This is a genomic window from Sorangium sp. So ce1335 (genome assembly GCF_051521615.1).
Taxonomy (GTDB): Bacteria; Myxococcota_A; Polyangia; order Polyangiales; family Polyangiaceae; genus Sorangium.
Genome location: NZ_CP150363.1, coordinates 12,592,690 through 12,707,539, shown reverse-complemented (window position 1 = coordinate 12,707,539; position 114,850 = coordinate 12,592,690). Strand labels below are relative to the sequence as shown.

The window sequence follows — 114,850 nt, the reverse complement described above, 5'->3', positions numbered from 1 at the left end:
GACCGCGACGTCGTTGCCGAGCACCTGCGCGCACAGCATGGTCATCGCCTCGGCCTGCGTCGGGTTCACCTTGCCCGGCATGATCGAGCTGCCCGGCTCGTTCTCGGGGATCGCGATCTCGCCGATGCCGCAGCGCGGCCCGCTCGCGAGCCAGCGGACGTCGTTCGCGATCTTGAACAGGCTGCAGGCGAGCGTCTTCAGCGCGCCGTGGGCCGCGACGAGCGCGTCGTGCGACGCGAGCGCCTGGAACTTGTTCGGCGCCGTGACGAACGGCGCCCCGGTGAGCTCGGCGATCTTCGCCGCGACCCGCGCCGGGAACTCCGGGTGCGCGTTGAGCCCCGTCCCGACCGCCGTGCCCCCGAGCGCGAGCTCGCGGAGCGGCGGGAGCGCCCGCTCGATCGCGGCGACGCCGGCGTCGAGCTGCGCCACGTAGCCCGAGAACTCCTGCCCCAGCGTGAGCGGCGTCGCGTCCTGCAGGTGCGTGCGGCCGATCTTGACGATGTCCGCGAACGCCGCGCTCTTCTGCGCCAGCGTGTCGCGGAGCCGCCGGACCTCCGGGAGCAGGCGGCGCTCGATCTGGAGCGCGGCGACGACGTGCATGGCGGTCGGGAACACGTCGTTCGAGCTCTGCGACCGGTTCACGTCGTCGTTCGGGTGGATCGGCGACTTCGAGCCCATCGCGCCGCCGCTCATCTCGATCGCGCGGTTGCCGATGACCTCGTTCACGTTCATGTTGGTCTGGGTGCCGCTGCCCGTCTGCCAGACGACGAGCGGGAAGTGGTCGTCGAGCTTGCCCTCGATCACCTCGTCGGCCGCCGCCACGATGAGCGCGCACTTGTCCGCCGGCAGCAGCCCGAGGTCGCGGTTGACGAGCGCGGCCGCCTTCTTGACGGTGGCGAGCGCGGCGATCATCTCCCGCGGGAAGCGCTCGCCGCCGATCCGGAAGTTCTCGAGCGAGCGCTGCGTCTGCGCGCCCCAGTAGCGATCATCCGGGACCTCGATCGGCCCGAAGCTGTCCTTTTCGATGCGCGTCCCCATCGCCGCGTCTTAGCGGCGGCGACCCCGGTCCTCAAGCCGCGCCAGAGCGGGCTCTGCGGCCCCTGCACACCACTGCGTAGGCGCGTTCGCGCCGGGGTCGAGCAGCGGGCGCGCTCTTGTTTCCTCGCCTGTTTTTTGCGAAGTTCCCGGCCTCACACAGGCGAGAAGCACGGAGTTCAGCATGGCCGGAATGGACACTGTACCGAGGGAGCTGCTGCAGGCTGCCTACAAGCGCAATCCCGTTCACCTGCTCAAGATACCGCTTCATTTCGGCATCTGGGCCGGGGCGACGTGGGTGCTGTACGCGACGCAGCACCACCCGCTCGCCATCCCGATCGGGATCGCCTGCGCGTACCTGATCGCCAACCTCATCCGTGGCCTGGGCGCCGTCGCGCACGACGCCGTGCACGGGAGCTGCTCGCGCTCGAAGCTCGTCTCGTACCTGATCGCCCTGATCTGCTGGGCGCCGACGGGCATGAGCGTGACGCTGTACACGAACTACCACCTTCATCATCACAAGATCGCGAACACGTATCCTGACGTCGACAACTTCGTCGTCACGGACTACACGCGGAACCCCGTCCTGGCGAAGCTCCTCTTGCTCGCCGTCTACACGTTCGCCTATCCGCTGTACTTCCTCGGCTGCATGGCGCGGTACGTGAAGCGCCTCTCGCCGATCCAGCGCGTCAAGATGAACCTGGAGCTCCTCGGCTTCTACGGGCTCATGGCGTTCTTCTTCTGGGTCATGCCGCTCCAGGTGTTCTTCTTCTTCTATGTGCTGCCGTTCGTCTTCGGCGCCATCCTGGCCAGCGTGACCTCGATGATCGAGCATTACGAGATGCTCCCGGGGGAGGACGCCTACAGCTCTCGGACCTACGGGACGAAGGCGCCCTTCACGAACTTCCTCTGGAACAACGTCACGTACCACAACGAGCACCACAAGTTCCCGGGCATCCCGTTCTACAACCTGCGCAGCTTCCACGAGGCGGCGTATCCCTATTACGACGAGCGGGTGAGGTCGGCCTGCCACCCGTCGATCGTGGGCATCGCCCTCGAGCTCTATGGCCGCATCCTGAAGCTCGACATCGACGAGCTCGACGAGCGCTACCGCGGGCTGAACAAGGAAGCCGAGCGGCAGAAGATGATGGCGCTGAACGGCATCCAGCCCGGCGTGACGGCCTGAGCGCCGTCCCCCTTCACGAACCAGCGACATCCCCGGATCGGCCCCACGCCTGAGGCCGATCCTCACGCCCGCGCCGGCGGCCTGCCAGGTGCAGTCGCGAGCCGGTGAACGGGCTCTACCGCGAGGGCAACATGATGACGTCGAGAGGGGCGCTGCCCCTCGCCACGGGGGCATTGCTCTTTCTATCGGGATGCAGCAGCGAGCCCGGCGGCGGGAGCCAGCCCACGGGCGCGGGCAGCACAGGCAGCATGGGGAGCATGGGTGGACAGGGCGATGCGGGCGCGGGAGGCGCCGGCGGTGCGGGAGGCGCCGGCGGTGCGGGAGGCGCCGGCGGTGCGGGAGGCGCCGGCGGCGCCACCGCGGCTCTGCCGATGGACCTCGACCTGATGAGCTTCAACCTCCGCTACGCGAACCGCGGCGATGGCGTCAACGCGTGGCCGAATCGACGCGAGATGGTGTACGAGGTCATCAGGGACGCAGACCCCGATGTGCTCGGGCTCCAGGAAGCGCTCAGGTCCCAGCTCGACGATCTCCGCGGGGCGCTCCCGTACGCGGAGATCGGGGTAGGTCGCGACGACGGCGTCGAGGCGGGGGAATACTCGGCGATCCTCTACGATGCAGAGCGGTTCGATGCGGACGAGAGCGGCACGTTCTGGCTGTCCGACACGCCGGAGGTGCCCGGGTCGAGGAGCTTCGGGAACGTGGTCGTGCGCATCTGCACCTGGGCGAGGCTCGTCGAGAAGAGCTCCGGCCGCGGCTTCTATCTCTTCAATACACACCTGGACCACGAATCGCAGCCGTCGCGCGCGCGGAGCGTCGAGCTCATCGCCGGCAGGATCGCGGAGCGGACCCACCCTGATCCCGTGATCCTCACGGGGGACTTCAACGCGGGCGAGCGCAATCCGGCGGTCCTCTACGTCAAGGGAGAGGCGGCGCGCGCGAGCGACGGGACAGCGCCGGTGCCAGCCCCGCCGGGGCTCGTGGACACGTTCCGCGTCCTCTACCCGGACGAGGCGCCGGTCGGCACCTTCAACGAGTTCATCGGGGCCGCGGACGGCGAGAAGATCGACTTCATCTTCGCCCAGCCGGCGCCGGTGACGGAGGTACTGGCAGCCAGGATCATCCGCGACAACCGGGACGGCCTGTACCCCTCGGATCACTTCCCCGTCACGGCCAGGCTGCGCCTTCGGCACTGAACGCGGGGCGTGCCCTGTGTCGGCGTAGGTGTTCCAGCACTGCGAGAAGTCGCGCCGTCGCTCCGCGATGCGGCGAAGCGCCTCGACGCGCGCAGGCGCCACGCGCATGTCGATCCGGCTGTAGCGGAGCCTGTTCTCGATGTCCTTGGCGGCGAGCGGATGGCTGATGAGGAGCACGCGCGTGGCCTCGTTGGCCAGCGCCTTCGCCTGCTCGATCTTGAACGCCGCGCGGCTCCTGCTCAAGCGTTGGACGCCATAAGACGCCAAGATTCTTGTGTTTTCTTGGTGTCTTATGGCGCCTTGGCGGTTCAAAAGACCCCACCATCGGCCGAAGTACCCCACGCCCCTCAGCTGCCCCGGCGAGACCGGAGCTGATCCTCAGCCCAGGCTCAGCTGCCCCGCTGACACCGGCTCCGGTGGCCAGGCCAAGCTCAGTTACCCCGCGACACCGGATCCGGTCCTCAGCCCAAGCTCAGCTGCCCCGCTGACACCGGATCCGGTCCTCAGCCCAAGCTCAGCTGCCCCGCTGACACCGGATCCGGTCCTCAAGGCCAAGCTCAGCTGCCCCGCTGACACCGGATCCGGTCCTCAGCCCAAGCTCAGCTGCCCCGCTGACACCGGATCCGGTCCTCAGCCCAAGCTCAGCTGCCCCGGCGACACCGGATCCGGTCCTCAGCCCAAGCTCAGCTGCCCCGGCGACACCGGATCCGGTCCTCAGCCCAAGCTCAGCTGCCCCGCTGACACCGGATCCGGTCCTCAGCCCAAGCTCAGCTGCCCCGCTGACACCGGATCCGGTCCCCACCAGGCCGCCAGCTAACCCCGCCGGCGAGCGTCGCTCACCGTGGCGGCGCGCGGCGAGGCGCGGCCATTCCATAAAAAGAAAGGCGGCGCCGCGGGGCCTCGAAAGCGGCCCCGCGCAGACCCCGGCGCTCGCTACTGCCCGCCGGGCAGGCAGACGGAGCCCATGCAGGAGAAGCCCGCCTTGCAGTCGTTGTTCCCCGCGCAGGGGAAGGCACACTTGCCCGCGGACGTGTTGCAGCGGTGCGTGCCGCACGGGGTGTCGTCCGTGCACGGGAGCGCGAGCGGGCCCGGCGTCGCCGTGGCCACCGTCGGCGTCTGGGCCGGGGCCGGCTGCTGGTAACCCGGCTGCTGGTACTGCCCGGGCTGCTGGTACCCAGGCTGCTGGTACTGACCAGGCTGCTGGTACCCGGGCTGCTGGTACCCGGGCGGCGGGTACTGCCCAGGCTGCTGGTAGCCGGGCTGCTGGTTGTAGGCGTTGTACTGCTGGCTCGACGGGTCCTCGGCCTCGCTGCCACGGCACGCGGAGGACAGGAGCCCGAGCCCGCCGAGGGCAAGGACGACCGCGGCGGCGGCGCGCGCGCTGGTAAACCACATGGATCGCTTCATCAACGTCTCCCGCAGGTGCGGGGATTTTCCCCGCGTGAGGAGCGGGCCGGTGCCGGCCCGCCGCTGAGATCTGAGCCCTCGCCCCCGGAGGAGCAAACCGCAGGCCCTTCGCCGGCGAGCGCCGCGTCGCGGCGCCCGCTGCACGCGAGGGTACTCCCGGTCGGCGGCCGCGCGCGCCTCAAAAGAGGTCGCGCGTGGCCGCCGATCAGCCGAGGCCGAGCCGCACGACCGTCGGCGCGAGGCGCTCCTCGCAGGTCCGACGGCAGAGCAGGGCGAGCCGGGCCTCGCCGAGCAGGCCGAGCGCCGCCAGATCGGGCTCGGGCCAGCGGTCGAGGCGCCGGTCCTCCGGCGCGAGGCGCTGCAGGACGCGCTCGGCGCGGTCGACGTGGCCGCGCACGAGCCGGCCGGTGAACGCCCGCCACGCGTCCCGCCTCGCCGGGGGCATGTCGCGCAGCTTGCGCGCGACGAGCTCGGGACCGAACGCCTCGTGCTCCGCCTCGTCGCCCGCGATCGCGCTGAGCACGGCGCGCGTGACCGGGTGATCCGCGCGGGCCACGAGGTCCTGGACGTACCCGACAGAGAACGTGGTCGGTGTCACGGGCATGTCCCCTCAGGGCTGCGTCACGCTGCGCATCGGCGAGGGTCGAGCACCGCTGGAGCGGCCGTGCTCTCCCGGTGGACCGGGGGCGCGGCAGCAATGCGACAGCCAGCGGAGGGCCAGCGCGCGAGCGGCGTCCGGGTGGCACATATCGTGCCCTTGGCAGCGGAAATGCGCCATCGAACCAGCTTGCCTCTCGTCGCGCCGCTGCTGGCGCTCTTCGTTTCGCTCTCTGGCTGCGAGAACCATGGGACAGGCGTCGCCGGCACCGGCGGCGACGCCGGTGGCACAGGCGGCACAAACTGCGATTCCCCGGGGGCAGGCAGTAACGCCGATGGCACATGCGCTGGCACCGGCGGCGCGGGCGGCGGCACCGGCGGCGCGGGCGGCGGCACCGGCGGCGCGGGCGGCGGCACCGGCGGCGCTGGCGGCGGCACCGGGGGCGCTGGCGGCGGCACTGGGGGCACGGGCAGCGGCACCGGGGGCATGGGCGGCGACCCCGGGGGCATGGGCGGAGGCGGCGGCACCGGCACCGGCGACACCGGCGCCGGCGGCACGGGCGAGGGCGGCGCCGGGCCTGCCTGCGGGCCGCGCGCGCAGAGGGTCTTCGCGTGCATCCATGGGCCCGCGGTGCCCGGCGCCGACGACCCCGCGTCCGAAGACCCGGGCACGGACGTGGTCATCGTGGGCCGCGTGACGGTGACCGCCGTGCGTCCGCCCGGCGCGGAGGAGCCTTGCGTGAACGACACGGAGCACGCGCACACGCTGGGGCAGGCCGAGCCCGACGTCATGCTCGACCTCGTCGACGATGCCGGACGCGCGCTCACCGTGGGCCTCGCTGTCCCGGGCTTCGTGCAGTCCGCCGTCGCCGTGGGCGACACGCTCGATCTCGACTTCTCGTCGGATGAGGTCACCGGATGGCTGACCAGGGCCGTCCGCCTCCGCCTCGAGCGGGACGGGGAGCTCGTTGTCGACGTGGGCCACAACGCTCCGGTCGGGCTCACCTTCCGGAGCGGCGAGCGCGCGTGCTCCGGGGAGGTCGTCTTTTGCACGTACGACGAGCGCTCCATCGTCGTGGAAGCGGACGGTTCGCCCGCCGTCTCCATCCCGAGCGGCGAGAGCGCCGAGGTCGGCGCCCTGACCGTCACCAACGACCACTTCATCGATTACGACGACCTCAGCGGGGACTGCAACTTCGAGCAACCGTACGATTACCTCGTCGGTGTCGCGCCCACGGGTCTCTGACGTCGCTGCGCGCCGCGCGCGGGATTGTTCATGGAGGACAGCGCGGGCGCGCTTCGGCGCTGCAGCGCCGCAGCGCGGGCGCGCTTCGGCGCTGCAGCGCCGCGCGCTCACCGCGGCGCCGCGCGCTCACCGCGGCGCCGCGTCCTTGCAGCAGCGGAAGCCCTGCTCGTAGCCGTAGTCCTCTTCCTTGTGGAACCCGACCGTCGGGCGGCAGCGGCCACGCATCGGGCCCCACCAGCCGCCCTTCAGCCCGCTCCGCTCCGGCGACTTGCGGCCCGGCCGGACGACCCACTCGTTGATGTTGCCGTTGAGGTCGTGGACGCCGAACGGCGACACGCACCCCGGCATCGACCCCGCGGGCACGCGCTGATCGAGCCGCTCGAGCTCCGCCTTGCACTTCGGGTCCCTCATGCACCGCTCGTAGCGGTAGAGCGACAGCTCGCGCTGGCGGAAGGGCCTGTCGATGTTGCACTTGCCCGGGTCGCGGTCGTAGCCGTACGTGTACGGGAGCATCTCCTCGCCCTCGCAGGCGAAGTTGAACTCCTCCTCCGTGCAGAGGCGCTTGCCGGCGCCCTCGCACAGCTTGACGGCCTCGCGCCACGAGACGAGCAGCGCGGGGAGCTCGCCCTTCCTGTTGGGCCACTCGTACCGGTCGACGCAGTACCGCATCGGCGTGCGCTTCTTCGAGAGGCACACGCTCGGCCGCTTGTACTCGAGGCAGCGCTCGCTGACGCTCGTCGAGCCCTCCACCTCGCCGTAGGGGTTCGCGCGCCGCGCCTGGTCCTTCAGGTACTCCTTGTGGTGCTTCAGGCAGATCTGCTCGACAAGGGGGCAGTAGTCGCCCTCGACGACGACCATGTCGTCAGGGCACCCCTCGGAGCTGCCGGCGAGGCCGCCGTCGGCCGCGTCGCCGTCGAACGAGCCGCCGTCGGCCGCGCCGCCGTCGGCCGCGCCGCCGTCGGGCGACGACCCCGGCGTCGAGGCGTCCGGCGCGGCGGCGCCGGGCGGTGTCGAGGCGCCCGGCGTCACGGCGTCGGGCGGCGCTGCGGCCGCATCGTCGGCCGGCGCCGCGGCCGCGTCTTCGGACGGCGCCGCGGCCGCGCCGTCGGCCAGCGCCGGCGCCGCGTCCGCCGTCGCGCCGGCGCCCGTGGGCCCGGCGGGGGCCGCGGCGTCGGTCGCGGCGGGATCGCGGCGGTCGCAGGCGAGGGGCGCGGCCGCGAGCCCACCGCACAGGACGACGAGGCCGGCCGCGCAGCGCCCCCGCAGCGCCCTGCGGCGCCGCGCCGGCGAGGCCGGCGGCGCGGCGCGACGGGGGCGCAGCCTCATCGGCCGGGGGCGGGGATGACCTTGAGCGGCACCCGGGTCCCGCCGCGATCGACCTCGATCACGACCTCGCGGCCCGGCTCGAGATCGCCGAGCGCGAACATGAAGTCGTGGATGTTGGTGATGGCGTGGGCGCCGATGCGCACGATCACGTCCCCCGCCTGCATCCCGGCGCGCGAGGCGGGCGCGTCGGGCCGCACGCCCGTCAGCTTCACCCCGGGCCCCTGGTACGCGTAGTCCGGCATCGTGCCGAGCGACGCCCGGAAGCCGCCGCGCATGCTGCGGTGCGGGTCGGCCGGGGCGTCGGCGAAGGCCAGCCGCGCGTCGCGCTGCGCAAGCTCGAGCGCCATGCGCGCGGCGAGCACCGAGCAGCGCGAGATGCCGGCCACGTTGATCTTGTCCGCCGTGTCGCTCGGCCGGTGGTAGTCCTCGTGGACGCCCGTGAACAGGAAGGCGACCGGGACGCGCGACGCCGTGAACGAGGTGTGGTCGCTCGCGCCGAAGCCCTCGACGCCGTACTGGAGCGCGAGGCCGAGCCCGCGGGCGGCGCCGTCCACGATCGGCCTCCAGCCGGGCGACGTGCCGAGGCCGTCGACGAGCAGCTTGTCCTCGCGCATCCGGCCGACCATGTCCGCGTTGATCATGGCCACGATCGAGTTCATCCCCGCGAGCGGCGCCGGCGGGTGATCGACGAAGTGGCGCGAGCCGATGGTGCCGAGCTCCTCGGCGCCGAACGCGACGAACAGCAGGTTGCGGTCCGGCCGCGTGGGGAGCGCGGCGAACCGGCGCGCCACCTCGAGGAGCATCGCGGTCCCCGAGGCGTTGTCGTCGGCGCCCGGGTGGATCGCGCGCACGCCGGGCGCGCGCGAGTACGCGTCGTGCCCGTGGCCGAGGTGATCGTAGTGAGCGCCGATGACGACGTACTCGCCGGCGTGCGGCGAGCCGGCCCGCGCCGGGAGCAGGCCGATCACGTTCGACGCCGGCGCCATCCGCGGGGTGACCTTCGTCGTGATCTCGACGGTGACGCCGTCGAGCGGCTTCGGCGCGGGCGCCTTCGGGGCCGGCTTCGCGGCCGCGGGCCTGGCCGCGGCCGGCTTCGCGGCGTCGGGCTTCGCGGGCGGCGCGAGGCCGGCGGTCGGGAAGAGCGCGCGGGCCGCGGAGCGCGTGATCACGACGGCCGGGATGCCCATGCTCGCCGCGTCGTCCGAGACCCGCGGGAGCTCATCGCCCGCCGCGACGAGGATGACGCCGGCGGCCTTGTGCTCGCGGGCGGTGCGGAGCTTGTAGCGGACGCTCCCGAAGTCGCGGAGCGGGTTCGCCGTCCGCGGAGCCGGCGCGTGGTGCGGATCGGCGTGCGCTGCGCCGGCGTGCGGATCAGCGTGCGCCGCGCCGGGCGGACCAGCGTGCGCCGCGCCGGGCGGACCAGCGTGCGCCGCGCCGGGCGGACCACCGTGCGCCGCGCCCGGCGGGCCAGCGTGCGCCGCTCCGCCGTGCGCCGCTCCAGCGCCGCCGTGCGCCGCGCCCGCAGCACCGCCATGCGCCGCGCCCGGCGGGCCAGCATGCGCCGCGCCGCCGTGCGCCGCTCCGGCGCCGCCCTCCAGCGCGGGCACGCCGTCGAGCACGACGGCGATCTTCCCCTCGATGTCGCGGCCGCCGTAGTCGTCCCAGGAGAGCGCCGCCGCGGTCACGCCGTGGCCCACGAGCACCGCGGGCCCCGAGATCGTGCCGCTCGCGCTCCCGTCGGCCGTCACGAGCTTGCCGGCCTCGACGCCCTGCTTCCGGCCCGCGCGCTGCACCACCAGCGCCGCCGGCGCCACGTCGGCGCCGACGCGCGCGTCGAACGCCTGCAGGTAGGCCCTGGCGCCCCCGCCGCTGCCGCCGCCGAGCGGCTGCAGCCCGAGCTCGGAGAACTGGCGCGCGATGAACTCGGCCGCGCGCTCGGCCCCGGGCTCGCCGGTGCCGCGCCCCGCGAGCTCGGGCGACGCGAGGTACGCGACGTCCCCCTTGATCCGCGCCTCCGCGGCGGGGTCGAGGTCGATCGAGACCGGCGCGGCGGGCGCCGCGGAAGGCGCCGGCTTCGCGGCGGGCGCGGACGCCTCGCGGGGCGGCGCGACCGGCGCGCACGCCGCGAGCGCGGCGAGCACGCCCGCGACGAGCCCGCGGCGGAGGCCCGCCGCGCGCGGCGGAGGGGCCGCGGCGGGGCCCGCGCTCGCGCCCACGCTCACCACGGCGCGGCCTTCTGCGCGGCGCGGACGAGCTCGAGCGCGCGGCGGCCGATGTACTCCTCCACGTCGGCGGGCGCGATGTGGCGGTCCTTCGCGAAGTCGAACTCGCGCGGCTTGCCGTCGCCGAAGGTGACCCGGACGATCGCCGAGTCGCGCAGCAGCTCCAGCGTCAGGCTGAACTCGCCCAGCGCGAGCCGGTGCTTGTCCGCCTCCTGCGAGAGCACGATAGGCTGCCCCTTCTCCTGCAGCCTCTCGTGCGCGAACTTCAGCGACTCAGCCCCGAGCGCGACGGCCGACTCCGCGGCCGCGAGCGCCTCGGCGACCCGCTTCCTGTGCCGCGCGAGCTCCTCCGCCTCGCGCTCCGCCTTCGATTTCACGGCCTCGATCAGCTCATCACGCCAGGTAGCCACCGTGCACCTCGGCGCGAACACTCTTCCGAAACGTGCGTTTTGTCCAGCCCGACACGCGCCCGATGCGCGGCCGCCCCCGGCAGGCCCGAGCGCTCCGGACACGGGATGGACCGCATCGCCGGACAAAAACAGAGAGCCCGGGATCCCCGGGGAGGACGGCCTCCCTCGAGCCCCGGGCCCCTGCCGCCAGCGCGGCGGGCGAGCCCCGCGCCGCCGCGGCGCCGCGGCGCCGCGCGGCGCTACATGTCCGAGTTCCCGGCCTTGGCCGGGGCGAGCGCGCTCAGGTCCTCGGCCACGGTGGCCTTCGGGTTCATGAGCTCGTGGAACGCGCGCTTCGCGAGCGCGCCGGTGTCGCCCGGCTCGTGGCGCAGGGCCATGAGCGCGCCCTTCTCCTTCATGAACTTGAGCGTCTCGATCGCGCCCTTCTTCTGCTCGCCGTCGCCGCTCTTGGCCGCCTGGTAGAGCCGGTAGCGCAGCACGACGCGGGTCTCGGAGTGCGGGCCGTTGTCGTACTTCAGGTTGTCGAACTGGGCCTGGAGCCGCTGCCGCGCCCACTCCTGCGGCGCGTCCGCGACCTTCACGCGCGTGATCGCCTCGGCGTTCGCCACGTACCGGTACAGGTTGCCGCGCTTGAAGTCCTCGTCCGACCAGTAGCCGAACGCGCGGTAGTAGTGGTCCTTCAGGTCGTCGAGCGCGCCCTTGTCGAAGTCGGCGTACATCGCGACGGTCCGCGCCGCCGTGTCGCTCGTGCCGCCGAGGATGAGCGCGAGCCCCGCGGCGTTGCGGACCTCGACGTCCTTCAGCTTCTCGAAGAGCTGCCCCTGCACCGCCTCGTCGAAGCCCCCGATGCCGATGGCGCGCGCGATCGCCATGCGCACCCCGGGATCGACGTCGGCGGTGAGCAGCGGGACGAGCTCGCCGGCCGCGCTCGGCACCGGCCGGAGCGCGAGCGACGACGCGTAACACGCGCCGATGAGCTGCTTGCGCGGCTCCTTCTGGCTCGCGAAATCCTTCGCCTTCTTCGCCACCTCGAGCATCGCCTTGTCGTCGGCGCACCACGCGAGGGCCTCGCACGCGGCCTGGCGGGCCTCCTCGTGCCAGGTCTCGTCCTCGATGAGCTTCGTCAGCGGCTCCACCGCGCGCGGGTCGCCCCACTCGGCGAGCCCCTGCGACGCGCCGTACGCGACGGCGCGCAGCGCCATCCCGAGCATCGCGAGGCCGGCGCCCTGGAGCCCGTCCTGCGTGATGTCCATCTTCGGGTCCTTCTTCCGCTTGAACTGCTCGAGCAGCCGCGGGTAGGAGGGCTCGTCCTTCATCCGCCCGATGTAGCGGAGCGCGCTCTGCGCGGTCTCGAAGGCGGCCGGGAACGGCGGCTGCTGCCCCTCCTTCGGGAGCGGATCGGTCGGGAAGGCCCAGTCGCGCATGTCCTTCAGGACCTTCTCGGAGCGGATCGTGGCGAGGAAGCGCAGGCCGTTCGCGTGCGGCTGCGGCCGATCCTTGAGCCACAGGATGACCGGGGACTCGGCCGCGGCCTTGAGCTCGGCGCTCTTGTCGGCGTGGATCGTGGCGAGGTCGGCGAGCATGCGGGCGCCGACGACGCGCGGCAGATCGGTGCGCGACAGGTGCCCGCCCTCGTCCGCCTCCCAGAACTTCTCGAGCTTGTAGAGCTTGAGCGGGTCGGCCAGCATCCGCTCGCCGATGTACTTGGCGCCGCGGATGTCGCCGACCTCGGCGAGCCGCGTGCCCGCCTCGCCCTGCCAGTGCAGCGCCGGCTTCTTCGCCTCGATCCACTTCACGAGCGGGTCGGCCGCGCGCGGATCGGCGAGCTCGCGCAGCATCTCCATGATCTGCTTCGTCTGGAACCAGGTCGTCTCCTCCGGGTCCTGCTTCACGCTGTCGAGGGCGAGGACGAGCCCCTCGCCGCCGATGCCGTCGCGCAGCGCCTCGAGGAAGCGCTGGCGGCTGTCCTTGTCGGCGTTCGACAGGGCCTCGAGGAGCGGGGCGCGCGCCGTCTCGTCGCCGATGCGCCCGAGGCCGTTCGCGGCCTCGCGCGCGACCTCGACGTCCTTGTCCTTCACGAGCGAGATCAGCGCGCTCGTCCACTTCGGCTCGGCGTTGCGCGACAGCACCGTCGCGACGAGCTGCCGCACCGACGGGCTCTCGTCGCTCGCGAGCTTCGCGAGCTCGTCGAGCGACACGAGGCCGGCGAGCTTCTCGGGGTCGAAGGCGATGCCGCCGCCGAGCCGCTCGACCTTCGAGAGGAACCCCTTGCGGTACTGGTCCATCGCGTCCTTGAACGCGGCCGGCTCCTTGAGCTCGATGAGGGCCCAGACGATCTGGGGGCGGTCGCTCTCGTCCGCGACCTTGAGCGCCTCGAGCAGCGCGGGCTTGGCGCCGTCGGCCTTCGGCGAGCCGTAGTAGGCGAGCACCTGCGCGGCGACGCCCTTCACCCGGTGATCGGGGAGCTTGAGGGCGCTCGTCGCGTGCGTGACGCCCTCGGGATCGCCGGCCCACGCGAGCTGCATGAGCGCCTCTTGCTGGAGCGCCGGCTCGGCGTTCGAGGCGGCCCACTTGCGCCAGAGGGGGAGCTGGTCCTTCTTGGGCAGGACGAAGATGTTCTTCTTCTCCTTGGAGATGGCGTCGACCGTCATCTTCTGCCCCTCCTGCTTCACGCCGATCCAGATGGCGCCGGCGGCGCCGAGGGCGAGGAGGACGCCGACGATGATCGACACGGGGCTGAAGCGGCCGCGCTTGAAGTTGCCGTCGTCCGCGAAGCCGCCGCCCCCGGGCGCCGGCGGGGCGCCGGGCAGATCGCTGTCATCGGGGGGCCACTTGGCCGCCCACTTGGCGGGAAGGGGCCCGGGCGGTGGGCGCCGTCCGCGCGGCCCCGTGGGATTTTCTCGTGAAAGATTCGGACGATCGAGCATGGTTCCTCCAGCGCGCGGGCGACGACGTTACCCGAACGGCGGCGGCACCGCGCGGCGAGCCGCGCTGCGCCCCCGATCCCCACCGGCGGCGGCGGCGTCGCGCGGCGAGCCGCGCTGCGCCCCCGACCCCGGACCAGGCGCGACGCGCCCGGCCGGTCGAGGCGCCGGACCGTACCAGAGCCGCTCGGACGTAGGCCCAAAGATTTGCTATGAAAGCCGGGCCGCCGTATGGCCGAACCCGAGTTCAATTCAGGTAAGATTCTCTACCCCGCGCTCGCGGCGCTCATCGCGCTGAGCGCGCTCATCGGCCTCGCGGTCCTGCCTCGCCTGTCGCCCGGGGTGGGGGGCATGGTCGGCGCGGAGGCCCCCGACGTGACGCTGCCCGTCGCGGCGAACGGCGAGCCCGGCGCGCGCATGCAGCTCGCCGAGCTGAAGGGCCAGCCGGTGATCCTGGATTTCTGGGCCACCTGGTGCGGCCCCTGCGCGGTCCAGGCGCCGATCCTCGACCGGATCGCGCGCCGGTACGAGAAGAAGGGGCTCGTCGTGCTCGGCGTCAACGTGGACGATCCGCCGCACGTGGCGAGTCAGTACGCCCTGAAGAAGGGCCTCTCGTATCCGATCCTCATCGACGACGCCAAGGACGCGTCGATGCGTTACGGGGTGGACAAGCTGCCGAGCCTCGTGGTGATCGACCGGCAGGGGAAGATCGCGGCGTACCTGACCGGCGTCGTCGACGAGGCGAGCCTCTCCGAGATCATCGCGGCCACCCTCTGACCTCGCGCCGCCCCCTTCTGCCTTCGCTCCCCGTGCCAACGCCCTCCCGTCCCCTGCGCCTCGCGCTCGCGGCGCTCGCCGCCGCGCCGCTGGCCTGCTCGCGCGGCGACGCCGATCGCGGCCGCGACGCCGGCGCCGCGCCCCCGGCGGCGAGCCCTCCCGCGGCGTCGGCGGGTCCCGCGGCGTCGCCCCGGAACGCCGCTGCCTCGGTGAACGGCCCTGCCGGCGCGGCGTCCGGTCCTGCCGGCGCGGCCGGGGATGCCGGCGCGGCCGGGGATGCCGGCGCGCCCGGCGGCTCGGCGGGCGCGCCCTCGGCGCCCGAGGATCCCATGGCGACGCACCACGAGGCGCGCGAGGAGCTCGTGCGGCTCTTCTCGCTGAAGGACTTCACGGAGCGGGAGCGCAAGTTCAGGAACCCCGAGCTGTTCCTGGAGAAGAACTTCGGCGGCGGCACGCCGGCCCGCATCAACCAGGGCAACAGGGAGCTCGCGCGGCACACGCGCTCGAGGGCGCAGTGCCTCGAGGGCCTGAGGGGCGTCGTGCTCCAGACGGAGGAGCAGCGCGCCCGCTGCGGCGGCCACGAGAACATGGTGCCCGTCTTCAAGACCGCCCGCGGGAAGGCGAAGCCGGCCGAGTTCTGCATCGACATCTTCGAGTTCCCCAACAAGCCGTGCGAGCTGCCGATGGTCTGGGCGAGCCCGACGCAGGCGGCGACCGTGTGCAGCCTGCAGGGCAAGCGCCTGTGCACCGAGGACGAGTGGAGCCTCGCGTGCCGCGGCGACCCGGAGGGCGGCGCGCCGAGGACGTACGCCTATGGCGACGCGCTGGATCTCACCGTCTGCCACACGCAGACGCGACACCGCGAGATCGACGGCAAGCCCTGCGACGGCGACACCGCGCGCTCTGCCTACGAGACGTGCGCGACCGACACCGAGCCTGCCGGCTCCTACCCCGCGTGCCGCTCGCGCTTCGGCGTCTTCGATCAGCACGGCAACGTGGCCGAGATCATGACCCGCCGCGACCGCGACGACGGCAAGCTGTACAGCCAGCTCAAGGGGAGCGCCTGGTTCTACGTCGAGGTCGCCCGCGAGCACGACGCCCCCCGGCCGAAGAGCGGCCGGGAGACCTACCCCGATCACTGCGCCTTCAGCCCGAGGTGGCACGTGGAGCCGATGGAGAACGCGTGGCACGCGAACTACCACCTCGGCTTCAGGTGCTGCGCGACGATCCGCTGAGCCGCGCCCGCTCGCCGAGTCCGGTCGTCCGACCGCGTGGGCGCCAGGGCGCGGACTACGCACCTCCGCGGCGACCGAAAGGGCAGTGATTCTCGTGGCTTCCGAAAACGGCTCAACAAAAATGAGCCCTTGAGCGCGAAAAGCATCGAGCTCTTTTCGTGCATCTCGGCCTCTTTTCAGTCGCGCGGGAGATAACGAGTTTGCTATCTCCATCCGCATGACGAAGAAAGCCAGTCTCCTCGGGCTCCTCGGTGTAGTCTCCATCACTGCGATGTTCGTCGGGTGCAAGGACGAGCCGATCGGCGGCAGCGCGCAGGCGCTCGTGGCCGAGTGTGTCGATCCGGGCGCCGCGATCCCGGAGGGTGAGTGGGTGTGCGGCGAGGAGCGAACCGTCGAGTGTTCGACGCATCGAGGCGCGTACGTCGAGGCCATCTATGCGCAGCTCTCGGCGGGCACGTGCGCCGAGACGACGGTGGAGGTCTCCGCGGAGGGGCCGTTCGCGCTCGGGACCCACGAGATCGTCGTGACCGCGGAGGTGGAGGGCGAGGCAGCGGCGCTCGCGTCGCTCTGCACCTCGGAGCTCGTCGTCGTCGACACGGCGGCGCCGGTGCTGGTCGACAGGCGCCCGGAGCTCTGGCCGCCGAACCACAAGTTCCACACCATCACGGTCGATGACTGCGTGGCCGTGGAGGACGCCTGTGACGACGACGTGGAGGTGAGCTTCACGTACGCGGCGAGCGACGAGCCGCGGAACGACACGGGCGACGGCAACACCGAGGTCGACATCGCGAACCTCGGCTGCGGCTCGGTGGACCTCCTCGCGGAGCGGAAGGGCAACGGCGACGCGCGCGTCTACACGCTCGGCGTCCGGGCGGTCGACGCGGCAGGAAACGTGACCGAGGGGGAATGCCACGTGATCGTCCCCCACGATCAGGGCGGCAAGGTGCCGGTCGACAGCGGAATCGCCTACGAGGAAGAGGCGCCTGCCTGCAACTGACGCGCGCTGACGGCGGCTTGAGCCGGCGCGCGTCGAGGGGTATCTTTGCCCGCTGTGCACGGGCTCGCCTCCAGCGCACGAATAACCCGCGGCAGCTCCGGTGAGAGCCGGTGGGAGCTCGCGACGCGCCCCCCGGCGCCGCGGCTCCGCCCGTACATCCGTGACCTCATCGGCTACACCGAACAGGCGCCCGGGCCGCTGCGACGGCGCGAGCTCCCCGTGCCGAACGTCGTCGTGATCATCGAGCTGGGGCCGCCGATTCGCGTGTTCGACGCCGGGAGCGATCGCCGCCATGCCCGGTACCCGGGCGGCTTCGTCGCGGGCCTCGACGACACCTTCACGATCACCGAGCACGACGGGTTCCAGCGCGGGATCCAGGTGAACCTCACCCCCATCGGCGCGCGGATCTTCTTCGGCGTGCCGATGGCCGAGCTCACCGGGCGCGCTGTGCCCGTTCGCGATATCTTCCCCCGGGGGCACGCCCGCCTGGCGGAGCGCCTCGAGGAGCTCCCCACCTGGGATGCGCGCTTCGACCTGATCGAGCGCGCGCTCGGCGAGCGCGTCGACGAGGCGCGGATCGACACGGGCGTTGTCTCGTGGGCGTTCCGGCGGATCGAGGAGCGCGGGGGCGCCGTCGACATGCGGGCCCTCGCGCGCGAGCTCGGCTACAGCCAGAAGCACGTCATCGATCTGTTCCGCGAGCACGTCGGCGTCCCGCCCAAGCTCCTCGCGCGCCTCGTGCGCTTCGACCGGCTCGTGAAGCACCTCAAGGCGGGCGCCACGGGGACGTGGGCCGAGCTCGCGCAGCGGTTCGGCTACTACGACCAGGCGCACCTCGCGCGCGACGTGAAGCAGTTCACGGGGACGACCCCGACCAGGGCCCGCGCCGAGCTGATCGATCTCGCCGGCATGAGCCCGTAGCGGGGCGAGCGCCCTTCGGCGCCCTGCGACGTTGCGCGCCCCGGGGTGGGACTCTCCAGCGCGCGACGCGGGCGACGCTCGCGCGGGAAAGCTGCGCGCGCACGTCGCGCAGGAAAGGAATTCTCTCCACGAACGTAGAGCTGAGTGTCCAGCGCGGCTCTCCGGGAGGATCTCACGCCCAGCGCTTCCAGGCGCGGTTGCGTCACCCCGAGGGCCGCGCGGGCATGCTCGGCTGAACGTCCTCGTTCAAGGAGATTTCGACATGACACGGATGAAGCTTTTCGGTGTTCTGATGGCTGGTCTTTCGCTCGCGGCCTGCGGTGATGGCGAGGGGAACAACGAGAGCGAGCTCGATGGCAAGCAGCTCGGTTCCCTGACGGCCGAGGAGGCCGACGAGGTGTGCGACGAGCTTCGTGGGGAGGCCGAGGCCATCTCGAAGGAGGACACGTGCGAGCTCACGGGGGTGGCCTCTTCCGCCTTCGGAATGGAATGCGAGACCGCGAAGCAGGAGTGCATCAGCGCTCCGGAGGCGCCCGAGGAGCCCGAGGAGCCCGCCGCGTGCGGAGCGTCGAGCTTCGAGGGGTGCACCGCCACGGTCGCGGAAGCCAGGGCCTGCATCGCTGCGATGAGCAACGCCATCAAGGCGATCACGTGTGAGTCGACCTTCGCCGACATCGTGGCCATACAGCCCGCGGAGTGCGTCGCGCTCCAGGAGAAGTGCCCGGAGGCCTTCGAGGACGAGGAGGAGGAGGCCGAGGGCCCCTGAGCGCGGCGCTCGCCCCGCCGCGCCGCTCGATCTCGCCGGCAGGAGCCCGCGGCGAGGTAAAATCTTTACAAGACCGCCGGCGTCGCGCTCGCCAGGGTGTGCCTCGAAGGAGCGAGCACCATGTCGAGCGGGTCTCCCACACATCCCACGTCGTCCACGCATCCAACGCATCTTCCCCCTGCGTTCCGTTTGAACCAGATGATCATGAGCCTCTGGGTGCCGCAGGTCATCCACGCGGCCGCGGAGCTCGGCGTCGCCGACGTCCTCGCCGAGGCGCCGCTCTCGAGCGGCGAGGTGGCGGCGCGGCTCGGCACGCACCCCGATGCGACGGAGCGCCTGCTCCGGGCGCTCGTCACGATCGAGCTGCTCGTCGCGCGCGGGGAGCGGTTCGAGCTCACCGAGATGGGGCGAATGCTGGAGACGAGCTCTCCTGTCTCGAGGCGCGCCTGGTCGCGTCTCATGGGCGGCCCGGGCGTCTGGCAGGCCTGGGGCCGCCTGACCGACTGCGTCCGCACCGGCCGGATGGCGTGGGGCTCCGGAGACGCCGCCGCGCCGTCCGGGACCGAGCACTTCGACGCGCTGGGGCGCGATCCGGCAGCCGCCGCGATCTTCCATCAGGCCATGGTCGAGCTCACCCGCGGGGTCGCGCCCGGCATCGTCGGCGCGATCGACCTCCGCGACGCCCGACGGGTGGTCGACGTGGGCGGCGGCCACGGCGCCCTGCTCTGCGCGATCCTCGAAGCCCACCCCGCCGTGGAGGGGGCCGTCTTCGATCTCGAGCACGCGCGCGAGGGCGCGCTCGCGCTGTTCGCGTCGCGCGGCGTCGCCGCCCGCGCGTCGTTCGTCGCGGGGAGCTGCTTCGACGCGCCGCCGCCGCCCGCCGACCTCTACGTGCTGAAGAGCGTGATCCACGACTGGGACGACGCGCGGAGCCTGCAGATCCTGGGCAAGTGCCGCAACGCGATGGGCGACGGGGCGCGCCTGCTCGTCGTGGAGCCGCCCGCGCCCGCCGCGCGCGGCAACGCGGCCCTCGACTGGATCCTCACGTTCAGCGACATCAACATGCTCGTGAACACGGGGGGACGCGAGCGCACCGAGGCCGAGTACGGCGCGCTGCTCGAGGCAGCGGGGCTCCGCGTGACGTGCGTGCGCGAGACGCCGAGCTTCTTCCGGGTGTTCGAGGCGGTCCGGGCCTGAGCGACCGAGCCCGGGCGCAGGCTTCGCGAAAATGATGCGCGAGCCCATCTCGTAAAAAAGGAAATTTTCAGCCGAGCGTAGTACGGTCAGTCCCGCGCGGCCGCTCGCGGATCGCACGCACCTCACGCCGTCCCAGGCGAGGGCGTCTCCTCGAGGGCCGCGCGGCATGTTCACGTGAACAATCTCGATCGATCATCAAGGAGCGCTTGAATGACACGGATGAAGCTTGTCGGGGTTCTGATGGCGGGTCTCGCCCTCGCGGCGTGCGGCGGCGACGACGGGGATACCGGCGGAGGTGACCTCGACAGCAAGCAGATCGGCAGCTTGACGGCCGCGGACGCGCAGGCGGTGTGCGACGATCTCGCCGCGTCGAGCAACGTCACGAAGGAAGACCTGTGCGAGGTCGCCGGCGCGTTCGCCAGCCTTGGAGGGGCCGACTGCGAGACCGTCAAGGCAGACTGCATGAGCCAGCCGGACGAGCCCTCGGAGGGCAGCGACGCATGCTCCACCGCGGGCTTCGAGGGCTGCACCGCGACGGTGGCGGAGTACAAGGCCTGCATGGCGGCCCAGGTCGAGGCCGTCAAGGCGTTCTCGTGCGCAGCGCCGCCCGACACCTCCGGGGAGCCGCCCGCGGCGTGCGCGGCCCTCAACGAGAAGTGTCCGGAGGTCCTCGGCAACGAGGGCCCCTGAGCCCGCCCTCCGCCCCGCTACCGGTCGATCTCGGGCGCGACGACGTCGAGGCTCGCGATGAGCGCCACGAGGTCGGCCAGGAATAGCCCGGGGCTCTTGGCCTCGATCATCCCCATCGCGGTGAAGCTCCCCGTCCGGAACCGCGCCCTGTACGGCTCCTCCGCGCCCCGCCCGATCACGTAACACCCCATGTCGCCGCGGGCGCTCTCGATCCGCGCGTACGCCTCGCCGTCGGGCCTCATCTTCTTGGGCAGCTTGCCGAGGATGTCGTCCTCCGGGTGCTCGTCGATCCTGTCGAGCGCCTGGCGGAGGATCTTCGCCGACTCGCGGCACTCCTCGACCCGGACGTAGAACCTGTCCCAGCAGTCGCCCAGGGTGCCATAGCGCCCGCGGCCCACGGGGACGTCGAACTCGATCTCCGGATAGACCGAGTAGCCGTCCTCCTTCCGGAGATCCCACCTCACGCCGGACGCGCGGAGGTTCGGGCCGACGAGCCCCCAGTCCTTCGCCTCCTCGGCCGTGATCACGGCGACGTTCGCCAGCCGCTTGATGAAGATGTCGTTCAGGCTGATGAGCCGGTCGAACTCGACCATGATCGGCTCGAAGCGGTCGAGCCACCGCTTCACCTTGTCGGCCCACCCCTTCGGCATGTCGAACGAGACGCCGCCGATGCGGTGGTAGTTGAACGTGAGCCGCGCGCCGCACAGCTCCTCGATGAAGTCGTTGATGTGCTCGCGCTCGCGCAGCGCCCACGGGAAGGGCGTGACGGCGCCGACGTCCATCGCCATCGCGCCGAGCGCGATCATGTGGCTGCCTATCCGGTTGAGCTCGCAGGAGATGACGCGCAGGTACTGCGCCCGCTTCGGCACCTCGATGCCCATCAGCTTCTCGCAGGCGCTCGCCCAGGCCTCGTTGGCGAACATCGCCGCGACGTAGTCGACGCGATCGGTGTACGGCATGAAGCCGCTGTAGGTGCAGCGCTCGCCGATCTTCTCGATGCTCCGGTGGAGGTAGCCGACGTCGGGCACCGCCTTGCGGATGATCTCGCCGTCCGTGGAGATGACGAAGCGGAGCACTCCATGGGTCGACGGGTGATGAGGCCCCATGTTGAGGGTCATCTCGTCGTCCATCTCCTGCCCGGCGCCCCCGCGGTCGACGCTGAAGATGACCTGGCTCATGACGCGTCCGCTTCCTTCTTCGGGAGCTTGATCTTGAAGAGCTCGATCGGGTTCGGCCGCTGCGTCGGGATGCCGCGGTACTCCGCCTTCTCCTGCCAGTCCTTGCGGAGCGGGTGCCCCTCCCAGTCGTCGGGCAGGAGCAGGCGCCGGAGATCCGGGTGCCCCTCGAAGCGCACCCCGAGCAGGTCGTAGCACTCGCGCTCCTGCCAGTTCGCGGCCGACCACACGTTGACGAGGGTCGGCACCGACGGGCTCTCGCGGTCGAGGAACGCCTTGAGGACGACGCGGTGCTTCTTCGCGTACGAGGAGAGGTGATAGACGACGACGATCTTCTTCAGATCGGGGTAGTCGACCCCGGTGATGCACTCCAGGGAATCGAAGGCGAGCTCCGGCGCCTCGCGCAGGTGCTGGCACACCGCCTCGATCTTGTCGGGCGCGACCTGGAGCCAGGCGTCGCGGTCCTTCGCGGACACGGGGTGGAAGTCGAACACCGCCTCTTCGCCGAGGCTCGCCTGGAGCGCCTGAAAGGTCTCTTCGGGTGTCATGAGGTGCCGGGTGGCCAGGGTGGATGAATCAGCCGCCCGTCGCGCCGCGGCGCGCGAGGGCGCGCTCGCTCTTGATCTTCTCCTGGATCTTCAGGAGCCCTTCGAGGAGCGCCTCGGGGCGCGGGGGGCAGCCAGGGACGTAGACGTCGACCGGGATGATCTGATCCACGCCCTTGCAGACCGAGTACGCGTACTGGAAGAGGCCGCCGCAGTTCGAGCAGCTCCCCATCGAGATGACGTAGCGGGGCTCCGACATCTGGTCGTAGAGGCGCTTGACCCGGGTCGCCATCTTGTACGTCAGCGTCCCGGCGATGATGAACAGGTCGCTCGACCGGGGGCTCGGCCGCGGGGCCGCGCCGAAGCGCTCGAGATCGCCGCGGGGGCCGCCGGTCTGCATCAGCTCGATGGCGCAGCAGGCCAGGCCGAAGAGCATGTACCAGACGCTGTTCGATCGCCCCCAGTTGAGCAGCCAGTTGACGGTCTGATCGACGCTCGTCGTGATGACGCCGCCGCCGTCGCTCTCGTACTTCGCTTCCCACCCGCGGGGCGGGGCCATCAGGTTCAGGCTCGATGTCATGACTCCGCACCTCCCTCGGCGACGACCGCGTGCCCCGCCGCCAGGCCCGGCGGCGCGGCGCCGCCCGCGCTCGCGACGGACGACGCGCGCGGCTGGGTTCGGCTGCTCACGTTCTGCGCCCCGCGCGGATCCCCCTTGATCGCGCGGATCCACTCGAGATCCCCCTTCACGAGGACGTAGACGAAGCCGAGCATCAGGATGGCCACGAAGAGGAATATCTCGATCAGCGCGAACAGCCCGCTGCCCTGGTCCACCCACCGCTTGAACACCGCGGCGACCGGGTAGATGAAGGCGATCTCGACGTCGAAGATGATGTAGATGAGCGCGACGATGTAAAACCGCGGGTTGAAGTTGAACCACGCGGGCCCGACGGGCGCCTCGCCGCACTCGTACGTCTCGACCTTCTCGGCGTACGGGTTGCTCGGGCGCAGCAGCTTGCCGAACAGCAGAGAGCCGAGGACGAAGCCGATCGCCACAAGGAAAAACGCGGCAACGCTGGCGTATGCCATCAACATCGAACGGAACCTCGCTCGGCTCGCCCTCCCCCGCCGCGGGCGGGAGAGCGCCAGATCCAGCGGGTTATGTAGGTGAAATGATGAACCGCGGCAAGCCGGCAAACCCTGAAGGGGAAGCGCCCTCAGCCGTCGCGCGCGCCGGCACCCGCGCCCGCGCCCGCACGTGGCTTCGCGGGCTGCGCCGCGGCGCGCCACGGTGAAGCGGCCCTCGAGGCCGCTGGTCGGGATCGACAGGACGCGCCGGGCTGGAGTATCCGTCGGTCGTGGGTCTCGTGGACGTCGCGGTGCTCGCGGCCATCGAGGGGGCGGCGCAGGCGCTGCCCATCTCGGCGACCGGCCACGGCGCGGCGGCGCGCCTCTGGCTCCGCGCGGCCGACGGCGACGCCTGGCTCTCAGCCGCGCAGGCGATCGCGGCCGCCGCGGCGCTCGCTGTCGCCGTGCGGCGGCGGCTCCGGGGCGCGCTCGGCGAGGGCGCCCGGGCGCTCGCGCGGCCGTCGCTCTTCAGGACGTCGCCGCCGGCGCGCGACGCGGCGCTGCTCGCGCTCGGCGCCGCGGCGAGCCTCCTCGCGGCGGCGGCGCTCCGACCGTACGTCGCGCTCTCCGGGCGCGCGCCCCTCGCGGTGGGGCTCGGCCTGCTCGCCACCGGCGCGGCGCTCGCGACCACCGCGGTCGCGCCGCGGCGCGCGGAACGTACGCCGACCGACGCGCCGTCCTTCGCCGGGATGCTCGCGGTCGGCGCGGCGCACGGGATCGCGGCGCTGCCGGGCGGATCGCGCGTCGGCGCGGCGCTCGTGCTCCTGCTCTGGCTCGGCGTCAGGCCGGCGCGCGCGGTCGAGCTCGCGCTCGCGCTGAGCATCCCCGTGCTCCTCGCCTCGGGGCTCGGTGAGGCGCGCGCGCTCGGCGCCCCGGCGTCGGGCGCCCTCTTGCTGGGCCTCCTCGCCGCCTTCGTCGGCGCCGCCGCGGGGGCCGCCGCGCTCCGCGCGCTCGCCGAGCGGCGGCGCACCGCCGCGCTCGCGCTGTGGGTCATCCCGCTCGGCCTCGCGATGGTCGCCTATGCGCAGGCGCTGCCCGGCGGCCCGTCCTGACGAGGCCCCCTGCCATCGCACCGCAACCGTGCCGCAATCCTCGACCGTGTAACCCTGAGCGATCGCCCATGAGCTCGACCGAGACCCCCGTCCACGTCCTCATCCTCGCCGGCGGCGCGGGCACGCGCTTCTGGCCGGCGTCGCGCGCCGCGCGCCCGAAGCAGCTCCTGCCGCTGCTCGGCGGCGAGCCGCTCATCACCGCCACGGCGCGGCGGGTGCTGCCGCTGTGCGCCCGCGGGGGGAGCGCCGGCTGGGAGCGCCTCTGGATCGCGACCGGCCAGCACCTCGTGGCGCCCACGCGCGCCGCGCTGCCGGACGTCGCCGAGCGGCGCCTGCTCGTCGAGCCGGCGCCGCGCAACACGGCGCCGTGCATCGGCTGGGCCGCGGCGACCATCGCGCGCGAGGATCCCGGGGCGATCGTGATCGTGCTCCCGAGCGACCACCACATCGCCGACGTGCCGCGGTTCCTCGAGGTGCTGGAGGCCGCCGTCGCCTCGGCCCGGGGAGGCGCGATCACGACGATCGGCATCCGCCCGACGCACCCGGAGACGGGCTTCGGCTACATCGAGGCGGAGGACGCGGGCGCGGGGAGCGCGGCGCCCCGCGCGGTGCTGCGCTTCGTCGAGAAGCCGAGCCGGGAGCGCGCCGCGGAGTTCGTCGCGAGCGGCCGGTTCCTCTGGAACGCGGGGATGTTCATCTTCCGCGCGGGCGACATGCGGGCGGCGATCCGCGCCCACCTGCCCGCGCTCGCCGAGGGGCTCGACGAGCTCGATCGCGCGGCCGCGCTGGGCGCCGCCGCCGAGGCGGCGGCGATCGAGCGGGTGTTCCCGCGCCTGCCCGCGGTCAGCATCGACCACGGCGTGATGGAGCACGTCGGCGGGCTCGCGGTGGTGCCCGGCGATTTCGGCTGGAGCGATCTCGGGAGCTGGCAGAGCGCCTGGGAGCTCTCCGAGAAGGACGAGCGCGGGAACAGCGCGCCAGCGGGCTCGGTCCTCGTCGACGCGCGCGGCAACCACCTCGTCGATCTGCGCGCGCGCGAAGGCGGCGCGGACGACGGCCGGGTGATCGCGCTCGTCGGCGTGGAGGGCCTCGTGGTGGTAGAGACCGACGACGCGCTGCTCATCGTGCCGCGCGACCGCGCGCAGGACGTGAAGCACGTGGTCGACGCCCTGAAGGCGCGGGGGCAGGGCCGGCACACCTGACCGCGGGCGCCTACGCGCGCGTCGCGCCCCGCCGCGCCACCGCCCGCGCGTAGAGCTCCCGCCGGGGCAGCCCGAGCTCGACCGACAGCTCCTCCGCGATGTGCTTCGCCCGGCGCCCCTGGGCGAGCTCGCGATCGATCCGCGCGTCGATCTCCTCGTCGTCCGGCCGCGCGCCCGCGGCGGCGGGATCGGCGGGCGCGAGCACGAGCGTGATCTCGCCGAGCCACTCCCGCTCGAGCGCCGCGAGCTCCTCGACGGTGCCGCCCAGGATCTCCTCGTGCACCTTCGTCAGCTCGCGCGCGACGACCGCGCGGCGGCCGCGCATGCGCTCGGCCAGGTCCGCGAGCGTCTCGCGGAAGCGCCGCGGCGACTCGAACAGCACGACCGCCTCGGGCGTCGACGTGACGAGCGCGAGCGCCTCGCGCCGCTCGCGCCCGCCGCGCGGCAAGAACCCCACGAAGCGGAAGCCGCCCGTCACGAGCCCCGACGCGCTCACCGCCGCCATCACGGCGCTCGGCCCGGGGATCGCCACGACGCGCGCCCCGGCCTGCGTCGCCGCGCGCACGAGCGCCGTCCCCGGATCGCTCACGACCGGCGTGCCGGCGTCGGTCATGAAGGCGATCGACTCGCCCGCCGCGAGCCGCGCGGCGGCGCGCGCCGCGTCCGCCTCCGAGGCGTGCGCGTCGAACCGGTCGACCGGCTTGCCCGCGACGCCGAGGTGGCCGAGGAGCGCGCGGGCGCGCCGCGTGTCCTCCGCGAGGATCCGGTCCGCCGCCCGCAGCGTCTCGACCGCGCGCAGCGTGATGTCGCCGAGGTTGCCGATCGGCGTCGCGACCACGTAGAGGCACCCGCGATCGCCCGCCCCGCCCTGCTCGCCGCCGCTCGACAAGGCCTAGTCCGCCTCGACGGCGTCCCCGAGCTCCTCCTGCAGGTACGTCCGCAGCTTGGACTGGAGCCGCGCCTCGAGCTGGCGCACGCGCTCGCGCGAGATGCCGAACTCGTTGCCGAGCTCCTGGAGCGTGAGCGGGTCCTCCGCCGCCATGCGCTTGTCGAAGATGATGACGTCCTTGCCCTTCAGCGTCTCGCGGAACTTCGAGAGCCGATCGTGGACGAGCATGCCCATCTCGCTCGCCTCGAACGCGCTGTCCGGGCTCGCCCCCGATGAGACGAGCATCTCGACGCGCGGGATCGAGCGGCCCTCGAGGTCGCCGACCGGGGCGTCGAGCGACGCCTCGCCGCTCGAGAGGCGGCGGTCCATGTCGACGACCTCCTTCTCCTCGACCGACAGGCGCTTCGCGATCTCCGCCGCCGTGGGCTCGATGCCCATCGCCGAGAGCTTCGCCTTCTCCTTGTTGAGGTTGAAGAAGAGCTTCCGCTGCGCCTGCGTCGTGCCGAGCTTCACGAGGCGCCAGTTGTTGAGGATGAAGCGGAGGATGTACGCGCGGATCCACCAGGCCGCGTAGGAGGAGAGCTTCACGCCGCGGTACGGGTCGTAGCGCTTCACGGCCTGCATCAGGCCGATGTTCCCCTCCTGGATGAGGTCCATGATGTTCTTGTAGGCGCGGCGGTACTCGTACGCGAGCTTGACGACGAGCCGCAGGTTCGCCGTCACGAGCCGCGCGGCGGTCGCGACGTCCTGCGTCTTCGCGTACTTGATCGTCAGCTCCTTCTCCTCCTCCGGCGTGAGCAGCCGGTGGCGCTGCACCTCGCGCAGGTAGGCCTGGAGCGGGTCCGTGCGGGAGAGCGCCGCGTCGCCGCTGCCGCGGCCCTCGCTGGCGCCGAGCCGCGACGAGCGCGGGATCTCGATGTCGTTCAGGTCGAGGTTCGCGTCGTCGATGACCTCGCCGACGACCTCCACCACGTCGCCCTCGTCGACGTCGGCCGCCTTTTCGGCGCCGCTCTCGGGCGCGGCGTCCGCGTCGTCCTCGTCGTCGCGCGGCCCGTCGTCGTCGCCGGCCGCGGGCTGCGGCTCGGCGCGCGCGCGCCCCGCGGCCTTGCCCGCGGCCTTCGCGGCGGGGCGCTCGCGGCGCTTCAAGGCAGGCCGGGGGGGCGCGCCGTCCGCCTCACCCGCGTCGGGCCGGAGCTCCGCCGCGGCGTCCTCCGACCCGGATCGAGGGCCCGCCGTCGCCGTTCCCTCGGGCTCGGGCGCACCGGCCCCCTTCGTTCGCTTCGCTCGCGGCTCGCTCTTGCTCTTCGCCACCCGGACCTCGTCTCGGAGTTCTAGTACAGGCCCGCCGCGTCGCGCCACTGGCGCCGGCGCGCAGGCGACGCCGCCGACGCCGGCGACCCAGACGCCACGCGCCGCGCACGCCGCGGGAAGGCGGCGGGAGGCCGCGGGGTCGGCCGGTCAGGAAGGGAGCGCGCGAGATCGGAGAACGTGCTACACGGCAGCCGTCACGTGGACTCGCACCGACCTCCGCGCCCGCGCTCGCTGCGCCCCTGGTACCTGGTGGCCACCATGCTGCTCACCTGGATCATCGGCGTGCGCGGGTTCATGGCCGGGTGCGGGACGGCCTCGTACCTGCGCGGCGGCATGGCCCCCGACGTCATGGTGGTGGCCGAGCAGGCGCGCGACCAGGGGGATCCGTTCCAGTTCACGTTCCTCGTGCTCGAGGCCGCCCAGGCGCGCGCCATGAGCCTGCACCAGGACGTCTCCTTCCCGCTCAGCGTGGGGAAGGTGATCCTCGGCGGGCTGCTCGTCATCGCGAGCGGGCTGGCGCTCGGCGGCCGGCCGGGCACCCGCGGCTTCGTGATCCAGGTCCTGGCCGCCAACCTCGGCTTCGCGGCCGTCGAGTACGCGCTCACCCGGGACATCCGCGGCGCCTGGATCGACCTGGTGGCGCAGGCGGGGGCGCTCCTGCCGCCGGAGGTCCCCGAGCGCGAGAGCCTGACGAACCCGAGCCTCTGGTGGACCGCCGAGCGGGTGCGCTTCGTCCTCTTCGAGGTGGCCATCCTCGGCTCCGCCGCGCTGGCGCTGACGCGGGAGCGCACGAAGCTCTACTTCCAGGCGGTCGCCCGGACGACGGTCGACCCCGGCGACGAGCCATGAGCGCCGCGGAGGAGGCCGCCGGCGCGGATCCTCGATCGAAGCCTGCCCAGCCCGACGCGCGGAGGGTCGCCGTCCTCCCGGACGACCTCGCCAACCAGATCGCGGCGGGCGAGGTCGTCGAGCGGCCGGCGAGCGTGGTGAAGGAGCTCGTCGAGAACGCGCTCGACGCGGGCGCGCGCCGCATCCGGGTCGACATCGAGGGGGGCGGCGTCGGCCTCGTGCGCATCGCGGACGACGGGCGCGGGATGAGCCGCGAGGACGCGTCGCTCGCGGTGCTGCGCCACGCGACGAGCAAGATCGCCCGGCTCGACGACCTCCGGTGCATCCAGAGCTTCGGGTTCCGCGGCGAGGCGCTCCCCAGCATCGCCTCGGTCAGCCGCTTCTCGCTGCGGACGCGGCGCGACGGCGAGCCCGAGGGGACGGAGATCCGCATCGAGGGCGGCGGCCCGGCGCAGGCGATGCCCTGCGGGTGCGCCGCGGGCACCGTGGTCGAGGTGCGCGACCTCTTCTACAACGTCCCCGCGCGGCGAAAGTTCCTGCGCGCGGTCGGGACCGAGTCGGCGCACGTGACCGAGGTCGCGCAGGCGATCGCGCTCGGCGAGCCGGGCGTGACGCTCGTCCTGTCGCGCGACGGCCGCGTGGCGCGGGAGTGGCTGCGCGCCTCGAGCCGCGCGGAGCGGGCGCGCTCGATGCTCGCGGGCGAGGAGCTCGCGACGTGCGCGGGGCAGCGGGGGCCGCTCACGGTCGAGGCGTTCGTGTCGCGGCCGGAGCGCGCCCGCTCGGGCGCCGGCTGGCTGTGGATGTTCGTGAACGGCAGGCACGTGCGCGACCGCTCGCTGGCGCGCTCGATCGCGCTCGCTTACGGCAGCGTCCTCGAGCCGGGCCGGTACCCGATCGGCGCGGTGTTCATCGACCTGCCCGCCGAGCTCGTGGACGTGAACGTCCACCCCCAGAAGGCCGAGGTCCGCTTCGCGGACGGCCGCGCGGTCGCGGACGCGATCTACAAGATCGTCGCCGCGCAGGTGGCCGCGGCGTTCGGCCTCCCCGCGCCCGCCCCCGGCGGCTTCCAGGGCCGCAAGGGCAAGCTGTTCGAGGAAGCGGCGCCGCCGCCCGGCGACGCCTGGGTCTGGTCGAGCGGCTCCGCCGCCGGGCCGATCGCGGCGGGCGCGTCGAGCGGCCCCGCCGCCGGGTCGACCGCTGCGGGCGCATCGGGCGAGCGGCAGGAGCCGCCGGCCGATCCGTGGGGCCTCGGCGGCGATCTCGGCGGGTTCCCGCGGCCTCCGGCAGCACGGCCTCCGGCCGCGACGGCGCCCGGTCCGGGGGCGCCGCTGTTCGCGGACGCGTGGGCCGACGTCGAGCCGCCGGGAGCGCCCGGCGCGCCGGGCGAGCCGGGAGCGCCCGGCGCGCCGGGCGAGCCGGGCGCGCCGGCGGTCGTGCCGGGGGCGCCGCCCCTCCCCTACCCCGCGGGCGCCCCGACCGGCGGCGGGCCCGTGCTCGCCGCGGCCGAGCGGACGCTCGCGTGGCGGTCGCTGCGCTTCCTCGCCCAGGTGCGCAACACCTTCTTCGTGTGCGAGGGGCCGGACGGGATCTACTTCCTCGACCAGCACGCGGCGGCGGAGCGCGTGACGTTCCACCGGCTGCGCGCGTCGTACGACGGCCGCGACGTCGCCACGCAGAAGCTGCTCTTCCCGGTGATCGTCCCGGCGGCGCCCGCGGAGGTGTCGCTCGTCGAGGAGGCGCAGGAGGCGATCGCGCGGCTCGGGCTCGACGTCCGCCCGGCGGGCGCGGCGCAGCTCGCGGTGCACGCCGTGCCGACGCTGCTCCGCCGCGCGGCGCCCGAGCGCCTCGTGCGCGATCTCGTCGACGAGCTGAGCCACGCGGGCGAGCGCGCCTTCTCGGGCGCGGTGGACCTCGCGCTGGCGACCATGGCCTGCCACGGCTCGCTGCGCGCGGGCGACCCGGTGGCGCCGGAGGAGGCGCGCGCGCTGCTCACGGCGCTCGACGAGGTCGACTTCGCCGGCCACTGCCCGCACGGCCGGCCCATCGTGATGCGCGTCGGCTGGCCGGAGCTCGAGCACCGCGTGGGGAGGCGGTGACCGCGGCAGCCCGCGAGGCCGCTCCGGAGGCGAGCGAGGCCGCCGCGCCGCCTTCGTGGGAGACGATCGCCCCGCCGTCGCCCGGCGAGCTGCTCGTCGTCGTCGGCCCGACGGCGAGCGGCAAGACCGAGCTCGCCATCCGGCTCGCCGAGCGCCTCGGCGGCGAGGTGGTGAGCGCCGACAGCGTGCAGATCTACCGCGAGTTCGACCTCGGCTCGGGGAAGCCGACGCCCGCCGAGCGGGCGCGCGCGCCGCACCACCTCGTCGACGCGGCCGACCCGCTGCAGGCCATCGACGCCCGGCGCTACGCGGAGCTGGCGGAGGCGGCCATCGCCGACATCCGCGGCCGCGGCCGCGTGCCCATCGTCTGCGGCGGCACGTTCCTCTGGGTGAAGGCGCTGCTCTTCGGCCTTTCGCCCGCGCCGCCCGCGGACGCGGAGGTGCGCGCGCGCCACCGCGCGATCGCGGACGCCGAGGGGCGCGCCGCGCTCCACGCGCGCCTCGCCGAGGTGGATCCGGAGAGCGCGGCCCGGCTCGCGCCGAACGATCTCGTGCGCGTGAGCCGGGCGCTGGAGATCTACGAGCGCTCGGGCCGGACGCAGACCGCGTGGCACGCCGAGCATGGCTTCCGGGACCGCCGGCACGCCGCGCGCCTGCTCGCGGTGCACCGAGACCGCGACGAGCTCGACCGCCGCATCGAGACCCGGGTCGCCCAGTGGCTGGAGCAGGGCTGGGTGGACGAGGTCCGCGCGCTGCTGGACCGCGGCTACGGCGACGCGCGGGCGATGGGCTCCGTCGGCTACAAGCAGGTGCGCGAGCACCTGGAGGGGCGCCTGCCGGCCGAGGAGCTCGCCCCGGCCATCGTGCGCGCCACGCGCACCTTCGTGCGGCGGCAGCGGACCTGGCTGAGGGATCAGCCGGTCGCGCCCGTCGCGCTCACCTAGCTAGTAGGCGAACGCCTGGTACACCTCGGTCTCCTCCGGCCCGTCGAGCGAATCGACGATGGGGTTGAAGCGGAGCATCCGCTTCGCGCGCTCCGAGAGCTGGGGGAGGCACTCGCGGGGCACCCGGATCGAGACCTCCGGGCGGAAGAGCCAGCGCCGGCTGTACCCGATCACCACCATGGGCCGGGGCTCGCGCGTGCGGTTCGGGGTGCCGCGGTGCAGGCCGCGAACGTCGCGGACCATGACGTCGCCGAGCTCCATGGGGATCGGCTCCAGCGCGACCTCGCCCATCTCGAGGCGCCGCATGCCTTCCGCCTTGGAGAGCATGTGCGTGCCGCGGGCGACCTCGATGGGGCCGTTCTCGACGGTGACGTCGACGAGGGGGAAGTTGACCGCGAGCTGGAACGCGGGCGTCTCTCTCCCGGTCTCGGGGAAGAGCGGCGGCGTGTCGCGGTGGACGTCCTGATAATCCGACCCGAGGAGCGGCGTGTCGGTGGCGAGCTGGACCATGGTCATGTCGGCCCCGACGAGGCGCTCGACCACGCCGAGGATCGTCTCATCCTCGTAGATGCGCGGCTCCGCGAAGGGGGCCTTGAACGGGAGCGTCACATAATAACGACCTGGCCCCCGGTTCTTCAGGTGCCCCTCGCGCGCGATGTGCGCCTCGAGGAGGGGGGTAAAGGCCTCACGCCAGGACAGCAGCAGGCTCTTCGGGATGAGGTTCTTTATCAGACAGAACCCATCGCGCTGCGCTGCGTGGGCAAGCTCATCCATCTGGGCGCTCGAGTGGCGGGCGTGGCTCATAGGTCGGCGCCAAGCTTGATGGCCGTCCGCTGGAGTCGTCAAGCTCAGCGCTCGCCCGCTCTCGATTCACCATGACGACTCCACGATTGGAATCGTTGCCTTCGGAAGAGAAAGCGCCGATCCAGCTGCTTGGCCCACGCGTCGCCGGAGATGAACAAGCGGGCTCAGGCGATCACCGGCGTCGCTGGGCTCCGCGACCTCAGCGCGCTCTCCACCTGACCTCGCCGTCGCAGCGCGGGCAGCCCGCGCTGCGCGGCCGCACCTCCTGCGTGAACGCGACGCGCCCGCAGCCGGCGCACACGGTCATGTGGCTCCGGTAGAGATCCGCGTCCGAGAGGATCTCCGCGGCGAAGAGGCTGAGCACGATATCGCTCAGGAGATCGCCCTCGCGCGGCGCCGGCAGCCACCCCGAGCGGCCGTCCACGACGGTCCACCGGACGCGCGCGCTGTACAGGGCAGCGCGGAGAAAGCCGCCGTCCGGGTTCGGCGCCACGAAATCCAGCAGCGCCAGCGCCACGCGCTCTCGCGCCCGGGCGGTCAGCGCGGCGACCTCGCGGTGCCGCTCGTCGAGCCCGCAGAGCTCCAGGGTCTCCGCGCCCGGCTCCCGCAGCGCCCGCGGGGCCCTCATCCAGCCGGGGGCGACGACGTGCTCGAGGAGCCACGCCGCGAGCTCGTGGGGCTCCCACGGGCGGGTCGTGACCTGCATGAACTGGAGCGCGCCGGCCAGGCAGGGGCTCGCGAGCATGCGCGCGCGCAGCGCGAGGAACGAGCTGGCCCGTCCGGCATCGGCTCGAGAGCTCTGGACGGAGCGGTTCGCAGGCGCGAGGCTGGCCATCGCGATCTTCAAGGAATTGATCATGAGTTCCATGAGGGGGTTTTCCGTCCCGCCGTGGCCGCGACGAGCGGCCGGTCGCCGGCGATGTGCGGAGCGGTAAGCGCCCGGCGTGCCAGCCAGGAAATCAGGCAGAATCCCGCCACATCGTGCGAACGCGCGCCGGATCCGCGCGGGCGGCGCGACACCGCGGAACTTGCTGAGGTCTGGAGGCCGCTGCCCGGCGTGCGCGGCTGCTGCGTCAAGACCTCGGACCGCCGGAGCGCCCTCGGCGCCGGCGCTCGCCGGGCGCCTCATGCTCACGGCGGGTCCGCGAGGGGGTCGTTCTTGCGCACTCGCGCGCCGCGGGCGGACGCGCGTCTGCCCGCGACGAACGCGATCTCCGGTGTGCGCCGAGCACGACGCGGACCGGCGCGGCGGCGGCGCACGAGGCCCGCCGGGATCCGCGCCGCCGGCGAGGCGGCTGGGCGGCCGGCGCGGAGCTCGCGAAGCTGTGGAGGGGACGCAGGAGAGGGCGAGCTCGATCAGCTCGCCGCGAGGCCCGGGAGCGGCGACTTGGACGGCAGCTTCGGATCGCCGAAGCCGGTGAAGTCGGTGACGCCCATCGCGTCGCAGAGGCTGAGCAGCACGCGCTCGTGGCGCTCGGGGCTGCGCACGTAACGCCCGCCGGGGCTCGTCTTCAGATAACCGCCCTCGCCGCTCGCCAGGACAAACTTCATCTCGTTCATGTTGTGGTTCGGCGCGTCGCCCATGTCGCGGCACCACGCGATGAGCGTGTTGTCGAAGAGCGTCCCCGAGCCGTCGGCCTCGGGGATCGCCTTCAGCTTCGCGATGAGATCGACGAACCGCTGCGCCAGCCACTTCTCCAGCTTGATCAGGTCGAGGTGCGCCGGAGCGCCGGTGTGGATCATCGATCCGTGCTCCTCGCCCCGCAGCCCGATCTCCGGGAGATCGACGTTCATGGCCTGCTCCGAGCCCCACTGGATCGCGGCGACCCGCGTGATGTCGCACGCGAACGCGCCGACGATGAGATCCATGTGCACGAGGTTGGCCTGGAGCGGGTTCGTCGGCTCGGCGCCGGCCGCCGTCGGCGGCTTGCAGCCGCCGCCTTCGCCGGACGACGCGTTGGACAGCCGCGTCTCGACCTGCCGGATCGACTCGAGGTGCAGATCCAGCTTGTACTTCTGCTCGGCGCCGAGGTCCCCCTGGAGCGTCTTGATCTCGTTCTTCAGGTGGTCGAGGACGCTCTTGCGGCGCCGCAGCAGGTCGTCCGAGGAGGTGTTCGTCGGGACCGCCGAGCCGAACAGGGTGGAGTACGCGGACGCCGGAGAAGCGATGGTCGGCAGGTTGTCCGTGCGGTAGTACGGCGACCTCCCGCCGCTCGCCGTGCTCTCCGCGCCGAGCAGGAGCGAGGGGATCTGCGTCTTCACGCCCGCCGCGCTCAGCTTGTCCGCGATGAACTGATCGACGGAGATCAGCCCGGCCGACCCGCCGCCGAAGCCGAGCCCGGTCAGGCCGTCGGGCGCGCCGTGGTTGTTGCCGGGGTTCCCGCTGGGAAGGCCGTCCACGAGCACGACGTGCTGCTTCACGTCCGCGAGCGGCGACGTGGACTCGCTGAACGTGGGGGTCTCGCCGGAGACGCTCGTCGGCTTCCAGATCTGGGTGGCCGTCCCCATCGTGCAGAACAGGAGCAGCCGCTTGGGCTTCCGCCCCGGCGCCGCCTCGGCGATCGAATCGGCGAAGGGCGCGAACAGGAAGCCTGCGCCCACGCTGGCCGTGAGGCCCTTCAGAAACTCTCTGCGACGATGGCTGCGCATGGGCGACCCTTTCACTCGCGTGCGCCCGCGGAGATCGCCCGCGACAGGCGCACGGGGCCGCGCCTGCCGCGGCGGGGAGCTGAAATCGCCGCGGCAGGCGCGTGGGGGCGCGCCTGCCGCGGCGGGTGATGCGCGCGATGCGCGCGGCTCAGGTCGCGGCCAGGCCGGGGAGCGGCGACTTGGCGCCGAGGCCCGGATCGCCGAAGCCGGCGTAGTCCGTGACGCCCATCGCGTCGCACAGGCTGAGCAGCACGCGCTCGTGCCGCTCCTTGCTCGTGATGAACCGGCCGCCCGGGGCCGTCTTCAGGTAACCGCCCGTGCCGCTCGCCAGGACGAACTTCATCTCGTTCTGGGTATGGGCCGGCGCGTCGCCCATGTCGCGGCACCAGGCGACGAGCGTGTTGTCGAGGAGCGAGCCGGAGCCGTCGGCCTCGGGGAGCTCCTTCAGCTTCTTGATGACGCCGACGAACTGCTCGTGGAGCCACTTCTCGAGCTTGATCAGCTTCGCGTTCCCCGGGTCGTAGCCGTGGATCAGGCCGTTGTGCTCCTCGTCGGCCAGGCCGATCTCCGGCAGGTTCACGTTCATCGCCTGATCCGAGCCCCACTGGATCGCGGCGACCCGCGTGATGTCGCACGCGAACGCGCCGACGATGATGTCCAGGTGGAGCTGGTTGGCCTTCATGGCGTTCGACAGGTCGCCGGAGGGCGACGCCGGCGCCTTGCAGGCGCCGCCGGTGCCTCCTCCGCCGTTCATCGAGCCCGACAGCCGCGACTCGATCTGCCGGATCGACTCGAGGTGCAGATCCAGCTTGTACTTCTGCTCCGAGCCCAGGTTCCCCTTGAGCGCCGTGATCTCGCGCGTGAGGTTGTCGAGGATGCTCTTGCGGCGGCGGAGCTGGTCCTCGGCGGACGAGTCCGGGTTGGTGCCCGGGTTGCTCGGCGCCACGCCCGTGAACACCGTCGAGAAGGCCGACATGGGGGAGCCGATGGGCACCAGGTTGGTCCCCTTGTAGAACCCGGTCTTGCCGCCCCCGGTGTCCGCGCCGAGCAGGAGCGACGGGATGGGCGTCGACAGCGTCCCGGCCGCCTTCAGCTTCTCCACGATGAACTGATCGACGGAGATCAGCCCGTAGGGGCCCTGGCTCGAGTAGCCCATCCCGGTGAGGCCGTCGGCCGATCCGTGGTTGTTGCCGGGGCTCGCGCTGGGGAGGCCGTCCAGCATCACGATGTGCTCCTTCACCTCCGCGAGCGGCGAGGTCGCCTCGCTGAACGTGGGGGTCTCACCGGAGACGCTCGTGGGCTTCCAGATCGCGGGCGCCGTGCCCATGGTGAAGAACACCAGGAGCCGCTTCGGCTTCCGCCCGGGGGCGGCGTTGGCGATCGAATCATAGAAGGGGGAGAACAAAAGGCTCGCCCCGAGGCTGGCACCGACACCCTTGAGAAAGTTCCTACGACTGTGGCTGCGCATGACCGATCCTTTCACTCGCTACCGATCTTCCAATGGGTTGCAGCCGTGGTGTCACGGGCCCTGGACTCTACGGGTGAAGTGCGGCGCGCGCGTCAGCGCGAGCCACACGCTCTTGATGCTGAAGTTCTCGGCGGCCGCTTCCTGCTCGACCTTCTCGTACGTGCAGCCGTCCTGCTCCCAGGTGTCGCCGAAGGCGTAGTAGGACCAGTAACGGACCATGCACTCCTTGACGTCCTCGCTCGCCGCGAGGTAGTCGGACAGCTCGGTCACGCCGTTGAAGCTGAAGTCCGCTCCCCCGTTGGGCGGCGAGAAGACCGTGCCGCTCGCGTCGATGGGGAGCCCGACCTCCTCGTTCCGCCACCGGCCGAACGCGTCGTAGTTCTCGAAGCCGGTGCCGATCGGGTCCGTGAACCTGTGGCAGCCGCCGCAGGCCGGCTCCTTCGTGTGCATCTCGACCAGCATGCGCGTCGTCGCCGGGGTCTCCAGGGGCTTGATGTTCGGATCGACGCCGGGCGGCGGGGGCAGGAGCGGCTGGCAGAGCAGACGGGTGCGGACCATCTTGCCGCGCTGGGTGGGCGAGGAGAGCTTCGCGCCGCCGTGCCCGGTCAGGAAGCTGCCGTGGGAGAGGATCCCGCGATCGCGCTGCCCGGGGGAGATCGTCACCCTCGTCAGATCGGGGCCGCCGGCGCCGCCGAGGCCGTAGTGCGTGGCCAGGCTGCTGTTGATGAACGTGTAGTCCGCCTGCAGGAGGTTGGAGAACGTGCCGTTCTGGTTGAACGCGGTGTCCACGATGAGCGCCTGCGTCTCGGCCATCATGTCCCTGCGCAGCTCATCGGTGAGGTTGAAGACCGTGTTGTCCTTCACCGTGGTGACCAGGCGGTTCAGCTGGAGCCAGCCGCGCATGAACCGCATCATCTCCGTCTCGGCGAGCGGGCGGGTCCCCGGGTCCTCCAGGAGGCGCAGCGCGTGCTGGGCGATCTGGTCGCTGGTCAGCGTGGTGCCCGCGGCGACGGCCGCGTCGGCGGCCTGCAGCAGCGCATCGTCCGGCATGGTCCCGGTCAGCAGGTACGAGATGTTGCTCGCGATCTCGTGCGGGCTGAGCTCGTAGAGGCCGCCGCCGATGTCGTTGCCGATCTCGTGGCGGTACAGGAAGTACGGCGACTGCAGCATGGCGCTCACGACGACCTTGGCGCCGTCCTCGAACGTCTCCTCCGCCGCGAACAGGGCGTCATAGGACGCGAAGCGCTCGTCCGAGAGCGGCTCGCGGAACGCGCGGCGGCCGAAGTCGCGGATGAACTGGCCGCGGCACGCCTCGTCGATCGCCCGGCAGGTGGCCGAGGAGAGGGAGTCGAGCTTGTTCGTCACCGCCCACTCCGCGGTCGCCTCGGCCCAGTCCATGATCTGCTGGGCGGTCAGGTCGCGGATCACCAGCGCGTTCGCGTCGGCCGTGAACCCGAGCACCTGCGGATCGTTGAAGATGCTCGGGAGCGCGACGCTCGGATCCCGGAAGAGGTCGCGGACGGTCGCCTCGAACTGGTCCACCGTCAGGCGCCGCACCGTGCGCGGGCCGGGGGTGCTCAGATCCGCGGCCTCGCACTCCGACACCTCGGGGATGTCGTGGGGCTGCGGCGGCGGCTCGTCGATGGGCGGCGTGCCATCAGGGTTCTCGGGATCGCCGCCGCTGCTGCTGCCGCTGCTGTCGGAGGGCGTGCCATCCGTATTGCCCAGATTGCCCAAGCAACCGAGCGGGCCGGCGAGGAGGAGTGCCACGGCGGAATACCGGCGACACGCCTTCGCCGAAACTAAGCTCTTAAGCGTGCTCATCATTGCTTGAGAAAAGCTGATGTCTCTCATGTTGTCAAGCCCCGATCAAGCGGTGTCGCCTCTGGATACCGAATCAACCTGCTCTGCTACTCTGCCGTTTTCTGCCGTTGAATCCATCCACGTACCCGGCTTCAACTCATCATCTTGTCGTCCGCGCCGCTCAGCGCCTGTCGGCTCCTCTCGGCGCCGCTGCCCGCCTCCGGGCACCCGATCGCACCGCCATGGGCCGTTATCGGCCGAGCTCAGACGCAACGCGTCGGGTTGACGCGCGATGTCGTCCGCCATGCGGGCGGGCTCGGCATCGCCGCCATGCCGTGACAGGGGCGGCCCCGCGGCTCGCACAGCGCGCTTCGACCTCGAGACCCGAGACGAGCAGCCGGGCGAGCGCCTCCGTCTCCGTGAGCGTCGAAATGCGGGTCAGGCCCATGCCAGCGATGAAGCAAGCCGTATGCCGCTCAATTTCATGGGCATTCCCCGGATGCCCCGTGCCGGTTTCCTGATTTTTTCGGCAATCGACGATGGGTGGACGTGGCTCGGTCCAGGAAGCGCGATCCACCTGATCCGCGATCCATCGAGGCCCTGGAGGGGCGCCCCGGACACCGCCGCCGTCAACCCTTGGACCAGGCGCTGATCGACCGGTAGCTCGCGACGGACTCCTCGATGACCTCCAGCGCGCGGTGCCGGTCGTACATCGTGTCCACCTCGGCGAGCTTGTTCTCGAGCGTCTTGTAGTCGAGGAAGAACCGCATGAGCTCCCTGGTCACGTGCGGGGGCAGCTCCTCGTGGGTCAGGTAGTGGGCCACCGAGGGGTCGTCGACGGCGACGGCGATGATCTTGTCGTCAACGCCCTTGTCGTCGCGCATGAAGAAGCCGCCGATCGCGCGCGCCCTCACGATCGTGAGAGGCACCACCGGCTCCTGCATCAGGACCAGCACGTCGAGCGGGTCGCCGTCGCCCGCGTGCGTCTGGGGGATGAAACCGTAGTTGGCCGGGTAATGCACGGACGAGTAGAGGACGCGGTCGAGCATCAGGAGCCCGGTCTTCTTGTCGAGCTCGTATTTGCACTTCGATCCTTTCGGGATCTCGATGACGACGGGGAAGAAGTCGTGTCGGCTGTCGGGGAGCAGGATGTCGTGGAGCGGGTGGGTCATGGCGGGGTCCTGGGCTGTCGCCCCGCCCGGGGTCCGGGCGAGGGCACGCAGGATAGCAGAATTCCAGGCAGACTGGCGCGCGGCGTATCGCCCGCCACGGCGGCGCGGCCGGGCAGGCGCGGCCACATGGTGGGCGATACGCCGCCGCGGCTCACTCGCGCCAGCAGAAGCCGAAGCCCGCGGACGCGCCGCGCTCGAGCTCTGCGTTCCAGTCCACGCCGGTGAACGTCACGCCCGCATTGCCCACCTCGTGCTTCGCGTTCCACACGTCGGACGGCGTGCCGTCGACCTGGAGGGTGACCGCCCACGCCGCCCTGGCCTCGCCCATGTTGGTGACGGTGACGGACTTGCAGCCGCCGCCGCCCCACACCGAGTCCACCTTCTCCACGACATCGAAGTCCCCGTTCGTGGGCGGCGGGTCGTTGTCGGTGCCCGACGGCTGCTCGTCGCCCGGATCCGTGTCGGGGCCCGACTCCGTCACCGCCTCGGCGAGGCGCCTCGTGAAACGCGGCGACTGCGCGATCGCCTTGATGACGCCCGCGACGGTGAGGTTCTCGGGCCCGAGCTGGCCGGTGATCTGCTCCGCCATGCAGGAGAGCTCGGCCTGGTCCATCGCGCCGAAGCCGAAGCGGAGCCACTGGAGGGTGAAGCACGCCTGCGCGTCCGGGCTCTGCGCGAGCTTCTGGGCGAGCTCTCCGGTGCCGTCGAACGTGCCGTTCGTGCCCTCCGCCCCCACGATGTTGCCGCTCGCGTCGACCGGGTGCCCGTCGTCGCTGTCGCGGTAGCGGCCGACACCGTCGAAGTGCTCGAAGCCGAAGCCGATGCCGTCGATGAGCGAGTGGCAGCTCCCGCACGCGTCGTTGTTGGAGTGCTCGAAGAACCGCTCGCGCGTCGACTTCGTGGGATCGGGCTGGGGCGGCTTGACGTCGAGGCCCGCGGGCGGCGGCGGCAGCGGCTGGCAGAGGAGCTGCTCGCGAACGAACTTGCCGCGGTGCACGGGCGACGACTCTGCGGCGTGCGCGTGGGTGCTGAGGACGCTGCCGAGCGTGAGGATGCCCATGCGGTTCGATCCGGTGAGGTCGACCCGCGCCATGCCGTCCTGGTCCGGGGCGCCGTCCGGCGCCGGCAGGCCGTAGAACGACGCGAGCTCCTGGTTCACGTAGGAGTAGTTCGCCGTGTACATCTCGCTCAGCGAGCCCGAGCCCTCGCGGATGAGGTGGCGCACGAAGGCCGCCGTCTCCTTCTCGATCGCCTGCCGGACCGCCTCCGTGTACTCCGGGTACGCGCCCATGTCCTTCGACGGCTTGGCGCTCAGCTGGAGCCAGGTCTTGAAGAACCGGAGGATGCCGGCGTCGGCCCGCGGGTCCTGCAGCATCCTGTCGACCTCGGCGGAGATGGCCGCGGGCGTCGCGAGCTCGCCCGACTCCGCCTTGCTGAGCAGCTCGTCGTCGGGCATCGAGCTCCAGATCATGTAGGAGAGCTGGGAGGCGATCTCGTGCGGCAAAAGCTGGTACGTGCCGTCCGCCGCGACGGCGCCGATCTCCGGGCGGTAGAGGAAATAGGGAGACTGGAGCGCGGCGGCGATCATCGCCTGGACGGCCCCGGCGAAGCCCTCGTCGGCCTTCACGCTGCGGTAGAGCTCCATGTACCGCGCGCGGTCCTCCTGCGTGAGCGCCCTGCGGAAGGCGCGGCGCCCGAAGCGCTCGAAGAACTCGGTCGCGCACGCGTCGTCTCCGGTCGCGATCTCGCAGGGGACGAGCGACCCCGGCGCCTCGATCACCCGGGCAGCGATGTCCTCGGCGGCGTCGCGCATGAGCTGGACGTCGGTGCCGGCGTAGAGGAGCGCGTCGGCGTTGTTGTCGAAGCCCTCGACGTTCGCGTCGGTCGGGAGGATGTAGCCCGTCGTGTCGACGCCGAGGAGATCGGCCACGGTCCTGTCGAACTCGACGCGCGACATCCGGCGCAGGACGCGGCGCCCGGACACCATGTCGGGCTCGCAGGCCGTCGGCTGCTGGTCGCACCCGACGCCCAGGTTGACGCGGTTCACGAACTTCTCGAACACGACGTAATCGTCGCCCTGGAACGGGATGAGCGCGCCGCCGGCGTGGCCGTCGGGGTGCCGGCCGGAGGGGCGCAGGAGGAGCGTCGACTCGCCGTTCACCTCGATCGCGGCGATGTTGCGCACCGCCTCGAAATTCGCCTGCAGCGCCTCGTCGGTGCCCGAGGTGTCGAGCACGAGGCGGGTCCCCTTCGCGAGCCCGGTCTCGGTGTGGCAGACGGTGCACTTCGAGGACATGATCGGGTCCCAGAGGTTCGCCTTGAAGAACTCGAGGTTGTCGGAGCAACCCGAGTCCAGAGAGCCCGTGTCGTCTCCGCCGTCCGTCTCGCTGTCGTCATCGCCGCCCCAGCCGAGCAGGTTCGTGCAGCCGGCGCCCGCGGCGCCGAGCACGACGCACGAGAGCAGGAGCGCGTGGCCGAGCCGCTGCGTCAGCGTGCGCCGCGGGGCGTCGCCCGTCGGCAGGGGCCGGGAGACGGACGCATCCGCCTTGTCGAGGGGTCCCGTCGTCAAAGTATCCATAAGCTTGTTCCTCGTAATCCCAAGTGCTGTCGGTTACCGGACACGCGGGTGGCCGCGCGTCACGCGAGCCCGTCCAGCGGGCCAGTGCCCTTCGAGGCGTCGCCGAAGGTGCTGTTGGTGAGGCCCATGGCCTGACAGATCGAGACCAGGAGCTGCTGGTGAGGAGCGCCGCCGAAGTCGACGTAACGGCCGGGCGTGAAGGCGCCCCCGCCGGCGAGGACGAACGGGACCGACTCGCACCGATGCATCGGCGCGTCGCCGAGCTCCTTGGCCCACACGACGAGCGTCTCGTCGAGCAGGGAGCCGCCGCCGGCGCCGGCGGTCGACTTCAGCTTCTTGAGGAGATAGGCGAACTGCTCGGCGAACCACCGCTCCGCGATGCGGAACTTGTCGACGTCCGCGCCCGCGCTGGCGTGCGAGAGCGAGTGATGGTCCACGTCGGACAGGCCGAGCCAGCGCAGGTGCAGCGGCGAGACCGTGTGAGAGAACTGGACGGTCGCGACCCGGGTCCGCCCGCACGCGAGCGCCGCGGCGACGAGGTCCATCTGCGCGATGGCGATGTCCGGGACCGCGTCTTCGTCGGTCGGGTTGAACGCGGGCGGGGGCGGCGGCGCCGTGTTGCAGCTCGCGGCGACGGGGCCCGCGCCGGTGTTGGCGCCGGGCGCGATCTGCTTGAGGCCGTCGATGTGCGCGTCGAGCTTCGCCTGCTCGCGCGCGGGCACGCCGGCGCGCAGCGCCTCCATCTCGCCGTTCGTGACGCGCAGGATGCTCTGCCGGCGCTTCATCTTCGGATCGACCTCGACAGATCCCGTCCCGGTCGAATCGTTGTTGCCCGTGAAGCCGTCGAAGATCTGGTTGTAGGCGGTCCGCGGCTCGTCGATCACGGGGGCGAACTGCCCCGCCGCGCTGTACGACATGCGGGTCTGCGCGCCCGTCCCCCACGGGCTCGTGTAGATGCCGAGGTTGACCGGCCGGACGCCGAGCTCCTGGGCGACGTACCAGTCGACGCTCTGGCCGCGGCTCGCGCTGCCCGCGTTGCCGCCGCCCGTGAGCATGTTGATCATGCCGGGCTCGTGGTTGTCGACCCCCTTGAAGTCGATGCCATCGCAGATGACGAGATCGGATTTATGCGCCGCGAGCGGCTCGAGGATCGAGCCTGCGGGGAAAGAGAAGCTGGATCCGGAGCCCTGCGGGCGCCAGAGATGATGGTGAGTTCCGTTGGGAGAGAAGAAGATGACCAGATTTCGGGCAGTCCCACCGTCGGCGCGAAGGTGGCTGATCCTGCCAAGGAAAGGAGCGGCAAGGAGGCCGGCGCCCAGGCCGGCGGCGAAGCGGCGTCTGGATATGCGATTCATGACCCAGGGCTTCTGCAGAGGTCATGCCCGCGAGACAATCAGCGCCAAGGACTCGAATTCAAGGAACAGGAGATATACTACATGTCGCCTGAACCCAGACCGGTTCTGGGCGCTGGATCCAGGGGATTTGGAGGGCGATCCTGGACTTGAATGCGTTCGGCGCGCATTCACGACAACGCGTGAGCGGGCTCGGCAGAGCGAGGCCTTCATTATTCCAGCGAGAGCCCTCGAATCAGCGGCAAAGCATCCAAGGAGCGTGCCAGAGGCATCCGGAGATCCCTCAGGGATCCATCGCGGGATCGGCCGTACCTGGAACAGTGCTCCGACCAGGCGACGATCGAGATGCCATGAGGTGAGGACGAATCCGGATTTTTCTATTCATGGCGCCTCTGGCGTGCTGACGGCTCAGCGCATGATCGCCTGAGTGCCTCAACCCGTTCTCGTAGGATCATCTCTTTGCATGATTCGCGGCTGAGAACAGCACTTCGCAGGCTCCCCGTCCGAGAACCGCACTTCGCAGGTTCATCGTCCGAGAGCCTCAATTCACAGGTGCCTCGTCCGAGAATCGTATTTCGCATCTGATGAGAGACGCAGACGGCTCCCGGGCGCCCCCGCGGCGCAAGGCCAGCCCCGACGCCGCGGCCGCAGCGAGCCGCCAGCGCGAAGCGCATCGCGAGGATGGGCAGGAGCCGCGGCTCGTGCGATGAGCTAGGGCCCCGCCGTCGGGGCGAACCTCGCCCGTGGTCCTCCAGATGGCCGTAGCGCTCCCCACGAGACGGTGCCCCGCGCACGCCCGCCCCAGGAAGTCGGGGCGCGCGCCCGACCCCCGGGTCACGCCCCCCCCGCGGCACAGGGCGCCCAGCGCCCTCGCGTTGCTCGCGCTGGTCGCGGCCGTCGGCGGCGCGCACGCGGCGGCAGCCTGCGCGCCGGACGCGCCGCCGCCCGGTGCGCCGCCTCCGGCGGCGAGCGCGCAGGCCGACGCGCCGTCCTCGACGGCGAGCGCGCAGGCCGGCGCGCCGCCCCACGACGCCGGCGCGCCGGACGCCGACCCGCCGGACGCCGACCCGCCGGCCGACGGCCGCCCCGTGGGCTCGCCGGTGCAGCGGCCCGACGATCGCGATGTGCCGCAGCGCGCGTGCTCCTTCACGCTGCCCCTCTGCGTGCACGCGCCCGCCGACGTGTCCGGACAATCCGTCCTGGACGCCTTATCTCACCTGGAGGCCGCGATGCGCGCCTACGACGCGCTCGGCCTGCCGCGGCCGCTCCCCGACGGACAGCGGGGCGGAGGCCCGTCGTACGACCTCTACTTGGAGCGTGGCCCGCGCCGCGGCCCCCTGCGCGTCGGGCACGACATGCGCGCGCTCGGGGAGCGGTTCGACGCCGCGAGCGCGTTCGCCGTCGCCGCGGCGCCGGCGCCCGGGCGCGGCGGGTGCGCGAGCGCGTCCGACGCGGCCTACGCGCTCGGGCACGCCGTCGCCGCGCGCCTCGACGCCGGGGCCGAGGAGGGCGCGGTCGCGATGGCGGCGAGCTACCTCGCCGCCATCGCGGCGCCCTGCCCGGCCGAGGAGCTCGCCGCCGTCGACGCCTTCCAGCGCGCGCCCGAGCGGGCGCTCACCGGCGCGGCGCTCGGCGGGCTCGACGGCGCCCTGCTCTTTCCGTGGTACCTCGACGACGCCCACGGGACCGGGACGCCGGCGCAGGTCGCGATGTCGCTGCTCGCGATCGCGGCGCAGCCCACCCCCGCGGGCGCGGCGCGCTTCCGCGGAGAGCCCGACGTCTTCGACGCGCTCCGGGCGTCGCTCCGGGCCCGCGGCAAGGATGTCGACGACCTGCTCCTCGATTTCGCTGTCGCGCGCGCGTTCCTCGGCAGCCGCAGCGACGGCGCCCACCTCTCGGACGCGGCGCGCTTCGGCGACTTCGGCCGGGTGCGCTTCGAGTGGTCGCTCCCCTACGCGACGCTCCCGCGGCGGGTCGCGCCCCTGCGCCCGATCGAGCCGACCGGCGCCACCTACCTCTGGCTCGATCTGTCGGCGGAAAACGCGAACGGGGGGGCCGACCTCGCGGCGGCCGAGATCACCTTCGTGGCCGACTGGGAGCTGCCCGCGCTGTTCCGCTGGGCGATCGTGAAGGTCGACCGGCAGGGCGCCGAGGCCGGCCGCGTCGAGGTGGCCGGCATCTTCGGGAGCAGCCGCGCGCAGCGGACCGTCGTGGGGCTCGACGGCCTCGCGGGGCTGCTCATCGTCGGCGTCAACGCGGGGAGCATGATCCGGAGCCGCCCGTTCGACCCCGACGACGCGCCGTTCATGCCGCACGCGTACGCGGTCTGGCTCTCCAGGTAGCGCGGCGCGCCGGCCGCGCCGGCCGCGCCGGCCGCGCACGGCGCGCGGGCCGGCGCGTCACGCCCGCGCCTCGCTCCCCCTCGGCGACAGGTGGTGCGCGAACCACTCCCCGGCGAGGCGGGCGACCGCCGCGAGCGCGCCCGGCTCCTCGAACAGGTGCGTCGCGGAGGGGACGATGGCGAGGCGGCGCGGGCAGGCGAGGCGCTCGAGGGCCTCCTGGTTCAGCCCGAGCACCGCCGTGTCCGCGCTGCCCACGATGAACAGCGTCGGCGCCCGCACCCGCGCGAGCGCCGCGCCCGCGAGGTCGGGCCTGCCGCCGCGCGACACGACGGCGCCGACGAGGCGCGGCCGCGCCGCCGCGGCCAGGAGCGCGGCCGCCGCGCCGGTGCTGGCGCCGAAGTAGCCGACGCCGAGGTGACGGAGCTCGGGGCGCGCGAGCGCCCAGTCCGTCGCGCCGACGAGCCGCCGGGCGAGCAGATCGACGTCGAAGCGGAGGCGGGCGCTCCGGCGATCTTCCGCCTCCTCGGCCTCGGTGAGCAGGTCGAAGAGCAGCGTCGCCAGCCCCCACCGCCAGAGCGCCTCCGCGACGGAGCGGTTGCGAGGGCTCCTGCGGCTGCTGCCGCTGCCGTGGGCGAAGATCACGAGGCCGATGGCCCGCTCCGGGATCGCGAGATCGCCGGGCAAGGCCGCCGTCCCCGCCTGCACGCAGAGGGGGAGCTCCGCGCCTTCAGGCGGCCGCGGCAGCTCGCGCCGCGCCTCGGCGAGCAGGAGGGCGACCTCGTCGTCGGACGTCTGCGAGAAGTCGTCGTAGTAGGCGCCGATCGCCTGGAGGCTCGCGTCCTCCTCGATGCAGGCGACGCCGTCGACCTCGCGGGAGAGCGACGACAAGCTCGACGGCGCGGCGACGGGCGTCGCGAGGATGATCCGCCTCGGCGAGCGCTTGCGCAGATCGCGCAGCGCGGCGCGCACCGTGCCGCCGGTCGCGATGCCGTCGTCCACGACGATCACGGTCCGCCCCTCGACGGGCGGCGTCGGCCTCTCGCCCCGGAACCGGCGCACCCTGCGCTCGACCTCGGCGGCCTCCTCCGCCGCGATCTCGGCGAGCTCCGCCTCGGAGATCCCGAGCAGCGCGACGAGGTGCCGGTCGATGTACACCTCGCCGCCCTCGGCGATCGCGCCCACGCCGAGCTCCGGCTGCCCGGGCGCGCCGAGCTTGCGCACGATCCACACATCGAGCGGCGCACCGAGCGCACGCGCCACCTCGTAGGCCACCTCGACCCCGCCGCGCGGCAGGCCGAGCACGAGCGGCGCCTCCCTCCGATAGCCGGAAAGGAGCTGCGCGAGCCTGCGCCCGGCGTCCCTGCGATCCTGGAACAGTTTGGCTCGACCCATCGCCGCCTCCCCTCTCATCCGCCCTCTCCGGCCCTTCAAGAGCGGTGCCGCGCTGCGGGCGCGGCGCGGACGGCGATGCGCGGCGGCGGCGAGGGCTCGGCGGCGCAGGCTCAGCCGCGCCGCGCGGCGCGGCGGGCCGTCAGCCGAACAGGCTCCACTCGTCCTCGATGAGCGAGAGCGCGTGGATCAGCTCGACCGCGAGCTCGCGCTCCAGCCACTCGTCGACGCGCTGGCCGGCCGCGATCGCGCTGTAGCTCGCGCGCGGGATGCGCTTCGCCAGGTGCATCAGGCACCCGCCGGTGCGCTCGAGGCGCGCGACCCAGTCGGTGTCGCGGTAGGCGTACCGGGCCTGGTGGAACAGGGAGTCGCTGAGCGCGGAGATCCTGTCGCGGATGACGTCGGCGGGCTCGGCGCGGGATCCGATCGCCTCGCGCACCTCGCCGATGGCGCGCAGCACGAGGCCGACCGGCGCGCCGGGGTGGAACGACGCGCGCTTCGGCGAGAACGTCAGGTCGTCGAGCGCGAGGAAGTACCAGGCCAGCGGCGAGGAGACGCGGTAGAGGAACGCAGCGCCGCAGGCGTCGGCCGCCGCCATCGCGATCTGCCAGGCGCCCTCCTCGTCGACGCTGTCCTGCTCCGCGGGCATCCCGTCGATGCGCTCGATCCCCGCGCTGCTCGCGAGCGGATCGGCCCACGCCATGACGAGGACCGAGGTGGCGCGCGACCAGCTGCACAGGAGGCGCGCCCTCGCCTCGGCGGACACGCGGCCGCTCGGCGCGATCCAGACGAAGCGCCCCTCCTTGATGTCGGCGCGGTACTCGTGCTGCGAGGCGCCGTGGTCGGCGAGCTGCTGGAAGAGCTCCTCGCCCCGCGCCGCCCAGCGCTGGGCGCGGGCCTCCTCGACGCTGTCCGACGGCGTGTCGTCCCAGTCGAGCTCCGGCGGCCGGGGCGGCGCGAGCTCCGCGTCGTCCGCCTCGCGCTCCGCGTCGCTGGCGCCCCGCGCGCCCCGCGCTCGCCGCTTCGGCGGCGCGGCGCGGGCCTGCTCGTCGGCGCGGGCCCTCGCCGCGCGGATCCTCGGCGCTGCCGGGCGGTCCGGCGCGGCGCGCTTGTTCGGCGCGGCCGCGGCGCGCTTGTTCGGCGCCGCCGGCCGATCCGCCGCGGCGCGCTTTGCCGCGGCGGCCGGCCCGTCCTTCGCAGCACGCTTGTTCGGCGCCGCCGGCCGGTCCGTCACAGCACGCTTGTTCGGCGCGGCAGGCCGGTCCGTCACAGCACGTTTGTTCGGCGCCGCCGGCCGCTCCGTCGCAGCACGCTTGTTCGGCGCGGCAGGCCGCGCAGCCGCGGCGCGCTTTGTCGGCGCGCCCGCGGCCGCGCCTCCGCGCTCGCCCGCCTTGACATGGGGCTGCGCGCGCGCGCGCCCGCTCGATGCCTTGACGACGGTGCGCCTCGGTTCAGCCGATGTCCCCCGACCGCGCGGTTTGGGCATTGGGACAGGGTATCACGAGGCCGGCCGACAACACCGGTGGAGGCGCGCCGGGAAATGCGCCTCCGCTCAGGGAGCCAGGGCGCCGGTGGCGCCAGGTCCGAGCGCCTTGGGCGCCGGAGACCTCCGCGGCCCTCCACGGTTCGCGCGGCTCATTTCGCCTCGCCGAGGGCGCGGCGCACGACCTTCTTGAATTTGGCGAGCGGCTGGGCTCCGCTGACGAGGTAGCCATTGATCACGAACGCCGGAGTCCCGTTGATACCGGCGCTCTTCGCGACCTGCATGTCGGCCTCGACGGCGGCGCGGTGCGTGCGCTCGTCGAGGGCTCGGGCGAAGCGCGCCGCGTTGAGCCCGAGGCTCGCGGCGTGCTGCTCCAGGGCCGCGCGGTCGAGGTTCGAGGCGGCGTTGTCCTTGAAGAGCCGGTCGTGCATCTTCCAGAAGCCGGCCGGCCCCTGCTGCGCCATCGCCTCCATGGCCGCCTCCGCCGCGAGCTGCGCCTCGGGGTGGAAGGGCAGCGGCAGGTGGCGGAAGACCAGACGGACCTTGCCCGGGAAGGCCTTGAGGAGCTCTTCCATCGTGACCGCGCCGCGCGCGCAGAAAGGGCACTGGAAGTCGGAGAACACCTGGATGACCACCTTGCCCGCGGCCGCGCCCTTGCCGGGGTTTTCCCTGGACGGCGGGGGCACGGACACCTTCGGCGGAGGCGCCGGCGGGACCGCCTGCTTCTGGATGGCCTCGTAGACGCCCGCGCGCGGCGTCCCCGCCACGACCATGGCCTCCGCCTTCGCGATCTCCTCGTCGATGATCGCCTGGAACTTCTCGATCGGCTGCGCGCCGATGAGCCTGCGCCCGTTGATGAAGAAGTGCGGCGTGCCTCTCGCGTCGAGATCGTCCGCGAGCTCCACGTCGGCCTCGATCTTGGCCGCGTGCTTGCGCGACGCGACGGCGCGCCTCGCCGCCGCCACGTTCATCTGGAGGTCCGCGGCGACGGCCTCGAGCGCGGCGTCGTCGAGGGCCGCCTCGCCGGCGAGCAGGCGGTCGTTCGCCTGCCAGAAGGCGGCGTCCCCCTTCTGGGCCCGCGCCTCGCGCGCGAGCTCCGCGGCGGGCTCGGCCCGCGGGTGGAACGGCAGCGGGTTGTCCTTCCAGACGACGCGCAGCTTGTCGCCGTACTGCGCCGCGAGCTTCTCGATCGTCGGCGTGACCCGCCTGCAGAACGGACACTGGTAGTCGCTGAACATCACCATCGTGACGAGCGCCGTGTCCTTGCCGCGCACGGGCGAGTCGCCGACCGGCACGAGGTGGACGACCGAGCTGACGTCCTCCTCCTCGGCGTCCTCGGGCTCCTCGGCGGGCGCGGAGAAGTTCTTCGTCGCGAGCGCCGCATACACCTGCTCCGGCGGCGTCCCGGCGGCGCGGAGCTCCCGCGCGGCGGCGAGCTGCGCGTCGATGACCTCGGCGAACCGCTCCGCCGGCTGCGCGCCGTCGACGAGCACGCCGTTGATGAACGACGCCGGCGTGCCGTTCACGCCGAGCCGCGCGGCGAGCGCCATGTCCGCGTCGACCTTCCGCGCCGCGCCGCTCTGCTGCACGAGCCGCGGGATCTGCGCGGGGGTCACCCCGGCCCGCCGGAGCGCCGCGGCCTCGATCTGCGGCGAGAGCCGCTCGTCCGCCTCGAAGATGGCGTCGTGAAACGCCCAGAAGCCGCTCGGCCCCGCGTGGGCGAACACCGCCATGGCGGCCTCCGCGGTCGGCCGAGCGCGCCTGTGGAACGCGAGCGGGAAGTTCTTCCACACGACCCGGAGCTGCTCCGGCCCGTACCGCTGCTCGAGCTGCCTCAGCGTGCCGCTGAGGTGCTTGCAGAAGGGGCACTCGAAATCGGAGAACACGACGATCGTCACGGGCGCAAGCCGGCTGCCGCGCGCGGGATCGACGCGGGTCACCGGCACCGGGCCGGGGTCGCCCTCCGCGGCCATGAGCTCGTCGGGGCCCGGTGCCGGCCTCGGCGGCGCGCCGCTCGCGTTCGCCGGCTGCGATGTGTGCGGAGGGGACGGCGGCACGGCGGAGCTGCACGAGAGCGCGAAGAGCAGCGAGAGCCAGGCGACGGCGGCGATGGCGCGGCGGAGCATCGCGCGAGTGTACTCTCGTTCCGCGCTGGCGCCGCAGCCGCGCCTGCCTCGCAGCGCCGTGCGCCGCGCGCGCCTTCACGTCCCGAGCAGCGGAGGAGAAGCGCGCGCCGCGCGCGATTGACGCCCTCGTCGCCTTCAGCCATGACGGGCCCCGGCGCGCCCGCTCGGCCGCGCCAGGAGAGCGCACCGGGAAACCATGGAGAAGGTCTACAGCGCCGCCCGCGTCCAGCCGGAGGAGCACAGGGACACCCTCGCGCAGCTCTGGAGAGAGAACCTCGCCCACGGCGAGGTATCGCAGGAGTTCGTGGAGCGTCGGATGCGCTGGTTCCAGGAGCAGAACCCGGCCGGCCCCGCGCGGACCTGGATGGGCTTCCACGGCCCGGAGCGGGAGATCATCGGCAGCGGTTCGTTCTACCCGCGCGACGTCTATGTGAGCGGGCGAAAGCTGAAGGCCGGCATCCTCGGCGACTTCGGCGTGACCCGGGCGCACCGCATCGCCGGGGCCGCCATGGCCATCCAGCGCGAGCTCGCGAAGGGCTGCCGCGACGCCGGGGTCGACTTCCTGTACGGCTTCCCCAACAAGGCCTCATTCCCGATCTTCCAGCGCGCCGGTTACAAGAAGATCGCCGACTCCGTCATCTGGGTCCGGCCCCTCATGGCCGCGTACAAGCTGAACGAGCTCGCCGCCTCGTCGGCCGGCGAGCAGCAGAGCACGGTGGGCGCGGTGGTCCAGCGGGTCGCCGAGCGGGCCGCCTCGGTCGTCCCTCACCCTCGCTGGCGCGCGCTCTGGGAGTCGTCCGAGCCGGCCGCCGCGCCCGCCCCGCTCACGCACGCGCTGTCGACGGCCGCCGAGCGGCTCGTCCAGCGGGCGACGGTGAAGCCGGACAACGCCCTGGTCCGGGCCGCGGGGCGCGCGCTCGACGCCTCGATGGCGCTCCGGGACACCGCGGTGCTGCTCGCGAAGGGGAGCCGCGTGCGCACCGAGCTCGTGGACGCCGCCGACCATCGCTTCGACGATCTGTGGTCGCGCGCGAAGCCCTCGTCGGTCGTCGGCGAGCGGAGCGCCCAGTTCCTGAACTGGCGTTACGCGCAGCTCGGCGCCGCCCGCCAACGCTTCTTCTGCATGCTCGACAGGCACGACGGGCGGCTGCTCGGCTACGCCGTCTACGCGGTGCGGAACAACAAGGTCGAGCTGACCGACATGTTCTGCGAGAACGACGGCCCGCTGCTCGACGCCCTGCTGCTCGAGTTCTGCCAGGCGATGCGGCGCGAAGGGCACGTCTCCGTCGGCATGCTCCTCGTGACCCCTCCCGCCTTTCACGCGCGCCTGCGGGCGCTCGGCTTCTTCTCCCGCCCCCACCCCCCGAGCGTCGGTTCGCGGTGGCTCGTCGTACACCTCGACCCGAGCTTCCCGGAAGAGCTGCGGCGCGTGCTGCTCGACCCGAACAGCTGGTTCATGACCGACGGCGAGCTCGACGTCTGAGCCGCCGGGGCGCCTGCCCCGCCGGCGGATCTCTCCGATCTGCTGGACCCCCTCCTGCCGCCGATTACCCTTGCCTCCATGGATAACGAGGCGCCCGCCCTGTCCATCGCGCGGCTGCGCTCCATCTGGGATGCGGAGGTGGGCCCCTCCGCGCGGCGCGCGCTCACCGCGGCCGCCATCGCGGGGCTCTTCGTCGCCGCGCACGTGGCGCGCGTGGGCTCGCCGCTCGCCCGCGCGCTCGCCGGCGCCGGCCTCGCCCTGCTGCTCGCGGCGATCGTCGCGCGGGCGATCGTCGCGCGGCGGCGCCGCGGGGACGCCCGGCGCACGGTGCGCGAGATCATCGGCCGCACGGACGACGCGCTCGGCGCCGCCACCCTGAGGGCGCTCGCGCTCGTGGATCGCGCCGCGTCCGACGACCGGGTCGGGTCGCCGGAGCTCGCGGGCCTGCACCTCCGGCGGCTGCTCGGCCGCGCCTCGCACCCGCGCATCGCCGCCCGCGCGCGGCAGGCGGCGGCGCGGTGGGCGACCGCGGGCCTCGCCCTCGGCGCGGCCGCGCTCGCGGCCGCCGCGATCGAGCCGGCGCGCGTCGTCGAGGGGCTCGACGTCCTGGCCGCCCGCGGCGGCGAGGCGCCGCTCGACCTGCCGTGGCTCGAGGACATCGAGATGACGGCCACGCCGCCCGAGTACCTGCACGCGGACACGGAGGTGCTCCTGCCGTTCGCGACGACGATGCAGCCCCGCGGGACCGTGATCACGATGCGCGGGCGCCCGATCCGCGGGGGCCGCGCGCTCGTCTTGACCGACGGCGCCGCCGACGTCCCGTTCGTGGACGACGGCAAGGGCGGGGTGATCGCGCGCTGGACGCTCGGCGACTCGACGACCCTGCAAGCGGCCGCGCGCTTCGGCCAGGTGCGCGTCCGGCAAGCCGACGCGCAGCGCGTCGTGTCGATCCCGGACGACGCGCCGCGCGTCACGCTCGAGGGGGCCCCGCGCACGGTGAAGCTCCTCGACGAGCCCAGCATCCCGCTGCGCTACGAGGTCACCGACGATCACGGCCTGCGCGAGGTCGATCTCGTCCTGCGCGCCGGCCCCAGGGAGGAGCGGCGGGTGCTCTCGAGGCCGGCGGGCGACGCGAAGGTCGACCGCGGGGGCTACGAGCTCCGGGCGCGCGACCCCTTCTTCCGCAGGACGTACGTGCCCGTCGAGGTGCGCATCGAGGCGCGGGACAACGACCCGATCGAGGGCCCGAAGTGGGGAAGGAGCGAGGCGATCCTCGTCGTCCCGCCGCAGGTGGGCGAGCCCGAGGCGCGGCGCTACGCCGCGCTCGTGAAGGCGCGCGACGCCCTGACCGACCTGCTCGCCGACCGCATCGGCCAGAAGGCGCCGGACGGGACCGGCGCCGCGGCGCACGCGGCGCACGAGGCCGAGGCGCAGGCGGCCGCGAAGGCGGTGGTCGAGCGGGCGCTCGACGCCGATTACGGCGGCGTCCGGGTGCGGGGGCGCATCGCGTCGCTGGCCCGCGGCCAGCTCGCCCGGCTCGACGAGGCGCTCGCCGCCGAGAAGAGGTCGACGACGCGCGCGGCGCACCAGAAGCTGCTCGACGAGACCGAGGGCGTGCTGCTCGCGTTCGACGCGGGCCTGCGCGGCCTCGCGTACCGCGACGCCCAGGCCGTCGCGCGGCGGCTCGCCGACGTCGCGGACGAGGCCGCGGCGGCGGCGGAGCTCCTCGGCAACGGCGATCGCAGCGGCGGCGAGGTGCGCCTCGAGGCGGCCGTCACGGTGCTGGGCGGCGGCGGGGCCGAGCTGCGCAAGCTCGGCGACCTCGGCCTCGACCTCGGCGAGATCGTCGCGAACGACCTGCGCAGGATCGCGCGCGCCCGCGGCGCGGCCGACTGGGTGCACACCGAGCTCGCGGCGCGCGACCTCGCGGCGCGGCTCAGGCGGCCGGAGCCGTCGTTCGGCGGCGGCGGCCGCGGCGGCGTCGAGTCCGGAGCGCCGCGCGGCGGGCCGGATCCCGAGGACGCCTCGAGCGCCGACGAGAGCGTCGCGCAGAGCGCGCGCGATCTCGAGGAGCTCGCGCGCGACCACGCCGCCGAGATGAACGCGGTCGCCGAGGAGCTCGAGCGCGCGTCGCGGCCCGAGGACATCGCCGCGCTCCGCGAGGAGGCGAAGCGGCACGCCGAGGCGATCCGCGAGGCGGTGCGGGATCTGCCGCAGCCCGGCGCGGCGCCCGGATCGGCCGAGTCGGCCGCGGCGGCCGGCAGGGAGCAGGCCGAGGCGATGGCGGGCGCGCTGGAGCAGGGCCGCCCCGAGGACGCGGTAGAGAGCGGCCAGGGCGCGATGCGCTCGCTCGGCGAGGCGAGGCGGCTCGGGTCGCAGAGCGGGTTCTTCCCCGAGGAGCGGGCCGGCCGCGAGGCCGCCGAGGCGCAGCGCGCGCTCGCCGAGGAGCTGGCGTGGGCCGAGGAGGCGCTGCGCAAGCTGCGGCAGGCCGCGTCGGAGCGGGCGCGCGAGGGCCTCGGGCGGTCGAGCCAGCGCGAGGGCTCGCTCGCCGATCGCGCGCGCGACCTCCGCAAGCGGGGCGAGCGCGGCGACGGCCGCATGCCGGAGGAGGTGCTCGAGCGCCTCGACGAGGCCGAGCAGGCGATGCGCGAGGCCCAGCGCGCCCTGGCCGAGGGGGACGGCGAGGAGGGCAGCGATCGGCAGCGTGACGCCCAGCGGCTGCTCGAGATGTCGCGCAGCGACGATCAGGGCCAGGAGGGCGACGGCGACGTGGACGGGGACAGATCCATGGCGAGGAAGGCCGACATCCCGGACAAGGACAAGCACAAGGGCCCCGAGGAGTTCCGCCGGCGCGTGCTCGAGGGGCTCGGGGGCGCGTCGGAGCCGCGGCTGCGGGAGGCGATCAAGCGTTACGCGGAGGGGCTGTTGAAATGAGGCGCATCGGTCGTGCAGTCAGCCCGGTCAGGGCGCCGCGGAGGCCGGCGGCGGTCGCGCGCCGCGGCCTCTGGGCGGTGGTCCTCGCGGCGCTCGCGACGGCGGCGGCGCCGGCGTCCGGCCGCATCTCCGTCGGCGATCTCGATCGCGCGACGCGGGCGCGGGCGGCGATCCTGGAGATCGACGTCCCGGCGGCGCGGGACCTCCTGAAGGACGCGGATCCGGCGGATCCCGCGCTCGCGCTCGAGCGCGGCCGGCTCGCCATCTACGAGGGCGACTGCGACGCCGCCGCGGCGATCCTCGCGCGCCCCGACCTCGCGGCGACGGCGGAGGGCGCGTCGCTCGGCGACATCGCGCGCGGCTGCGCCCGCGCCACCGCCGCCACGGTCGTCGTGAACGACGAGGAGCGCGGCGTCTGGGTGCGGCTCCAGGACGACGACGATCGCGCGCTCGTGCCGCTGCTCGTCGAGGTCGCGGCGAAGACGCGCGACGCGCTCGCCAAGGACCTCGGGGTCGAGCTCCTGAGGCCGCTGCGGATCGACCTTGTCCGCGACCAGTTCACGCTTTCGGCGATGACGGGCCTGCCCGAGGACGCCGCGCGGACCACGGGCACCGTCGCCATCGCCAAGTGGGGTCGGGTGACGATGCTCTCGCCGCGCGCGACGCCGAACGGCTATCCGTGGCTGGACACGCTCGCGCACGAGATCGCGCACCTCGCGCTCTCGCGCGGCACGCGCGACAACGCCCCGCTCTGGCTGCAGGAGGGCGTGGCCAAGCGCGAGGAGGTCCGCTGGCGCGAGCCCGACCCGCTGGACGACGTGCCGTCCGCGGACGCCGTCGCCTGGCTGGGCATCCAGAGGGGCCTCGGGCGCCCGCTCGACAAGATCGGCCCCTCGATCGCGATGCTCCCGAGCGCCGAGGAGGCGGCCGTCGTGTTCGCCGAGGTCGCGAGCTTCATCCGCTACTGGACGAGGGAGGCCGGCGACGCGGCGCTCCCCGAGCTCCTCGTCCGCCTCAAGGCGGCGAGCAGCGACGCCGACCTCGACCGGGCCATCGCCGAGATCTCCGGGGCCGATCTGGCCGCCTGGGACAAGCGCTGGCGCGCCTACCTCGCGACGGTGCCGGCGGACGTGCCGCCCGAGCTCGCGCCCGGCGGGGACATGCCGCACCGGCAGGAGGTCAGCAAGCGGGTGCGGCTCGGGCAGCTCCTCCACGATCGCGGCCACCACGCCGCCGCGGCGGTCCAGCACGCCCGCGCGCAGGCGCTCGCGCCGCACGAGCCGGCGGTGCGCTGCTTCCTCGCCGCGTCGCTCCTGGCCTCGGGCGAGCGCGCCAGCGCCGCGCCCCTCGTCGAGCGGGTCGAGGACGTGACGAGCCGCCACGGCCGGTGGTGGTCGCTGCACGGGCTGCTCCACGGAGGCCCCGACGCGGACCGCGCCTTCTCGGCGGGCACCGCGCTCGACCCGCTGAACCCCGACGTGGCCTGCGAGGAGAAGCTCCCCCCCGAGCTCCCCGCCGATCCCGTTCGCTCGGCGCTCTGCGAGGCCGCGCGCCGCAGGAAGCCCTAGGCACAGAAAAAGGCGGCGCCCCGAGGAAACGGCGCCCCCATCGGCGCAATGCCACGCTCGCGCAGGTTTCCGCGCGAGCGCCCCCGCTCCGGCTTCCGCGGCGCTGGAGCACGCCTCTACGGTAGGCGCGATGCCGAGCGCTGCCCGCATCGCCTTGCTCGTCACGCTGGCCCTCGCCTTCCCCGCGCGGGCGTCCGCCGCCTCCCCGCCGGACGATCCGGAGTCGGACGCGCGCTGCGAGTTCAGCGCGTCCTCCCTGCTCGCGTTCGGCCTGATGCCCATGGCGGGCTTCGGCGTCTCGTCGGCGATCGCGATCCGCTGGTCCGGCGGCTCCCTGGCGCTCGAGCCGCGCACGATCGAGGCGTGGAGCCGCAACGACCAGCAAGCCGGGCAGAGGCCCCGCGCCTGGCTGGGGGCCGCCTCGCTCTGCCGGAACCAGGACAAGGCCTTCCTGTGCACCATCCTTCAGCTCGGAATGCTCGACATGCCCGTCCCGGAGGACGTGGAGCTGGCCGGAGATCGCTCCCCCACGCTCGCCACCGTCGGCGGGCGTGGCGGCACCGACGTGTGCATCTCTCGCTACCTCTGCCTTCGCGGCTTCCTCGAGCTGCACCTCACCCCCGGCAGCCCCGTCCTGCAGCTCGGCTCCCTCACGCTCGGGCAGACGGCATCTTTCGCGACGATCGCCGGGCTCGGCCTGGTGCTGCCCGTGGACCTGGAGTGACCCCGGAGGCGCGGGCGTCCGCCCCGGAGGCTCGCCGCGTCAGCTCTTCGCGCGCAGCGCGCGCGCGAGGGTGTTCCTGCCGACGCCGAGCCGCTTCGCTGCTTCCGTCTTGTTCCCCTCGCAGGCCCGGACCATCGCCTCGACATAGCGCCGCGTCACCTCGTCGAGGGTGAGGCCGAGCGGCAGCGCCACGCGCTCGTCCCCCTCGCGCGTCGCCGCTGCGGGCGGCGGGGCGCCCTCGCGCCGCCGCGACGGCAGGTGCCCCGCGGTGATGCGGCCGTCCGGCGCGAGGGCGATGGCGCTCTCCACCCAGTGCTCGAGCTCGCGCACGTTGCCCGGCCATGTGTGCGCGCGGATGTGGCGGAGCGCCTCCGGATCGAAGCGCGGCGCGGGCCTGCCGTACCTCGTCGCGTAGACGTCGGCGAAGTGCCGGGCCAGCGTCTCGACGTCCTCGGGGCCGCGCTCGCGCAGCGCGGGCAGGTCGATCTCGACGACGCGCGCGCGGTAGTAGAGGTCCTCCCGGAAGCGGCCCTCGGCGACCGCGCGCTCGAGATCGCAGTGCGTGGCGCACACGACGCGCACGTCGGCGCGCAACGTCTGGCGGCCGCCGACGCGCTCGAACGAGCGATCCTGCAGGAAGCGGAGCAGCTTGCCCTGGATGTCGAGCGGCAGGTCCCCGAGCTCGTCCAGGAAGAGCGTGCCCCCTTCCGCGAGCTCGACCTTGCCCGGCACGCGGCGATCGGCGCCGGTGAACGCCCCCCGCTCGTGGCCGAAGAGCTCGCTCTCGACGAGCTGCGCCGGCAGCGTCGTGCAGTCGACCGTGACGAAGGGCCTCGTCTGCCGCCGCGAGTTCACGTGGATCGCCCGCGCGAACAGGCTCTTGCCGGTGCCGGTCTCCCCGCGGAGCAGCACGGTCGCGTCGGTCTGCGCCGCGAGCTGGACCTTCTCGTACACGGCGCCGAGCCGCTCGCTGCGCCCGACGATCCGGTTGAAGGGCCCCTGGAGCACGACCCCCGGCCCGCCGCCCTCGGCGGCGCGGAGCGTCGTCAGCGCGAGCGCGCGGGCGAGCTGCGTCGCGAGCGCGACGAGGTAGCGCTCGTCCTCCTCGTCGAAGGGCGCCCCCGCGCGGTTCAGGAGCTGGACAACGCCGCGGATGGGCGCGGCGCCGTCCTCGCGGATGGGCGCCACGAGCATCGAGCGCGTCGTGTAGCCCGTCGCCCGGTCGGCGGACGGATCGAAGCGCGGATCGCGCGCGGCGTCGTCGACGCGCACGACCTCCCCGGTCCTGGCGACGTGCCCCGCGATGCCGCGCTCGATCGGCTGCCTCAGCGTCGGCAGCTCGGGCAGGAGGGCGACGCGCGTCACGAGATCGCCGCGCTCGGCGTCGACGAGCCAGATGGTCGCGCGGTCGGCGCGGAGCGCCTTCGCGAGCCGCTCGCACGCCGTGCCGAGGAGAGCGTCGAAGTCGACCTCCCGGGCGAGGAGGGAGGCGAGATCGACGAGCAGCGAGAGGCGCGACATGGATAACGGAGCAGTATCCAGCATAGAGGGCGCCGCCCCTGTCGTCACCCGCGTCATCACGCGGCCCGCGCGAGCGCCTCGACGTCGATGCAGAGCCCCTCGCGCGCGGCGACCGACGCGGGGAAGAGCTCGCGCGCGAGCCGCTCGATCTCGGCGACCCCCGCGTCCGTCCGCTGCGGGTCGTGGTGGAAGAGGACGAGCTTGTGCGCGCCGCACGCCCTGGCGATCTCGGCCCCCGCGACGTACGTCGAGTGCCCCCACCCGACCCGCGATCGACCGCCGTCGCCGCGGTACTCCTCGGGCGTGTACTGCGCGTCATAGATGAGCACGTCGGCGCCGTCCGCGAGCGCGCGGAGCGCCGGATCGACGCAGGCGTAGTGCTCGGTGTCGGTCGCATAGACGACGCTGCGCCCCCCGTGCTCGACGCGGTAGGCGAGCACGCCGCCCGGGTGGTTCAGCTTGGCGGTGCGCACGTGGACCTCGCCCACGTCGAACGCCTCGCCGGGCCGCGCCTCGCGCAGGGCGATCTGCGCGCCCAGCTCGTCCAGCCGGACCGGGAAGCTCGGCGCCGCCATCTGCGTCGAGAGCGCGTCGCGGAGCGTCCCGACCCCGTGCGCGCTGCCCACGATCGACAGCCTCGAGCTCGGCAGGTACGCCGGCACGAAGAACGGCAGCCCCTGGATGTGATCCCAGTGCAGGTGCGAGAGCAGCACCGTCGCCTCGACGGGCCCCTCCCGCAGCAGCGCGTCGCCGAGCTTGCGCGCGCCCGTCCCCGCGTCGAGGATGATCCGCGACGATCCGCAGCGGACCTCCACGCAGCTCGTGTTTCCGCCCACCGAAGCCGTCTCCGGCCCGGGCGATGCGATGCTCCCTCGGACTCCCCAGAACCTGATCTCCATCGCTGTGTCGCGCCTCCTCGCGGCCCCCCTCCCACGGGTTTAGCGAGCGGCGTGCCACCACTTATTCTATTGAAATCATTCATTTTTTCTGCTGCGTTCGCCACGTCCGATCGAAGTTGCAGCGCGGCGTCCGGATCGGCGCTTCAGAATGGAGCGCGCGGCCGGGTCGGCCTGCTCGCGCATACGCCCCGCATTTGCGCGGAGCGGCGCTTCGCGGTTGACGCGCTCGCACCGACGTGGAGAAACGTCGGCCGCGGGGGACGGGCCTGGCGATGCGCGACATGGATCGCGCTGTGCGTCGCGCGTCGCGTCAAGGCTGAGCCCCCCCGCTGGCCGCCGCCGGATGAGGGATCGCGCCGCGCGGAGGTTCGTTCGACCCGAGCGTTGACCCGGGTCCTTCCCGAGGCCTAGCATTCCTGGACCGCTCTCTTTCCCGCATCGATAACGCCGCTCCGCACAATGACCGTTGCCACCTACGCCGCCGCACAGCTGTTGCGGGTGCTTCCGCGAGAGCGCATTACCCGGGCCGTTGGCCGCCTCTGCGACGCCAGAGCACCCGCCGCCGTCTTGAACGCGGTGGTCAAGCTCTACGCGCGCGCGTACCGCGTCGACATGGACGCGGCCGAGGCCCTGACGAGCCCTTACGAGAGCTTCGACGCGTTCTTCACGCGCAAGCTCCGAGAGGGGGTGCGCCCTGTCTGCTCCGACCCCGGAGCCATCACCAGCCCGGCCGACGGCCGGATCGCCGCGATCGGCCCCGTGACCGAGGGCGGGCGCCTGCTCATCAAGGGGCAGCCCTACCGGGTGGAGGACCTCGTCGGCGACCCCGCCGAGGCCACCCGGTACGACGGCGGGCAGTTCGCTGTCGTCTACCTGTCGCCGCGCGACTACCACCGGGTCCACTCGCCCGTCGCCGGCCAGATCGGCGTCATCCGCTCGATGCCGGGGGAGCTCTTCCCGGTGAACTCGATCGGCGAGCGCCACGTGCCGGGCCTCTTCGCGCGCAACCGGCGCGTCGCGATCGCGATCGACACCGAGCGCCAGGGGCGCGTGACGGTCGTGATGGTGGGCGCCATGATCGTCGGACGGATCACGGTGAGCGCCATCGACGCGCGCGACGTGCCGCTCGGCGTGCACCCGCTCACGCCGCCCGTCCCGGTCCGGTGCGGCGAGGAGATCGGCAAGTTCCACCTCGGCTCCACGACGGTCATGTTCGTCGAGCGCGGGGCGGCGCCCCCCTGGAGCAGAGCTCCTGGGCCGATCCTCTACGGCGAGCCGCTCCACGGGGGGAGCACGCAATGACGAGCGAGCGGCCGCGCAACCCCCTGGCCGCGTCCGCCCAGGAGGGCGGCGTCTCCGGAGAGCCCGGCGGCGCGCCTCTGCCGGGCGAGGCCGGGAGCGCGGCCGCACAAGCGCCGCAGGGCGAGCCGGGCGCGTTCCCCGCGCGCCCGTCATCCCCCCCGCGCCCCGAGCGCATGCCCAGCACGCGCCCGCAGAGCGCGACGGCGACGCCGCTGCCACGCCTCGACGTCGTGGCGGGCATGGCCGACGGGAGCTCGGCCGGGTCCCCCGCGGAGATCCCGGATCTCGATCTCGATCCGCGCATCGCCGGGCCGCCCACGGAGCGCTCGCGCCCCGGCGCTCCCCTGCCGCCGGGCCCCGGCGCAAGGCGGTCCTGGCAATCGCTCGCCGCGGAGGCGGAGCGGACCTCGGAGGTGGAGCGCGGCGACAGCGCCAAGGTCGCGCGGCGCCGCTCGCGGCGGCTCGTGAACCTGCCCGGGGACGCGCCGCAGCACGGGGACGCCCAGCTCGCCGCGCACGGGGACAGCGCCACGGCGCGCGCGCGCTCGCTCCAGGACGTACAGGACGACGACGGGTGGCTGGACGTCGGGGCGAGGCCCTCGAGCGCACCGGTGCTCGAGGAGCCCCGGCCTGCCGCCAGGCCGTCGTCAACGCCGCCGCCGAACCTGGCGGCGGAGCTCGTCGCGCCCAGGGCGGTCCCGCGCCCGTCGCCAAAGTCGTCGTCGAGCGTGCCGCCGATGCCGACGCCCAGCGGGTTCATCATCGATCCGGACTCGGTCGCGGTGATCCGCCCGCTCCAGATCCTCAGCATCGAGTCGAACCTGCCGCCGGTCAGCTCGCAGCCCGAGCCCGCCAGGCCTCCGGTGGACGAGCCCGCCAGGCCCGCGCCCGCCAGGTCCGTGGTGGACGAGCCCGCCAGGCCCGCGATGGACGAGCCCGCCAAACCTCCGCTCGATGAGCCCGCCAGGCTGCCGGCGGACGAGGCCGCCAGGCCGCCGCTGCTGACCGAGCCGACCGAGCACGAGTGGCCGCCGCTCCAGTTCAGGATCCGGTCCGAGCTTCCGACCGTGCTCGGGCTGGAGGCGTATCAGGACGGTGTGTCGGAAGGCCCGCCGACGGCGCGCGACGCGGCCTACGACACCGCCCAGTCCGAGGCGCCGAGGCCGAGGAAGGAGAGGGCCGTCTCGGCGCCGGAGATCGAAGCGCGCGCCCTGGACTGGCCGCTCGGGTCGGGCGGGGAGGAGCTCGCGGAGGTCGAGCCGGAGCCCGAGCTCGTCGACGAGGCGAGGGCCGAGCAGCCGAGCGCCTCGCCCGCGGGAGACGAGGTCGAGCGAGCAGGGGCCGACCTGACGCGGAGCACCCTGCCGCCGAAGAGCGGCGAGGTCGAGCTGGTGGAGGTCGAGCCCGAGCGCGACGCCGAGGCGGCCGACGAGGCCCGGGCCGACGCGCAGGCGCCGCAACCCAAGAAGCCGCCGCCGCCCCTGCCGCCGCGGCGCCCGCGCGCGATGGCCTCGCCCGACCTCGCGACGTTCACGAGCTCGGTGCCGCCCCCGCCCGTGTCCGCGCCGCCCCCGGCGCCGCACGTCGAGCCGCCGGTCGCCGCGCGGCCGTCCGCCCCCGCCGCGGCGCCTGCGGCGAAGCCGATCGAGGTCGAGCCGAGCTCTGGCCCGTCGACCGAGCCGGCGGCGCGCCGCAAGCGCCCGTGGTGGGAAGACCTGTTCGGCGACGACTTCGTGCGCACGCTCGACAAGATCGACCCGAAGGTGGTGCGCCGCGAGGTCGACTTCATCGAGGAGCGGCTCGGCGTCGAGAAGGGCGCGGTGATCCTCGACCTCGCGTGCGGCACGGGCAGCCACGCGATCGAGATCGCGAGCCGCGGCTACAGCGTGGTCGGCTACGACCTGTCGCTGGCCATGCTCGCCCGCGCCGCCGACGACGCGCAGGACCGCGGCCAGAAGCTGAACTTCCTCCAGGGCGACATGCGCGAGATGACGTTCGAGGAGACCTTCGACGGCATCTACTGCTGGTCGACGAGCTTCGGCTACTTCGACGACGAGAAGAACGCCGACGTGCTCGCCCGCATCCGCCGCGCCCTGCGCTCGGGCGGCATGCTCCTGCTCGACATCGTGAACCGCGACTACGTCGCGTCCCGCCAGCCGAGCCTCGTGTGGTTCGAGGGCGACGGCTGCGTCTGCATGGATGAGATGCAGGTGGATTTCTTCACGAGCCGCCTCAAGGTGAAGCGCACCGTGATGTTCGAGGACGGCCGCTCGCGCGAGATCGACTACTCGATCCGCCTCTACGGGCTGCACGAGCTCGGCAAGATGCTGCACGAGGCGGGATTCAAGGTCACCGAGGTGACCGGCCACCCGGCGCACCCGGGCGTCTTCTTCGGCTCCGAGTCGCCGCGGCTCATCATCCTTGCCGAGCGGAGCTGAGGCGCTAGGGGCTCCTGACGCATGAGCTTCGAGGCCGCGATCGCGCGCGCGCTGCCGGGCATCCCGCGCAGCACCTCCCCCGTCGATCAGATCGCGTACGCCCGCGATCTCTGGCCGCGGCACCACCTCGCCGTGACCGAGGGCCGCATCGCCGAGCACCGGCCCGGCATGATCGTGTGGCCTGGGTCCACGGAGGAGGTCGCCCAGGTCGTGCGCTTCTGCGCGGACGAGGGGCTCCCGCTCGTGCCCTACGGCGCGGGCTCAGGCGTGTGCGGCGGCGTCTTGCCCGACGATCGCACGGTCGTGCTCGACCTCAAGCGGCTCTCCCGCCGCCGCGCGATCGACCGGCAGGCCCCCTCGGTCGAGGTCGAGGCGGGCGCGCTCGGCATCCGCTTCGAGGAGGAGCTCAACGCCGAGGGCTTCACGCTCGGCCACTTCCCGTCGTCGATCCTCTGCTCGACCGTGGGCGGCTGGGTCGCGGCGCGCAGCGCCGGCCAGTGCTCGGGGCGCTACGGCAAGATCGAGGACATGGTCGCGTCGCTCGAGTGCGTGGTCGGCCGCGGCGAGGTCGTCCGCCTCCACCGGCGCGCGCACGGCCCGGATCTGACGCCGCTCCTCATCGGCAGCGAGGGCGTGCTCGGCGTCGTCACCGCGGCGACGCTCCGGCTGCACCCCGCCCCGCCGGCGCGCGCGTTCGCGGCCTTCTCGTTCCCCACCCTCGAGGCCGGGTGGGACGCGATGCGGGAGATGTTCCAGGCCGGCCTTCGCCCGGCGGTCTCGCGGCTCTACGACCCGTTCGACTCGTTCATGGCGCGGCTCGGCGCGGTGCGGCGACAGCGCGCGCACGCCGGCGCGGGCGACGAGCCCGCCGAGGGGGCGCCCGCGCGGGCGCACGGCGCGCGCGGCCCGGGGGCGGGCGCCGCCGTGCTGCGCGGCCTGCTGCGCGCGCCGGGGCTCCTCAACCAGGTCGTCGACGCCGTCGGGTCGCGCGTGCTCCGCGGCGCGACGCTCATCCTCATCTTCGAGGGCACAGCGCGCGCGAGCGCCGAGGATCTCGCCCGCGCCGCGGCGATCGCCGAGCGCGGCGGGGCCAGGCCGCTCGGCGAGGAGCCGGCGCGCCACTGGCTCGCGCACCGCTACAGCGTGAGCTACCGCCAGGCGCCCGTCTTCATGGCCGGCGCGTTCAGCGACACCATGGAGGTCGCCGCGCCCTGGTCGCGCCTCGACGCGCTCTACCGCGCGGTGCGCGCGGCGCTCGGGCGGCACGTGTTCGTGATGGCCCACCTGTCCCACGCCTACCCGGACGGCTGCAGCATCTACTTCACCTTCGCCGGCAGCGCGCCGAGCGTCGCGGCGGCCGAGGCGAAGTACGACGCGGCCTGGCGCGCGGCCCTCGACGCCGCGATCGACGCCGGCGGCACTCTCTCGCACCACCACGGCGTCGGCCGCAGCAAGGCGCCGCGCCTCGGCGCGGAGCTCGGCCTCGGCGCCGACGTCGTCCACGCGCTCCGCGGCGTCTTCGACCCCGCCGGCGTCCTGAACCCCGGCAACCTGCTCCCGCGCGAGGCCGCCCCCGCGGCGCGCCGGCCGCTGCCGCCGCCGCCCGCGTCCCCCGCGCTCGATCGCGACGCCCTGCTCGTGCACGCCGCCGGCGCCGCGCGCCTCGGCGACGTCGAGCGCGCGCTCGCGCCGCACGGCCTCACGCTGGGGCTCGACGCCGGCGCGGCCCCGCCCGAGCTCACGATCGACGCGTGGATCGCGGCGGGCGCCCCCGGCGCCCCGGATCCGTGGAGCGACCCGGTCGATCACCTCGTCGCCGGGTTCACCGCGCGGCTCGCGTCCGGCGCCGAGCTCGCGGTGCGGCCCGCCCCCCGGCGCGCGGTGGGTCCGGATCTCTTCGCGCTGTTCCTCGGCGTGAACGGGCGCGTCGGCGAGATCACGTCCGCGCACCTGCGCGCTCACGGCGCGTCGCGGCCGCGCGCGCTCCCGACCTCGCTGCCGCGGCAGCCGCCGCTCGGCGACGCCGAGGCCGCGTGGCTCGACGCGGTGGTGGGCGCCGCCCGCGGCGTGCGCTGAGCGCGCCGGCGCGCGCCGTCAGCCGGGGGGCCAGGCCATCGACCGCCCGCCCAGGACGTGGACGTGCAGGTGGAAGACCGTCTGGCCGGCGTTCGCGCCGTTGTTCACGACGGTCCTGAAGCCGCTCTCCGCGATGCCGGTCAGCTCGGCCACCCGCCGCGCGGCGAGCAGCAGCCGGCCGAGGGTGGCCTCGTCCTCGGGCGCGGCCTGGCCGATCCCCGCGATGTGGCGCTTCGGGATGACGAGCACATGCGTGGGCGCCTGCGGGTTCACGTCGTGGAAGGCGAGCAGATGCTCGTCCTCGAGCACGACCTTCGACGGGATCTCCTTGTTCGCGATCTTGCAAAAGAGGCACATGGTCGACTCCTGGGTGCTCGGCGCTGCGCCCGGTCACGCGGCAGCGCCTTGTCGCGGGGTCCGGCCCTCCCGGCTCCTAGGGCCCCTGGCCGGGAGATCCTAGCGTCCCTGTGAGCGCTTCCTCGGGAAGAAGGCGGGCGAGCGCGCGCTCGATGCGCGAGGTGTCCGCCGGCTCGGGGAGCAGGTCCCGCGGCAGCGCGGCGCCCGCGGCCGGGCCCGGCGGCGCGGCCGCTCCCTCCTGGGGCCCGGCCTCCTGCTGCCCGGACGGGGGGGCCTTTCCGCGCGCGACAGCGATGCGGAGCACCGCGAGCTCGAGCGCGTCGAGGGCGGCGGTGCGCTTCAGCCCCAGCGACGGCACGTCGTAGGTGAGCAGCGCGCCCCCGCTCGCGGCGGGCGCGAGCCCGGCGCGGTCCGCGCCCGCGACGAGCTGCCGCACGATGCTCCTGAGCAGCGCCGCCCTCCGCCGCACCCGGCGCGTCTCCGGATCGGCGTAGAGCGAGAAGAAGCGGTTGCGCGAGAAGGTGGACGGCGCGAGCACCAGCGCGACGAACAGCGCCTCCAGATCGATGGGCGGCGAGCCCTTCACGTCGCGGGCTCCAGCGCGCCCGCCGGCCCCGAGAGCCCGCCGCGCCGCAGCAGCTCCGCCTGACGGTGCGTGCGCAGCGCGCCGATGAGCTCGTCGAGATCCCCCTCGATGATCTTGTCGAGCTTGTGCAGCGTGAGGCCGATGCGGTGATCGGTCACGCGGTTCTGCGGGAAGTTGTAGGTCCGCACCTTCTGCGCGCGCTCGGCCGTGCCGACCATGGTCCTTCGCTCGGCGCTCTGGGCCTCCTCCTGCCGGCGCTGCTCGAGCTCGAGCAGCCGGCTCCGGAGCACCTTCATCGCCTTCGCCTTGTTCTTCAGCTGCGAGCGCTCGTCCTGGCACTTGACGATCATGCCCGTGGGCAGGTGCTTGATCTGCACGGCGCTGTTCGTCGTGTTCACGCCCTGGCCGCCGGGGCCGCCGGACGCGGCGATCGAGATCTCCAGGTCCTTGTCGTCGATGTGCACGTCGACCTCGTCGGCCTCGGGCAGGATGGCGACGGTCGCGGTCGAGGTGTGGATCCGCCCCTGCGTCTCCGTCGAGGGGACCCGCTGGACGCGGTGCACGCCGCCCTCGTAACGGAGGTGGGAGTAGACGTCCTGCCCCGAGATCAGCGCGGCGACCTCCTTGTAGCCGCCGGCGGAGGCCTCGCTCAGGTTGAGCACCTCGACCTTCCACCGCTTCGTCTCCGCGTAGCGGCAGAGCATGCGGAAGAGGTCGGCGGCGAAGAGCGCCGCCTCCTCGCCGCCCTCGCCGCTCCGGATCTCGATCACGGTGTTCCGGCCGTCGTTCGGATCCCTCGGCAGGAGGAGCACCTCGAGCTCGCTGGCGATGCGGTCCCGCTCGAGCTCGAGCTCGGGCAGCTCCGCCTGGGCGAGCTCGGACAGATCGGGGTCATTGAGCGCCTCGCGGTCCTCGGCGATGCGCCGCTCCACGTCGCGGAGCCGGGCGAACGCCGCGACGACGGGCTCGATCTCGGTCCGCTCGCGGTTCAGCCGCTGGAGCTCGGCGGGGGCGGAGAGCACCGCGGGGCTGCACATGAGGTGCTCGAGTTCCTGAAAGCGGCGCTGGACCGCCTCGAGTTTGGCGATAGGTAGCATCTGCAATCCGAAGACGGGCGGGGTTTACCGGCGGCGGGCAGGGCGCGCGGCGACGCCGGCGCGCGCTAGCCGTGGGCGCCAGCGTAGCCGGGGTCGGCCAGCAGCTTGGAGTAGTCCGAGAACACCCGGTCGGGCTGCGCGGGCGCGGTCACCGACTCCTCGCGCCAGAGCGTCGCGCGCAGCGAGGCGAGCGCGACCTCGAGCTGCGCGTCGTCGGGCTCCGCCGTCGTGATCTTCTGGACGAGGAACCCCGGCCAGAGCAGCACGCGCAGCGGGCCGGTCGTGCAATACCGCGCGAAGAGCCGCTGGATCTCGAAGGTCACCGCAGCGATCAGCGGGAGGAACGGCAACTTCATCAGGAAGAAGCCGATGCTCTCCACGATCCGGCCGCCGGGCAGCTTGGGCAGGAGCGCGCCGAGCGACGCGCCCGCGACCGAGAAGACGACGATCGACACGAGCGCCACCATCACGAGGAACGTCGTCCCGCAGCGGGGGTGCATGGCCGTCTTCCGGCGCGCGTTCTCGACCTCGAGGGCCTCGCGCGCCTCGTAGGTGGAGATCGCCTTGTGCTCCGCCCCGTGGAACTGGAAGACGCGCCGCACCTCCGGGATCTGGCGGATCAGGAGGAGGTAGGTGACGACGATGGCGAGCTTCGCCACGCCGGTGATCGCCTGGAACGCCGGCGAGGTGACCTCCAGCCCGAGGCCGAGGAGCTTGTTGACGAGCTCGGCGCCGGCCTGAGGCGCCGCCACGAAGAGCAGGACAGCGAAGGCGATCGGGAGCACGCCCATGCCCCCTCCCCGCTTCTTCGCGCCCGCGCCGTCCGGCGCCGGGCCGCCCGCGACAGGCGCGGGCTCCACGTCCTGCGCCGCGATCGCCGCCATGCTCAGCGCCAGCGAGGTGAGGCTCGCGCCGCTCGCCTTGCCGGAGCCCGACTGCGGCGCCCGCTTCGACGCGGGGCCCTTGGCCGAGGCGGCCTCCTCGGCCTCGAGGTCCTGCTCGTAGAGGTCGGCGGACCAGCGGAGCGCCTGGGAGCCGAGGCGCAGCGACTCGACGAGGGTCGCGACCCCCCGCACGAACGGCCAGGTGCGTGGCCCCCTGGAGACCGCGGTCATCGGCTGCTCGCGCACCACGAGCTCTCCGGACCGGCGTCGGCAGACGATCGCGACCGAGCTGGGCGATCGCATCATGACCCCTTCAATCACCGCTTGGCCGCCGATATACGGACGTGCAGGCTGCTCGCTCATACGCGTTCCAATCTAGCGCATAACGCGGCTGGCGCATGGGCCTGGCCGACCAGCGCTGCGAAGGTGATGGACGACGTCGCGCGTCGTGACGCCACGGCCGCTCGCTCCATGGCGAGCGGGCTCGGGACGTATCGGAGCCGCGGCCACGCCCCGGGCGGGGAGCGGCGTGACGGGCGTGTCTGTGAAGAGGGGCGCGGGGGTGGGAGGGCGATCGGCCCGCCTACTTGCCAGCGGTCGCGTACTTCCTGCGGAAGCGGTCGACGCGGCCGGCGACGTCCATGATCTTGTGCTTGCCCGTGTAGAACGGGTGGCAGGCGGAGCACACGTCGGTGGTAAAGCTGCCGCGGGTGGAGCGGGTCTCGACGACGGCGCCGCACGCGCAGGTGATCGTGGAGTCCTTGTACTCGGGGTGGATGCCGGGCTTCATGGTGAGTCCTTCGGGTGTTGCGAGGGAGGGCGCCTATAGCTCAGCGCGTCCTGGACCGCAAGAAGGCCTTCCGGCGCGCGACGGTTGAGCCTGCCGCGCGGAGACGGCGCCGGGACCGCGCCGTCTCCGCCGGTTCCGCGGCCCGCTCGGAGCGCTCGGTGTTCTCGCCGCTCGCCGCTGCGGGATCGACGCGGCGCTGGACAGCGCGGAGGTCCTACCTGCGGCGCGAGGGCGCTCCGGTCAAGGCCCGGGACCCGGGCCGGAGAGCGCGCACGGCAATTGCTAGGGGCGGCGTTGACGCTCGGACGCACATGGTTAGTTTCGCGGTCGCGAGCCAGCGAGCTCGCGAAAACCGGCGAAAGTATCCGGATTTCCAGCGGTTTTTGACGGCTCTGGAGCAGGGGCTCGCTGTAGCTGTCAGCCGAGCCCTGCTGGCCGGTCGGGTCTTCTCGCCCCCCCGCGGTACCAAGCCGTCGCGCACAAACTTTTCGGAGGGTTCAACGTCATGGGCAAGATCATCGGCATCGATCTCGGCACGACCAACAGCGTCGTCGCGGTGATGGAGGGGAAGGAGCCCAAGGTCATCGTGAATGAGGAGGGCTCTCGCCTCACGCCGTCTGTCGTGGCCTGGGACGACAAGGGCGAGGTGCTCGTCGGACAGATCGCCAAGCGCCAGGCGGTCACGAACCCCACCAACACCATCTACTCGGCCAAGCGCTTCATGGGGCGCCGCTTCGAGGAGATCCAGGACGAGACAAAGCGCGTCCCGTACAAGGTCAGCAAGGGCAAGAACGGCGACGCGTCGATCGAGGCGCGCGGCAAGCAGCTGTCGCCGCCCGAGGTCTCCGCGAAGGTCCTCCAGAAGCTGAAGAAGGCCGCGGAGGACTACCTCGGCGAGAAGGTGACCGACGCCGTCATCACCGTGCCCGCGTACTTCAACGACTCGCAGCGCCAGGCGACGAAGGACGCCGGCCGCATCGCCGGGCTCGAGGTGAAGCGCATCGTCAACGAGCCCACGGCGGCCGCCCTCGCCTACGGCCTCGACAAGAAGAACGAGCAGGTCATCGCCGTGTACGACTTCGGCGGCGGCACGTTCGACATCTCGATCCTCGAGGTCGGCGACAACGTCGTGCAGGTCATCTCGACCAACGGCGACACCCACCTCGGCGGCGACGACGTCGACCACCTCGTGATGGACTGGCTCGCGGCCGAGTTCAAGAAGGACACGGGCATCGACGTCTCGAACGACAAGATGGTCGTGCAGCGGCTCAAGGACGCCGCGGAGCAGGCGAAGATCGAGCTGTCGAACGTGCAGGAGACGACGATCAACCTGCCGTTCCTCACGGCGGACGCCTCCGGGCCGAAGCACCTCCAGAAGCAGCTCACCCGGGCGAAGCTCGAGCAGATGATCCGGCCGCTCATCGAGCGCACGCTGGAGCCGACCCGCAAGGCGCTGGCCGACGCGAAGAAGTCGCCGCAGCAGATCGACGAGGTCGTCCTCGTCGGCGGCTCGACGCGCATCCCGCTCGTCCAGGAGACGGTCAAGAAGTTCTTCGGCAAGGAGCCCCACAAGGGCGTGAACCCGGACGAGGTCGTGGCGGTCGGCGCCGCGGTCCAGGCGGGCGTGCTCTCGGGCGACGTGAAGGACCTCGTGCTGCTCGACGTCACCCCGCTCTCGCTCGGCGTCGAGACGCTCGGCGGCGTGATGACCGTGATGATCCCGAGGAACACCACGATCCCGACGCAGAAGAAGGAGATCTTCTCGACCGCGACCGACAGCCAGCCCAGCGTCGAGGTCCACGTGCTCCAGGGCGAGCGCACCGAGGCCCGCTACAACCGGACCCTCGGCCGCTTCCACCTGGAGGGCATCATGCCGGCGCCGCGCGGCGTGCCGAAGATCGAGGTGACGTTCGACATCGACGCGAACGGCATCCTCTCGGTGCACGCGAAGGACACCGCCACCGGCAAGGATCAGCGCATCACGATCACGGCCTCCGGCGGCCTCAAGGAGGACGAGATCAACCGGATGGTCAACGAGGCGGCGGCGCACGAGGCCGAGGACAAGCGGCGGCGCGAGGAGATCGAGCGGCGCAACAAGCTCGACAACCTCTGCTACACGCTGGAGAAGACGATCAGCGAGAACAAGGACAAGCTGCCGGAGAGCGACGTCTCGGCGCTGAACGGGATCATCGCCGAGGGCCGGTCGGCCATCGAGAAGCAGGACGACGCGGCCGTGACCTCGGTGCTGGAGCGGCTCGAGAAGGAGGCCCACCGCATCGCGAGCGTCATGTACGAGAAGGCGGGCCCGCCGCAGGACGGCGGGGGCGCGGCCCCCGGCGCGGCCGGTGGCCAGCCGCCGCCCCCCGCCGGCGGCAAGGGGAAGGACTCGGTCATCGACGCGGAGTTCGAGGAGTCGAACTGACCACCGCCGGGTGAGCATCCCTCCAGCAAGCGCGACGAGCGCGGCTTCGGCCGCGCTCGTTTGCATTTGCGGCGACGCTCCTGGCGACACGCTTGCGGCGCGCGGCGTGCGGTGCGCGACGTGCGGTGGCGACCCGCCGGCGCGCGCCGTGCGGTGTGCGACGTGCGGTGGCGACCCGCCGGCGCGCGCCGTCGCCTCGTCCGCGGCGCTCGCCTTGGTCGTCGACGCGCGTGTCCAGGGGCCGTATAACCCGCGCTCATGCGAACTCTCCTGCCGCTCGCCACCCTGGTCCTGATGGCCGGTCCTGTCGCCTGCGGGCCGTCCCCCGCGCCTGCCGCGCCGACAGGAGGACAGGGTGAGGTCAAGGCCGCGCCCTCCCAGGCCGCTGCCCCTGCGTTCGATCTGTCCCCCGTCGCCGAGCCCGCCGGCATCGTCGGCGTCGTCCGCTGGAGCAACCCGGCGGCCACGCTGTCGAGCGTCGCCGCGTGCGCCGGGCTCTCGCCGTCGCTCGCCGAGGCGGGCGCGCAGGGGCTCTCCGCCGGCCTGCTCGGCGAGCTCGTGAGCCCCTCCATCGACGCGAACCAGCTCGCCTCGGTCGTCGCGCTCGACGCGCCGGTGCACCTGCTCGTCGCGCTCGACGACGGCTCGAAGCGGGGCACCCCGATCGGGGCGGTGTCGATCGGGCTCACGTCGCTGGAGCGCGCGCGGGGCACGCTCGAGGCCGGCGCCACCCTCACCGAGGTGAAGCCCGGCCTGTGGAAGATCGGCGGCAAGGAGCCCTCGTCGTCGAGCTGCTTCCTCGCCGCGTCCGCGGGCTCGACGCCGGCGCGGCTCCTCTGCGGCGATCGGGACCGCGACGTGACGACGCTCGGGCCCTACCTGGCGCGCACCCTGCCGACGCTCGCGCCCGAGGCGCGCGACCTCCACGGCGAGATCCGCTTCGTCCCGCTCAGCGCGAAGTACGGCGGCATGGCCAAGCAGCAGCTCGGGGCGCTGCCGATCCTCGCGCAGAGCCAGCTCGCGATCGGGCACCCCCAGTTCGACCGGGCGCTCACGGACGCGAGCACCGCCGTCCAGGAGGAGCTCGCGGCGCTGATCGACGACGCGAGCCGGGCGGTCGTCGATCTCCGGGTCGACAACCAGTCCTGCGTGAACCTCACGGCGGCCCTGGAGCTCCGGGGTCAGTCGTCGTGGATGTCGAAGACCATGACCGACAGCGCGAACCGCGCCGGGCCGGCGCCGGCGCTGTACTGGCGCGCGCCGAAGGACAGCCACGGCGCCTTCTTCGATCACGGCTACGACCCCGCGCACTACACCGGCATCCTGAAGACGCTGCGCGCGATGGTCGAAGGGTGGCTGGAGAAGGAGAAGATCGGCACGCCCGCCGATCGCAAGGCGCTCGGCGACGTCCTCTCGCTGCCGATCAACCAGGCGCCCAGCGTGTCCGCCCACGGGTACGTCGATCCGCCGCCTGCCGACGCCAGCAAGGGCGCGAAGCCTACGCAGAACCAGCTGTTCGAGAGCATGATGGGCGGCCTCGTCGGCTGGAACCTGTTCGGGATCGAGGAGGCGCCCGACACGTACGTGAAGTACCTGAAGAACGTCGTCGCCGCCTACAACACGCCGGGGCTCCGCAAGCGCCTGCCGGAGCTCGACGTCGATCCGAAGGACCTGCCGAAGGTCAAGACGACGCCGGCGCCGAAGGAGCTCGGGAAGACGTCCCTCGCGGTCGAGATCCAGATCGTCAACGAGGTGCCGCCGCTCGACGACGACGCGGCGCCGGGCGGCAAGGCCAAGCCCAAGCAGAAGCTGACCGTGACGCTCCACCTCCTCGTCATGGGCGAGGAGAAGACGACCTGGATCGCGTTCGGGCACGACAAGCGCGAGCTGCTGAGGCGGCTCGCGATGGTGAAGACGGGCGCGCCCGACACGGAGACGCTCGCGTCGCGCCCGGGGCTCGAGAAGCTGAAGACCGGAAAGTTCGTCTCGGGTGGATTCACGACGCTCGCCCCGATCACCCGGACGCTCCAGAACGTGCTCACGACCCTGTCCGGGTCCGGCGCCCAGCAAGGCCTCGCGTTGCCCGCGGAAGCCCGACAGTTCGGCGAGGCGCTGGCAAAGCTCCCCCACAAGGGGGAAGGGCTGATGTTCATGACGACCCAGGGTCAGGGCGGCGCGGCGCCGCGCGCGGAGCTCTCGATCAACCTGTCCAAGCCGGTGCTCGAGGATCTCGGCGCGCTCCTCGCGGGATGGCTTCAGTTCGCTGACGCCTCGAAGCCCTAGGCCCTCGGATGCGCTATCACACCCGGGAGCCTGGGGCGGCTGCTCCTGCTCGGTCGTATCCCTGGGTCGCCTGACCTCGCGCGTGCGTCGTCCGCCAACGCCCAGGACCGGTACGCGAATTGCCCATCTGCCCGAAACGATGAGAGGAACCCGATGAACAACCGTGAAGGTGCGAGTCGCGACGGAACGAGCCCGGCGCGGCCGGAGACGTCCGGGAACGCCGCGACGGCAGCCCCCATGCCGAGGCCGCCCGTGCGCCGTGCGGTCCCCGAGGCAGATGACTCCGACCTGCCCGAGCTGACGCCGGAGCAGCTCAGCGAGCTAAGGCAGGCGCTCGAGGAGCGCCGGGCGAGCCTCGTCGCGAACATCGATGAGCGGCAGCACGCGGAGCGCGACATCTCGCGCGAGGTGGGGGACGAGATGGACGAGGCGAACGCCGAGGGCGCGACCTCGCTGACGTCGAAGCTCCTGGAGCGCGATGTGCGGGTGCTCGCCGAGATCGACCGGGCGCTCGCCAAGATGAAGGAGGGGACGTACGGGATGTGCGAGGGCACCGGCGAGCCCATCGGCTACCGCCGCCTCAAGCTGCGTCCCTGGGCGCGCTACAGCGTCGCCTACCAGGAGCAGATCGAGCGCGAGGAGCGGACCGGCGGCGGCTCCTGATCCCACGTCGTCAGCAGACACGGCATGTCCAGCGCCGCGCCACCGCGCGGATGCGCCCCCCGCGTCAGCGGAAGCGCGCGTCCAGCGGTGCGCGCGCGCTCGTCCCGAGCGCACGGGTCCACGCGATCACCGGCGCGCGCCAGTCGAGGCCCGTCCAGCGCGGAGAAGGGTCCTGGGCCTTGAAGCGGAAGCCGTCCCCGCCGAGATAGAGGAAATCGATCGTCGCGACGGTGTAGCGGCGCCCCTCGTCGAGCGGGCTCCCGTCCTGAAGGACGAGGCGACCGTCGGCTGAAGGCGACACACCGAAGAACACGGCCTCGGGATGGCGGAGCGCCTCGCGGAGCTCGCTGCCCCGGAGCGAGCAGATGACGAGCTTGTTGTCGAACGGGAGGACCGAGAACACGGTGGCTCTCGTGATCGGGCCCCTGGGCACGGATTGCCGGATGCCGTCCCTGTTCAGGATCGCGATGTCGACCCCGAGCTGGTCTCGCCACGCCTCTGCGATCCAGCGCTGGATCTCGGGGGAGTCGCGCTCCATGCCGGCGCTCGAATACCCGATCTGCTCGCCGAGCGCGTCGTCCAGCGCCCGCTGCCAGCCTGCGCTGGCCCTGGCGATCGCCTCGTCGGGCGGGACGGGGGGCGCGCCCTCGGGGTGGGACACGTCGACGATCTCGGTGGAGGTCGACACGACGCGCTGGCGCAGCGGGCGCCGGGGGTCGATCTCGAGCGACACGCGGGCGTAGCTCCGCATCCGCCAGCCAGGGTTGATGAGCGGGACGCCGCCGACGCGGAGCTCGGCCTTCCTGTGGCAGTGCCCTGCCCCAACGAAGGACAGGCGCCACTCCGGGTGACGGGCGAGGATCGGCCCGAGCTCGTCCTGGCACGCGTGCGCGAGCAGCACCAGCGCGTCCGGCTCGGCGCGCCACGCCTCGGGGACGGCGCGCGAGAGCGCCGCCTCCTCTCCCTGGAAATCGATGCCGTCGAAGCGGCTCGCCGTCGCGGCCTCGCGGGTGCGCGCCGTCGCCAGCCCGATGACGCCGACGCGCAGCCCGCGCCGCTCGAACACGGCGAACGACGGCAGCGCGAACGCGGAGAGCGACGGATCGGTCACGCGCAGGTTCGCCGCGAGGTAGGTGATCCGAGACCGCGTCCTGTTCTGGAGGAACGCCTCCCTGCCGAAGTCGAACTCGTGGTTTCCGAACGCCGACGCGGCGTAGCCCATGCGCGCCATCGCGTCGGCCATCGGTGCGCCCGAGAAATAGGAAGAGAGCGCGGGGCCGGTCCAGTTGTCGCCGCCCGAGAGCGCGAGCGTCGGCGCGCCCTGACAGGCGGTCGACGGGGCCATGTGCAGCGGAGCCCCGGGCGCCGGTCCAGCGCAGTGGCGCTCCCGCGAGACCCACTGCGCCAGCATCTCGGCGGCGCCGCCGAGGACCTTCCCCTGCTCGGCGGTGGGCAGGAGCCACCCGTGCTCGTCGGTCGTGTAGAGGAGCGTGATCGTGGCCGGCGCGCGCTCGGCCTGGGCCGGCGCCTCCGCGGCCGACGCCGCTTCCCGAGCGTCGCACGCCGCGATGCACAGGAGCGCCTGAGCGCCGAGCGCGACGATGCCGCGCCTCGCGCGAGCCCAGGGCGCCTCCCCTGCCGCGGGCGCCTCCCGGGCCGCGGGCGCCTTCCGTGCCGCGGGCGCCTCGCGTGCCGCGGGCGCCTCCCGGGCCGCGGGCTCCTCCCGGGCCGCGATCGCGGTCATCGCCGGGGCTCCGCGCGGCGCGGCACCTCAGCCGCCCATCCGCTGGATGAACGGGACGATGCGCTCGACGAAGGGCTGCTTGTGGTAACGGTCGAACTCCGCCCACGTGCAGAGCGTCCGCGGATCCTTCACGCGATCGACGAACAGCACGCCGTCCACGTGGTCCTTCTCGTGCTGGAAGGTGCCCGCCGACAGGCCGCGCACCACGCGGTCGATCGGCCTTCCCTCGCGATCGAGGCCGGTCAGCCGGATCTCGGTGTACCGGTCGACGACGCCCCTCAGGTTCGGGACGCTCAGGCAGCCTTCGTAGTTCTCGAACGTCTCCTGCGTGAGCGGCTCGATCACCGGATTGACGACGATCGTCAGCGGGATGTTGGGCTTGTACGGATAACGAGGGTTGTCCTGCACCTCGACCGCGAAGATGCGCACCGGCACATGGACCTGCGTCGCGGCGATGCCCGCGCCGTTCGCGTCGCGCATCGTCTCCACGAGGTCGTCGATGAACGTCTGCATGGCGCGTGAGGAGAGCTCTTCCGGCGTCACCTCGCGCGCTCGCTGCCTGAGGATGGGGTTGCCGATGTGGGCGACTTTCAGGAGCGTCACCCGGCGATCGTACCATACGGGCGCGCCCCCGACCGGCCGCCCACGCGCCAGGCCATGCGGGGCGCCGCAGCGTCAGCTATGGAGAGGACGCATGCACGACTTCCCCGACGAGCCGCACGTCCCCGAGCAGCAGCAGGCCACCGCCGTCATGCACCTCCGCTTCGAGGACGTCAGCCAGAACGGCCGGGTGATGCTGGACGCGCTGCCGCACGGCCTCGGCCCCGCGCTCTGGGCGAAGCTCATCGCGCCGAGCCCGATCTCGGCGCTCATGAGCGCGCAAGGGGTCATCCCGATCCTCACCCGCCTCGTCATCGAGGGCGGCGAGGGGCCGATCGCGGCCCGCGAGCCGCTGCAGCTGCGGGGCCGCTACCAGCTCGCGCACACGGAGGACGCCTCCGCCGAGGTGAACCGGCTGATCCTCGCCATGTGGCTCTCGGCCAGCGCGCGCCGCAGCCGGACCTACGGCCCGCCGCCGCCCGGCGCCGGCGAGCCGATCCAGGTCGGTCGCGTGTTCGCGGAGCACGTCTTCACGCGGCCGTTCGCGGAGGCAGGGGCGCGCAAGGTGCTGCGCTTCGAGTCGCCGGATCTGCCGGCGGTGCCGCCCGAGCGCTACGCGTGGCGCTCGCCGGAGGCGTTGATGGGCCTGCCGGAGGGCGCGGAGCCGTTCGACGCGGAGCCGGCCCTCGATCCGATCCCCGTCGCGTTCGGCCTGGATCACACGGACGGGAACCAGCACGTGAACTCGCTCGTGTACCCGCGGCTCTTCGCGGAGGCCGCGCTCCGGCGCCTCGCCGCGCAGGGCCACGATACGGCGGTGCTCGCCCGCAGGGTGGAGGTCGCCTACCGCAAGCCGTGCTTCGCGGGCATGCGGGCGAGGATCGTGCTGCGCACGTTCGCGATGGGGAACGCGCTCGGCGCGCTCGGCGCCTTCGTGCCGGACCCGCCGAAGGACGCCGCCGGCGCGGCCCCCGAGGCGCGGCCGACCTGCACCATCCGCACGCTGTTCGAGCGCTGATCCGCGCGCGCTACGCGCTCGCCGGGCGGGGGAGGCCGGCGCGGTCGGCGATCTCGTCGTGGAAGGCGCGGAACGTCGACTCCTGCGGCCACGAGGGCGCGTTGGCGAGCAGCCCTTCGACCCGGGCGAGCTCCCCCTCGTCGATGGCCACGACGGCCGCGGCGTAGCGCATGGCCCAGAAGACGAGCGGGCTCGCCTCGCTCGCGCGCTCCAGCAGCGCGCGGTCGCCCGGCACGCTCTGGTGGGCGAAGGCGCGGGCGAGCGCGCCGGCGGCCGCCCGGAGCGTGACCACCCGGTCGCGGAAGGGAGAGCTGACGTCGGGGAGCGGGAGGCGCTCCAGGCGGCCCGCCTGCTCGAGGGCCGTGTCGCGATCGCCCTCGAAGGTGCAGAGGAGGGTGTCCAGGAAGAGCCGGTGCTCGAGGGCCGCGTCCCAGGCGGGCCCCCGCTCGGCAGCGGCCATGGCCGCGCGCGCCTTCTCGACCCAGCCGTACGCGGCGAACGCCGTCGCCGTCATGAGCGGCGCCATCGTCGCGGGGTGCGGGATGCGGTGCAGCGTCGGCGACCAGCGCTGGAGCACCGACCGCACGTCGCCCGAGCGGAGCAGCCGGCGCAGCTTCCGGCGAGCGAGCCAGCGGGCGGCCGCGAACGCGAGGACCACGCCGAGCACCGCCGCCATGACCACCGGCTGCTGCCAGGCGAACCGGAGCGCAGCCGCCGCCAGCGCTGCGGAGCCGATGAAGATGAGCACCGGGATCAACCGGCTGCTCCGCCCCTCGTCCTCGGCATCGAACGGATTCACGACAACTCCAAGCGTACGGTCCTTCCCGTACGAGGCAAGCCCCGGGCTATGCACGCCCGAGGCCGTTCGCCAGGAAGATGTGTCCAGATGTGGCCCGGGGGTTGTCCAGATGCGCCCCGGGGTGTCCAGATGAGGAGCCGGCGTGTCCAGATGAGGCCCCGGCGTGTCCAGATGAGGCCCCGGCGTGTCCAGATGAGGCCCCGACGTGTCCAGATGAGGCCCCGACGTGTCCAGATGAGGCCCCGACGTGTCCAGATGAGGCCCCGACGTGTCCAGATGAGGAGCCGGCATGTCCAGATAGGTCGAGCGAGGCGCCGCCAGGCGCTGCGGCGACAAAGCGCACGGCACGCGACCTTGGGGCTCGACACGGACCCGGGCTTCGGTTACGAAGTCCCTGCGTCAGGCGACAGCGCCTGAACCTCATGGGTCCGCCGACAGCGCGCCGTGAACCCCGCCAGGCCCGGAAGGGAGCAACGGTAGCGGAAAGCGGGTGTGGCGGGCCCACTTGCTTTTTGTGGGCCTGACTTCTGGGTCCGACTCGCTCCCGCGCGCACGGCGGGGGGCCGCGGGGGCTCACGCGAGGCGCGCGGCGCCCGCGCAGCGCCTCAGGCGGGCGTCTCGCGCGGCGTCAGCGGGGCGAGCTCGATCCCGAGCTCCGTGGCGAACCGGAAGATGCGCTCGTCGCGGTAGAACTCGCCGAAGACGACGCGCGAGATGCCCGCGTTCGCGATCATCTTGAAGCACCCCCAGCACGGCGAGGCGGTGACGTAGACCGTCGCGCCGTCGATCCGCACCCCGTTCCGCGCCGCCTGGATGATGGCGTTGGCCTCCGCGTGGATCGTGCGCACGCAGTGGCCGTCCTCGATGAGGTGCCCCTCCTCGTCGCAGTGGGGCAGCCCGCGGATCGAGCCGTTGTACCCGGTCGCCAGGATGCTCTTGTCGCGCACGATCACCGCGCCGACGTGCTTCCGGTCGCAGGTCGCCCGCGACGCGACGACCTCGGCGATGCGCATGAAGTATTCATCCCACGAAGCCCGGTGAGTCATCGCTCGTCTCCACGACGGGGATCCGCGCCCGCTGTCCCCTCGATGTCCGGGGATCCGCGCCCGCTGTCCCCGCCAGAATGTTCAGGGATCCGCCGTCCGGTCCCCTCGCGAGGCGGCCCGGCGGCGCGCGCCAGCGGCCCAGGCTGAGCCGCGCCGCGCGCCCCGCGGGCGCTTCTATCACGACGCTGGGCGCCGCGGGGCCCCTCCCGACCCGGCGACCGCGCGAGGCGCCTCGACAGCGAGGGCCGCCGCGTGGTAGCGCGCGGGGGTGAGCTCCACCGCGAACAGCCGCCGGTCAGATCGCCGCATCCTCGTGCTCGGCTCGGGGGGGCGCGAGCACGCCCTCGCGCGCGCGTTCGCCCGATCGCCCTCGGTCGCCGAGGTCGTCGTGGCGCCCGGCAACGCCGGGACCCGCGCCGAGGGCGCCGCGGGCCGCGCCCCGATCCGCCGCGCCGACCTCGCGTCCCTGGCGCCCGACGAGGTGACACGGCTCGCCGTCCGCGAGCGCGTCGACCTGGTCGTCGTCGGCCCCGAGGCGCCGCTCTGCGCCGGCGTCGCCGACGCGCTCGCCGCGGCGGGGGTCGCCGTCTTCGGGCCGAGCCGCGAGGCGGCGCGCCTCGAGGGGTCGAAGGCGTTCCTGAAGGAGTTCGCCGCGCGCCACGGCATCCCGACCGCGCCGTTCCAGATCGCGCGATCGTTCGACGAGGCGTCGCGCATCATCCGCGAGCGCGGCGCGCCCATCGTCGTGAAGGCCGATGGGCTCTGCGCCGGCAAGGGCGTCGTCGTCGCGACGACCGTCGACGAGGCGCTCGCGGCCGCGAGGGACATGCTCGTGGACCGCCGCTTCGGCGACGCCGGCGCGACCGTGATCCTCGAGGACGCGATCCTGGGCGAGGAGGCCAGCCTGCACGCCATCAGCGACGGCCAGGCGATCTTCGTCCTGCCCGCCGCGCGCGACCACAAGCGCGTCGGCGAGGGCGACACCGGGCCGAACACGGGCGGCATGGGCGCGTTCGCGCCGAGCGCCCGCGTCACCCCCGAGCTCACGGCGCGCATCGAGCGCGAGATCCTCCGGCCGACGATCGACGGCATGCGCGCCGAGGGGAGGCCCTTCCGCGGGGTGCTGTTCGCGGGGGTGATGATCACGCCGGCCGGGGATCCCGTCCTCCTCGAGCACAACGTCCGCTTCGGCGATCCCGAGTGCGAGGCGCTGATGGAGCTCCTCGAAGGCGACGTCGCCGAGCTCTGCGCGTCGGCCGCGGCGGGCGCGCTCGACGCCGGGGCGGCGCGCGTCGCCCCCGGCCGCCACGCGCTCACCGTCGTGCTCGCGGCGCGCGGCTACCCGACGGCGCCCGTGACCGGCGACGAGATCCGCGGCCTCGACGCCGCGGCCAGGGTGGACGGCGCCTTCGTGAACCACGCGGGCACCGCCGAGCGGGACGGCGCGATCGTCACAGCGGGCGGCCGCGTGCTCGCCGTCACCGCCGCGGGCGACTCGCTCGCGGAGGCGCGGGAGCGCGCGTTCCGGGCCGCGAGCGCGATCGACTTCGACGGCAAGGTGCTCCGCCGCGACATCGGGGTGGACGGAGCGCGCGCGGCCGGGTGAAGCGACGCCATGGAGCCGATCATCGATCTCGCCCCGGGCGCTGAGGAGAACCCGCTCGCCGCGCAGTTCGGCGGGCTGATCCGCGAGCACCTCGCCCGCGACGCGCGGCGCGCGGCCGATTTCCGGGCGCTGCGCGGCGCCGTGCTCGTCGTCGCGCAGGACACCGGCACGTCGATGACGATGCGCTTCGACCACGGGCGCCTCACCATCCACGACGGCGCCATCGGCATCCCGTCCGTCACGTTCTGCGGCGACGAGGCGGCGCTGCGGAAGCTCCCCGACATCGCGTTCCACCGCTGGCCGAGCCTCCCCAAGCTCGGCGTGCTGCACCGCCGCCAGAGCGGGCCCCTGCGCGAGCTCGCGCGCCTCGTGGCCAGCGGAGAGCTCAAGATCTACGGCCTCATCGCGCACCCGCGGCTCATCCTCGCGCTGCTCCGGGTCCTCTCCCGCCACCCCTGAGCTCCGCCCGGGCCGGCCCCGCGCGCCGCCTGTCGCGGTGTGACACTGTAAGATGGCAACGGACGTTTGCCCGGGCCCCACGGGCGCTCTTGTGGGCTTGCAAACCAATAGCACGCGGCCCGGAAGCTGACTTTTGACGGCCTGTTGGGCTGTTGGTATGGCTCGATCATGGGCATCCGATTGCGCTACCTCGCCCACGATCTCGAGGTGCCGCTCGGCGAGTTCTTCATCGGACGGAGCGCCGACTGCCAGCTGTCGCTCGACGACCCGCTGGTGTCGCGCAAGCACGCGCTGCTGACCGTCGGTGAGGGCGGCGTGGCGATCGAGGATCTCGGCAGCCGCAACGGCGTGCTCATCAACGGGTCCCGCATCACGGGGCGCCAGCTGCTGTCGGACGGCGACAAGATCGCGATCGGCGGGCAGGAGATGTTCCTGCTCGGGGCGATCGAGCCGAGCTCGACGCACTCGCCGCGGAGCGCGCCGATCTGGACCCGGCAGCAGAACGCGCGGACGGTCGACATGAGCGAGATGTCCTCGGGCGAGGACGACGGCGCGACGGCCATCGCCTCGCGGCGGTCGCTCCCCGGGATCATCCCGCAGCACCCCGACAAGCGCGTGCACGCGCTGAGCCTCATCGGCAGCGTCGCCGACAAGGCGCTCGCCCTGGGGCGGGTCGACGAGGCGGAGCGCATCCTCCAGCGCTCGCTCAACGACATCCTGACGAAGGCCCGGGAGGGGGGCGTCGGCGCCGTCCAGCCCGAGCTCGTCGAGAAGGCGAGCGCGTACGCGGCCCGCCTGGCCGGGGCGACGAGCCGAGGGGCCTGGATCAACTACATTTTCGAGCTGAATACGCGGCTCGAGCTGCTCCTTCCCGCCTACCTCGTCGATGAGCTGTATAGTGTCCTGCGCAAGGTGAAGGCCGTCGACATGTCCATTCTCCGTGGCTATGCGAAGCGGCTCCGCGAGCGTGCAGGAGAACGTACCCCGGCGGAGCGGTTCATCCTCCAGCGAATCGAAGGGCTCGAGCGCCTCGGCGCACTGAAATAGACCATGCCTTTCCGCCTCCGGTACTTGGCGCACGATTTCGAGCTCCCCGAAGGGCCCTTCGTGATTGGCCGGAGCGGCGACTGCCAGCTCTCGCTCGACGACCCGCTGGTGTCGAGGCGCCACGCGACGCTGCAGGTGCGGAGCGACGGCGTCGCGGTGCTCGACCTCGACAGCAGGAACGGCGTGTACGTCAACGGCACGCGCATCTCGGGCCAGCGCGAGCTCGTCGACGGCGATCGCATCATCATCGGCAGCCAGGAGATGCTGCTCTACGGCGGCGAGGAGTCGCGGCCGCACGACGCCTACGGGGTCGAGTTCCGGCGCGCGACGGCGACTCTCGGCGCGATGGCGATGACCGAGATGCGCAAGATGTCGGACGACCCGACGGAGCTCACGAGCCCGACGGGGGACGGCGGCTCGAAGGGCTTCCAGTCGCTGCGCCTGCTCGCGAGCCTCGCCGACAAGGCGCTCGCGATGGGCCGGAGCGAGGAGGCCGAGCGCATCCTGCAGACGGTGCTGATCGACATCCTCAGCCGCGCGCGGACGAACGTGCCGCTGGAGATGCCGGCCGCGGAGCTCGCGGCGCGCTACGCGGCCCGCCTCGCCGGCGCGACGACGAAGGGGAGCTGGGTCAACTACGCGTTCGAGCTCTTCACGATCGCGCGCCGCCCCCTGCCCGGGCCCGTCGTCGACGAGCTCTACACCGTGGTCCGGCGCGTCAAGTCGCTCGACATCCAGCCGCTCAGGATCTACCTCGACGACCTTCGCCGGATGGCGCCTTCGTTCGGTCCGACCGAGCGTTTCTTGATGCAGCGGATCGAGGGTCTGGAGCGGCTCGTCGCGGCGAAGTAGCGGGCGGCGCCTCGCCGCTGTCCGGCGCCGCACGAGGAGGCGCGGCGGACCGGGTCGAGGTGCGCGGGGCCGGCGGCGCCTCGCGCGCGGCGGCGCGGGTGGCCGGGAGCGGCGCCTCGCGCGCGGCGGCGCGGGTGGCCGGGAGCGGCGCCTCGCGCGCGGCGGCGCGGGTGGCCGGGAGCGGCGCCTCGCGCGCGGCGGCGCGGGTGGCCGGCGGCGTGCCCGGTGGAACCTGCGGCGGCGTCGCGCGGGTGGCGCGGGGCGCCGCGAGGGGCGCGGTCGGCGGGGCCGCGGGGGGGACGGGCGGCGGCGCGGCGCGGGGGCGCGCGCTCGCCTCCGCCTCCTGCCAGCCGAGGTTCCTCGCGGCGGCCTTGGCGATCGCGTCGCGCAGCTCGACATCGGCCACCTTGCCGAGCTCCCGCCGCACCTCGACCGGGAGCGGCGCCTCCTTCGGCGTCGGGCGGACCTCCTCGCGCCACGGAGGACGCGCGACAGGCTCCACCTTGCCGACGCGGAAGCGGAGCGACTGCACGGGGAGGCCGCGCGCGCGGAGCTGCGTGGTGATCGCGTCGCCGAGCATCGAGAGCTCCTGCGCCCACGTCGAGCTCGCCGCGCGCACGTGAAGCACGCCGCGCTCGAGCTTGAGCGGCCGCGCGCGCGCCGCGATCCGCGACCCGACAGCGGCCTCCCACTCGCGGAACGGCATCGGCGCGGCGTCGACCTCCGTCGGCGCAGACAGCGAGGACTCCCGCTGGATCAAGGCGCCCAGCCGCTCGATGCCTCCGGTCCGACGCGACATGCGAGCCGAGCGTAGCAGCCCGACGGCGCATTGCTCCGGCGGAGCGCACCGTCCGCGCTCGCCCGGCGTCACGGACGGCCGCAACCCGCAAGAGCGCCCTGCGACCAGGACGTCCGCACGCCGGCGCGCGCCGTCACGAGGCGCGGAAATCCGGGATGTGCGAGCGCTTTGGGCGGCAGCGGCCACCGGGAGGACACAGGACGAAGCGCGCGCGCCGGCGCCCCGTCCAGGGATCCCGCAATCGGTACCGAAGGTGGGACTCGAACCCACAAGCCCTTGCGGACAGCGGATTTTGAATCCGCCGCGTCTGCCATTCCGCCACTTCGGCTCAGCGTCGCGATGTCAGGGAGCTGCTGGAACCGTAGATCACCGGGCACGATCCTGGCAACGGTCTGAGCGCGGTTCGCGAGCAGGCAGAGAACGGCCCGAAGCGGCGCGACGCGCGGGAGAGCGGCGATGCCGGGCGCCACGAGGCCGCGTGGCGCCCGGTCTCATGGCGCAGCGCCGCGCGACGCACGGCCGCTCAAGGGCGACGCTGCGGCGCGGCGGGCGCCGCGCTCGTCGCGGGCGCCGCGCGGATCACACCACGAAATCCAGCATCTGGAGGCGCGTCAGGTAGTCCTGGAGCGCGGCGGCGTACTCGTCGATCAGGAGGTCGAGCTTCACCAGCGCGCCGTTGTCGTCGACCGCGTCGATCGTCCCGCTCACCGGGATCTCGCGCGCGGGCAGGACGAGCACGCCGCTCCAGTGCGCGCCCCTGGCGGCGTCGCGCAGACCGGCGATGCGCAGCCAGCCGTCGGAGAGCTCGACGACCGGGACGAGCGCGCCGCTGTCCAGCCGGACGGAGCTCTTCAGCGTGTGCGCCGGCTCGACCATGTAGTGCGAGCGGCGGTTCTTCTCGATGAGATCCTCGAGCGTCGAGCAGATGACCTTGCTCAGCGGGGTCTCCTCGCTGTCGAGCACGAGCTCGAGCAGCCGCTTCATCGCCTTCTGCGTGCGGATGAGGTTGGCGCGCACCTCCTCGATGCGCCGCGCGTCGCGCCGGATCTTGCCGGCAACGACGTTGAGCAGGTTGTTGTAGAACGGGTACGCGACGTCGCCGTGCTCCTCGAAGAAGTCCTGGAGCTGGGCGACGCCGATGCGCCAGATCTGCGAGGGCTGCGTCGTCACCGCGGTCGTCGTCCGCCGGAGGCCGGTCAGCGCGCCGAGCTCGCCGATGGGCGAGATGGGCGTCAGCCGGAAGCGCGTCTCGCCCGCGTCGAGCAGCGCGACCTCGCCCTCCACAAGGAGAAGCATGTGCGCCGGCGCGCTCCCGGCCTCGAAGAGCACGTGGCCGGTCGGGACCTCCTGGCGCTGAAACGCCTTCATCAGCTCGTCGAGGTGGTCCTCCGTGATTCTCTCGAACAGGGGGATCGCGTGCAGGTCGGAAGGACGGACCGCCATGGGGTGACACTCCTCTTCAACATGGGTCAGGCGCCGCGCCCGCAACGTTGCGAGACGCGGATCCTTGCGGCGCACGGGGTCGGCGTGACCGCGGAGGGGCGCATCCTACTCCAGGAGCCGACGCGAGGAAGAGGGATGGCCGCCTGGTCGCGAGGCGATCGAGGAGGCGCGCGAACCCGCGCACCTCCTCGCATCCTCGATGCGCCCACCGCACCGGCGGAGCGGCGCGTCGACGCCCCGGCGGATCGCCGGATCGCCGCGTCGCCGCACGGACGTGCGCGTTCGCGCCGGAGCGCCGATCAGGGCTGCCCCGCTGGCAGGATCGAGGTGGTGCCGGTAACGTCGCCCGGGTGATGAAGTCCGCTCGCCATGGGCTCTGCGCGGCAATTGTCCGAACGCCGCTCGAGCTCCTCGTCGTCGCCCTCGCCCTCCTCGCCGTCTCGTGCGGCTCCGCGTCGTCCGGGACGCCGCTCGAGGCGGAGGCGCCGCCGCCCCCGAAGCCGCGCAACGCGGCCGCGATCGCGCAGGCGATCGCCGGGGGGAAGGTGTCGGTGCTCGTCTACGCCGACCGGACCCGGGGCCACCCCATCATGGCGCGGCTCGCGGCGCTCGATCTGTGGGGGCCCGTGCTCGGCGGCACGGGGCTCGATCCGGAGCGGGACCTCGAGCGCGCCTTCGTCACCGCGCCGCGCGCGGACGCGGCCGGCGAGGCGGTGATCGTCCTGGAGCACAACGTGCCGCCCGAGCGGCTGGCCACGGGGCTCGACGCGCTCCTCTCGCGGAGCCAGCCGCCGGGGGCCCCGGAAGAGGGGCTCGGCGTCCCCGCCGTGCGCGTCACCTTCAAGGGGCACACCCGCGTCGTGGCGACCGTGGAGCCGAACTTCCTCGTGGTGCTGCCGGTCTCGAGGGCGCCCGAGGCGCGGCGCTTCGTCGGCACCGGGGGCTTCGCCGAGCCGACCGGCGACGAGGCCGCCGTCGCCATGGCGCTCGACCCGGCGCGGAGCCTGAAGGGGCCGCGCGAGGCGCCCCGCGTGCCGCCCACCCTGAGGTCGCTCGAGGCCACGGTGACGCTGGCCAAGGACGGCGGCGCCCTCGTCGCGTTCGACGGCCCGAGCGAGAGCCCCGAGCAGGCCGCCCGCGACGCGAAGTTCCTCAACGAAGAGGTCGAGCGCGCGACCTCGTTCCGCATCGCCATCGTCAGGGTCCGCGTGGTCGATCCGATCGGGTTCTTCGCCGAGGGCGACCGGGTGAAGGCCAAGCGGCGCGTGACGCCGGGGGAGCTCGACAAGCTCTTCGGCCTGCTCAGCGCCGTGCTGCCGCGCTAGGCTGCCGCCCGATGCGACTCGTCAAGATCGGAATCGCCAACGTCAACGCGACCGTCGGCGCCGTCCGCTCGAACACCGACAGGTGCCTCTCGCTCGCCCACGCCATGGCGCGCGACGACGTCACGCTGGCGGTCTTCCCGGAGCAGGTGATCGGCGGCTACGCGGCCGAGGACCTCGTGCAGTGGACGGCGTTCGTCGAGAGCCAGCAGCGCGAGCTCCGCCGGTTCGCCGAGGAGACGGCGTCGATCCGCACCGTGTTCGTCATCGGCGTGACCGTCGGCGTGGGCGGCGACCTCTTCAACGCGGGCGCGATCGTCCACGCCGGCCGGGTGCTCGCCTTCTCCCCGAAGGAGAAGCTGCCGACGTACAACATCTTCTACGAGGCGCGGACGTTCTCGCGCGGCATGCCGTTCATGGAGCTCGACGCGGGCGGCGTGATCTGCGGCGACCGCGTCCTCGCCTTCGACTTCGGGACGATCGCCGTCGAGGTGTGCGAGGACATCTGGTCGCCCGACGGGCCGATGCGGCGCCGCTGCTACGCGGGCGCGGAGATCGTCTGCAACATCTCGGCGTCGCCGTTCCGCGCCGGGGTGACGGGCACCCGGCGCGAGATGATCGCGACGCGCGCGGCGGACAACCAGTGCACGATCGCGTACGCGAACCTCGTCGGCGGCAACGACGGGCTCGTCTTCGACGGCGGCGGGTACATCAACCAGAACGGCCGGCCGATGCTGGACGCGCCGCGCTTCCGCGAGGGGTTCTCCGCGGCCGTGGTCGACCTCGACCGGACGACGCGCTGCCGCCGCGAGGCGAGCACCTGGCGCAGCGACCTCGAGGAGTTCCGCCGCGCCTCGCCGCACATGGTCGAGGTCCTCCGCGTCGACGGGGAGACCGCGGACCGCTCGCGCCTCGCCTACCCCGCCCCGCCGCCGGGCACGACGCCGTTCCTGCCGTCGGCGTCGCTGCCGGCGATCTCCCCGCGCGACGAGCTGCTCGACGACTTCTACGAGGTGCTCGCGCTCGGCGTCGCCGACTACTACCGCAAGATCGGCGCCTTCAAGGGCATCGGCCTCGCGCTCTCGGGCGGCCGCGACTCGCTCCTCACGCTGCTCGTCGCCTGGCGCGCGGTGCAGCTCCTCCACCCGGACCTCGAGGGCCAGGCGCTGCGCGACCGGATGAAGACCTCGCTCCACGCGTTCTTCATGCCGTCGCGCTACTCCAGCGACGCGACGCACCGGGCGGCGGCGCAGATCGCCGAGGATCTCGGGGTGTCGTTCGCGGTGATCCCGATCGAGGACGCGTTCCCGCGGGAGATGGAGGCCGCCCTTTCGATGGTCGGCGAGGGCCGGCAGCTCACCGAGCTCACGAAGCAGAACGTGCAGGCGCGCATCCGCGGCGGGCGCATGTGGAACTGGTCGAACACGAGCGGCGCGCTGTTCCTGCAGACCGGGAACATGAGCGAGAAGGCGCTCGGCTACACGACCGTGGGCGGCGACCTCGAGGGGGCCTTCAGCGTGATCGCCAACCTGCCGAAGACCGTCGTCATCGCGCTGATCGAGCGCCTCTTTCAGCGCTTCGGGTTCAAGGGGATCCAGCAGACGCTCGCCACCACCGCGGGGCCGGAGCTCGCGGAGAACCAGTCGGGCGAGGCCGAGCTCATGCCGTTCGAGGTCCTCGACGCGTGCCTCTACCTCCACGGCGCGGAGAAGCTCGCCGCCGACGAGCTCGCCGCGGCGCTGCCCAGCCTGTTCCCCGACAAGGACCCCGCCGCGCTGCGGTCCTGGGCCGAGAAGTTCGCGACGCTGTTCTCGCGATCGATCTTCAAGTGGGTGCAGTCGCCGATCGCCATCCACCTCGGGTCGCTCGATCTCGACCGCGAGCGCGCGCTGCAGCTGCCCGTCGTGCAGCGGACCGAGTGGAAGGGCGGCTGAGCGCCGCTCGGCCGTCGGTCATCCGTTGGCGGCCTTCTCGATCAGTTGGCGGCCTTCTCGATCGCCGGGGCTGCCTGCCTGCCGTCCTTCCCGTCCCGCGGGATGAGCTCCACGGCCTCCTGGCCGGGCGGCGTGGGGGCCGGAGCGGGGCGGATCGAGCCGTCGGCGGAGAAGCGCTCTAGCTCCTCGGTGACCTTGCGGAGGTACGCCTGCTTGACGTGGAACGGCAGGAAGGCGCTCTTGAAGCCGGCCACGATGGTCGACTTGATCTCCTTCAGGCCGAATCCCATCTTCGTGTGGCAGTGCCAGAGCTCGTGCGACACGGTCGTGTCGGTGACGAGCCGGTTGTCCGTGTTGACCGTCACCCGCAGGCCGAGGCTCTGGTAGAGCTTGAGCGGGTGCGAGGCGAGGTCGCGCACGGCGCCGGTCTGCACGTTCGAGGACGGGCAGCACTCGAGCGGGATGCGGTGATCGTTGATGTAGTGGAGCAGGTCGCCGTCCTCGCGCAGGCGACAGCCGTGGCCGATGCGGTGCGCGCCGCAGACGTGGAGCGCCTGCGCGATCGACTCGGGGCCGTACGCCTCGCCGGCGTGGATGGTGCAGTTGATGTTGTTCTGGCGGACGAGCTGGAAGGCGGCCTTGTGGTGCTTCGCCGGGTGGTCGTACTCGGCGCCGGCGAGGTCGAACCCGACGACGCCGCGGCTCTTGTAGGCCACCGCGAGCTCCGCCATCTCGAGCGACGACTCCGGCGAGATGTTGCGGATGCCGCAGACGATGACGTTGCTCTCGATGCCCAGCGCGTCGTGCGCCGCCCTGAGCCCCGAGAGCACCGCCTCGACGACGCTCGTGAGGCGCAGCCCGAGGCGGGTGTGCAGCATCGGCGAGTAGCGGACCTCCATGTAACGGACGTTCTCGCGCGCGGCGTCCTCCGCGAGCTCGTAGGCGACGCGGTAGAGCGCCTCCTCGGTCTGCAGGACGCGCAGCGTGATGTCGAACGCCTTGAGGTACTCGACGAGCGAGCCGCAGTTCTGGCCCAGGTTCATCACGCGGCGCAGCTCGCTCGGCTCGTACGTCGGGAGCTCGACGCGGTGGCTGCGGGCGAGATCGATGATCGTCTCGAGGCGTAGAGAGCCGTCGAGGTGGACGTGCAGGTCTGTCTTGGGAAGCTGGCGGAAGAACTCCAGCGGGAGCTTGCCAGCGAGCTCGGGATGATCAGTCATGAGCCATTGTGTCACCCGCCGACCACCCGCGAAAGGCGGCGGCGGGCGCGACGCGGCTCACGCGCTGCGCCTACGAGGACGGCGCCGTGGACGACGGCGGCGCGGCGGACGAGGGGGACGCGCCGTCGCCACCCGCGCCGCCGCGCGAGCGATCCCGACTTCCCACGACCACGGCGGCGGCGGACACGCCGAAGAGGGCGACGAACAGCCACGGCAGCGGCAGGCTCAGGGGATCGCCGGCGGCCTCGCGGCGCAGCGCATCGCGGATGCGCTCGGGGTTGTACCCCACCACAAGGCGCCGCCCGACGTAGGTCAGCGGGAGCCCGCGCGCCTCCATCCGCCCATACAGCGCGACGTCGGCGCCGATGGCGGCCTCGGTCGAGGGCGCGGCGAGGCAGGCCTCGAGCTCCGCTGTCGGCAGCCCGAGCGGCCCGAGGACGGACGCGACGCGCGCCTCGGTGAGCCTGCTGGACGGCGCGCTGTAGAGCAGCGCCGCGGCCTGCTCGCGCTTCTCCTCGGGCGTGCAGACGTACGCCTTCGCCGCGGGGAGCGCGCCGGGGTGGCTCGGGAGCGGCACCATCTTGCGCACGTGGCGCACGCGATCGCCGTAGGCCTCCTCGATCTTGCTCAGCTCGGGGTGCAGCCTGCGGCAGAACGGGCACTCGAAGTCGGTGAAGGCGACGATCGTGACCTTGCCCGGCGCCTGCATCGCCGCGATCTCCGGCGGGAGCGGCGGGATCACCGGGTGGTTGCCCCACAGGAACGGCAGGCCGATCGCGGCCACCGAGGCCAGGCCCCACGCCGTGGTGGCCGAGAGCCCCCCCTGGGCGGCGCGATCGAAGGCCACGCGCGGCATGCGCCACGCCTGCCACGCGACGAGGGCGGAGGTGACGGCGGCGGCGAGGGCCGCGAGGTCGACCGCGATGCACCACGCGCAGAACGCGCCGATCGCGAACGCCTGCAGGCCGAGGAGCACCGTGGCGCCGAGGCCGCCGAGCGCCGACGCGGCGGCGATGGCGACGTGGTGCCAGCGCTCGCGCGCGAGCAGCGAGGCGGCGATGAGCGTCGTGAAGGCGGCGAGGCCGAGGTTCGGCAGCGGGACGCCGAAGAGCCGGCTGTACGGCGATACCCGGACGGCGAAGCAGCCCGAGCCGGCGCCACAGAACGCCGGGTCGCCCGCGTTCTGGTACTCGACGACGAGCGCCGCGCTCGCCGCGATCGCGACGAAGAGCGCGAGCCGGAAGAGCGCGACGAAGAACCGGGCGCGCCCTGCCTGCCTGTCTCCGGCGGTGGGCGCAGCCGCCTCGGGGCCCGCCCGATGAGCGTCCGACGCTCCTCGCCCAGCCTGGCTGTCGCTGGACGGACGCACCGCGAAGAGGTTCCCCCTCGCGGCCAGGACGACGAGGAGGATCAGCGCGAGGAGCAGGGCGATCGAGTTCAGCAGCATCGGTCGTGGCGGCTCGATGAGGAGGGGGCTCGAGGCATACCGGACCCGGGCGGAGACAGCCAGCGAGAGGAGACTCGTGCTAGTCGAGTTTCATGCGTTCTTCATCTCGAGGAGATTCCCCAACGACCGGCGCCGGCGCGCGCCGGCGGGAGGCCGTGGTCGAGCTGCTGTCCTCCTTCAAGCGCGCCCTGCACGCGAACGAGATCGCCGAGCGCCTCGGCGTCGAGCCGAGCCGCTACACGAAGCTGCAGCGGCTGCTCGAGGAGATGTCGACGGAGGGAAGCATCGTCGCGCTCCCCGGCCAGCGGTTCCGCATGAGCGCCCGGCAGGTCGAGGCGCGCGGGGCCGAGCGCGAGGGGACGCTGACCGTGCACCCGCGCGGCTTCGGCTTCGTGTCGCTCGGCGGGGCGGCCGAGGACGTGTACATCTCGCCCGAGGCGATGGGCGGCGCGCTCCACGGCGACACCGTGGCGGTGCGCATCGCGGCGCGCTCGCGGCGCGGCGTGGAGGGCGAGATCGTCCGCGTCATCAAGCGGCGCCACGCGCGCGTCGCGGGCGTGCTGCGGCGGCGGGGCAGGAGCGCCTGGCTCGAGCCGGACGACGGGCGCGTCCGCGGGCCCATCGTGATCGTGCCGCGCGAGCCGGGCGGGCCGCTCACGCCGGCCGACGCCGAGGACGGCGCGGCCGCGGTCGTGTCGATCTCCCGCTTCCCGGACCTGCCCGAGGAGAACCCGGAGGGCGTGCTCGAGGCCGTGCTCGGGACGCCCGGCGATCCGAACGTCGAGGTCGCCAAGATCCTGATGCGCGAGGGGATCGAGGAGGGGCACCCGGCGGAGGCGATCGCCGAGGCCGAGGCGTTCGGGGACGAGGTGCCGGCCGAGGCGCTCGAGGGGCGCACCGACCTCACGCACCTGCCGATGCCGACGATCGATCCGGAGGACGCGCGCGATCACGACGACGCGGTGTGGGTCGTCCGCGAGGAGGACGGCTCGTACCGGGCCTGGATCGCGATCGCCGACGTGTCGCACTACGTGCGGCCCGGCAGCGCGCTCGACCAGGCGGCGCTCGCGCGCGGCAACTCGATCTACCTGCCCGACCGCGCGATCCCGATGCTGCCGCGGGCGCTGTCGTCGAACCTCTGCTCGCTCCTGCCGGGCGTCATCCGGCTGTGCCTCTGCGTGGAGGTCGAGCTCGATCCGGCGGCGACGGTGCGGCGCGCCCGCGTGATCGAGGGGTACATCCGGTCGGCCGCGAAGCTCACCTACCCCGGCGTGGCGCGCGCGCTCGGCTTCACCGCGGAGCCGCCGCGCAGCCCCGAGGCCGAGGCGTACAGGAACGACCTCCAGGTGATGTGGGACCTCGCGCGGCTGCTCCGCGGCAAGCGGATGCGGCGCGGCGCGCTCGACCTGGAGCTGCCCGAGGCGAAGGTGGTGCTCGACCCGGAGACGGGCGCGCCCGTCGACGTGCAGAAGCGCAGCCACGACCCGGGCGTCGCGAAGGCCTACCAGCTCATCGAGGAGCTGATGCTCCTCGCGAACGAGACGTGCGCGCAGTTCGTGGTGGACCAGAGCATCCCCACGGTGTTCCGGTACCACGCGCCGCCGGACCAGGCGAAGCTCGAGCGCTTCGCGACCATGTGCGGGGAGCTCGGGCTCGCGTTCGATCCCGAGGACGCGGCCGACCCGAAGCGGCTGTCCGTGTTCCTGAAGAAGCTCGACGCGCACCCGCAGAAGCAGGTGCTCCACATGCTCCTGCTCCGCGCGATGAAGCAGGCGGTGTACGACATCGCCAACGTGGGCCACTTCGGCCTCGCCTCGAGCGCGTACCTGCACTTCACCTCGCCCATCCGGCGGTACCCGGACATCACCGCGCACCGGGCCATCCGCGCGGTGCTGCGCGGCGAGCGCGTCGACAGGAGCGAGCAGGCCATCGAGCGGCTGCGCGAGGCGGCCATCACGGCGTCGGAGCGCGAGCGCAAGGCGATGGAGGTGGAGCGTGAGGTGGTCGACCTGCACCGCGCGCTGGTCATGCGGTCGCGGCTCGGCGACATCTTCGAGGGGACCGTCACGGGCATCGTGGGGACGGGCGTCTACGTGAACGTCGAGGATCCGTTCGTCGACGTGCTCGTCCGCATGGAGTCGCTCGGCCCGGATCAGTACGAGATCGACGACGAGGGGCTGCGCGTCATCGGCCTCCGGTCGGGGGACCGGATCGCGATCGGCGACTCGATGCTCGTGCAGATCGAGGACGTCGCCATCCTCCGGCGCACGATCTATGGCCGGCGGCTCGCGGGCGACGGCGCGTCGGACGAGCCGAGGCCGCGCCGGCTGCGGCGCGACGCGGCGAGCGCACGGGCCACACGTCGTGTCAAGAGCAGCAAGAGCACGAGGACCGCCAAGGGCGCCAAGACCAGCGGCAAGGGCGGCAAGGGCGGCAAGGGCGGCAAGAGCACGAAGCGAAAGAAGCAGCGGTAACTGCGCGACGTCGCGCCCGACCGCGTGATCGCACGCCCGCGTCGGCCCCCCGCCCGCGTCGGCCCCCCGCCCGCGTCGGCCCCCCGCCCGCGTCGGCCCCCCGCCCGCGTCGGCCGTTTGCCGAGCCCCCGGCACACCCCTCCCCAGCAACACTCCGTCTCGCGGCCCAGGCGCGAAACATCCCGGAATCATCGAGGACAATCCCTCGACGGGCCGAGGACAACCCCTCGAAACAATTGGAGCGCGCCGCGCCGATTGGCGGTCGATCGCTGCGCGGCGCGCTCGCTGCGCTCGTCGACGCGAGATCCGCAATCGCACCTCCTCCGCGACCCACGCGAGATCCAAAAAATGGACAGCGCCTGCATTTTTGTTGCGCTCAGAAAATCACTATGGTCTCAACGAATCCATTCTAGGAGAGAGGTAACCAATGCCGAAGCCGACGTATCCCGCCTACAACGCTGGTGACTTCCTGGTCGATTACGAGGAGAAGGTCTTCGAAGACGTCAAGGCGAAGCCGGGCGAGAAGGCGCTGGTCACCTTTCACACGGTGGCGTTCGAGGGCTCGATCGGCCTCGTCAACGTGCTGACGGCTATCCGCCTCCAGCGTAAGGGCTTTGAGACATCGATCCTGCTCTACGGGCCGGGCGTCACGCTCGGCCTGCAGCGCGGCTTTCCGAAGCTCGGCAGCGAGGCGTTCTCCGGGCACCTCGCGGTCAACCAGCAGATCGGCCGGTTCATGGAGGAGGGCGGCAAGGTGTACGCGTGCCGGTTCGCGCTGCAGGCGCTCTACGGCCATGGCGAGCACGCGCTGATCCCGGGCATCAAGCCCATCAGCCCGCTCGACGTGCTCGATATCCAGCTCATCCACCGCCGGGACAACGCGTTCATGGTCCATTCCTGGACGCTCTGACCCGGGCGCCGTCGATGGAGTTCAAGCGCAACGTCAGGGCGGCCGCGGTGCAGGCCAGTCCCGTCCTCGGCAGCCGGGACGGGACGACCGAGCGCGTCGTCGCCGCGATCGCCAGGGCCGCAAAGGAGGGCGCCGAGCTCTGCGTCTTCCCCGAGGCGTTCGTCCCGTATTACCCGTACTTCTCCTTCGTGCTCCCGCCGCCCGCGATGGGCAAGGAGCACATGCGCCTTTACGACGAGGCGGTCACCGTCCCCGGCCCGGTGACGCGGGCCGTGGCGGCGGCCGCGCGCGCGCACGGGGTCGTCGTCGTGCTCGGCGTGAACGAGCGAGATCACGGGACGCTGTACAATGCGCAGCTCGTCTTCGACAAGGACGGCACCCTCGCGCTCCATCGGCGAAAGCTCACGCCGACGTACCACGAGCGGATGATCTGGGGGCAGGGCGACGGCTCGGGGCTCAGGACCGTGGACACCGCGGTCGGGAGGATCGGGGCCCTCGCCTGCTGGGAGCACTACAACCCGCTCGCGCGGTTCGCGCTCATCGCGCAGCACGAGCAGATCCATTGCAGCCAGTTCCCCGGCTCGCTCGTCGGGTCGATCTTCGCCGAGCAGATGGAGGTGACGATCCGCCACCACGCGCTGGAGTCGGCCTGCTTCGTCGTGAACGCCACGGCGTACCTGACGCCGGAGCAGGTGCGGGAGGTCGCGCCGAACGAGCAGCTCCAGGGCGTGCTGCGCGGCGGGTGCATGACGGCGATCGTGACGCCGGAGGGGATGCACGCGTGCCCGCCGGTGACCGACGGCGAGGGGATGGCGATCGCGGACCTCGATTTCGCGCTGATCACGAAGCGAAAGCGGATGATGGATGCCGCCGGGCACTACGCCCGGCCCGACGTGCTGCGGCTGTGGATGGACACGGCGCCGCGCGCCATCACGCTCGGCGCAACAAGCCCCAAGGCCTCTTCCCTCGATCCCGCGGCGGTGGACCATGGATACCCAGACGCTGATCACCGAGCTCCAGTCGTTCGGCCTGAGGCTGGCTGAAGCCCCCGAGGGCGCCGCCGTCGCCGCGGAGCCCGCCGGCGACGGCGAGGACCGCCGCCCGGCGTGGACATCGCGCCGCGGCGGGGCGGGGCCGACCCAGCACGTGGCGGCGACGCTCGGCGGCGCCACGGTGATGATCCCGATCCACACCGACACGGCGGCGGCGTCGCCGTTCGTGGCGCGGATCGGGCGCGACGGGGCCGGCACCGTCGCGCGGGACGGCGAGGAGCTCGCGCCGATCGCCCTCGTGAAGGCGCCGCGCTTCTACGCCCTCTCGACGCGCGACGGGATCCCCTACCCCAAGATCGCGCTGCTTCACGGCGCGGACGTCCTCGCCTCGACGGTGCTGCAGACGTGCGTCCGGTACGCGGAGCCCGAGAAGGCGTGCACCTTCTGCGCGATCGGGCAGTCGCTCGCGGCGGGGCGCACCACCGCGAAGAAGACGCCGGAGCAGCTCGGCGAGGTGGCCGAGGCGGCGGCGCGGCTCGACGGGGTGCGGCACGTGACGCTGACGACCGGCACGCCGCGGTCGGCCGATCGCGGGGCGGCGCACCTCGCCGACTGCGCGCGCGGCATCAAGGCGCGCGTCGACCTGCCGGTGCAGGCGCAGTGCGAGCCGCCCGACGACCTCGCCTGGTTCGAGCGGATGCGCGCGGCCGGCGTCGACAGCCTCGGCATGCACCTCGAGGCGGTCGAGGACGAGGTGCGCGCCGCGGCGATGCCGGGCAAGGCCGAGGTGAGCGTGGCCAGGTACTTCGAGGCGTTCGAGGCGGCCGTGCGCGTGTTCGGGCGCGGCCAGGTGTCGACCTACCTCATCGCGGGGCTCGGCGACTCGCTCGAGTCGCTGCTCGACGCGAGCGAGCGGCTCATCGCGATGGGGGTCTATCCGTTCCTCGTCCCGCTCGTGCCCATCCCGGGGACGCGCTCGGCCGATCGCGCGCCGCCCCCGGCGGACTTCATGCGAGCGCTCTACACGCGCATCGGCCCGCTGCTCGCGCGGGCGGGGATGCGATCGAACGACGTGAAGGCGGGCTGCGCCCGCTGCGGCGCCTGCTCGGGGCTCTCGGGCTTCGAGGCGGAAGGTCGGGCCGCGGCGCCGCCGGGACCCGGCGCGGCATGGACAACAACCTCGGGGAGCTCCGATGACGGCACCGTACAGCTTCGAGCTCGTGCAGAGCAGGGAGACGTATCTCGCGTACCTCCGCTTGCGCCGGGCCATCTTCTGCGACGAGCAAGGGCTGTTTAAGGGCTCGGACGAGGACGAGTGGGACGCGGCCGCGTTCCCCATCGCCGCCGTGCTCTCCGGGGCGCCCGAGGGCGAGGAGGTCGTCGGCACGGTGCGCATCTACGAGGCGGAGCCCGGCCTCTGGTACGGCGGGCGGCTCGGCGTCGCGCGCGGGCACCGAAAGCAGGGCGTCGTCGGGCGCGGGCTCGTCCGCAAGGCGGTGACGACGGCGCACGGCTGGGGGTGCCACCGGTTCCTCGCGCTCGTCCAGCTGGCCAACGTCCCGTTCTTCGAGAGCATCCACTGGCGCTCCCTCGAGGAGCGGTCGTACCGCGACCACCCGCACCACCTGATGCAGGCCGACCTCGATAGCTACCCGCCGAGCGCCGAGCCCCGCCCGCAGCCCGGGTCGAGGCTCCGCTGATGCTCGCCGGCCTCGCGGCAGAGCTCCGCGGCGCGCTCGGCATCCTCGCGAAGCGGGACGTGCAGATCCCGGCGCGGTTCCTGGCCGGCAAAGGCGGCGCGGAGAGCGCGGGCGGCGCGGAGAGCGCGGGCGGCGCCCGGCGCGTGGCGATCGGCGACGACTGCGCGGCCATCCCGGACGGGGACGGGTACCTGCTCCTCGCCGCCGAGGGGATCTGGCCGGCGTTCCTCGAAGGGGATCCGCGCTTCGCGGGCTACAGCGCGATCATGGTGAACATCAGCGACATCTGCGCGATGGGCGGGCGCCCCCTCGCCGTCGTCGACGTCGTCTGGGGGACCTCGGCGGGCGCGCTGGAGCCCATCTGGGAGGGCATGGTCGCCGCGTCGCGCGCGTACGGCGTGCCGATCGTTGGAGGGCATACGAGCGCGCGCAGCCCCTACAACGCCCTCGCCGTCGCCATCGCCGGGCGGGCGCGGCGGCTCATCACGAGCTTCGCGGCGCGGCCCGGCGACGTGCTCGTCGCGGCGATCGACCTGCGCGGCGAGATGCACGCGGAGCACCCGTTCTGGAACGCCTCGACCGGCGCAGACCCGGCGCGGCTCCGCGGCGACCTCGAGATCCTGCCCGCCCTCGCCGAGGCCGGCCTGTGCGACGCGGGAAAGGACATCAGCATGGGCGGCCTCGCCGGGACGCTGCTCATGCTGCTGGAGACGTCCGGCGCCGGCGCGGTGCTCGACGTCGAGGCCGTGCCGAGGCCGAGCGGGGTGCGCGATCTGTCGATCGCGCGCTGGCTCCTCGCGTTCCCGAGCTACGGCTTCCTGCTCAGCGTGCGCCCCGAGGCCGCCGGCGACGTGCTCTCGGCGTTCGCCCGGCGGGGGATCGCGAGCGCCGCGGTCGGCTCGGTCGACGGCTCGCGGCGGCTCGCGCTGGAGGCCGGCGGCGAGCGGCAGACGCTCTGGGACCTCGCCGCAGCGCCGCTCACCGGCTTCGGGGGGGCGCGATGAGCGCCGGCGCCCAGGACGGCGCCACGAGCGCCGGCGCCCAGGACGGCGCGCCGCTCTCGGTCGCGCTCCTCACCTACTCGACGAAGCCGCGCGGCGGCGTCGTGCACACGGTGGAGCTCGCGGAGGCGCTCCACGACCTCGGCCTCTCGGTGTGCATCTACGCGCTCAACAAGGACAAGGGCGGCTTCTACCGCGCCCCGCGCTGCCCCCACGTGCTCGTGCCCGCCGCGCCCCCGCCGGCGGGGATCGACGCGGTCGTGGAGCAGCGCATCGCGGAGCTCACGACAGGGCTGCGCCGCCTCGGCGGGCGGCACGACGTCTGGCACGCCCAGGACTGCATCAGCGCGAACGCGCTCGCGGCGCTGCGCGCCGAGGGGCGCATCCCCCACTTCCTCCGCACCGTCCACCACCTCGACGACTACGACAGCCCGTACCTGCGCGCCTGCCAGGAGCGCTCCGTGCGCGAGGCGGACGCGTGCCTCGCCGTCAGCGAGGCGTGGCGGCGCGTGCTCCGGGCCGATCTCGGCGTCGACGCGGCGATCGTCCCGAACGGGGTGAGCCTGCGGCGCTACACGCCGGCGCCGGACGGCCAGGAGGCGGCGCTGCGGGCGCGGCTCGACGCCACGGGGTCGCCGCTCTACGTGACCGTGGGCGGCGTCGAGCCGCGCAAGAACTCGATCGGCCTGCTCAGGGCGTTCCTCGAGGTGCGGCGGCGGCTCCCCGGAGCGCAGCTCGTCATCGCGGGCGGAGAGACGCTGTTCGATTACGCGCCTTACCAGCGCGAGTTCGAGGCGATCGCCCGGGAAGGCGGCGTGTGGCCCGCGGGCGCGTCGACGCCGGGCGCGCCGCCGCCGCTCGTGCTCGCGGGCGTGCTCCCGGACGCGCTGATCCCGGCGCTCTACCGCATCGCCGACGCGTTCGTGTTCCCGTCGGTCCGCGAGGGGTTCGGGCTCGTCCTGCTCGAGGCGATGGCGTCGGGCGCGCCGGTGGTGAGCTCCGCGCGACCTCCGTTCACCGAGTTCCTCGAGGACGGAAAGAGCGCGCTGCTCGTCGACCCCACGAGAACAGACGATCTCGCCCGCGCCATGGAGGCTATCCTCGACGGAGGCGCGAGGCGGCGCCTGCGCGCCGCGGCCCTGGAGACCGCGGCGAAGTACACGTGGGAGCGATCGGCGCGCATCGCGGCCGGCGTGTACCGCGAATTCCTCGGATCCCGCCGGAGCTAGAGAGAGCCATGCCGGAGATGCGCTTCGTTGTCGAGTGGCCGAGCGGCGAGCAGCAGGTCTGCTATTCCCCGTCGCTCGTCGTGAAGGAGCACATCGAGGTCGGCGAGAGCTACGACGTCGACGACTTCGTGGCGCGCTGCCGGAAGGCGCTCGACATCGCGAGCGAGCGGGTCCTCAAGAAATACGGGTTCCCCTGCAGCCTGGCGCGGGCGGAGGCGGCGCGCATCGCGGCCGCCGCCGCCCGCTTCCGCGGCCAGAGCGGGGTCAAGGTCCGGGTCGTCAGGTTCGTCGAGTGAAGTGACGGAAGGAGCAGCACATGGTGACGAAGTCGAAGATGGAGCGCCTCCTCTGCGAGCGCCGGTTCCTCGTGTCCGCCGAGCTGACGCCCCCGCGTCACCACGACCTGGAGAAGCTCTTGAAGCACGCGCGGAGCATGGCGGACCACGTCGATGTCGTGCAGATCAACGATCACCTGCTCTCCCAGGCGCGCTGCGCCAACATGGCAGTCGGCCACCTCGTGAAGCAGGAGGGGATCGAGCCGGTGCTGCAGTTCTCGCTCCGCCACAAGAACAAGATCGCCCTCCAGGGCGACCTGCTCGGGATGGCGGCGCTCGGGCTCTCGAACATCATCGTCCTCGGCGGCTATCCGTGCGCCATCGGCTCGGATCCGGACGCCAAGGAGGTGAGCGACGTCGACAGCACGAGGGCGATCGAGCTGACGAGCCGGATGACGCGCGAGGGGAAGCTCTTCAACGGAGACGTGATGTCGCCGGCGCCCTACTTCCATGTGGGGACCATCGATTTCCCCTGCGGCGAGCAGGCGATCGCCGGGGCCATGGACCGGCTCAGGGCGAAGATCGACGCGGGCGCGAGCTTCATCCAGGTGCAAGCCGTGTTCGAGCTCGCGCCGATGCGCCGCTGGATGGCGGCCGTCGTCGAGCGCGGGCTCCACGAGCGCGCGCACTTCATCGCGGCGATCTTCCCGTTCGCCGGCGTGGATCGGCTGAATTTCCTGCAGAAGGTGCCTGGCCTCGTCGTCCCCGATCACCTGATCGAGCGCGTCCGCCAGAGCGGCGACGCCGAGGGGGAGAGCTACCGGATCACGCTGGAGCTCATCCGGGGGCTCCGCGATATCCCGGGGCTTTCGGGCATCCACATGCGCTCCATCGGCGCGGAGGACTGGGTGCCCCGGCTCGTCGAGGAGGCGGGGCTCAGGCAGGCGGCGTGAGCGCGGCGCGGGCGCGAGCCGCGCGGCGGGCGCGCGGCGCGGGCGCGAGCCGCGCGGCGGGCGCTCAGGGCTTGTGGGCGACCCAGAGCAGCGCGAGGCCGTTCATCCGGCGCTCGCGGCGGTCGACCTCGAGGCCCGCGCCGCCCAGATCGGCGGTGAGCCGGTCCTCGGTGTGGCGGTAGGTGACCTCCGCGGCGTCGGCCCAGGCGAGCATCGCGTGGGCCGTGGGCGGGTTGTACCGGTGGCCGCGCAGGTAGCCGGCCATGGCGACGCGGTTCATCACGGGCGCTGGCTCGAGGAGCGCCAGGCGGCCGCCCGGCCGCAGCACGCGCGCCGCCTCGGCGAGCACCGCGCCCGGCTCGGGCACGTGGAGCAGCAGGTTCGACGAGGTCACCACGTCGAACGAGGCGTCGGGGAACGGGAGCCGCGTCGCGAGCGCCTCCCGGAACGTCACGTTGTCCAGGCCGAGCGCCTTCGCCCGCTGCGAGGCGCGCTCCACCATCGCCGCCGTGGCGTCGATCCCGACCGCCTCGTGGCACCGGCGGCCCATCTCGCGCGTCAGCCGGCCCGTGCCGCAGCCGAGGTCGAGGCAGCGGTCCTCCACGCCCGGATCGACGAGCGTGACGAGCTCGTCGATGAGCGTCGCATAAGGCCCCTCCGCCTGCATGCGATCGAAGAAGTCGACGAGCTCGTGAAACGGGGTCGCCTGCTCCTTCGCCGCATAGCGGTCGCGCCACCGCCAGGCGTCGTCCAGCGCCTGGTACGTGCCCCGGTAATACAGGAGCGGCGCGCCCGCCTCGCCCCGCCCCGACGCCAGCACGCGGCCGACATAGACGATGTGATCGCCCCCGTCGTACGCGTGCTCGACCTTGCAATCGATGAAGGCCAGCACGTCCTTGAGGATGGGGCAGCCGGACTCGGCCACGTGCGCCTCGGTGAGGACCGCCTGCCGGTCGATGTCCGTGCCCTTGCCGGCGAACAGGTCCGAGACGTCCCGCTGCTGCTCGCGCAGGATGTTCACCGCGAAGACGCCCGACGCCTCGATCGCCGCGCTCGTGCGCGACCGCTTGTCCGCGCAGAACAGCACGAGCGGCGGATCGAGCGAGACGGCGCTGAACGAGTTCACGGTCATCGCCGCCGGCGCGCCGTCCTGCACCGTGGTCACGAGCGTGACCCCGGTCGCGAACTGGCCCAGCACCTTCCGGAACTCCGCGGGATCGAAGAGCATGGGACATAGTACGCGCTCGGCGCGCGCCCGGGGTCCACGATCTGCGCGGCGCGCTCGCGCCGTCTGCGCCGCGCCCCCGCGCGCGCTGCGGCCGTCTGCGCCGCGCGCCTGCCCGCGTCGCGCCCGCTCGCGCCGCTCATCCGGCGCGGGGGCGCGCGGCTCACCCGGCGTCGCGCCGCGCGAGATCCGGCGCGAAGGCCGGTATGCAGAGCGCGAAGTACTCGCTCTCCTCGTCGAACGGATTGCTGTAACGGACGCGCTGATCCGGCTCCGTCCAGATGGCCTGGCCGGCCGTGAGGTCGACCGTCTCGCCCGCGATCTCGACCCGCATGCGGCCGCGGATCATCAGCGTCAGCTCGCCGAACGAGGGCGTCTGCGCCGGCTCGCTCCACCCCGGCGGGGCCACCATGTGCGCCAGGCTGAAGCCGTCCGTGCCCGTGTTCACGCGGCCGAAGAGCTCCTCGATCAGCTTGCCGCCCGGGACCGGGATGCGGGTCGCGGACGTGACGAGGCGGTAAGGGCGATCCATCGGGGGCCTCGAGTCAGAACGCGCGCGTCCGGTCGTCGGACACGCGGTAGAGCTGCATGAGCAGGTGGCGGCCGCCGTACGGCTGCACGTAGTGGAGGGCGCTCGACTTGCTCGCCACGAAGCGGTGATAGCGCTTCGCCGGCACGACGACGAGATCGCCCGCGCCGACCCAGACGCGCAGCCACTCTTCGTTCAGGCAGCGGATGTCATAAAGGCCCTGCCCCTCCAGGAAGAGCCGCACCTCGTCGCCGAGGTGGCAGTGCTCATCCGCGTCTCTCGCGCTGTCCGCCTCGTCTCGAGGCCTGCTGAGGTCGCGACGGACATCCTCGTGCTCCGTCCATCCACGCTCCGCCTGGAGGCGCTGCACCGCAGGCGCCGCAGCGCCCGGGTCGAACGTCTCGCACCGGATCCCTTCCGCCTGAAGCTCCGCCTCGGTGTACTCGATCTCGCCGTCAGCACTCATTCGGATCGCACGCATGCGCACCCTCCGGGCCTGCGCACTTCGAACTCTGCGCGCGCGCGACGTCAAGACACTAACCGCGTCCGAGCAGCCACATCAGACCTGCAATGCTGAGGGCCAGCACACCGAGCGCGAGCAATGCAATGAGCGCCTCGGTGAAACCCCACCCGCCCCCCTGCGGGACCGCCCGAGGCGTCGACGCCGCAGGCCGCGCGAGCGGCGACAGCGTGCTCGCTGAAGCGGGCGAAGGCGTCGGTGTGGAAGGCGCAGGCGGCGGCTCGTCGGGCGCGGGCGGCGCGGGCGGCGCGGGTAGGTCGAACACCGCGTCTGGACGGAGCGGCTCGCACGGACTTCGCTCGATCTCCGCGAGCGCCTCCGCGGCTGGATGCTCGCACATCAGCCGAACCGCCGAGATCGCGAGCACCTGTCCAGGACGCCAGATGGTGTCGAACTGAGGCACCGGAACGCCGTCAAGCAAAGCCCCGATGCGCGATCCGAGGTCCTGAACTGAGAATTGATCTCCCTTGCGCGTAATGGCCACATGGCGACGCGAGACGTCCGGGTCGTCGAGGACAAGGTCGGTGTCCTTGGCGCGACCGAGGATGTAAGGCCGCCCCGACTCCTCGAGGTGAAGCGCGCGGCCGCGGTCCGGGCCGTCGACGACGACGACGCGCGGCGCAGGGTCCTCGCCCTGCGCCGCGAGGCCGCGCGCGACGAGCTCGAGGGCGAGCTCCTTGGCGGCGGCCGCCGGGGCGGCCCTGGGGACCGCCGGCTCGATGCGGAGCTCCAGCCAAACGCGGCCCACGCGGACGCGGTCGCCGGTGCGCAGCGGCATCGCCGTGCGCGGGGCGATGCGCGTCTTGCCGAGATAGGTGCCGTTGTCGCTGCCCTCGTCGAGGAGCAGGTACGTCGCGCCGCGCTGCCGGATCGACGCGTGGCGGGGGCTCACGCTCGTGTCGGGGAGGCGGACCTCGCAGCCCTCCGCGCGGCCGATGATGACGCGGGGCGCGTCGAGCGTCAGGGAGAGCTCGCCGCCGCGCTCCTTCCCCGCTCCCCCCGCGTCCGCCGCGTCGGCGGGCGCGAGCACCACGATCGTCAGCGCCATCGCTGCTGCCTCCGCGCGGAAGGACGGCCTCGCGTCAAGCCACGCGTCAAATTGCCGCCGTGCGACGCATCCGCTCGGCGGCGCTGACGAGCTGCCGCACCGCCTGGTCCTGCTGGCGCGCCGCCTCCTCGATGCGCTTGCCGGCCTCGACGAGCTGCTCGCCGCCGCGCGTCTGGCTGCGGTGCGAGGCGTTCAGGCTGTGCACCATGTTCGAGATCTGCTCGATCGCGCTCGTGATCTGGCGGCCGCCGCGCGCCTGCTCCTGGCTGGACCGCTCCACGTGCTGCGTGATCGTCCGCATCTTCTCGGCGCTCTTCATGATGAGCTCCGAGCCGCGCGCCTGCTCCGCCGTGGCGGCCGCGATCTGCTGCACCGTCTCGGCGATGCGGCCGATCGCGTCCGTGACCTGCTTCGACCCCTTGGCCTGCTCGACCGTGGCGCGGGCGATGGCGCGCACCATGTTCGTCGACTTCTGCGAGCTCTCCAGGATCTTCTTCAGGGCCCGCTCGGCCTCGTTCGACACCTCGACGCCGCGGTCGACGTTGTGGGCGCCGCGCTCGACGGCGGCGATCGCGTTCTTCGACTCGGACTGGATGGTCTTGATGAGCTCCGCGATCTCCTTCGTGCTGCCGCCGGCGCGCTCGGCGAGGTCCTTGATCTCGTCGGCGACGACGGCGAAGCCCTTGCCGTGCTCGCCCGCCTGGGCGGCGATGATCGCGGCGTTCAGCGCGAGCAGGTTCGTCTGCTCGGCGACGTCGTCGATGACGGCCAGGATCTGGCCGATCGCCTCGATGCGGAAGCCGAGGTTCGAGATGACGGCCACCGCCTCCTGGCTCGACTCCTTGATGCGGTAGATCTCGCCGATCGTCTTCAGGATCGCCTCGGCGCCCTTCTCGGCGTCGGTCGCCACCTCCTCGGAGAGCCGCGCCGTCTCGTTCGCGTTCGACTGGACCTGGTCGATCGAGACGTCCATCTGGTTCATCGAGGAGCTCGTCTCCTCGGCCGTCAGCGCCAGGGCGTCGACGTTCTTCGCGACCTCGCGGATGGAGTAGGCCATCTCCTCGATCGACGAGACCGTCTCGCGCACGCTCGACCCGAGCTCGCCGACGTTCTCGGCGACCTCCTCGTTCGTGGCCGTCATCTCGAGGATGCTCGAGCTCGACTCCTCGGCGCTCGACGCGAGCGACTCGACCGACTGCGCGATGTTCGCGAGCGCGGTGATCATGTCGCGGATGTACACGATCGCCTGCTCGCTCGCGTGCATGACGCTGCTCACGCCGTCGCTGAGCTTGGGCAGGAGCTCGTCGAGGAGGTTGGTCGCCTGGGCCAGCTCCGTCCGGCGCTGCTTGTCGCGCAGCTCGGCCTGGGAGATCCGCTCCGCGATGCCGGTGAGCTCCGTGTAGAGCCGCGAGAGCTCCGGCGGCGCGCCCGGCGGGACGCGCACCCGCTCGCCGGTCATCGCGCGCAGCACGGCGTCCACGAGCGCGTCGACGTCGATGTCGGGGCCCCGCTGCGCGAGGTCGTTCACCTTGCGGGTGAGCGACGCGCACTCCCGCTCGAGCGCGTCGCGCTCCTTCAGGAGCCCGTCGCGCTCGCGGCTCAGGTTGTCCCGCTCCTTCTCCAGGGCGTCGCGCTGCCGCTCGACGCCGTCGCGCTCGCGGCTCAGGCCGTCGCGCTCGCGGGCGAGCTTGTCGCGCTCCTCGGAGAGCGCGTGGCGCTCCTCCGCGAGCTCGGCCTGGCGGCCGGCGAGCTCGGCGATCTGCTCGTAGGTGTCCGCGAGGTCGGGGGGAGCGCCCTCGGGCAGCTTGGGCCGCTTGCCGCGCGCCGCCGCGCGGAGCGCGTCGCGCAGGCCCCCGAGGGGGACCTCGCCCCTGGCCGAGAAGCTCGCGTACAGCACCGCCACCGTCGCGGAGAGGCCGAACGTCATGAAGAGCTGGCCCGTGTACTCCGCCAGCGCCTTCGACGCGAAGCTCAACGCGAGACCGACGAGCAGGAGGATTCCAGCGATCGAGAGCTGCTTGGAGTTCATTTCGTGCGTTCCAGCGCGGCCGTGCGGCGCGCGCGTTGGCCAGCGCGCGCCCGGCGACCTCGAAGGACGACCGAGCGTAAGAGGCGAGTGCCCCCCGGTGCAAGGAGAGCGCGCGGCAGAAGCGCGGCCGCCCACCGCGACCAGGCGGGCGCGCAGCGCGCGCTCCTGGGCAGAGGCGCAGGGTCGGGCCAGCGAGGCTGGGGAGAGCGCGACGAACTTGGACGACGCTCGCCCGATCGCGTATTCACGGGGGACAAGCCGGAGAAGGGCCGCGCCGCGGAGGGCTCGGCACAGGCGAAGTTTCCTCTGGTATCGTGACCCACCGGCGCCGCGGACCGCGGCGGCCGCCTGGCCGCCCGGCCGGGACGGCCGGGCGGCCGTGGCGGACCAGCCATGCCCCTCGCCGCTCGCCTCCTGCTCGCCTTCGGGCTCGTCGCGATCATCGCGACCGCGTTCGTCGGCCTGACCCTCCGCGAGGCGTCGCGCGAGATCATCGAGAGCGGCTTCGCCGACCGCATCGACGCGGCGCACGCCGGCGTGCGGCAGCAGCTCGCGTGGGAGGCCGACGCCCTGCGCGATCTGTTGCCGCCGCTCTGCCGGCACGACACGTTCGTGGACAAGGCCCACGTCGAGCTCGAGCGGGCCAAGGGCGACCCGGACGCCATGGATCCGGGGAGCCGCATCGCGCTCGCCCGGCAGGTGCCGAGCCAGGCCAAGGCGCTGCGGCTCGACGAGCTGTCGCTCGTGGCGGGCAACGGGGCCATCCTCGGGGCCGAGGACGCCGCGCGCACCGGCGCCCGCGACCGGCGGCTCGCGGAGCTCATCAAGGCGCCCGGGGGCGCGCCGCGGCTCCGGCCGGCCAGGGCGGGCGGCGAGCCGTCGCTGGAGGTCCACTGCGCGCTGACGGGCCACGGGGTGACGCTCGGCCTCGTGGGCGCGCGGCGGATCGGCCCGGTGCTCGCGCGCATCGGCGAGGCGTACGACGTGCGCCTCACGTCGGCGCGCGAGGGGCAGCCGGAGCCCAGGAGCAGCGACGCCGAGGTGGTGCGCGTCCTGCACTTCCCGGAGGTCCCGGGCCTCGACGTCGTCGCGTCGGTGTCGCGCGACCCGCTCCGGCAGGCGCTCGCGCGGCTGGATCGGTCGATCGCCCTGACCGGCGCGACGGTGCTGGCGATCGCGCTCGCGATCGCCGTGGTGCTGGCGCGCAGCCTGTCGCGGCCGCTCGTGGCGCTGGCCCGCGAGACGCGCGAGGTGATGAGCGGCGCGCCGCGGCGCGTCGAGGGGCGCGGCGGGCGGGAGATCGCGGATCTCGCGGCGGCGTTCAACGCGACGATCGACGAGCTCGCGGCGATGCGCAAGCGCCTGGCCGCGACGGAGCGCATCGCGGCGCGGCGCGAGGTGGCGCGCCAGATCGCGCACGAGATCAAGAACCCGCTCGCGCCGATCCGCGCGGCGGTGGAGACGCTGCGCCGGCTGCGGCAGCGCGACGATCCGGCGTTCGACGACTACTTCGAGGAGGCGACGTCGACGGTGCTCGACGAGGTGCACCGGATCGCGAACATCGTGACCGAGTTCACCCGGTTCGCGCGCCTGCCGCCGCCGAACCTCGAGCCCGTCGATCTCGTCGCCGTCGCGCGCGGGGTCGTCACGCTGCACGCCGCGCCGGCGTCGGGCGAGCCGACCGCCGGCGGGACGGGCGGGGCGGCGCCGCCGCGCGTGGAGCTCGTGGCCGACCCGATCCCGAGGGTGTCCGCCGACAGGGACCAGATCATCCAGGTGCTCACGAACCTCGTCCAGAACGGCATCGACGCGGCGAGCGGCGTCCGGCGCGATCCGCGCGTGTCGGTGACGATCGGCCCGCTGCCGAACGACCGCGTGCGCATCGTCGTGCGCGACAACGGGCCCGGCGTGGCGGAGGAGATGGTGCCGCGGCTGTTCGAGCCGTACGCGACGAGCAAGGAGAAGGGGACGGGGCTCGGGCTCGCGATCGCGCAGCGGATCGTGTTCGAGCACGGCGGGGAGATCAGCTACCGCAAGGCCCAGAAGGGGGGCGCGGTCTTCGAGATATGGCTGCCCGTCGCGGGGCCGCCCCTCCTCGAGAAGCCGCCCGCGGACACCACGCTGCGGCCCAGGGGGCCGGAGGCGCCGTGAGCCGCGCTGCCGGGCGCACACATCGACGCCCGCGCGGGCGCGGCGAGCGCGCCACAGCGCAACGGTCCGCCGGGAGCGCGCGCGGCAAAACGCCCCATCGGCGATGGGGTCCCGGCGGGGATCCGCGGTCGTTCCCCTGAAGCAAAGGGGTGGATGAGGGCGGCCGTGGGGCGAAGGGCCGACGCCGCCCCTCCGGCGGGCGACGGCCGGCTCATCCACGCTGCGGGACGGGGCCGCGCGCGGCGCGCGGGGCACGGGACATGAATGGCGCGGCGGCATGCACGCACGCTGGGCTCTTCCTCTCGCCGTGATCGCCGCGCTTCCGCTCGGTCTCCCGCTCGGTTGCCTCGACCGCCCGGACCGCTCCCGGGGCGAGCAGATCGCCGAGGCCGCTCCGCCGCCCGCGCCGGGGCCGCTCGACGTGCCGCCCTCCGCGCGGGACGCGGTGTCGCTCCAGGCGGGCTTCGCGCCGATCGTGTCGCGCGTGAGCGCCGCGGTCGTGAACGTCTCCTCGGTGCGCTTCGTCCGGCCGCCGACGCCGGAGCGCATCCCGTTCTTCTCCGACCCGCTCTTCCGCGAGTTCTTCGGGCCGCACCAGGACCGCGGGCGCAACGGGCCCGAGGAACAGCCGCTGCCGGGCCCGCGCGTCCAGCGCGAGCAGAGCGTCGGATCGGGCGTGATCGTCTCGCGCGAGGGGCACGTGATCACCAACGCGCACGTCGTGCAGGACGCCAGTCAGGTCCGCGTCGCGCTGCCGGGCAGGCCCGAGATGAGGGCCGAGGTCGTGGGCGTGGACGCGAGGACCGACATCGCGGTGCTCAAGCTCGAGGGGGGCGAGTTCGCGTTCACCCCGTTCGGCGACTCGGGCGCCGTGCGCGTCGGCGACTTCGCGCTCGCGATCGGCAACCCGTTCGGCATCGGCCAGACGGTCACCCAGGGGATCATCAGCGCGGTCGGCCGCGGCAACATGGGCATCGTCGACTACGAAGACTTCCTCCAGACCGACGCGGCCATCAACCCGGGCAACTCGGGCGGCGCGCTCATCAACATGGCGGGGGAGCTCATCGGCATCAACACGGCGATCCTCGCGCGCGGCGCGCAGGGCAACCAGGGGATCGGGTTCGCCGTGCCGTCGAAGCTCGCCCGCGCGGTGATGGAGCAGATCCTCGAGCACGGCCGCGTGATCCGCGGCGCGCTCGGCGTCGCGATCCAGGACGTCACGCCCGCGCTCGCCGAGGCGCTCGGGCTGCCGGCGGACACGCGCGGCGCCGTCGTCAGCGACGTCTCCGAGGGGAGCGCCGCGGAGAAGGCGGGCCTCCGGCGCGGCGACGTGGTCGTCGCGCTGCGCGGCGAGCACCTGGACGACGGCCGCGACCTGCGGATGCGCGTCGCCGAGTCGAAGCCGGGCGCCGAGGTGGCGCTGCGCGTGCTCCGCGACGGGCGGACCCTGGAGCTCACCGCGACGCTCGACGAGCTGCCGGAGCCGAAGCCGGAGGCGCCCGTGCAGGCGCCGGCGTCGACGGGCGCGCTCGGGATCGAGGTCGCGCCGCTCTCGGACGATCTGCGGCGGCGGTTCGAGATCCCCGACGGCGTGAAGGGCGCGCTCGTCGTGGGGCTCGGCCCCGGCAGCCCCGCGGCGCGGGCGGGGCTCGGCGCGGGGGACGTGATCCTCGAGGCGAACCGGAAGCCGGTGACGAGCCCCGAGCAGCTGAAGCAGGAGGTCGACGCGACAGGCGGCCGGCCGGTGCTGCTGCTGGCGTGGCGGGACGGGCGGACGCGGTTCGTGCTCGTCGAGCGGTGATGCGCGCCGGGCGCGGCCCGCGGCCGGCCGCTCAGTCCGCGATCGGCTGGTCGCCCGGCGTGACCGCCCTGCCCGGCCTGCGCCGCGCGACCTCGATCCCCGAGACGCAGACGGCCAGCCACATGCTGCCCGCCGCGAAGCCCGCGAGCACGTCGCTCAGGTAGTGGACGCCGAGGTACATCCGGCTGAAGCCCATCGCCACGGTCCAGCTCATCGCGAGCGCGACGATCGCGAGGCGGACGCGGAGCGTCCGGGCGAAGAGGACCCCGAGGTACGAGAGCATCCCGAAGGTGACGAACGTGCCCATCGAGTGACCGCTCGGGAAGCTCCACCCCGCGGCGACGGCGAGCGGCTCGTCGAACGACGGCCGCGGCCGCGCGAACAGGGCCTTGAGCGCGTAGTTGAGGAGCCCGCCCCCGGCGAGCGCGATGAGCCACCCGACCGCGAGGACGCGCTCCCCTCGCCCGAGGAGCACCGCGGCCACGGCGATCGCGACGACGGTGAGCGCCCAGCCGCTGCCGAGGTGGGTGAAGGCGCCGAGCGCCGCCACGCCGGCGCCGCTCGTCGCGCCGTGGAGCGCGCGGGCGAGCGCGAGATCGACCTGGACGAGCGGCGAGCCCCCGCTCACCGCCTCCGCGAGCGCGATGAACACGAGCGCGGCGACGCTGACCGCGAGGCCGAGGCCGAGGTGGATGACGAGGTACTCGGCCGCGGAGAGCTCGCGGAGCACGCGCGCGACCGCGGGGAACGCGGTCGCGAGCCGCTGCGTGACCGGGTGCTCGGCCGCCGCGCCGTAGGCCCGGATGGCCCGCCCCCACAGCGCGCGCGCGTGGCGCTCGGAGAGGCGGGCGACCGCGACGAGCCCGAGGATGGGGCCGACCGTCCCGGTCAGGAGCAGCGCGAGCAGCAGGAACGGCCTTGCGCCGACCGCCGCGGCGAGCTGCTCGGCGCTCAGATCCAGCGCTTCCATGGCGCAGCTCTAGCACGCTGCCGGGCCGGTCCGGCCAGGCAGCGCCGCCGAGCTCGCTCACGGGGCGAGCGACACGACCGCCGCGGGCGACGCGAGGTCGCTGACATGGGCGACGCGGATCTCGTCCTCCGACACGGAGTAGACGTAGTCCTCCAGGAACACGCTGCGCTTCACGTACGAGTTCGACTGGGTCCACCAGCTCGAGCAGCCGGCGTAGTACGGGTCCGAGCTCGTGTCGGGCAGCGGGTGCGGGACGCCGCCGACGGAGGTGAAGCCCTCGTCGACATCGACCTTGTAGACGAGGAGCCCGCTGAACTTCATCGCGTCGCCGAACTGGCCGCCGCCCCCGCCCTCGCAGATGACCATGGGGATGCCGAGGAGCCCCCGCTGGGCGAAGTAGTTGAACGCGAGGTGGTCTGTCGCGGCGTCGCTCGTGGAGCCGCGCGTCCCGATCACCTCCTTGTGCGTGAGCTTCGGATCATCGAGGTTCGTCACGTCGAAGATCTGGAGCATGATGCCCTGGAAGAACGCGAAGTCCCCCTGATCGTCGGCGTCGTATCCGATGCTCATGACGTGCCCCGGGTCGATCATGTGCATGTAGGTCGAGAACCCGGGGATCTTGAGCTCGCCGCGCACCCTCGGCGCCTCGGGGTTCGAGAGGTCGAGCGTGAAGAGCGGGTCCGTCTTCTTGAACGTCACCATGAACCCCACGTCGCCGTGGAAGCGCACGGACCGGATGTCCTCCCCCGGAGCGAGGTTGTCCGCGACGCCCTTGACGACGATCTCGCCGCCCTCGAGCTTCATCGAGGCGACCGTGTTGTGCGTGTCCGGATCGGGCAGGTGCCCCGTCGTCGTCGCCACGCGCAGATAGCCTTCGTGCTCGCTCATGGCGAACTGGTTGAGCACGCGCCCCTTCACGACGCCGCTCCCCATGTAGGCGCTCGGCGTGGCGCTGTCGCGGAGGGCGAACTGGTGGACGGTCGTCGCCTCGGGCGTCGCCTTCCCGTCGTCGTAGAACCAGCCGTACGTCTCGCCGTACGTGTGCCGGCTCGCCACGTACAGCGACCCGGCGTTCGCGTAGACGGCGCCCGGCTTGCCGACGACCGTCGTCTGCCCGAGCCCCTCGCCGCCGAGCTCGGTCGAGACGACCGAGAGGAAGCTATGGCCGTCGCCGGTGTTCGACAGGTAATAGTTCTCGCACCCCGCGAACGGGTCGTCGCCCCTCGGGTGCGCCACGCCGTCCCGGTAGATCGTGTCCTCGACGGTGGGCAGCTCCAGGTCGAGCGGGGCCGCGTCGATGAGCTCGAGGTTCTCCTGCACGAGCGCGTCGAACGCGTCGTTCACCGCGTCGACGGTCCCCGGGTTGAGCCCCTCCTCGGCGAGGGCGCAGGCGTCGATGCCGTCCGGGAGCCACGAGAGCCCGTCCACCGTCGGCTCGGGGGAGGAAACGACCGTGTGCACGACGTTGCCGATGCGCCGGGCGTTGATGAGCGAGCCGGAGAACTTCATCGTTCGCACGACGGTCGGCGCGGAGAGGTCGCTCAGATCGAGCTCGGTGACCACGAGCGGCCAGCCGTCTCCCGTGAACTCGCAGTCGTATCCGTACGTGCACTCGCCGCCGGGGTGCTGAGTGTAATCGCCGCCGGACGCCGGGGTCAGCGACGAGTACACGAGGGCGCGCTTGTCGTGGACGAAGAGCTTCTTCGGCTCCCCCTCGATCGCGACCGACGCGAGGCGGTGCGTCTCGGCGGCGGGCCACGCGTCGAAGATCTGGAGCTTTCCGTGGGCGAGGAGGTAGACGTGCCCTCCGTCGTTCTTGATGAAGTCCGCCTCGTCGACGTCCGCCTCCTGCGTGTTCGTCGTCGAGTACTCGGCGGCCTCGCCGCCGGCGTCTCCGCCGGCGGCCGGGCTGGTGGGGCCTCCTCCCGTCGTGGCCCCGGTGCCGCTGCTGGCCACCACGCCGCCGTCGAAGTACCAGTCGCACCCCTGTTCGATCCGGCTCAGGGTGCTCTCCCGTATCGCATCGACCGATTTGAGCATGTGCTGCTTCAGCCGCTCGCGGAGCAGCGCCTCGACCTCATCGCAGCTCGCCGCCGGCGTGAGCGCGCTCTGCGCGACGGTGATCACCTCGGGCTCGTCGGGCTCGTCGGGCTCGTCCGAGGTGCTCTGTCCGACCGAGCCGCCCGAGACGACCGAACAGGCGGTGAAGCCGACGCCGAGCGCCAGCAGAGACACGGGCGTGAACGTCCTGGGGAGTGAGCGCATGATAGGCCTCCGAGCCGGTTCGCCGTTGGATTGACGGCCCGCGGGCAAGCACGCGGCATGCCTCGTGATTTGATCAATAATTCCGCATGCTTGGAAGCCAATTCGATGGCACACGACGGCACACCCGTGCCCGGTATGACTCACAGGATCGGATCGGGGGCGCGCCGGCGGTCGCGGCCCATCGGTCCAGCGCCCCTGTCTGCTGGCGGTTCCTGCCGCGGCCCGCGGCCGCGCGGATTGCCACGCAGCGCGCCGCGCTGTTAGCCTCCTGCCGATGAGCGGCTGGAGCGAGGCTCGGGAGACGTGGGACCGAGACGTCCGCGCGGCGCGCAGCCGCGCGCGCGCGGCGATCGTCGGGCTCGGCGCGATGGCGGCGGTGGGGGCGTTCACGGGCCTCGTCGGGGCCTTGCACATCGCGCTGCTCCGCCGGGCGGAGGTGCCCGCGCGGGCCTGGGAGCTCGCCAACTCCCTCCGTGAGGCCGGCGGTCTCCTCGAGCTCGCGCTCGGGCTCGTGACGGGCGTGCTGTTCCTGCGCTGGATCTCCCGGGCCGTGGCCGCGGCCGACGCGCTCGAGCTCGTGCGCGGCTTTGCCTGGACGCCGTCCGAGGCGGTCATGGCCTTTCTCCTCCCCGTCGTGAACCTCGTGCAGCCCTACAAGCTGCTTCGCGACCTGCACGACAGCCTCGCGCCGGACGGCGCGCCCGAGCCGGCGCCGCGCCCTGTGCTCGACGGCGCGGCCGGCTACCGGCGCGTCGAGGTGGTGCACGCCCCGCCCGCGGGCGCCGTACACCACGCCGCGATCGGGGTGTGGTGGGGGCTCTACCTCGCGAGCGGCGTCCTCGGGTGGATCGCCTCGAGCCTGCGCGACACGACGGTGGCCGAGTTCATCCGGGTGAGGGGCGTGTTCATCGCCTCCGACGCCGCGG

The 114,850-nt window shown here is 73.0% G+C and carries 91 protein-coding genes, 1 tRNA gene and 1 other RNA gene (2 of these 93 running past the window's edge); 46 read left to right on the top strand and 47 right to left on the bottom strand.

The genetic code is table 11. The features are described from left to right. Positions 1 to 1,038: the 5' portion of a class II fumarate hydratase gene (gene fumC, locus WMF24_RS47445; RefSeq protein ID WP_437734104.1), read on the bottom strand. It extends 354 nt beyond the left edge of the window; 1,038 of the gene's 1,392 nt are visible here — the first part of the coding sequence; it begins with the start codon at positions 1,036 to 1,038; its stop codon lies beyond the left edge, outside the window. 190 nt (positions 1,039 to 1,228) lie between these two features. On the opposite strand from fumC, the gene WMF24_RS47440 reads away from it, so the two are divergent. Then, positions 1,229 to 2,221, top strand: coding sequence for a fatty acid desaturase family protein (locus WMF24_RS47440; protein WP_437734103.1), 993 nt, complete (start codon positions 1,229 to 1,231; stop codon positions 2,219 to 2,221). A gap of 131 nt (positions 2,222 to 2,352) precedes the next feature. Further along, positions 2,353 to 3,417 carry an endonuclease/exonuclease/phosphatase family protein gene (locus WMF24_RS47435; RefSeq protein ID WP_437734102.1) on the top strand — a complete coding sequence of 355 codons (1,065 nt, stop codon included), beginning with the start codon at positions 2,353 to 2,355 and terminating at the stop codon, positions 3,415 to 3,417. 933 nt (positions 3,418 to 4,350) lie between these two features. On the opposite strand, the gene WMF24_RS47430 is transcribed toward WMF24_RS47435, so the two are convergent. After that, the gene (locus WMF24_RS47430) at positions 4,351 to 4,824 is read right to left on the bottom strand and encodes a hypothetical protein (protein WP_437734101.1); all 474 of its coding nucleotides are present in this window, start codon (positions 4,822 to 4,824) and stop codon (positions 4,351 to 4,353) included. 205 nt (positions 4,825 to 5,029) lie between these two features. Continuing rightward, entirely contained in the window at positions 5,030 to 5,422 is a 393-nt protein-coding gene (locus WMF24_RS47425) for a hypothetical protein (RefSeq protein WP_437734100.1), read from the bottom strand. 171 nt (positions 5,423 to 5,593) lie between these two features. Here WMF24_RS47425 and WMF24_RS47420 point away from each other — a divergent pair, with 171 nt between their 5' ends. Continuing rightward, entirely contained in the window at positions 5,594 to 6,667 is a 1,074-nt protein-coding gene (locus WMF24_RS47420; protein ID WP_437734099.1) for a hypothetical protein, read from the top strand. Positions 6,668 to 6,793: 126 nt separating this feature from the next. Here WMF24_RS47420 and WMF24_RS47415 read toward each other — a convergent pair whose 3' ends face one another. From WMF24_RS47415 to WMF24_RS47400, 4 genes are all read right to left on the bottom strand, one after another. Further along, entirely contained in the window at positions 6,794 to 7,993 is a 1,200-nt protein-coding gene (locus tag WMF24_RS47415; RefSeq protein WP_437734098.1) for a formylglycine-generating enzyme family protein, read from the bottom strand. Continuing rightward, positions 7,990 to 10,218 (bottom strand): M20/M25/M40 family metallo-hydrolase, encoded by a 2,229-nt coding sequence (locus tag WMF24_RS47410; protein WP_437734097.1) that lies wholly within the window; start codon positions 10,216 to 10,218, stop codon positions 7,990 to 7,992. Before WMF24_RS47410 ends, WMF24_RS47415 begins: the two co-directional genes overlap by 4 nt. Continuing rightward, positions 10,212 to 10,625 carry a hypothetical protein gene (locus WMF24_RS47405; RefSeq protein WP_437734096.1) on the bottom strand — a complete coding sequence of 138 codons (414 nt, stop codon included), beginning with the start codon at positions 10,623 to 10,625 and terminating at the stop codon, positions 10,212 to 10,214. Before WMF24_RS47405 ends, WMF24_RS47410 begins: the two co-directional genes overlap by 7 nt. A gap of 239 nt (positions 10,626 to 10,864) precedes the next feature. Further along, entirely contained in the window at positions 10,865 to 13,552 is a 2,688-nt protein-coding gene (locus WMF24_RS47400) for a HEAT repeat domain-containing protein (RefSeq protein WP_437734095.1), read from the bottom strand. 228 nt (positions 13,553 to 13,780) lie between these two features. On the opposite strand from WMF24_RS47400, the gene WMF24_RS47395 reads away from it, so the two are divergent. The 7 genes from WMF24_RS47395 to WMF24_RS47365 all read left to right on the top strand — a co-directional run bounded on the left by WMF24_RS47395 (position 13,781) and on the right by WMF24_RS47365 (position 20,132). After that, complete coding sequence (locus tag WMF24_RS47395) at positions 13,781 to 14,326, top strand: TlpA family protein disulfide reductase (protein WP_437734094.1); 546 nt, start codon at positions 13,781 to 13,783, stop codon at positions 14,324 to 14,326. A 32-nt stretch (positions 14,327 to 14,358) separates the two neighbouring features. Beyond that, positions 14,359 to 15,561 (top strand): SUMF1/EgtB/PvdO family nonheme iron enzyme, encoded by a 1,203-nt coding sequence (locus WMF24_RS47390; protein ID WP_437734093.1) that lies wholly within the window; start codon positions 14,359 to 14,361, stop codon positions 15,559 to 15,561. 217 nt (positions 15,562 to 15,778) lie between these two features. After that, the gene (locus WMF24_RS47385; RefSeq protein WP_437734092.1) at positions 15,779 to 16,558 is read left to right on the top strand and encodes a hypothetical protein; all 780 of its coding nucleotides are present in this window, start codon (positions 15,779 to 15,781) and stop codon (positions 16,556 to 16,558) included. Between the two features lie 54 nt (positions 16,559 to 16,612). Next, positions 16,613 to 17,479 carry a helix-turn-helix domain-containing protein gene (locus tag WMF24_RS47380; protein ID WP_437734091.1) on the top strand — a complete coding sequence of 289 codons (867 nt, stop codon included), beginning with the start codon at positions 16,613 to 16,615 and terminating at the stop codon, positions 17,477 to 17,479. A gap of 292 nt (positions 17,480 to 17,771) precedes the next feature. After that, entirely contained in the window at positions 17,772 to 18,245 is a 474-nt protein-coding gene (locus WMF24_RS47375) for a hypothetical protein (RefSeq protein ID WP_437734090.1), read from the top strand. Positions 18,246 to 18,365: 120 nt separating this feature from the next. Continuing rightward, a complete protein-coding gene (locus tag WMF24_RS47370; protein WP_437734089.1) occupies positions 18,366 to 19,442 on the top strand; it encodes a methyltransferase in 1,077 nt (358 codons plus the stop codon). Positions 19,443 to 19,652: 210 nt separating this feature from the next. Continuing rightward, positions 19,653 to 20,132 carry a hypothetical protein gene (locus WMF24_RS47365; RefSeq protein WP_437734088.1) on the top strand — a complete coding sequence of 160 codons (480 nt, stop codon included), beginning with the start codon at positions 19,653 to 19,655 and terminating at the stop codon, positions 20,130 to 20,132. Positions 20,133 to 20,149: 17 nt separating this feature from the next. Here the strand turns inward: WMF24_RS47365 and WMF24_RS47360 are convergent, their stop codons facing one another. The 4 genes from WMF24_RS47360 to WMF24_RS47345 are packed head-to-tail and all read right to left on the bottom strand — an operon-like array spanning position 20,150 to position 22,947. After that, a complete protein-coding gene (locus WMF24_RS47360; RefSeq protein ID WP_437734087.1) occupies positions 20,150 to 21,310 on the bottom strand; it encodes an NADH-quinone oxidoreductase subunit D in 1,161 nt (386 codons plus the stop codon). Continuing rightward, on the bottom strand, positions 21,307 to 21,855 hold the full coding sequence (locus WMF24_RS47355; protein WP_437734086.1) for an NADH-quinone oxidoreductase subunit C: 549 nt from the start codon (positions 21,853 to 21,855) through the stop codon (positions 21,307 to 21,309). Before WMF24_RS47355 ends, WMF24_RS47360 begins: the two co-directional genes overlap by 4 nt. 28 nt (positions 21,856 to 21,883) lie before the next feature. Further along, the gene (gene nuoB, locus WMF24_RS47350; RefSeq protein WP_437734085.1) at positions 21,884 to 22,432 is read right to left on the bottom strand and encodes an NADH-quinone oxidoreductase subunit NuoB; all 549 of its coding nucleotides are present in this window, start codon (positions 22,430 to 22,432) and stop codon (positions 21,884 to 21,886) included. Next, positions 22,429 to 22,947, bottom strand: coding sequence for an NADH-quinone oxidoreductase subunit A (locus WMF24_RS47345; protein ID WP_437734084.1), 519 nt, complete (start codon positions 22,945 to 22,947; stop codon positions 22,429 to 22,431). Before WMF24_RS47345 ends, nuoB begins: the two co-directional genes overlap by 4 nt. A gap of 263 nt (positions 22,948 to 23,210) precedes the next feature. Between WMF24_RS47345 and WMF24_RS47340 the strand changes: the two genes are divergently transcribed. Beyond that, a complete protein-coding gene (locus WMF24_RS47340) occupies positions 23,211 to 24,032 on the top strand; it encodes an undecaprenyl-diphosphate phosphatase (protein WP_437734083.1) in 822 nt (273 codons plus the stop codon). Between the two features lie 68 nt (positions 24,033 to 24,100). Then, positions 24,101 to 25,234 carry a mannose-1-phosphate guanylyltransferase gene (locus tag WMF24_RS47335; protein WP_437734082.1) on the top strand — a complete coding sequence of 378 codons (1,134 nt, stop codon included), beginning with the start codon at positions 24,101 to 24,103 and terminating at the stop codon, positions 25,232 to 25,234. Positions 25,235 to 25,244: 10 nt separating this feature from the next. On the opposite strand, the gene rsmI is transcribed toward WMF24_RS47335, so the two are convergent. Continuing rightward, a complete protein-coding gene (gene rsmI, locus WMF24_RS47330; RefSeq protein ID WP_437734081.1) occupies positions 25,245 to 26,123 on the bottom strand; it encodes a 16S rRNA (cytidine(1402)-2'-O)-methyltransferase in 879 nt (292 codons plus the stop codon). Between the two features lie 3 nt (positions 26,124 to 26,126). Continuing rightward, positions 26,127 to 27,434 (bottom strand): RNA polymerase factor sigma-32, encoded by a 1,308-nt coding sequence (locus WMF24_RS47325; protein WP_437734080.1) that lies wholly within the window; start codon positions 27,432 to 27,434, stop codon positions 26,127 to 26,129. A 258-nt stretch (positions 27,435 to 27,692) separates the two neighbouring features. Here WMF24_RS47325 and WMF24_RS47320 point away from each other — a divergent pair, with 258 nt between their 5' ends. The 3 genes from WMF24_RS47320 to miaA all read left to right on the top strand — a co-directional run bounded on the left by WMF24_RS47320 (position 27,693) and on the right by miaA (position 31,323). Beyond that, entirely contained in the window at positions 27,693 to 28,283 is a 591-nt protein-coding gene (locus tag WMF24_RS47320) for a hypothetical protein (RefSeq protein WP_437734079.1), read from the top strand. Next, complete coding sequence (gene mutL, locus WMF24_RS47315) at positions 28,280 to 30,379, top strand: DNA mismatch repair endonuclease MutL (protein ID WP_437734078.1); 2,100 nt, start codon at positions 28,280 to 28,282, stop codon at positions 30,377 to 30,379. The genes WMF24_RS47320 and mutL overlap by 4 nt, the downstream gene beginning before the upstream one ends. A gap of 65 nt (positions 30,380 to 30,444) precedes the next feature. After that, entirely contained in the window at positions 30,445 to 31,323 is an 879-nt protein-coding gene (gene miaA, locus WMF24_RS47310; protein WP_437738944.1) for a tRNA (adenosine(37)-N6)-dimethylallyltransferase MiaA, read from the top strand. Here miaA and WMF24_RS47305 read toward each other — a convergent pair whose 3' ends face one another. The 8 genes from WMF24_RS47305 to WMF24_RS47270 form a co-directional block, all read right to left on the bottom strand. After that, a complete protein-coding gene (locus WMF24_RS47305; protein WP_437734077.1) occupies positions 31,324 to 32,097 on the bottom strand; it encodes a phytanoyl-CoA dioxygenase family protein in 774 nt (257 codons plus the stop codon). 229 nt (positions 32,098 to 32,326) lie between these two features. Continuing rightward, positions 32,327 to 32,986, bottom strand: a complete 660-nt coding sequence (locus WMF24_RS47300) for a hypothetical protein (RefSeq protein ID WP_437734076.1) — start codon at positions 32,984 to 32,986, stop codon at positions 32,327 to 32,329. 497 nt (positions 32,987 to 33,483) lie between these two features. Further along, complete coding sequence (locus WMF24_RS47295; protein ID WP_437734075.1) at positions 33,484 to 34,776, bottom strand: DUF1552 domain-containing protein; 1,293 nt, start codon at positions 34,774 to 34,776, stop codon at positions 33,484 to 33,486. Positions 34,777 to 34,924: 148 nt separating this feature from the next. Continuing rightward, positions 34,925 to 36,244, bottom strand: a complete 1,320-nt coding sequence (locus WMF24_RS47290; RefSeq protein ID WP_437734074.1) for a DUF1552 domain-containing protein — start codon at positions 36,242 to 36,244, stop codon at positions 34,925 to 34,927. Between the two features lie 51 nt (positions 36,245 to 36,295). Beyond that, a complete protein-coding gene (locus WMF24_RS47285) occupies positions 36,296 to 38,014 on the bottom strand; it encodes a DUF1592 domain-containing protein (RefSeq protein ID WP_437734073.1) in 1,719 nt (572 codons plus the stop codon). A 662-nt stretch (positions 38,015 to 38,676) separates the two neighbouring features. Then, positions 38,677 to 39,219, bottom strand: a complete 543-nt coding sequence (locus WMF24_RS47280) for an inorganic diphosphatase (RefSeq protein WP_437734072.1) — start codon at positions 39,217 to 39,219, stop codon at positions 38,677 to 38,679. 151 nt (positions 39,220 to 39,370) lie between these two features. Next, complete coding sequence (locus WMF24_RS47275) at positions 39,371 to 41,797, bottom strand: DUF1592 domain-containing protein (RefSeq protein WP_437734071.1); 2,427 nt, start codon at positions 41,795 to 41,797, stop codon at positions 39,371 to 39,373. A 59-nt stretch (positions 41,798 to 41,856) separates the two neighbouring features. After that, entirely contained in the window at positions 41,857 to 43,152 is a 1,296-nt protein-coding gene (locus tag WMF24_RS47270) for a DUF1552 domain-containing protein (RefSeq protein WP_437734070.1), read from the bottom strand. 872 nt (positions 43,153 to 44,024) lie between these two features. On the opposite strand from WMF24_RS47270, the gene WMF24_RS47265 reads away from it, so the two are divergent. Beyond that, positions 44,025 to 45,491 (top strand): hypothetical protein, encoded by a 1,467-nt coding sequence (locus WMF24_RS47265; protein ID WP_437734069.1) that lies wholly within the window; start codon positions 44,025 to 44,027, stop codon positions 45,489 to 45,491. Positions 45,492 to 45,548: 57 nt separating this feature from the next. Here WMF24_RS47265 and WMF24_RS47260 read toward each other — a convergent pair whose 3' ends face one another. From WMF24_RS47260 to WMF24_RS47250, 3 genes are all read right to left on the bottom strand, one after another. Continuing rightward, positions 45,549 to 46,883: a phosphoribosyltransferase family protein gene (locus WMF24_RS47260; RefSeq protein ID WP_437734068.1), complete on the bottom strand. Its 1,335-nt coding sequence runs from the start codon at positions 46,881 to 46,883 to the stop codon at positions 45,549 to 45,551. A 139-nt stretch (positions 46,884 to 47,022) separates the two neighbouring features. Further along, complete coding sequence (locus WMF24_RS47255; protein WP_437734067.1) at positions 47,023 to 48,114, bottom strand: DUF6882 domain-containing protein; 1,092 nt, start codon at positions 48,112 to 48,114, stop codon at positions 47,023 to 47,025. A gap of 401 nt (positions 48,115 to 48,515) precedes the next feature. Continuing rightward, entirely contained in the window at positions 48,516 to 50,489 is a 1,974-nt protein-coding gene (locus WMF24_RS47250) for a DsbA family protein (protein WP_437734066.1), read from the bottom strand. Between the two features lie 196 nt (positions 50,490 to 50,685). Here WMF24_RS47250 and WMF24_RS47245 point away from each other — a divergent pair, with 196 nt between their 5' ends. From WMF24_RS47245 to WMF24_RS47230, 4 genes are all read left to right on the top strand, one after another. Further along, the gene (locus WMF24_RS47245) at positions 50,686 to 51,972 is read left to right on the top strand and encodes a GNAT family N-acetyltransferase (protein ID WP_437734065.1); all 1,287 of its coding nucleotides are present in this window, start codon (positions 50,686 to 50,688) and stop codon (positions 51,970 to 51,972) included. A 78-nt stretch (positions 51,973 to 52,050) separates the two neighbouring features. Further along, positions 52,051 to 54,906 carry a DUF4175 family protein gene (locus WMF24_RS47240; protein ID WP_437734064.1) on the top strand — a complete coding sequence of 952 codons (2,856 nt, stop codon included), beginning with the start codon at positions 52,051 to 52,053 and terminating at the stop codon, positions 54,904 to 54,906. After that, on the top strand, positions 54,903 to 56,474 hold the full coding sequence (locus tag WMF24_RS47235; protein WP_437734063.1) for a hypothetical protein: 1,572 nt from the start codon (positions 54,903 to 54,905) through the stop codon (positions 56,472 to 56,474). Before WMF24_RS47240 ends, WMF24_RS47235 begins: the two co-directional genes overlap by 4 nt. 130 nt (positions 56,475 to 56,604) lie before the next feature. Then, complete coding sequence (locus WMF24_RS47230) at positions 56,605 to 57,198, top strand: hypothetical protein (RefSeq protein ID WP_437734062.1); 594 nt, start codon at positions 56,605 to 56,607, stop codon at positions 57,196 to 57,198. A gap of 39 nt (positions 57,199 to 57,237) precedes the next feature. Here the strand turns inward: WMF24_RS47230 and WMF24_RS47225 are convergent, their stop codons facing one another. Both WMF24_RS47225 and WMF24_RS47220 read right to left on the bottom strand, forming a co-directional pair. Beyond that, the gene (locus WMF24_RS47225) at positions 57,238 to 58,719 is read right to left on the bottom strand and encodes a sigma-54-dependent Fis family transcriptional regulator (RefSeq protein ID WP_437734061.1); all 1,482 of its coding nucleotides are present in this window, start codon (positions 58,717 to 58,719) and stop codon (positions 57,238 to 57,240) included. Positions 58,720 to 58,775: 56 nt separating this feature from the next. Further along, on the bottom strand, positions 58,776 to 59,618 hold the full coding sequence (locus WMF24_RS47220; RefSeq protein ID WP_437734060.1) for an MBL fold metallo-hydrolase: 843 nt from the start codon (positions 59,616 to 59,618) through the stop codon (positions 58,776 to 58,778). A 576-nt stretch (positions 59,619 to 60,194) separates the two neighbouring features. Between WMF24_RS47220 and asd the strand changes: the two genes are divergently transcribed. Genes asd through WMF24_RS47205 form a run of 3 tightly spaced genes read left to right on the top strand, consistent with a single transcriptional unit; the run spans position 60,195 to position 65,434 of the window. Then, positions 60,195 to 60,920: an archaetidylserine decarboxylase gene (asd, locus tag WMF24_RS47215; protein ID WP_437738943.1), complete on the top strand. Its 726-nt coding sequence runs from the start codon at positions 60,195 to 60,197 to the stop codon at positions 60,918 to 60,920. Then, positions 60,917 to 63,358: a methyltransferase domain-containing protein gene (locus WMF24_RS47210; RefSeq protein ID WP_437734059.1), complete on the top strand. Its 2,442-nt coding sequence runs from the start codon at positions 60,917 to 60,919 to the stop codon at positions 63,356 to 63,358. Before asd ends, WMF24_RS47210 begins: the two co-directional genes overlap by 4 nt. 21 nt (positions 63,359 to 63,379) lie before the next feature. After that, entirely contained in the window at positions 63,380 to 65,434 is a 2,055-nt protein-coding gene (locus WMF24_RS47205; protein ID WP_437734058.1) for an FAD-binding protein, read from the top strand. An 18-nt stretch (positions 65,435 to 65,452) separates the two neighbouring features. Here the strand turns inward: WMF24_RS47205 and WMF24_RS47200 are convergent, their stop codons facing one another. From WMF24_RS47200 to rpmE, 5 genes are all read right to left on the bottom strand, one after another. Continuing rightward, the gene (locus WMF24_RS47200) at positions 65,453 to 65,791 is read right to left on the bottom strand and encodes a histidine triad nucleotide-binding protein (RefSeq protein ID WP_437734057.1); all 339 of its coding nucleotides are present in this window, start codon (positions 65,789 to 65,791) and stop codon (positions 65,453 to 65,455) included. 76 nt (positions 65,792 to 65,867) lie between these two features. Continuing rightward, positions 65,868 to 66,377, bottom strand: a complete 510-nt coding sequence (locus tag WMF24_RS47195) for a hypothetical protein (RefSeq protein WP_437734056.1) — start codon at positions 66,375 to 66,377, stop codon at positions 65,868 to 65,870. Next, complete coding sequence (gene prfA / locus WMF24_RS47190; RefSeq protein WP_437734055.1) at positions 66,374 to 67,474, bottom strand: peptide chain release factor 1; 1,101 nt, start codon at positions 67,472 to 67,474, stop codon at positions 66,374 to 66,376. The genes WMF24_RS47195 and prfA overlap by 4 nt, the downstream gene beginning before the upstream one ends. 65 nt (positions 67,475 to 67,539) lie before the next feature. Next, positions 67,540 to 68,664, bottom strand: a complete 1,125-nt coding sequence (locus tag WMF24_RS47185) for a DUF1385 domain-containing protein (protein ID WP_437734054.1) — start codon at positions 68,662 to 68,664, stop codon at positions 67,540 to 67,542. 277 nt (positions 68,665 to 68,941) lie between these two features. Then, on the bottom strand, positions 68,942 to 69,148 hold the full coding sequence (gene rpmE / locus WMF24_RS47180; protein ID WP_437734053.1) for a 50S ribosomal protein L31: 207 nt from the start codon (positions 69,146 to 69,148) through the stop codon (positions 68,942 to 68,944). 505 nt (positions 69,149 to 69,653) lie between these two features. Between rpmE and dnaK the strand changes: the two genes are divergently transcribed. From dnaK to WMF24_RS47165, 3 genes are all read left to right on the top strand, one after another. After that, positions 69,654 to 71,570 (top strand): molecular chaperone DnaK, encoded by a 1,917-nt coding sequence (gene dnaK / locus WMF24_RS47175; RefSeq protein WP_437734052.1) that lies wholly within the window; start codon positions 69,654 to 69,656, stop codon positions 71,568 to 71,570. A 258-nt stretch (positions 71,571 to 71,828) separates the two neighbouring features. Further along, entirely contained in the window at positions 71,829 to 73,853 is a 2,025-nt protein-coding gene (locus WMF24_RS47170) for a hypothetical protein (protein ID WP_437734051.1), read from the top strand. A gap of 153 nt (positions 73,854 to 74,006) precedes the next feature. Continuing rightward, complete coding sequence (locus WMF24_RS47165; RefSeq protein WP_437734050.1) at positions 74,007 to 74,516, top strand: TraR/DksA family transcriptional regulator; 510 nt, start codon at positions 74,007 to 74,009, stop codon at positions 74,514 to 74,516. Between the two features lie 64 nt (positions 74,517 to 74,580). Here WMF24_RS47165 and WMF24_RS47160 read toward each other — a convergent pair whose 3' ends face one another. Next, entirely contained in the window at positions 74,581 to 76,260 is a 1,680-nt protein-coding gene (locus WMF24_RS47160) for a bifunctional metallophosphatase/5'-nucleotidase (RefSeq protein ID WP_437734049.1), read from the bottom strand. 27 nt (positions 76,261 to 76,287) lie between these two features. Beyond that, positions 76,288 to 76,863 carry a peptide deformylase gene (gene def / locus WMF24_RS47155; protein WP_437734048.1) on the bottom strand — a complete coding sequence of 192 codons (576 nt, stop codon included), beginning with the start codon at positions 76,861 to 76,863 and terminating at the stop codon, positions 76,288 to 76,290. Between the two features lie 91 nt (positions 76,864 to 76,954). On the opposite strand from def, the gene WMF24_RS47150 reads away from it, so the two are divergent. Further along, positions 76,955 to 77,878 (top strand): hypothetical protein, encoded by a 924-nt coding sequence (locus WMF24_RS47150; protein WP_437734047.1) that lies wholly within the window; start codon positions 76,955 to 76,957, stop codon positions 77,876 to 77,878. Positions 77,879 to 77,888: 10 nt separating this feature from the next. Here WMF24_RS47150 and WMF24_RS47145 read toward each other — a convergent pair whose 3' ends face one another. Then, complete coding sequence (locus WMF24_RS47145; protein ID WP_437734046.1) at positions 77,889 to 78,677, bottom strand: hypothetical protein; 789 nt, start codon at positions 78,675 to 78,677, stop codon at positions 77,889 to 77,891. A gap of 420 nt (positions 78,678 to 79,097) precedes the next feature. On the opposite strand from WMF24_RS47145, the gene ffs reads away from it, so the two are divergent. Beyond that, positions 79,098 to 79,187: signal recognition particle sRNA small type (ffs, locus tag WMF24_RS47140), an RNA gene on the top strand. Positions 79,188 to 79,282: 95 nt separating this feature from the next. On the opposite strand, the gene WMF24_RS47135 is transcribed toward ffs, so the two are convergent. Continuing rightward, complete coding sequence (locus tag WMF24_RS47135) at positions 79,283 to 79,723, bottom strand: deoxycytidylate deaminase (protein WP_437734045.1); 441 nt, start codon at positions 79,721 to 79,723, stop codon at positions 79,283 to 79,285. Between the two features lie 268 nt (positions 79,724 to 79,991). On the opposite strand from WMF24_RS47135, the gene purD reads away from it, so the two are divergent. The 4 genes from purD to WMF24_RS47115 all read left to right on the top strand — a co-directional run bounded on the left by purD (position 79,992) and on the right by WMF24_RS47115 (position 83,687). Further along, positions 79,992 to 81,329 carry a phosphoribosylamine--glycine ligase gene (gene purD, locus WMF24_RS47130; protein ID WP_437734044.1) on the top strand — a complete coding sequence of 446 codons (1,338 nt, stop codon included), beginning with the start codon at positions 79,992 to 79,994 and terminating at the stop codon, positions 81,327 to 81,329. Between the two features lie 9 nt (positions 81,330 to 81,338). Next, positions 81,339 to 81,788: a hypothetical protein gene (locus WMF24_RS47125; RefSeq protein ID WP_437734043.1), complete on the top strand. Its 450-nt coding sequence runs from the start codon at positions 81,339 to 81,341 to the stop codon at positions 81,786 to 81,788. 168 nt (positions 81,789 to 81,956) lie between these two features. Further along, a complete protein-coding gene (locus WMF24_RS47120) occupies positions 81,957 to 82,835 on the top strand; it encodes an FHA domain-containing protein (protein WP_437734042.1) in 879 nt (292 codons plus the stop codon). A gap of 3 nt (positions 82,836 to 82,838) precedes the next feature. Then, positions 82,839 to 83,687: an FHA domain-containing protein gene (locus tag WMF24_RS47115; RefSeq protein WP_437734041.1), complete on the top strand. Its 849-nt coding sequence runs from the start codon at positions 82,839 to 82,841 to the stop codon at positions 83,685 to 83,687. On the opposite strand, the gene WMF24_RS47110 is transcribed toward WMF24_RS47115, so the two are convergent. From WMF24_RS47110 to WMF24_RS47100, 3 genes are all read right to left on the bottom strand, one after another. Continuing rightward, positions 83,578 to 84,486, bottom strand: coding sequence for a DciA family protein (locus WMF24_RS47110; protein ID WP_437734040.1), 909 nt, complete (start codon positions 84,484 to 84,486; stop codon positions 83,578 to 83,580). The genes WMF24_RS47115 and WMF24_RS47110 overlap by 110 nt on opposite strands. Before the next feature lie 245 nt (positions 84,487 to 84,731). Continuing rightward, positions 84,732 to 84,814: transfer RNA gene (locus tag WMF24_RS47105), tRNA-Leu, on the bottom strand. A 251-nt stretch (positions 84,815 to 85,065) separates the two neighbouring features. Then, entirely contained in the window at positions 85,066 to 85,929 is an 864-nt protein-coding gene (locus tag WMF24_RS47100) for a Crp/Fnr family transcriptional regulator (protein WP_437734039.1), read from the bottom strand. Between the two features lie 353 nt (positions 85,930 to 86,282). Here WMF24_RS47100 and WMF24_RS47095 point away from each other — a divergent pair, with 353 nt between their 5' ends. Together WMF24_RS47095 and nadE are read left to right on the top strand one after the other, a co-directional pair. Beyond that, entirely contained in the window at positions 86,283 to 87,254 is a 972-nt protein-coding gene (locus WMF24_RS47095; RefSeq protein WP_437734038.1) for a hypothetical protein, read from the top strand. Positions 87,255 to 87,265: 11 nt separating this feature from the next. Beyond that, the gene (gene nadE / locus WMF24_RS47090) at positions 87,266 to 89,185 is read left to right on the top strand and encodes an NAD(+) synthase (protein ID WP_437734037.1); all 1,920 of its coding nucleotides are present in this window, start codon (positions 87,266 to 87,268) and stop codon (positions 89,183 to 89,185) included. Positions 89,186 to 89,226: 41 nt separating this feature from the next. On the opposite strand, the gene add is transcribed toward nadE, so the two are convergent. Together add and WMF24_RS47080 are read right to left on the bottom strand one after the other, a co-directional pair. After that, entirely contained in the window at positions 89,227 to 90,405 is a 1,179-nt protein-coding gene (add, locus tag WMF24_RS47085; protein ID WP_437734036.1) for an adenosine deaminase, read from the bottom strand. 70 nt (positions 90,406 to 90,475) lie between these two features. Further along, positions 90,476 to 91,852 (bottom strand): vitamin K epoxide reductase family protein, encoded by a 1,377-nt coding sequence (locus WMF24_RS47080; protein WP_437734035.1) that lies wholly within the window; start codon positions 91,850 to 91,852, stop codon positions 90,476 to 90,478. Between the two features lie 92 nt (positions 91,853 to 91,944). Here WMF24_RS47080 and rnr point away from each other — a divergent pair, with 92 nt between their 5' ends. The 9 genes from rnr to WMF24_RS47035 all read left to right on the top strand — a co-directional run bounded on the left by rnr (position 91,945) and on the right by WMF24_RS47035 (position 101,386). Continuing rightward, positions 91,945 to 94,326: a ribonuclease R gene (gene rnr, locus WMF24_RS47075; RefSeq protein WP_437734034.1), complete on the top strand. Its 2,382-nt coding sequence runs from the start codon at positions 91,945 to 91,947 to the stop codon at positions 94,324 to 94,326. A 427-nt stretch (positions 94,327 to 94,753) separates the two neighbouring features. After that, positions 94,754 to 95,236: an MSMEG_0572/Sll0783 family nitrogen starvation response protein gene (locus WMF24_RS47070; protein WP_012241614.1), complete on the top strand. Its 483-nt coding sequence runs from the start codon at positions 94,754 to 94,756 to the stop codon at positions 95,234 to 95,236. A gap of 14 nt (positions 95,237 to 95,250) precedes the next feature. Then, entirely contained in the window at positions 95,251 to 96,279 is a 1,029-nt protein-coding gene (locus WMF24_RS47065; RefSeq protein ID WP_437734033.1) for a Nit6803 family nitrilase, read from the top strand. Beyond that, positions 96,224 to 97,525, top strand: coding sequence for an MSMEG_0568 family radical SAM protein (locus tag WMF24_RS47060; RefSeq protein WP_437734032.1), 1,302 nt, complete (start codon positions 96,224 to 96,226; stop codon positions 97,523 to 97,525). Before WMF24_RS47065 ends, WMF24_RS47060 begins: the two co-directional genes overlap by 56 nt. Next, positions 97,422 to 97,928, top strand: coding sequence for an MSMEG_0567/Sll0786 family nitrogen starvation N-acetyltransferase (locus WMF24_RS47055; protein WP_437734031.1), 507 nt, complete (start codon positions 97,422 to 97,424; stop codon positions 97,926 to 97,928). Before WMF24_RS47060 ends, WMF24_RS47055 begins: the two co-directional genes overlap by 104 nt. Then, positions 97,928 to 98,932, top strand: a complete 1,005-nt coding sequence (locus tag WMF24_RS47050; protein ID WP_437734030.1) for a sll0787 family AIR synthase-like protein — start codon at positions 97,928 to 97,930, stop codon at positions 98,930 to 98,932. The genes WMF24_RS47055 and WMF24_RS47050 overlap by 1 nt, the downstream gene beginning before the upstream one ends. Then, positions 98,929 to 100,158, top strand: a complete 1,230-nt coding sequence (locus WMF24_RS47045; RefSeq protein ID WP_437734029.1) for an MSMEG_0565 family glycosyltransferase — start codon at positions 98,929 to 98,931, stop codon at positions 100,156 to 100,158. Before WMF24_RS47050 ends, WMF24_RS47045 begins: the two co-directional genes overlap by 4 nt. An 8-nt stretch (positions 100,159 to 100,166) precedes the next feature. After that, positions 100,167 to 100,454 carry an MSMEG_0570 family nitrogen starvation response protein gene (locus tag WMF24_RS47040; protein ID WP_437734028.1) on the top strand — a complete coding sequence of 96 codons (288 nt, stop codon included), beginning with the start codon at positions 100,167 to 100,169 and terminating at the stop codon, positions 100,452 to 100,454. 20 nt (positions 100,455 to 100,474) lie between these two features. Next, entirely contained in the window at positions 100,475 to 101,386 is a 912-nt protein-coding gene (locus WMF24_RS47035) for a methylenetetrahydrofolate reductase (RefSeq protein ID WP_437734027.1), read from the top strand. Positions 101,387 to 101,450: 64 nt separating this feature from the next. On the opposite strand, the gene WMF24_RS47030 is transcribed toward WMF24_RS47035, so the two are convergent. The 5 genes from WMF24_RS47030 to WMF24_RS47010 form a co-directional block, all read right to left on the bottom strand. Next, positions 101,451 to 102,614: a flavin reductase gene (locus WMF24_RS47030; RefSeq protein ID WP_437734026.1), complete on the bottom strand. Its 1,164-nt coding sequence runs from the start codon at positions 102,612 to 102,614 to the stop codon at positions 101,451 to 101,453. 160 nt (positions 102,615 to 102,774) lie between these two features. Further along, a complete protein-coding gene (locus tag WMF24_RS47025; protein WP_437734025.1) occupies positions 102,775 to 103,143 on the bottom strand; it encodes a cupin domain-containing protein in 369 nt (122 codons plus the stop codon). A 13-nt stretch (positions 103,144 to 103,156) separates the two neighbouring features. Continuing rightward, a complete protein-coding gene (locus WMF24_RS47020) occupies positions 103,157 to 103,621 on the bottom strand; it encodes a 1,2-dihydroxy-3-keto-5-methylthiopentene dioxygenase (RefSeq protein ID WP_437734024.1) in 465 nt (154 codons plus the stop codon). Between the two features lie 55 nt (positions 103,622 to 103,676). Continuing rightward, on the bottom strand, positions 103,677 to 104,708 hold the full coding sequence (locus WMF24_RS47015) for an FHA domain-containing protein (protein WP_437734023.1): 1,032 nt from the start codon (positions 104,706 to 104,708) through the stop codon (positions 103,677 to 103,679). Positions 104,709 to 104,754: 46 nt separating this feature from the next. After that, the gene (locus tag WMF24_RS47010; protein WP_437734022.1) at positions 104,755 to 106,737 is read right to left on the bottom strand and encodes a methyl-accepting chemotaxis protein; all 1,983 of its coding nucleotides are present in this window, start codon (positions 106,735 to 106,737) and stop codon (positions 104,755 to 104,757) included. A gap of 393 nt (positions 106,738 to 107,130) precedes the next feature. On the opposite strand from WMF24_RS47010, the gene WMF24_RS47005 reads away from it, so the two are divergent. Continuing rightward, the gene (locus WMF24_RS47005; protein ID WP_437734021.1) at positions 107,131 to 108,888 is read left to right on the top strand and encodes a sensor histidine kinase; all 1,758 of its coding nucleotides are present in this window, start codon (positions 107,131 to 107,133) and stop codon (positions 108,886 to 108,888) included. Between the two features lie 307 nt (positions 108,889 to 109,195). After that, a complete protein-coding gene (locus WMF24_RS47000) occupies positions 109,196 to 110,689 on the top strand; it encodes a Do family serine endopeptidase (protein WP_437734020.1) in 1,494 nt (497 codons plus the stop codon). A 31-nt stretch (positions 110,690 to 110,720) separates the two neighbouring features. Here the strand turns inward: WMF24_RS47000 and WMF24_RS46995 are convergent, their stop codons facing one another. After that, positions 110,721 to 111,659, bottom strand: a complete 939-nt coding sequence (locus tag WMF24_RS46995; RefSeq protein WP_437734019.1) for a phosphatase PAP2 family protein — start codon at positions 111,657 to 111,659, stop codon at positions 110,721 to 110,723. Between the two features lie 57 nt (positions 111,660 to 111,716). Beyond that, positions 111,717 to 113,924, bottom strand: coding sequence for a beta-propeller domain-containing protein (locus WMF24_RS46990; RefSeq protein WP_437734018.1), 2,208 nt, complete (start codon positions 113,922 to 113,924; stop codon positions 111,717 to 111,719). 274 nt (positions 113,925 to 114,198) lie between these two features. Between WMF24_RS46990 and WMF24_RS46985 the strand changes: the two genes are divergently transcribed. Next, on the top strand, positions 114,199 to 114,850 hold the 5' portion of the coding sequence (locus tag WMF24_RS46985) for a DUF4328 domain-containing protein (protein ID WP_437734017.1). It continues 179 nt past the right edge of the window; 652 of the gene's 831 nt are visible here — the first part of the coding sequence; the start codon lies at positions 114,199 to 114,201; its stop codon lies beyond the right edge, outside the window.

Coding starts and splice junctions, on each gene's coding strand:
- nuoB (WP_437734085.1), bottom strand. CDS start 22,432: ATGACATCGAGCCTGAACCTGATGGCCCCGCCCCGCGGGTGGGAAGCG.
- WMF24_RS47055 (WP_437734031.1), top strand. CDS start 97,422: ATGACGGCACCGTACAGCTTCGAGCTCGTGCAGAGCAGGGAGACGTAT.
- WMF24_RS47005 (WP_437734021.1), top strand. CDS start 107,131: ATGCCCCTCGCCGCTCGCCTCCTGCTCGCCTTCGGGCTCGTCGCGATC.
- WMF24_RS47210 (WP_437734059.1), top strand. CDS start 60,917: ATGACGAGCGAGCGGCCGCGCAACCCCCTGGCCGCGTCCGCCCAGGAG.
- WMF24_RS47280 (WP_437734072.1), bottom strand. CDS start 39,219: ATGACCCACCCGCTCCACGACATCCTGCTCCCCGACAGCCGACACGAC.
- WMF24_RS47050 (WP_437734030.1), top strand. CDS start 97,928: ATGCTCGCCGGCCTCGCGGCAGAGCTCCGCGGCGCGCTCGGCATCCTC.
- WMF24_RS47080 (WP_437734035.1), bottom strand. CDS start 91,852: ATGCTGCTGAACTCGATCGCCCTGCTCCTCGCGCTGATCCTCCTCGTC.
- WMF24_RS47385 (WP_437734092.1), top strand. CDS start 15,779: ATGACGAAGAAAGCCAGTCTCCTCGGGCTCCTCGGTGTAGTCTCCATC.
- WMF24_RS47235 (WP_437734063.1), top strand. CDS start 54,903: ATGAGGCGCATCGGTCGTGCAGTCAGCCCGGTCAGGGCGCCGCGGAGG.
- WMF24_RS47165 (WP_437734050.1), top strand. CDS start 74,007: ATGAACAACCGTGAAGGTGCGAGTCGCGACGGAACGAGCCCGGCGCGG.
- WMF24_RS47290 (WP_437734074.1), bottom strand. CDS start 36,244: ATGCGCAGCCACAGTCGTAGGAACTTTCTCAAGGGTGTCGGTGCCAGC.
- WMF24_RS47010 (WP_437734022.1), bottom strand. CDS start 106,737: ATGAACTCCAAGCAGCTCTCGATCGCTGGAATCCTCCTGCTCGTCGGT.
- WMF24_RS47250 (WP_437734066.1), bottom strand. CDS start 50,489: ATGCTCCGCCGCGCCATCGCCGCCGTCGCCTGGCTCTCGCTGCTCTTC.
- WMF24_RS47360 (WP_437734087.1), bottom strand. CDS start 21,310: ATGAGCCAGGTCATCTTCAGCGTCGACCGCGGGGGCGCCGGGCAGGAG.
- WMF24_RS47220 (WP_437734060.1), bottom strand. CDS start 59,618: ATGGAGATCAGGTTCTGGGGAGTCCGAGGGAGCATCGCATCGCCCGGG.
- WMF24_RS47225 (WP_437734061.1), bottom strand. CDS start 58,719: ATGTCGCGCCTCTCGCTGCTCGTCGATCTCGCCTCCCTCCTCGCCCGG.
- WMF24_RS47440 (WP_437734103.1), top strand. CDS start 1,229: ATGGACACTGTACCGAGGGAGCTGCTGCAGGCTGCCTACAAGCGCAAT.
- WMF24_RS47025 (WP_437734025.1), bottom strand. CDS start 103,143: ATGGATCGCCCTTACCGCCTCGTCACGTCCGCGACCCGCATCCCGGTC.
- WMF24_RS47205 (WP_437734058.1), top strand. CDS start 63,380: ATGAGCTTCGAGGCCGCGATCGCGCGCGCGCTGCCGGGCATCCCGCGC.
- WMF24_RS47160 (WP_437734049.1), bottom strand. CDS start 76,260: ATGACCGCGATCGCGGCCCGGGAGGAGCCCGCGGCCCGGGAGGCGCCC.
- WMF24_RS47040 (WP_437734028.1), top strand. CDS start 100,167: ATGCCGGAGATGCGCTTCGTTGTCGAGTGGCCGAGCGGCGAGCAGCAG.
- WMF24_RS47300 (WP_437734076.1), bottom strand. CDS start 32,986: ATGATCAATTCCTTGAAGATCGCGATGGCCAGCCTCGCGCCTGCGAAC.
- prfA (WP_437734055.1), bottom strand. CDS start 67,474: ATGCTACCTATCGCCAAACTCGAGGCGGTCCAGCGCCGCTTTCAGGAA.
- WMF24_RS47370 (WP_437734089.1), top strand. CDS start 18,366: ATGTCGAGCGGGTCTCCCACACATCCCACGTCGTCCACGCATCCAACG.
- mutL (WP_437734078.1), top strand. CDS start 28,280: ATGAGCGCCGCGGAGGAGGCCGCCGGCGCGGATCCTCGATCGAAGCCT.
- WMF24_RS47035 (WP_437734027.1), top strand. CDS start 100,475: ATGGTGACGAAGTCGAAGATGGAGCGCCTCCTCTGCGAGCGCCGGTTC.
- WMF24_RS47430 (WP_437734101.1), bottom strand. CDS start 4,824: ATGAAGCGATCCATGTGGTTTACCAGCGCGCGCGCCGCCGCCGCGGTC.
- WMF24_RS47060 (WP_437734032.1), top strand. CDS start 96,224: ATGGATACCCAGACGCTGATCACCGAGCTCCAGTCGTTCGGCCTGAGG.
- WMF24_RS47030 (WP_437734026.1), bottom strand. CDS start 102,614: ATGCTCTTCGATCCCGCGGAGTTCCGGAAGGTGCTGGGCCAGTTCGCG.
- WMF24_RS47415 (WP_437734098.1), bottom strand. CDS start 7,993: ATGAGGCTGCGCCCCCGTCGCGCCGCGCCGCCGGCCTCGCCGGCGCGG.
- WMF24_RS47375 (WP_437734090.1), top strand. CDS start 17,772: ATGGCTGGTCTTTCGCTCGCGGCCTGCGGTGATGGCGAGGGGAACAAC.
- WMF24_RS47335 (WP_437734082.1), top strand. CDS start 24,101: ATGAGCTCGACCGAGACCCCCGTCCACGTCCTCATCCTCGCCGGCGGC.
- WMF24_RS47420 (WP_437734099.1), top strand. CDS start 5,594: ATGCGCCATCGAACCAGCTTGCCTCTCGTCGCGCCGCTGCTGGCGCTC.
- WMF24_RS47100 (WP_437734039.1), bottom strand. CDS start 85,929: ATGGCGGTCCGTCCTTCCGACCTGCACGCGATCCCCCTGTTCGAGAGA.
- WMF24_RS47015 (WP_437734023.1), bottom strand. CDS start 104,708: ATGGCGCTGACGATCGTGGTGCTCGCGCCCGCCGACGCGGCGGACGCG.
- WMF24_RS47305 (WP_437734077.1), bottom strand. CDS start 32,097: ATGGATGAGCTTGCCCACGCAGCGCAGCGCGATGGGTTCTGTCTGATA.
- WMF24_RS47110 (WP_437734040.1), bottom strand. CDS start 84,486: ATGTCGCGTCGGACCGGAGGCATCGAGCGGCTGGGCGCCTTGATCCAG.
- WMF24_RS47150 (WP_437734047.1), top strand. CDS start 76,955: ATGCACGACTTCCCCGACGAGCCGCACGTCCCCGAGCAGCAGCAGGCC.
- WMF24_RS47355 (WP_437734086.1), bottom strand. CDS start 21,855: ATGACACCCGAAGAGACCTTTCAGGCGCTCCAGGCGAGCCTCGGCGAA.
- WMF24_RS47070 (WP_012241614.1), top strand. CDS start 94,754: ATGCCGAAGCCGACGTATCCCGCCTACAACGCTGGTGACTTCCTGGTC.
- WMF24_RS47230 (WP_437734062.1), top strand. CDS start 56,605: ATGCCGAGCGCTGCCCGCATCGCCTTGCTCGTCACGCTGGCCCTCGCC.
- rnr (WP_437734034.1), top strand. CDS start 91,945: ATGCGTTCTTCATCTCGAGGAGATTCCCCAACGACCGGCGCCGGCGCG.
- WMF24_RS47200 (WP_437734057.1), bottom strand. CDS start 65,791: ATGTGCCTCTTTTGCAAGATCGCGAACAAGGAGATCCCGTCGAAGGTC.
- WMF24_RS47120 (WP_437734042.1), top strand. CDS start 81,957: ATGGGCATCCGATTGCGCTACCTCGCCCACGATCTCGAGGTGCCGCTC.
- WMF24_RS47295 (WP_437734075.1), bottom strand. CDS start 34,776: ATGCGCAGCCATCGTCGCAGAGAGTTTCTGAAGGGCCTCACGGCCAGC.
- WMF24_RS47275 (WP_437734071.1), bottom strand. CDS start 41,797: ATGGATACTTTGACGACGGGACCCCTCGACAAGGCGGATGCGTCCGTC.
- WMF24_RS47185 (WP_437734054.1), bottom strand. CDS start 68,664: ATGATGCGATCGCCCAGCTCGGTCGCGATCGTCTGCCGACGCCGGTCC.
- WMF24_RS46995 (WP_437734019.1), bottom strand. CDS start 111,659: ATGGAAGCGCTGGATCTGAGCGCCGAGCAGCTCGCCGCGGCGGTCGGC.
- dnaK (WP_437734052.1), top strand. CDS start 69,654: ATGGGCAAGATCATCGGCATCGATCTCGGCACGACCAACAGCGTCGTC.
- WMF24_RS47125 (WP_437734043.1), top strand. CDS start 81,339: ATGGAGCCGATCATCGATCTCGCCCCGGGCGCTGAGGAGAACCCGCTC.
- WMF24_RS47320 (WP_437734079.1), top strand. CDS start 27,693: ATGCTGCTCACCTGGATCATCGGCGTGCGCGGGTTCATGGCCGGGTGC.
- WMF24_RS47435 (WP_437734102.1), top strand. CDS start 2,353: ATGATGACGTCGAGAGGGGCGCTGCCCCTCGCCACGGGGGCATTGCTC.
- WMF24_RS47065 (WP_437734033.1), top strand. CDS start 95,251: ATGGAGTTCAAGCGCAACGTCAGGGCGGCCGCGGTGCAGGCCAGTCCC.
- WMF24_RS47240 (WP_437734064.1), top strand. CDS start 52,051: ATGGATAACGAGGCGCCCGCCCTGTCCATCGCGCGGCTGCGCTCCATC.
- WMF24_RS47135 (WP_437734045.1), bottom strand. CDS start 79,723: ATGACTCACCGGGCTTCGTGGGATGAATACTTCATGCGCATCGCCGAG.
- WMF24_RS47020 (WP_437734024.1), bottom strand. CDS start 103,621: ATGCGTGCGATCCGAATGAGTGCTGACGGCGAGATCGAGTACACCGAG.
- WMF24_RS47095 (WP_437734038.1), top strand. CDS start 86,283: ATGAAGTCCGCTCGCCATGGGCTCTGCGCGGCAATTGTCCGAACGCCG.
- WMF24_RS47365 (WP_437734088.1), top strand. CDS start 19,653: ATGACACGGATGAAGCTTGTCGGGGTTCTGATGGCGGGTCTCGCCCTC.
- WMF24_RS47045 (WP_437734029.1), top strand. CDS start 98,929: ATGAGCGCCGGCGCCCAGGACGGCGCCACGAGCGCCGGCGCCCAGGAC.
- WMF24_RS47345 (WP_437734084.1), bottom strand. CDS start 22,947: ATGTTGATGGCATACGCCAGCGTTGCCGCGTTTTTCCTTGTGGCGATC.
- rpmE (WP_437734053.1), bottom strand. CDS start 69,148: ATGAAGCCCGGCATCCACCCCGAGTACAAGGACTCCACGATCACCTGC.
- add (WP_437734036.1), bottom strand. CDS start 90,405: ATGACTGATCATCCCGAGCTCGCTGGCAAGCTCCCGCTGGAGTTCTTC.
- WMF24_RS47395 (WP_437734094.1), top strand. CDS start 13,781: ATGGCCGAACCCGAGTTCAATTCAGGTAAGATTCTCTACCCCGCGCTC.
- WMF24_RS47115 (WP_437734041.1), top strand. CDS start 82,839: ATGCCTTTCCGCCTCCGGTACTTGGCGCACGATTTCGAGCTCCCCGAA.
- WMF24_RS47170 (WP_437734051.1), top strand. CDS start 71,829: ATGCGAACTCTCCTGCCGCTCGCCACCCTGGTCCTGATGGCCGGTCCT.
- WMF24_RS46990 (WP_437734018.1), bottom strand. CDS start 113,924: ATGCGCTCACTCCCCAGGACGTTCACGCCCGTGTCTCTGCTGGCGCTC.
- WMF24_RS47260 (WP_437734068.1), bottom strand. CDS start 46,883: ATGGGTCGAGCCAAACTGTTCCAGGATCGCAGGGACGCCGGGCGCAGG.
- nadE (WP_437734037.1), top strand. CDS start 87,266: ATGCGACTCGTCAAGATCGGAATCGCCAACGTCAACGCGACCGTCGGC.
- WMF24_RS47270 (WP_437734070.1), bottom strand. CDS start 43,152: ATGAATCGCATATCCAGACGCCGCTTCGCCGCCGGCCTGGGCGCCGGC.
- WMF24_RS47245 (WP_437734065.1), top strand. CDS start 50,686: ATGGAGAAGGTCTACAGCGCCGCCCGCGTCCAGCCGGAGGAGCACAGG.
- WMF24_RS47400 (WP_437734095.1), bottom strand. CDS start 13,552: ATGCTCGATCGTCCGAATCTTTCACGAGAAAATCCCACGGGGCCGCGC.